At 66.2% G+C, this 111,886-nt stretch carries 114 protein-coding genes, 4 tRNA genes and 2 pseudogenes (1 of these 120 cut by a window edge); 47 read left to right on the plus strand and 73 right to left on the minus strand.

Annotated features, from left to right (window positions below; all coding sequences use genetic code 11):
• Positions 1-80 carry the 3' end of a dienelactone hydrolase family protein gene (locus tag ACIP5Y_RS31205; RefSeq protein WP_400355483.1) on the plus strand. It extends 682 nt beyond the left edge of the window, so only the last 80 of its 762 coding nucleotides appear in the window; its start codon lies off the left edge, out of view; its stop codon occupies positions 78-80.
• 40 nt (positions 81-120) lie between these two features.
• Here ACIP5Y_RS31205 and ACIP5Y_RS31210 read toward each other — a convergent pair whose 3' ends face one another.
• From ACIP5Y_RS31210 to ACIP5Y_RS31260, 11 genes and pseudogenes are all read right to left on the minus strand, one after another.
• Entirely contained in the window at positions 121-990 is an 870-nt protein-coding gene (locus ACIP5Y_RS31210; RefSeq protein ID WP_400355484.1) for a family 16 glycosylhydrolase, read from the minus strand.
• The gene (locus tag ACIP5Y_RS31215) at positions 983-2,059 is read right to left on the minus strand and encodes a GNAT family N-acetyltransferase (protein WP_400355486.1); all 1,077 of its coding nucleotides are present in this window, start codon (positions 2,057-2,059) and stop codon (positions 983-985) included. The genes ACIP5Y_RS31210 and ACIP5Y_RS31215 overlap by 8 nt, the downstream gene beginning before the upstream one ends.
• A 9-nt stretch (positions 2,060-2,068) precedes the next feature.
• Positions 2,069-3,031 (minus strand): NAD-dependent epimerase/dehydratase family protein, encoded by a 963-nt coding sequence (locus ACIP5Y_RS31220; RefSeq protein ID WP_400355488.1) that lies wholly within the window; start codon positions 3,029-3,031, stop codon positions 2,069-2,071.
• Between the two features lie 34 nt (positions 3,032-3,065).
• Complete coding sequence (locus ACIP5Y_RS31225) at positions 3,066-3,875, minus strand: polysaccharide deacetylase family protein (protein ID WP_400355489.1); 810 nt, start codon at positions 3,873-3,875, stop codon at positions 3,066-3,068.
• Positions 3,872-4,255 (minus strand): hypothetical protein, encoded by a 384-nt coding sequence (locus ACIP5Y_RS31230; RefSeq protein WP_400355491.1) that lies wholly within the window; start codon positions 4,253-4,255, stop codon positions 3,872-3,874. Before ACIP5Y_RS31230 ends, ACIP5Y_RS31225 begins: the two co-directional genes overlap by 4 nt.
• Positions 4,252-9,294, minus strand: coding sequence for a glycosyltransferase (locus ACIP5Y_RS31235; RefSeq protein ID WP_400355492.1), 5,043 nt, complete (start codon positions 9,292-9,294; stop codon positions 4,252-4,254). The genes ACIP5Y_RS31230 and ACIP5Y_RS31235 overlap by 4 nt, the downstream gene beginning before the upstream one ends.
• A gap of 74 nt (positions 9,295-9,368) precedes the next feature.
• Positions 9,369-10,637 carry a glycosyltransferase gene (locus tag ACIP5Y_RS31240; RefSeq protein ID WP_400355494.1) on the minus strand — a complete coding sequence of 423 codons (1,269 nt, stop codon included), beginning with the start codon at positions 10,635-10,637 and terminating at the stop codon, positions 9,369-9,371.
• Positions 10,634-11,368: pseudogene (locus ACIP5Y_RS31245) on the minus strand (glycosyltransferase family 2 protein); the annotation flags it as partial. The pseudogene ACIP5Y_RS31245 and the gene ACIP5Y_RS31240, both read right to left, overlap by 4 nt.
• Before the next feature lie 131 nt (positions 11,369-11,499).
• Complete coding sequence (locus tag ACIP5Y_RS31250; protein ID WP_400355496.1) at positions 11,500-12,297, minus strand: class I SAM-dependent methyltransferase; 798 nt, start codon at positions 12,295-12,297, stop codon at positions 11,500-11,502.
• A gap of 30 nt (positions 12,298-12,327) precedes the next feature.
• Positions 12,328-13,443, minus strand: a complete 1,116-nt coding sequence (locus ACIP5Y_RS31255) for an NADH:flavin oxidoreductase (RefSeq protein WP_400355882.1) — start codon at positions 13,441-13,443, stop codon at positions 12,328-12,330.
• A 74-nt stretch (positions 13,444-13,517) separates the two neighbouring features.
• On the minus strand, positions 13,518-14,450 hold the full coding sequence (locus ACIP5Y_RS31260) for a GlxA family transcriptional regulator (RefSeq protein WP_400355498.1): 933 nt from the start codon (positions 14,448-14,450) through the stop codon (positions 13,518-13,520).
• A 71-nt stretch (positions 14,451-14,521) separates the two neighbouring features.
• Between ACIP5Y_RS31260 and ACIP5Y_RS31265 the strand changes: the two genes are divergently transcribed.
• Complete coding sequence (locus ACIP5Y_RS31265; RefSeq protein WP_400355500.1) at positions 14,522-15,208, plus strand: HD domain-containing protein; 687 nt, start codon at positions 14,522-14,524, stop codon at positions 15,206-15,208.
• Between the two features lie 40 nt (positions 15,209-15,248).
• Positions 15,249-15,668: a Rid family hydrolase gene (locus ACIP5Y_RS31270; RefSeq protein WP_400355502.1), complete on the plus strand. Its 420-nt coding sequence runs from the start codon at positions 15,249-15,251 to the stop codon at positions 15,666-15,668.
• A 43-nt stretch (positions 15,669-15,711) separates the two neighbouring features.
• Here ACIP5Y_RS31270 and ACIP5Y_RS31275 read toward each other — a convergent pair whose 3' ends face one another.
• Entirely contained in the window at positions 15,712-16,593 is an 882-nt protein-coding gene (locus tag ACIP5Y_RS31275; RefSeq protein WP_400355504.1) for an SDR family oxidoreductase, read from the minus strand.
• Between the two features lie 87 nt (positions 16,594-16,680).
• Here ACIP5Y_RS31275 and ACIP5Y_RS31280 point away from each other — a divergent pair, with 87 nt between their 5' ends.
• Entirely contained in the window at positions 16,681-17,253 is a 573-nt protein-coding gene (locus tag ACIP5Y_RS31280) for a TetR/AcrR family transcriptional regulator (RefSeq protein WP_400355506.1), read from the plus strand.
• 6 nt (positions 17,254-17,259) lie between these two features.
• Here ACIP5Y_RS31280 and ACIP5Y_RS31285 read toward each other — a convergent pair whose 3' ends face one another.
• The 3 genes from ACIP5Y_RS31285 to ACIP5Y_RS31295 all read right to left on the minus strand — a co-directional run bounded on the left by ACIP5Y_RS31285 (position 17,260) and on the right by ACIP5Y_RS31295 (position 19,840).
• Positions 17,260-17,955 (minus strand): DUF2993 domain-containing protein, encoded by a 696-nt coding sequence (locus tag ACIP5Y_RS31285; RefSeq protein ID WP_400355508.1) that lies wholly within the window; start codon positions 17,953-17,955, stop codon positions 17,260-17,262.
• Positions 17,956-18,046: 91 nt separating this feature from the next.
• Positions 18,047-18,988, minus strand: coding sequence for an SDR family NAD(P)-dependent oxidoreductase (locus ACIP5Y_RS31290; RefSeq protein WP_400355510.1), 942 nt, complete (start codon positions 18,986-18,988; stop codon positions 18,047-18,049).
• Positions 18,989-19,054: 66 nt separating this feature from the next.
• On the minus strand, positions 19,055-19,840 hold the full coding sequence (locus ACIP5Y_RS31295) for a serine hydrolase (protein WP_400355512.1): 786 nt from the start codon (positions 19,838-19,840) through the stop codon (positions 19,055-19,057).
• Positions 19,841-20,034: 194 nt separating this feature from the next.
• On the opposite strand from ACIP5Y_RS31295, the gene ACIP5Y_RS31300 reads away from it, so the two are divergent.
• Positions 20,035-20,379: a VOC family protein gene (locus tag ACIP5Y_RS31300; protein ID WP_400355514.1), complete on the plus strand. Its 345-nt coding sequence runs from the start codon at positions 20,035-20,037 to the stop codon at positions 20,377-20,379.
• A gap of 55 nt (positions 20,380-20,434) precedes the next feature.
• On the opposite strand, the gene ACIP5Y_RS31305 is transcribed toward ACIP5Y_RS31300, so the two are convergent.
• Positions 20,435-21,328 (minus strand): LysR family transcriptional regulator, encoded by an 894-nt coding sequence (locus ACIP5Y_RS31305; protein ID WP_400355516.1) that lies wholly within the window; start codon positions 21,326-21,328, stop codon positions 20,435-20,437.
• A gap of 120 nt (positions 21,329-21,448) precedes the next feature.
• Here ACIP5Y_RS31305 and ACIP5Y_RS31310 point away from each other — a divergent pair, with 120 nt between their 5' ends.
• Entirely contained in the window at positions 21,449-22,300 is an 852-nt protein-coding gene (locus tag ACIP5Y_RS31310) for an NAD(P)-dependent oxidoreductase (RefSeq protein WP_400355518.1), read from the plus strand.
• Positions 22,301-22,320: 20 nt separating this feature from the next.
• On the opposite strand, the gene ACIP5Y_RS31315 is transcribed toward ACIP5Y_RS31310, so the two are convergent.
• From ACIP5Y_RS31315 to ACIP5Y_RS31325, 3 genes are all read right to left on the minus strand, one after another.
• Entirely contained in the window at positions 22,321-22,698 is a 378-nt protein-coding gene (locus ACIP5Y_RS31315) for a DUF427 domain-containing protein (RefSeq protein ID WP_400355520.1), read from the minus strand.
• A 60-nt stretch (positions 22,699-22,758) separates the two neighbouring features.
• A complete protein-coding gene (locus ACIP5Y_RS31320) occupies positions 22,759-23,472 on the minus strand; it encodes a GNAT family N-acetyltransferase (RefSeq protein ID WP_400355522.1) in 714 nt (237 codons plus the stop codon).
• An 86-nt stretch (positions 23,473-23,558) separates the two neighbouring features.
• Positions 23,559-24,221: a GntR family transcriptional regulator gene (locus ACIP5Y_RS31325; RefSeq protein WP_400355524.1), complete on the minus strand. Its 663-nt coding sequence runs from the start codon at positions 24,219-24,221 to the stop codon at positions 23,559-23,561.
• A gap of 148 nt (positions 24,222-24,369) precedes the next feature.
• Between ACIP5Y_RS31325 and ACIP5Y_RS31330 the strand changes: the two genes are divergently transcribed.
• The 7 genes from ACIP5Y_RS31330 to ACIP5Y_RS31360 all read left to right on the plus strand — a co-directional run bounded on the left by ACIP5Y_RS31330 (position 24,370) and on the right by ACIP5Y_RS31360 (position 32,588).
• On the plus strand, positions 24,370-25,281 hold the full coding sequence (locus ACIP5Y_RS31330) for a dihydrodipicolinate synthase family protein (RefSeq protein WP_400355526.1): 912 nt from the start codon (positions 24,370-24,372) through the stop codon (positions 25,279-25,281).
• A 43-nt stretch (positions 25,282-25,324) separates the two neighbouring features.
• The gene (locus tag ACIP5Y_RS31335; RefSeq protein ID WP_400355527.1) at positions 25,325-26,893 is read left to right on the plus strand and encodes an aldehyde dehydrogenase (NADP(+)); all 1,569 of its coding nucleotides are present in this window, start codon (positions 25,325-25,327) and stop codon (positions 26,891-26,893) included.
• A complete protein-coding gene (locus ACIP5Y_RS31340) occupies positions 26,890-28,338 on the plus strand; it encodes an FAD-dependent oxidoreductase (RefSeq protein WP_400355529.1) in 1,449 nt (482 codons plus the stop codon). Before ACIP5Y_RS31335 ends, ACIP5Y_RS31340 begins: the two co-directional genes overlap by 4 nt.
• Complete coding sequence (locus tag ACIP5Y_RS31345; protein WP_400355531.1) at positions 28,335-28,649, plus strand: (2Fe-2S)-binding protein; 315 nt, start codon at positions 28,335-28,337, stop codon at positions 28,647-28,649. Before ACIP5Y_RS31340 ends, ACIP5Y_RS31345 begins: the two co-directional genes overlap by 4 nt.
• Complete coding sequence (locus ACIP5Y_RS31350) at positions 28,646-30,103, plus strand: NAD(P)/FAD-dependent oxidoreductase (protein WP_400355533.1); 1,458 nt, start codon at positions 28,646-28,648, stop codon at positions 30,101-30,103. The genes ACIP5Y_RS31345 and ACIP5Y_RS31350 overlap by 4 nt, the downstream gene beginning before the upstream one ends.
• A complete protein-coding gene (locus ACIP5Y_RS31355; RefSeq protein WP_400355535.1) occupies positions 30,103-31,104 on the plus strand; it encodes a proline racemase family protein in 1,002 nt (333 codons plus the stop codon). The genes ACIP5Y_RS31350 and ACIP5Y_RS31355 overlap by 1 nt, the downstream gene beginning before the upstream one ends.
• Before the next feature lie 65 nt (positions 31,105-31,169).
• A complete protein-coding gene (locus ACIP5Y_RS31360; protein WP_400355536.1) occupies positions 31,170-32,588 on the plus strand; it encodes an amino acid permease in 1,419 nt (472 codons plus the stop codon).
• Between the two features lie 89 nt (positions 32,589-32,677).
• Here ACIP5Y_RS31360 and ACIP5Y_RS31365 read toward each other — a convergent pair whose 3' ends face one another.
• Entirely contained in the window at positions 32,678-33,160 is a 483-nt protein-coding gene (locus tag ACIP5Y_RS31365) for a hypothetical protein (RefSeq protein WP_400355538.1), read from the minus strand.
• Between the two features lie 383 nt (positions 33,161-33,543).
• Here ACIP5Y_RS31365 and ACIP5Y_RS31370 point away from each other — a divergent pair, with 383 nt between their 5' ends.
• Positions 33,544-33,723 carry a hypothetical protein gene (locus ACIP5Y_RS31370; RefSeq protein ID WP_400355540.1) on the plus strand — a complete coding sequence of 60 codons (180 nt, stop codon included), beginning with the start codon at positions 33,544-33,546 and terminating at the stop codon, positions 33,721-33,723.
• 140 nt (positions 33,724-33,863) lie between these two features.
• On the opposite strand, the gene ACIP5Y_RS31375 is transcribed toward ACIP5Y_RS31370, so the two are convergent.
• The 3 genes from ACIP5Y_RS31375 to ACIP5Y_RS31385 are packed head-to-tail and all read right to left on the minus strand — an operon-like array spanning position 33,864 to position 35,381.
• On the minus strand, positions 33,864-34,325 hold the full coding sequence (locus ACIP5Y_RS31375) for an SRPBCC domain-containing protein (protein ID WP_400355542.1): 462 nt from the start codon (positions 34,323-34,325) through the stop codon (positions 33,864-33,866).
• Between the two features lie 9 nt (positions 34,326-34,334).
• Positions 34,335-35,039 carry a dihydrofolate reductase family protein gene (locus ACIP5Y_RS31380; RefSeq protein WP_400355544.1) on the minus strand — a complete coding sequence of 235 codons (705 nt, stop codon included), beginning with the start codon at positions 35,037-35,039 and terminating at the stop codon, positions 34,335-34,337.
• Between the two features lie 3 nt (positions 35,040-35,042).
• Positions 35,043-35,381, minus strand: a complete 339-nt coding sequence (locus ACIP5Y_RS31385) for an ArsR/SmtB family transcription factor (protein ID WP_400355546.1) — start codon at positions 35,379-35,381, stop codon at positions 35,043-35,045.
• A 151-nt stretch (positions 35,382-35,532) separates the two neighbouring features.
• Here ACIP5Y_RS31385 and ACIP5Y_RS31390 point away from each other — a divergent pair, with 151 nt between their 5' ends.
• Positions 35,533-36,546, plus strand: a complete 1,014-nt coding sequence (locus ACIP5Y_RS31390) for an adenosine deaminase (protein WP_400355548.1) — start codon at positions 35,533-35,535, stop codon at positions 36,544-36,546.
• A gap of 164 nt (positions 36,547-36,710) precedes the next feature.
• On the opposite strand, the gene ACIP5Y_RS31395 is transcribed toward ACIP5Y_RS31390, so the two are convergent.
• The gene (locus tag ACIP5Y_RS31395) at positions 36,711-36,869 is read right to left on the minus strand and encodes a hypothetical protein (RefSeq protein ID WP_400355549.1); all 159 of its coding nucleotides are present in this window, start codon (positions 36,867-36,869) and stop codon (positions 36,711-36,713) included.
• Between the two features lie 298 nt (positions 36,870-37,167).
• Positions 37,168-37,782, minus strand: a complete 615-nt coding sequence (locus tag ACIP5Y_RS31400) for a helix-turn-helix domain-containing protein (RefSeq protein ID WP_400355551.1) — start codon at positions 37,780-37,782, stop codon at positions 37,168-37,170.
• 184 nt (positions 37,783-37,966) lie between these two features.
• On the opposite strand from ACIP5Y_RS31400, the gene ACIP5Y_RS31405 reads away from it, so the two are divergent.
• Positions 37,967-39,352 (plus strand): MFS transporter, encoded by a 1,386-nt coding sequence (locus ACIP5Y_RS31405; RefSeq protein WP_400355553.1) that lies wholly within the window; start codon positions 37,967-37,969, stop codon positions 39,350-39,352.
• A gap of 28 nt (positions 39,353-39,380) precedes the next feature.
• Here ACIP5Y_RS31405 and ACIP5Y_RS31410 read toward each other — a convergent pair whose 3' ends face one another.
• The 3 genes from ACIP5Y_RS31410 to ACIP5Y_RS31420 all read right to left on the minus strand — a co-directional run bounded on the left by ACIP5Y_RS31410 (position 39,381) and on the right by ACIP5Y_RS31420 (position 40,931).
• The gene (locus tag ACIP5Y_RS31410; protein WP_400355555.1) at positions 39,381-39,602 is read right to left on the minus strand and encodes a hypothetical protein; all 222 of its coding nucleotides are present in this window, start codon (positions 39,600-39,602) and stop codon (positions 39,381-39,383) included.
• Between the two features lie 26 nt (positions 39,603-39,628).
• Entirely contained in the window at positions 39,629-40,030 is a 402-nt protein-coding gene (locus ACIP5Y_RS31415) for a hypothetical protein (protein WP_400355557.1), read from the minus strand.
• Between the two features lie 79 nt (positions 40,031-40,109).
• On the minus strand, positions 40,110-40,931 hold the full coding sequence (locus ACIP5Y_RS31420) for an alpha/beta fold hydrolase (protein ID WP_400355559.1): 822 nt from the start codon (positions 40,929-40,931) through the stop codon (positions 40,110-40,112).
• 527 nt (positions 40,932-41,458) lie between these two features.
• On the opposite strand from ACIP5Y_RS31420, the gene ACIP5Y_RS31425 reads away from it, so the two are divergent.
• Together ACIP5Y_RS31425 and ACIP5Y_RS31430 are read left to right on the plus strand one after the other, a co-directional pair.
• Positions 41,459-42,076 (plus strand): helix-turn-helix domain-containing protein, encoded by a 618-nt coding sequence (locus tag ACIP5Y_RS31425; RefSeq protein WP_400355561.1) that lies wholly within the window; start codon positions 41,459-41,461, stop codon positions 42,074-42,076.
• Between the two features lie 105 nt (positions 42,077-42,181).
• Positions 42,182-43,633, plus strand: a complete 1,452-nt coding sequence (locus tag ACIP5Y_RS31430) for a protein kinase family protein (protein WP_400355563.1) — start codon at positions 42,182-42,184, stop codon at positions 43,631-43,633.
• Between the two features lie 136 nt (positions 43,634-43,769).
• Here the strand turns inward: ACIP5Y_RS31430 and ACIP5Y_RS31435 are convergent, their stop codons facing one another.
• From ACIP5Y_RS31435 to ACIP5Y_RS31460, 6 genes are all read right to left on the minus strand, one after another.
• Positions 43,770-44,159 carry a DUF1801 domain-containing protein gene (locus ACIP5Y_RS31435; RefSeq protein WP_400355565.1) on the minus strand — a complete coding sequence of 130 codons (390 nt, stop codon included), beginning with the start codon at positions 44,157-44,159 and terminating at the stop codon, positions 43,770-43,772.
• Positions 44,160-44,258: 99 nt separating this feature from the next.
• Positions 44,259-44,459 (minus strand): hypothetical protein, encoded by a 201-nt coding sequence (locus ACIP5Y_RS31440; RefSeq protein WP_400355566.1) that lies wholly within the window; start codon positions 44,457-44,459, stop codon positions 44,259-44,261.
• The gene (locus tag ACIP5Y_RS31445) at positions 44,456-45,883 is read right to left on the minus strand and encodes an amidase (RefSeq protein WP_400355568.1); all 1,428 of its coding nucleotides are present in this window, start codon (positions 45,881-45,883) and stop codon (positions 44,456-44,458) included. Before ACIP5Y_RS31445 ends, ACIP5Y_RS31440 begins: the two co-directional genes overlap by 4 nt.
• On the minus strand, positions 45,884-46,756 hold the full coding sequence (locus tag ACIP5Y_RS31450) for a GntR family transcriptional regulator (protein ID WP_400355570.1): 873 nt from the start codon (positions 46,754-46,756) through the stop codon (positions 45,884-45,886).
• Between the two features lie 215 nt (positions 46,757-46,971).
• On the minus strand, positions 46,972-47,490 hold the full coding sequence (locus ACIP5Y_RS31455) for a hypothetical protein (RefSeq protein WP_400355572.1): 519 nt from the start codon (positions 47,488-47,490) through the stop codon (positions 46,972-46,974).
• Between the two features lie 222 nt (positions 47,491-47,712).
• Positions 47,713-48,930 (minus strand): erythromycin esterase family protein, encoded by a 1,218-nt coding sequence (locus tag ACIP5Y_RS31460; protein WP_400355574.1) that lies wholly within the window; start codon positions 48,928-48,930, stop codon positions 47,713-47,715.
• Between the two features lie 112 nt (positions 48,931-49,042).
• Here ACIP5Y_RS31460 and ACIP5Y_RS31465 point away from each other — a divergent pair, with 112 nt between their 5' ends.
• Together ACIP5Y_RS31465 and ACIP5Y_RS31470 are read left to right on the plus strand one after the other, a co-directional pair.
• The gene (locus tag ACIP5Y_RS31465) at positions 49,043-49,738 is read left to right on the plus strand and encodes a TioE family transcriptional regulator (RefSeq protein WP_400355884.1); all 696 of its coding nucleotides are present in this window, start codon (positions 49,043-49,045) and stop codon (positions 49,736-49,738) included.
• Positions 49,739-49,984: 246 nt separating this feature from the next.
• The gene (locus tag ACIP5Y_RS31470; RefSeq protein ID WP_400355576.1) at positions 49,985-51,574 is read left to right on the plus strand and encodes a CocE/NonD family hydrolase; all 1,590 of its coding nucleotides are present in this window, start codon (positions 49,985-49,987) and stop codon (positions 51,572-51,574) included.
• Positions 51,575-51,601: 27 nt separating this feature from the next.
• Here ACIP5Y_RS31470 and ACIP5Y_RS31475 read toward each other — a convergent pair whose 3' ends face one another.
• Positions 51,602-52,789 (minus strand): FAD-dependent monooxygenase, encoded by a 1,188-nt coding sequence (locus ACIP5Y_RS31475; protein WP_400355577.1) that lies wholly within the window; start codon positions 52,787-52,789, stop codon positions 51,602-51,604.
• 150 nt (positions 52,790-52,939) lie between these two features.
• Positions 52,940-53,296 (minus strand): ArsR/SmtB family transcription factor, encoded by a 357-nt coding sequence (locus ACIP5Y_RS31480; RefSeq protein WP_400355579.1) that lies wholly within the window; start codon positions 53,294-53,296, stop codon positions 52,940-52,942.
• Between the two features lie 143 nt (positions 53,297-53,439).
• On the opposite strand from ACIP5Y_RS31480, the gene ACIP5Y_RS31485 reads away from it, so the two are divergent.
• Both ACIP5Y_RS31485 and ACIP5Y_RS31490 read left to right on the plus strand, forming a co-directional pair.
• Positions 53,440-54,837 carry an MFS transporter gene (locus ACIP5Y_RS31485; protein ID WP_400355581.1) on the plus strand — a complete coding sequence of 466 codons (1,398 nt, stop codon included), beginning with the start codon at positions 53,440-53,442 and terminating at the stop codon, positions 54,835-54,837.
• Positions 54,838-54,927: 90 nt separating this feature from the next.
• On the plus strand, positions 54,928-55,698 hold the full coding sequence (locus tag ACIP5Y_RS31490) for an SDR family NAD(P)-dependent oxidoreductase (RefSeq protein ID WP_400355583.1): 771 nt from the start codon (positions 54,928-54,930) through the stop codon (positions 55,696-55,698).
• 50 nt (positions 55,699-55,748) lie between these two features.
• Here ACIP5Y_RS31490 and ACIP5Y_RS31495 read toward each other — a convergent pair whose 3' ends face one another.
• Both ACIP5Y_RS31495 and ACIP5Y_RS31500 read right to left on the minus strand, forming a co-directional pair.
• Positions 55,749-56,051: a hypothetical protein gene (locus tag ACIP5Y_RS31495; protein ID WP_400355584.1), complete on the minus strand. Its 303-nt coding sequence runs from the start codon at positions 56,049-56,051 to the stop codon at positions 55,749-55,751.
• A gap of 41 nt (positions 56,052-56,092) precedes the next feature.
• A complete protein-coding gene (locus ACIP5Y_RS31500; RefSeq protein ID WP_400355585.1) occupies positions 56,093-56,488 on the minus strand; it encodes an Rpn family recombination-promoting nuclease/putative transposase in 396 nt (131 codons plus the stop codon).
• A gap of 37 nt (positions 56,489-56,525) precedes the next feature.
• On the opposite strand from ACIP5Y_RS31500, the gene ACIP5Y_RS31505 reads away from it, so the two are divergent.
• The gene (locus tag ACIP5Y_RS31505) at positions 56,526-57,479 is read left to right on the plus strand and encodes an acyl-ACP desaturase (RefSeq protein ID WP_400355587.1); all 954 of its coding nucleotides are present in this window, start codon (positions 56,526-56,528) and stop codon (positions 57,477-57,479) included.
• A gap of 16 nt (positions 57,480-57,495) precedes the next feature.
• Here the strand turns inward: ACIP5Y_RS31505 and ACIP5Y_RS31510 are convergent, their stop codons facing one another.
• From ACIP5Y_RS31510 to ACIP5Y_RS31525, 4 genes are all read right to left on the minus strand, one after another.
• A complete protein-coding gene (locus ACIP5Y_RS31510; RefSeq protein WP_400355589.1) occupies positions 57,496-57,987 on the minus strand; it encodes a hypothetical protein in 492 nt (163 codons plus the stop codon).
• 164 nt (positions 57,988-58,151) lie between these two features.
• Positions 58,152-58,490, minus strand: coding sequence for an Lsr2 family protein (locus ACIP5Y_RS31515; RefSeq protein ID WP_400355591.1), 339 nt, complete (start codon positions 58,488-58,490; stop codon positions 58,152-58,154).
• Between the two features lie 237 nt (positions 58,491-58,727).
• A complete protein-coding gene (locus ACIP5Y_RS31520) occupies positions 58,728-59,117 on the minus strand; it encodes a hypothetical protein (protein ID WP_400355593.1) in 390 nt (129 codons plus the stop codon).
• Positions 59,118-59,205: 88 nt separating this feature from the next.
• Positions 59,206-59,727 (minus strand): hypothetical protein, encoded by a 522-nt coding sequence (locus ACIP5Y_RS31525; protein WP_400355595.1) that lies wholly within the window; start codon positions 59,725-59,727, stop codon positions 59,206-59,208.
• 140 nt (positions 59,728-59,867) lie between these two features.
• Here ACIP5Y_RS31525 and ACIP5Y_RS31530 point away from each other — a divergent pair, with 140 nt between their 5' ends.
• A complete protein-coding gene (locus tag ACIP5Y_RS31530) occupies positions 59,868-60,635 on the plus strand; it encodes an IclR family transcriptional regulator (protein ID WP_400355597.1) in 768 nt (255 codons plus the stop codon).
• Positions 60,607-62,106 carry an FGGY family carbohydrate kinase gene (locus tag ACIP5Y_RS31535; protein ID WP_400355598.1) on the plus strand — a complete coding sequence of 500 codons (1,500 nt, stop codon included), beginning with the start codon at positions 60,607-60,609 and terminating at the stop codon, positions 62,104-62,106. Before ACIP5Y_RS31530 ends, ACIP5Y_RS31535 begins: the two co-directional genes overlap by 29 nt.
• On the opposite strand, the gene ACIP5Y_RS31540 is transcribed toward ACIP5Y_RS31535, so the two are convergent.
• The 10 genes and pseudogenes from ACIP5Y_RS31540 to ACIP5Y_RS31585 form a co-directional block, all read right to left on the minus strand.
• Positions 62,073-63,068 (minus strand): ABC transporter substrate-binding protein, encoded by a 996-nt coding sequence (locus ACIP5Y_RS31540; RefSeq protein ID WP_400355600.1) that lies wholly within the window; start codon positions 63,066-63,068, stop codon positions 62,073-62,075. The two genes, ACIP5Y_RS31535 and ACIP5Y_RS31540, sit on opposite strands and share 34 nt — an antisense overlap.
• A 2-nt stretch (positions 63,069-63,070) precedes the next feature.
• Positions 63,071-63,931, minus strand: coding sequence for an ABC transporter permease (locus ACIP5Y_RS31545; protein ID WP_400355602.1), 861 nt, complete (start codon positions 63,929-63,931; stop codon positions 63,071-63,073).
• Entirely contained in the window at positions 63,928-64,752 is an 825-nt protein-coding gene (locus tag ACIP5Y_RS31550; RefSeq protein ID WP_400355603.1) for an ABC transporter ATP-binding protein, read from the minus strand. The genes ACIP5Y_RS31545 and ACIP5Y_RS31550 overlap by 4 nt, the downstream gene beginning before the upstream one ends.
• On the minus strand, positions 64,752-65,762 hold the full coding sequence (locus tag ACIP5Y_RS31555; protein WP_400355605.1) for an ABC transporter substrate-binding protein: 1,011 nt from the start codon (positions 65,760-65,762) through the stop codon (positions 64,752-64,754). The genes ACIP5Y_RS31550 and ACIP5Y_RS31555 overlap by 1 nt, the downstream gene beginning before the upstream one ends.
• Positions 65,763-65,792: 30 nt before the next feature.
• A complete protein-coding gene (locus ACIP5Y_RS31560; protein ID WP_400355607.1) occupies positions 65,793-66,602 on the minus strand; it encodes an ABC transporter permease in 810 nt (269 codons plus the stop codon).
• On the minus strand, positions 66,583-67,350 hold the full coding sequence (locus ACIP5Y_RS31565; RefSeq protein ID WP_400355609.1) for an ABC transporter ATP-binding protein: 768 nt from the start codon (positions 67,348-67,350) through the stop codon (positions 66,583-66,585). The genes ACIP5Y_RS31560 and ACIP5Y_RS31565 overlap by 20 nt, the downstream gene beginning before the upstream one ends.
• Before the next feature lie 16 nt (positions 67,351-67,366).
• Positions 67,367-67,813 (minus strand): cupin domain-containing protein, encoded by a 447-nt coding sequence (locus ACIP5Y_RS31570; protein ID WP_400355611.1) that lies wholly within the window; start codon positions 67,811-67,813, stop codon positions 67,367-67,369.
• A gap of 137 nt (positions 67,814-67,950) precedes the next feature.
• Positions 67,951-68,109, minus strand: a pseudogene (locus tag ACIP5Y_RS31575) (ketol-acid reductoisomerase); the annotation flags it as partial.
• Between the two features lie 358 nt (positions 68,110-68,467).
• Positions 68,468-69,118 (minus strand): response regulator, encoded by a 651-nt coding sequence (locus ACIP5Y_RS31580; protein WP_400355613.1) that lies wholly within the window; start codon positions 69,116-69,118, stop codon positions 68,468-68,470.
• Positions 69,115-70,026 (minus strand): sensor histidine kinase, encoded by a 912-nt coding sequence (locus ACIP5Y_RS31585; protein ID WP_400355615.1) that lies wholly within the window; start codon positions 70,024-70,026, stop codon positions 69,115-69,117. Before ACIP5Y_RS31585 ends, ACIP5Y_RS31580 begins: the two co-directional genes overlap by 4 nt.
• Positions 70,027-70,543: 517 nt before the next feature.
• On the opposite strand from ACIP5Y_RS31585, the gene ACIP5Y_RS31590 reads away from it, so the two are divergent.
• The 3 genes from ACIP5Y_RS31590 to ACIP5Y_RS31600 all read left to right on the plus strand — a co-directional run bounded on the left by ACIP5Y_RS31590 (position 70,544) and on the right by ACIP5Y_RS31600 (position 73,095).
• Positions 70,544-71,704, plus strand: coding sequence for a lipase family protein (locus ACIP5Y_RS31590; RefSeq protein ID WP_400355886.1), 1,161 nt, complete (start codon positions 70,544-70,546; stop codon positions 71,702-71,704).
• Positions 71,705-71,860: 156 nt separating this feature from the next.
• Positions 71,861-72,127 carry a hypothetical protein gene (locus ACIP5Y_RS31595; protein ID WP_400355617.1) on the plus strand — a complete coding sequence of 89 codons (267 nt, stop codon included), beginning with the start codon at positions 71,861-71,863 and terminating at the stop codon, positions 72,125-72,127.
• Between the two features lie 23 nt (positions 72,128-72,150).
• The gene (locus tag ACIP5Y_RS31600) at positions 72,151-73,095 is read left to right on the plus strand and encodes a zinc-binding alcohol dehydrogenase family protein (RefSeq protein ID WP_400355619.1); all 945 of its coding nucleotides are present in this window, start codon (positions 72,151-72,153) and stop codon (positions 73,093-73,095) included.
• 35 nt (positions 73,096-73,130) lie between these two features.
• Here ACIP5Y_RS31600 and ACIP5Y_RS31605 read toward each other — a convergent pair whose 3' ends face one another.
• The 5 genes from ACIP5Y_RS31605 to ACIP5Y_RS31625 all read right to left on the minus strand — a co-directional run bounded on the left by ACIP5Y_RS31605 (position 73,131) and on the right by ACIP5Y_RS31625 (position 77,996).
• On the minus strand, positions 73,131-73,967 hold the full coding sequence (locus ACIP5Y_RS31605; RefSeq protein WP_400355621.1) for a DUF5753 domain-containing protein: 837 nt from the start codon (positions 73,965-73,967) through the stop codon (positions 73,131-73,133).
• Positions 73,968-74,294: 327 nt separating this feature from the next.
• Positions 74,295-74,936, minus strand: coding sequence for a class F sortase (locus ACIP5Y_RS31610; protein ID WP_400355623.1), 642 nt, complete (start codon positions 74,934-74,936; stop codon positions 74,295-74,297).
• Complete coding sequence (locus ACIP5Y_RS31615; RefSeq protein WP_400355625.1) at positions 74,933-75,733, minus strand: hypothetical protein; 801 nt, start codon at positions 75,731-75,733, stop codon at positions 74,933-74,935. The genes ACIP5Y_RS31610 and ACIP5Y_RS31615 overlap by 4 nt, the downstream gene beginning before the upstream one ends.
• Before the next feature lie 256 nt (positions 75,734-75,989).
• On the minus strand, positions 75,990-77,441 hold the full coding sequence (locus ACIP5Y_RS31620) for a serine hydrolase domain-containing protein (protein ID WP_400355627.1): 1,452 nt from the start codon (positions 77,439-77,441) through the stop codon (positions 75,990-75,992).
• Positions 77,442-77,513: 72 nt separating this feature from the next.
• Positions 77,514-77,996 carry a CYTH domain-containing protein gene (locus tag ACIP5Y_RS31625; protein WP_400355629.1) on the minus strand — a complete coding sequence of 161 codons (483 nt, stop codon included), beginning with the start codon at positions 77,994-77,996 and terminating at the stop codon, positions 77,514-77,516.
• Positions 77,997-78,355: 359 nt separating this feature from the next.
• Here ACIP5Y_RS31625 and asnB point away from each other — a divergent pair, with 359 nt between their 5' ends.
• The 8 genes from asnB (at position 78,356) to ACIP5Y_RS31665 (ending at position 87,308) form a co-directional block, all read left to right on the plus strand.
• Positions 78,356-80,554: an asparagine synthase (glutamine-hydrolyzing) gene (gene asnB, locus ACIP5Y_RS31630; protein ID WP_400355631.1), complete on the plus strand. Its 2,199-nt coding sequence runs from the start codon at positions 78,356-78,358 to the stop codon at positions 80,552-80,554.
• A gap of 73 nt (positions 80,555-80,627) precedes the next feature.
• The gene (locus ACIP5Y_RS31635) at positions 80,628-81,296 is read left to right on the plus strand and encodes a class I SAM-dependent methyltransferase (protein WP_400355633.1); all 669 of its coding nucleotides are present in this window, start codon (positions 80,628-80,630) and stop codon (positions 81,294-81,296) included.
• On the plus strand, positions 81,296-82,150 hold the full coding sequence (locus ACIP5Y_RS31640) for an isocitrate lyase/phosphoenolpyruvate mutase family protein (protein WP_400355635.1): 855 nt from the start codon (positions 81,296-81,298) through the stop codon (positions 82,148-82,150). The genes ACIP5Y_RS31635 and ACIP5Y_RS31640 overlap by 1 nt, the downstream gene beginning before the upstream one ends.
• Positions 82,147-83,265 carry a phosphonopyruvate decarboxylase gene (gene aepY / locus ACIP5Y_RS31645; RefSeq protein WP_400355637.1) on the plus strand — a complete coding sequence of 373 codons (1,119 nt, stop codon included), beginning with the start codon at positions 82,147-82,149 and terminating at the stop codon, positions 83,263-83,265. Before ACIP5Y_RS31640 ends, aepY begins: the two co-directional genes overlap by 4 nt.
• On the plus strand, positions 83,262-84,002 hold the full coding sequence (locus tag ACIP5Y_RS31650) for a metallophosphoesterase (RefSeq protein WP_400355639.1): 741 nt from the start codon (positions 83,262-83,264) through the stop codon (positions 84,000-84,002). Before aepY ends, ACIP5Y_RS31650 begins: the two co-directional genes overlap by 4 nt.
• A 34-nt stretch (positions 84,003-84,036) precedes the next feature.
• Positions 84,037-85,308, plus strand: coding sequence for a biotin carboxylase N-terminal domain-containing protein (locus ACIP5Y_RS31655; RefSeq protein ID WP_400355641.1), 1,272 nt, complete (start codon positions 84,037-84,039; stop codon positions 85,306-85,308).
• Between the two features lies 1 nt (position 85,309).
• On the plus strand, positions 85,310-86,176 hold the full coding sequence (locus ACIP5Y_RS31660; protein WP_400355643.1) for a TauD/TfdA family dioxygenase: 867 nt from the start codon (positions 85,310-85,312) through the stop codon (positions 86,174-86,176).
• Between the two features lie 37 nt (positions 86,177-86,213).
• Positions 86,214-87,308, plus strand: coding sequence for a methyltransferase (locus ACIP5Y_RS31665; RefSeq protein WP_400355645.1), 1,095 nt, complete (start codon positions 86,214-86,216; stop codon positions 87,306-87,308).
• Between the two features lie 27 nt (positions 87,309-87,335).
• Here the strand turns inward: ACIP5Y_RS31665 and ACIP5Y_RS31670 are convergent, their stop codons facing one another.
• The 13 genes from ACIP5Y_RS31670 to ACIP5Y_RS31730 all read right to left on the minus strand — a co-directional run bounded on the left by ACIP5Y_RS31670 (position 87,336) and on the right by ACIP5Y_RS31730 (position 103,288).
• Positions 87,336-87,974, minus strand: a complete 639-nt coding sequence (locus ACIP5Y_RS31670; RefSeq protein WP_400355647.1) for a hypothetical protein — start codon at positions 87,972-87,974, stop codon at positions 87,336-87,338.
• 50 nt (positions 87,975-88,024) lie between these two features.
• Entirely contained in the window at positions 88,025-89,983 is a 1,959-nt protein-coding gene (locus ACIP5Y_RS31675) for an FAD/NAD(P)-binding protein (protein ID WP_400355648.1), read from the minus strand.
• Positions 89,984-90,002: 19 nt separating this feature from the next.
• Positions 90,003-91,544, minus strand: coding sequence for a glutamine synthetase family protein (locus ACIP5Y_RS31680; RefSeq protein ID WP_400355650.1), 1,542 nt, complete (start codon positions 91,542-91,544; stop codon positions 90,003-90,005).
• A 12-nt stretch (positions 91,545-91,556) separates the two neighbouring features.
• Entirely contained in the window at positions 91,557-92,987 is a 1,431-nt protein-coding gene (locus tag ACIP5Y_RS31685; protein WP_400355651.1) for an amidase, read from the minus strand.
• The gene (locus ACIP5Y_RS31690) at positions 92,977-94,674 is read right to left on the minus strand and encodes a hypothetical protein (protein WP_400355653.1); all 1,698 of its coding nucleotides are present in this window, start codon (positions 94,672-94,674) and stop codon (positions 92,977-92,979) included. The genes ACIP5Y_RS31685 and ACIP5Y_RS31690 overlap by 11 nt, the downstream gene beginning before the upstream one ends.
• A gap of 77 nt (positions 94,675-94,751) precedes the next feature.
• Positions 94,752-95,156: a GNAT family N-acetyltransferase gene (locus ACIP5Y_RS31695; RefSeq protein ID WP_400355655.1), complete on the minus strand. Its 405-nt coding sequence runs from the start codon at positions 95,154-95,156 to the stop codon at positions 94,752-94,754.
• Positions 95,143-96,450, minus strand: coding sequence for an adenylosuccinate lyase (gene purB, locus ACIP5Y_RS31700; protein ID WP_400355657.1), 1,308 nt, complete (start codon positions 96,448-96,450; stop codon positions 95,143-95,145). The genes ACIP5Y_RS31695 and purB overlap by 14 nt, the downstream gene beginning before the upstream one ends.
• A gap of 17 nt (positions 96,451-96,467) precedes the next feature.
• Positions 96,468-98,537 (minus strand): BTAD domain-containing putative transcriptional regulator, encoded by a 2,070-nt coding sequence (locus ACIP5Y_RS31705; RefSeq protein WP_400355659.1) that lies wholly within the window; start codon positions 98,535-98,537, stop codon positions 96,468-96,470.
• Between the two features lie 53 nt (positions 98,538-98,590).
• Positions 98,591-98,884 (minus strand): PqqD family protein, encoded by a 294-nt coding sequence (locus ACIP5Y_RS31710; RefSeq protein ID WP_400355661.1) that lies wholly within the window; start codon positions 98,882-98,884, stop codon positions 98,591-98,593.
• A gap of 23 nt (positions 98,885-98,907) precedes the next feature.
• The gene (locus tag ACIP5Y_RS31715; protein ID WP_400355662.1) at positions 98,908-99,657 is read right to left on the minus strand and encodes a hypothetical protein; all 750 of its coding nucleotides are present in this window, start codon (positions 99,655-99,657) and stop codon (positions 98,908-98,910) included.
• A 557-nt stretch (positions 99,658-100,214) separates the two neighbouring features.
• Positions 100,215-101,480 (minus strand): MFS transporter, encoded by a 1,266-nt coding sequence (locus ACIP5Y_RS31720; protein WP_400355664.1) that lies wholly within the window; start codon positions 101,478-101,480, stop codon positions 100,215-100,217.
• Between the two features lie 444 nt (positions 101,481-101,924).
• Positions 101,925-102,284, minus strand: coding sequence for a VOC family protein (locus ACIP5Y_RS31725; protein WP_400355666.1), 360 nt, complete (start codon positions 102,282-102,284; stop codon positions 101,925-101,927).
• Positions 102,281-103,288, minus strand: coding sequence for a zinc-binding alcohol dehydrogenase family protein (locus tag ACIP5Y_RS31730; protein ID WP_400355668.1), 1,008 nt, complete (start codon positions 103,286-103,288; stop codon positions 102,281-102,283). The genes ACIP5Y_RS31725 and ACIP5Y_RS31730 overlap by 4 nt, the downstream gene beginning before the upstream one ends.
• 293 nt (positions 103,289-103,581) lie before the next feature.
• Between ACIP5Y_RS31730 and ACIP5Y_RS31735 the strand changes: the two genes are divergently transcribed.
• Positions 103,582-104,052 (plus strand): MarR family winged helix-turn-helix transcriptional regulator, encoded by a 471-nt coding sequence (locus ACIP5Y_RS31735; RefSeq protein WP_400355670.1) that lies wholly within the window; start codon positions 103,582-103,584, stop codon positions 104,050-104,052.
• Positions 104,053-104,747: 695 nt separating this feature from the next.
• A complete protein-coding gene (locus ACIP5Y_RS31740) occupies positions 104,748-104,963 on the plus strand; it encodes a hypothetical protein (protein WP_400355672.1) in 216 nt (71 codons plus the stop codon).
• A 105-nt stretch (positions 104,964-105,068) separates the two neighbouring features.
• Here ACIP5Y_RS31740 and ACIP5Y_RS31745 read toward each other — a convergent pair.
• Positions 105,069-105,143: transfer RNA gene (locus ACIP5Y_RS31745), tRNA-Val, on the minus strand.
• 385 nt (positions 105,144-105,528) lie between these two features.
• Between ACIP5Y_RS31745 and ACIP5Y_RS31750 the strand changes: the two genes are divergently transcribed.
• From ACIP5Y_RS31750 to ACIP5Y_RS31780, 7 genes are all read left to right on the plus strand, one after another.
• Positions 105,529-105,601 (plus strand) — tRNA-Gly (locus ACIP5Y_RS31750).
• A 23-nt stretch (positions 105,602-105,624) separates the two neighbouring features.
• Positions 105,625-105,695 (plus strand) — tRNA-Cys (locus ACIP5Y_RS31755).
• A gap of 22 nt (positions 105,696-105,717) precedes the next feature.
• Positions 105,718-105,792, plus strand: a tRNA-Val gene (locus tag ACIP5Y_RS31760).
• Positions 105,793-105,959: 167 nt separating this feature from the next.
• Positions 105,960-106,748: an MBL fold metallo-hydrolase gene (locus tag ACIP5Y_RS31765; protein WP_400355674.1), complete on the plus strand. Its 789-nt coding sequence runs from the start codon at positions 105,960-105,962 to the stop codon at positions 106,746-106,748.
• A 25-nt stretch (positions 106,749-106,773) separates the two neighbouring features.
• Positions 106,774-107,418, plus strand: coding sequence for a TetR/AcrR family transcriptional regulator (locus ACIP5Y_RS31770; RefSeq protein ID WP_400355676.1), 645 nt, complete (start codon positions 106,774-106,776; stop codon positions 107,416-107,418).
• A gap of 21 nt (positions 107,419-107,439) precedes the next feature.
• Positions 107,440-107,973, plus strand: a complete 534-nt coding sequence (locus ACIP5Y_RS31775; RefSeq protein WP_400355678.1) for a VOC family protein — start codon at positions 107,440-107,442, stop codon at positions 107,971-107,973.
• Positions 107,974-107,999: 26 nt separating this feature from the next.
• Positions 108,000-108,503: a carboxymuconolactone decarboxylase family protein gene (locus ACIP5Y_RS31780; protein ID WP_400355679.1), complete on the plus strand. Its 504-nt coding sequence runs from the start codon at positions 108,000-108,002 to the stop codon at positions 108,501-108,503.
• Here the strand turns inward: ACIP5Y_RS31780 and ACIP5Y_RS31785 are convergent.
• On the minus strand, positions 108,500-109,435 hold the full coding sequence (locus ACIP5Y_RS31785; RefSeq protein ID WP_400355681.1) for a LysR family transcriptional regulator: 936 nt from the start codon (positions 109,433-109,435) through the stop codon (positions 108,500-108,502). The two genes, ACIP5Y_RS31780 and ACIP5Y_RS31785, sit on opposite strands and share 4 nt — an antisense overlap.
• 209 nt (positions 109,436-109,644) lie before the next feature.
• Between ACIP5Y_RS31785 and ACIP5Y_RS31790 the strand changes: the two genes are divergently transcribed.
• Both ACIP5Y_RS31790 and ACIP5Y_RS31795 read left to right on the plus strand, forming a co-directional pair.
• Positions 109,645-110,193, plus strand: a complete 549-nt coding sequence (locus ACIP5Y_RS31790) for a DUF6817 domain-containing protein (RefSeq protein WP_400355683.1) — start codon at positions 109,645-109,647, stop codon at positions 110,191-110,193.
• A 154-nt stretch (positions 110,194-110,347) separates the two neighbouring features.
• Positions 110,348-110,851 (plus strand): hypothetical protein, encoded by a 504-nt coding sequence (locus tag ACIP5Y_RS31795; protein WP_400355685.1) that lies wholly within the window; start codon positions 110,348-110,350, stop codon positions 110,849-110,851.
• Positions 110,852-110,870: 19 nt separating this feature from the next.
• Here ACIP5Y_RS31795 and ACIP5Y_RS31800 read toward each other — a convergent pair whose 3' ends face one another.
• A complete protein-coding gene (locus ACIP5Y_RS31800; RefSeq protein WP_400355687.1) occupies positions 110,871-111,614 on the minus strand; it encodes a hypothetical protein in 744 nt (247 codons plus the stop codon).
• Positions 111,615-111,886 lie beyond the last annotated feature (272 nt).

Genomic DNA, 111,886 nt, shown 5'->3' on the forward strand with positions numbered 1-111,886 from the left:
CCTCCGCCTACGACCCCGAGGCGACGGAACGGCACTACCGCGAACTGTTGTCGCTGTTCGACCGCAATTTGCGCGGGTAACAGCGGAACCGGCCCCGGAGGCCGGCTCGCGCGTCACGGTTCAGGATGCCTCGTCGAACACCCGGACGTAGTCGATGAGCATCCGTGCCGGGAATTGCGTGCCGGCGTCGGGTGGCCCGGGCCAGTTGCCGCCCACCGCGAGGCTGAACAACAGGTAGAAGGGATGGTCGAAGTCCCAGCGGCTCGCCGCCTGCTGCTTGGTCAGGGTCTGTGTCGTCTGTCCGTCCACCTCCCAGTCGATTTCGGTGGGCGTCCAGGTCACGGCGTAGGTGTGCCAGTCGCTGATGGACCGGTCGCTCGGCAGGGTGAATCCGGAGCCGAAATCCAATCCCGGTGCGTGCGCGTGCTGTTCGACGGCGGTGGTCTGATTACCCAGGGTCTCGACGACATCGATCTCACCGGACTCCGGGTAGCCGACGTCATTGATATTGTCGCCGAGCAGCCAGAACGCGGCCAGCAGGCCGGATCCTTCGGGCATTTTCAGCCGGACTTCGAAGTGGCCGTAGCGTTGCGAGAACAGGGCGGCATCACCTCGGTAGGTGATTTCCTTGCCGCTGGTGTATTGGCACGGCCCGTACCAGCAGGATCGGATACCGCCGGATTGTGCGCGGGCTTCCAGCACGAGATGTCCCTGGCCGTCGAGAAAGGCGTTCCCACTCGGGGTGTAGTACTGCAATTCCTGATTGCCCCAGCCGGTTCCGCCGTGATCGGGATGCCAGTAGCGCGAATCGGGGGCTTTTCCGGCGGGCCCGTCGAATTCGTCGTCGAAGGTGACCTTCCAGCCCGAGGGAACCGGGAACCCGGAGGAAGACGGAGTCGACGTGGACGAGGGCGGTGATGAGGGTGCGCCGCAGCCGATCAAGACGGTCGCCAGCACCCCGGCGATGAGTGCGGTTGCCGGCCTACGCATCCCGGAATCCGATCGCCCTCTTGACGCCGGTGCGTATCGCGCTTTCCATCCGATACAGCGGCGCACGTTCGATCCAATAGCGGGCGTAATCCGTTGGCTGCGCACCGAATCGGCTCTTGAACTGTGCCAATCCGGCCGATCCGCCGGTCTCACCCAGGTGATAGGCCCGGCATCCGGACGCGCACGCCTCCTCGATCGCCGCCGTGTGCAAGGCGCAGTTCGCCTGGGTCCCGGTCGTAACCGCCGGATCCATTGCGCCACGCGTGTAGTGGGCGTTGGCCCCGCCGCGCAGCACGATGATCGCCGCGGCGGGACGTTCGCCGACCCACGCCACCGAGATTCGGCAACGGTCGCCCAGCCGGTCGGCGATGATGCCGAACTTGCCGATCGGATCGCGCTGCCGCCCGCGCAGCCGGGTGAGCCAGGCGGGCTCGTGCTGTTGCCCGGCCCAGCGATCGAACGACCGCAGCAGCAGATCGTAGAAGACGGGGACCAGCCGCCCGGTGGAATCGGTTTCGACGCGCACGCCGGACTTGCGCGCCCTGCGGACGTCGGTGCGGGTGGCCGCCTTGAAACGATCGCGCCAGACCTGTTCGAAGCCGCCGGACAGATCGAGGACATGTGCCCGGGACGGTATCGCGGTCACCCCGTGGCGGCCGGCCGTCGCGGCATCCCAGACGTCTGCATGCAACGGGTTGGCTCGAAGGTGCACCCGCAGTGCGGAGGTGGCGGACAGATCGTCGAGAACGGCCGACACCAGCTCGGCGTCGACCCCGCCGGGTGCGATGAGTCCGCCGAATCCCCAACTGTCCGGCATGGAGTGCAGGATCACCGGACCGCCACCGGGGAAACGCCTGCGCACCAACGGGAGGACGGCCAGCCGGCCGCCGGGCAGTTCGTAGAGGCGACTGGCATCGCGGTAGCGACCCGCGGCGGTCACACAGTCGAGCCATTCCGCCGCCTGGGTCGGCACGGCATCGCGGTCGGATTCATGCAGTTCGCGCCACAGTCCGCGCGGAACAGGGCTGCGGACGGTGAGGTGGGCGCTCGATACGGCGGTGCGCTTCACGACAGTTCCTCACACGGCCGGGCTCGCCGCGAGTGCGCCGCGGAGCCATTCGATGGTGCGGCCGACGCCCTCGCGCACGGCCACCCTGGGTTGCCACTGCAATGTCGACACGGTGGTGGCGCAGTCCAGTGCGATGGCATCGATCTCCCCCGCCCGCGCCGGCCGATACGACGGTCTCGCCCGCACTCCGATCGCCTGGGCGATCAACTCGTGCAATTGCAGGGTCGAGGTCTGCAGACCCGTACCGACATTGAAGGTGCCCGCGACCTCGGCGGGTGCGGCCGCGGCACGGACGAACGCGTCGACGACATCGCTGACATAGATGTAGTCGCGGGTCGCGCTGCCGTCGCCGAAGATCGCGGTGGGGCGGCCGGTGAGCAGCGCGCTGCCGAAGATCGCCACCACCCCGGCCTCGCCGTGCGGATCCTGGTGCGGGCCATAGACGTTCGCGAGGGCCAGGCTGACCCCGCTCATGCCGTACAGGCCGGTGTAGGCGTGCAGGTAATACTCCCCCGCGACCTTGGCGGCCGCGTACGGCGAGACCGGGCTGGCGGCGGTTTCCTGCTGCACCGGAAGGGATTCCGGCCGCCCGTACCGCGAGCCCCCGGAGGCCGCGTACACGACCCGGCGCACCTGTGCGCGCCGGCTGGCCTCCAGCAGGTTGACGGTGCCGAGCACATTGACCCGGGCGTCGTACCACGGGTCGGCGACCGACTTGCGCACATCCACCTGGGCAGCCAGGTGAAACACGACTTCCGGGTGCGCGACGGCCACCAGGCCGACCAGTTCGGGTGCGGTGATATCGCATTCGATAAACGCGAAGTGCGCGCCCGCCCCTTCGGCGGCGGCCAGATTGGCCGTACTGCCGGTGCGCAGATTGTCGATACCGACCACGTCATGCCCATCGGCGAGTAGTCGCTCGACCAGATTCGAGCCGATGAATCCGGCGGCGCCGGTGACCAAGGCACGCATGAAGTCTCCTGTCGGTGGATGGTGAGAACTCCGGTCAGTCGATGCCGGCGATGACACCGCGCGCGGATCTCGTTCCGCGCCATCGCCGATAGGTGCGCCACGCCTTCGTGCGCAGTAACTCCGCCTGCGGGGCGACCGGCGCGCCACGGCCGTCGAGCCAAGCGCGCAGGGTGGTCATGGAGGTGGTGGGCCGGACGGTCAGCCGGGCCAGGGCGAACGGGTGGTCGGCCGCGGAGCTGAGCGCATTGCCGACCGCACACGCCGATCGGTACCCGGCCGCCTCGACGGTGTCGCGTAGTGCCGCGGTGTGGAATCCGTGCGGGTAGGCGAAATCGGTGATTTCCTGGCCGAGCGCGTCTTCGAGTAGAACCTTGCAGCGGACGAGTTCGTCGCGGACCGCTGCCGGGCCGATCGTGTCGAGTTGGGGATGCGTATGGGTGTGGGCGCCGATTTCGACGCCCAGCGCGGCGAGGCCGACGAGTTGTGACCAGTCGAGCATCGGGGCGGGCGGGAGCGCCAGGCCGGAAGGGCGGCTGCTCCGGCCGCGGAGGGCGCCCGTGGTGACATACAGCGTGCTCGGCATGCCGGCGTCGGCGAGTGTCGTTGCCGCAGCAGCGAAATCGGCGAAGCCGTCGTCGAAGGTCAGCACGATCGGCCGGGCGGGAAGCTCGGCGTGGCCCGCGAGGGCAGCACGCAGGCCGGACACGGTCAGCACCGTCCGGCCGCTGTCGGCGATGAGCCTCAAATGCTCGCTGAAGACACGCGGTGTGACCGTGTACGGCGCAATCCAGCCGGGTGGATCGTCGGTGATGGAGTGGTACAACAGGATCGGGACGATGGTCATTGGTCTCCCCCGTCCCCGGGTACACCGTGCGACAACCACGCCGCGGCTATCGTCGCGACTGTCGTCACCGCGGCGAGCCCGGCCAGTCGCTGCACCGTCGAGTCGTCGTGTAATTCGTTGAATGCCACTGTGACCAGCACACCGAAGGAAATGCTCAACGCCACCGTGAGCACCCACCGCTGCAATCGGTCCTCGGTCAACAGCCCCGATACCGCGAGCCCGGGGCAGAACAGCACGAAGGCGAACACCGCCAGCACTCGCACCGGCATGCCGGGCGGCAGATAGGTGTAGGCGGCGAGTGCAAGCCATCCGGAGGCGGCGAGCAACAGGTGCCGGATTCGTATGCGCGGAAAGGTTTTCCGCCGGTTCATCAGGCTCATCTCGTCGCCTCCTGTGGAGCGGGAGGGTTCGCCGTGATCACCAGGGCATCGGAATTGCGGTAGATGACACGGAATCTGGGCGAGCCGGTCAGGTCTGCGGTGACCCGTTCCAGTGCGCCCTTGGGAAGCTCACCGGTCATCTCGACATCGGCTGTCTCACTGCGGGTCAGGATGACGAAGGCGTGCGGGTGCCGCTTCGGGTCGAGGTAGTCGGAGAACATGGCGACGGGGTGATCGAGCACCGCCTGCCGGTCCTTGGGTTCGAGCAGTGCGAACCACATGTAGTCGTAGACCTCGTAATGCTGGAATGCCCAAGGGAAGTTACTGGTCGCCCCGATGATGAGTGATCCGGGCGGCGCGACGTCGTACAGGAATTCGGCGGCGGCGACCTCCTCGGGACTGAAGTAGTTCGCCTGTTCCTTGCCGTAATACCCGAAAACGAAACCGGTCAGGAGCAGCAGCACGACAGCCAGGACGCCGGCCGTCGTACGCAGCGAACGCCCGGACGAAGGGCGCGGGTAAAGGGCCGCTGCCGCGAAGAACGCCACGAAGGGCAATCCGAACAAGTAGACCCGGAAGATCATCTCGCCGCCGTAGTCATTACCGGCGAGTACGGGCAGCGGCGCCACCGCCAGCAGCACCAGCGCGAAATCGCGGCGGTACCGGAACCGGCGGGCGAACCCGATCCCCGCCAGCACCCACACACCCGCACTGTGCAATCGGTCGATCCGGGCCACCACGGCCTGGCTGTGGCTGGCCAGGCCCAGATTGATGAACCCGGAATGCGTGTTGTGCCAGATCGATCCGATCGTGGAGCGGATATTGCCGAGATTGCCGCGAATCCACGGCCCGGCCAGTACGAGATCCCAGCTCACCGTGAGCGCGAGGGTGATCGCGGCGAGCAGCGCGACCCGATACCGGCACAGCAGCACCAGCAGGACCAGGCCGGACACCACCATCAGCGGGGTGAGCTGGTGGATCACGATAATGGCCGCCGACATGGGCAGCAGCGCCAGCACGGTCAGCAGCACGCGCTGCCGCGGGCGCACGGCGACATTGCGGCGGAACCAGTGCAGGCACAACGCGATCAGGCTCAGATACAGGAAGTAGGCGACCGCCTGGGGTGCGAAGTAATCCTGGCCGACCCACGCACTGAGCACATAGATGGCCACGGCCGACCAGATCAGGCGGCGGTCGGTGGTGGCGGTGCGGAAGATCAGCACCAGCGGGCCGATGAGCAGCGCATTGAAAACCGGTGGCGCCCAGATCGCATAGCCGAGCGCGGAATGCAGGCCGCTCGCCTGCACCAGCAGCGCATTGAGATTGAAGAACCCGGGCCAGTACTGGTAGGCGGACAATTCCTGGAGCGCGGCGTTGGTGCCCTGGTGGTGCAGGAAGTAATCGACGAGGCCGACGTGTTTCCACGCCCACGAATATCGGAGTGTGCCGTAGACGATGCACGGCGTGGCATGCAGGATGGCAATCAGGGCGCCGATGTGCGCCGCGAGCAGGGCACTCGGCGTGCGCGAATTACGCACCAGGGCAGCGAAACCGGTCAGCAGGACTACCAGCGCCGACCAGAAGGTGACCGGCAGCAGTGGGAGCAGCCCGTAGTCACCGATTCGCGCGAGATCGATGTGGCGGAGCGACAACGCCCACAGCAGCATCGCCACCGGCAGGCCAGCGAAAGCACTGTGCCGCAGCAGATATCGGCTGATCGGCCATCGGGTCTCCGCCTCCGGCGGGCGGATCGTGCCGGAGGCATAGCCCAGCGCGGTGAGCGCCACACCCGCGAGCAGTGCGCCCGCACCGGCAAGTCCGGCGCGGTGGCCGCGTGCCACTCGCGCAAGCTGGTGCCCTACCCCGCGCGGAATCGTCGACGTGAGATAGGCCCGCTCGCTGGACAATCCGTCCTGCGCGCCGGCGAGACGGCGCACCACCGCCTTGGATTGTCCTTCCGCAAGGCATCGCGCCCGGAAGTACGACCATGTAGTGCGTTCCTCCGGCACCGTGTGATGGACGACGGCCGCGGGCTCGTAGATGTGCATTCCGCCCGGATGGGCCCGGCTCACCCGGATGCACAGCTCGGTTTCCTCGCAGCCCAGCGGGCGACCGGCGATGCGGCCCAATTCCCCTGCGAAGCCGCCCGACTCCACCAGCGCACCGCGGCGCAGCGACATATTGGCGCCGATGTGATTGCGTACCGCCGCGCGTCCGGTCGGCAGGCCGCGGTAACTACAGCCGATGACCCAGTCGAATTCGGGCGGGAACCAGCCCGGTCGCGCGCCACGCCATTTCGGCTCGACCCGGCCGCCGACGCCGAGGACGGCCGGATCGGAGTACGGGACGATCAGCGCGGCGATCCAATCCGGGGCCGCTGCGGCATCGTCATCGAGGAAGGCGACGATATCGGCGGTGGCCTCGGCGATTCCGGTATTGCGGGCGCCGGAGAGGCCCTTCGCGTTCCGGTTCGGGACGACGGTGACATCGTGCAGCTCGCGGGTTGCCCTGCGCAGCAAGGCCGGGCAGTGATCGATGACCACCACGATCCGCCGTACCGGGCGGGTCTGGTCGTGTATCGAGGCGACGGCGTCGACCAGGTCCTGCCATCGGTCTTCGGTGTAGGCGCAGATGACCACGTCGACGGTCGGCGATTCAGCGTCGGGAATCGGTGCGGCGGGCGGTGCGTCACGCACTTGTTTCTGCGCCGCGGGTGCGAGCGTGGCGAAAGCCCGCAGCACCGGGGTGACATTGAGGGACCACCAGACGGGCCGCTCGAGGTAGGCCGCCGACTTGGTCCACAGGCCCACGATGTGATGCAGCCAGGTCAGCAGGATCGCGGCCTGTTCATCGATCTCACCGATTCGGGTTGTGCCCCAGGCGATCTCCATCGGCTCGCGCTCGGCAGGCGGGAGACCACCGGCGCTGAGACATTGCCGCACAACGGCACCGAGCTCCCGATCCTCGACGAGGCAGCGCGTGGTGAGCACCATGAGATACCCGTCCAGCACGGTGAGCTGCTCGGGACGTGCGCCGCCCCAGTCGACGATGCCGGTCACTCCCCCGTCCGCTCCGCGCAGCCGCACATTGCCCGCGTGGAAATCGCCGTGCGCCCAGCCCATATGGACGCGGCGACCGGCCAGGGCGGTGTGCAGCACACTGCCCAGTCGCCGCACCGTCTCGGTGGATCTGGGCGACATGGTGGTACACGCCCGGGCCAGCTGCCGCAGCGGCCGATCGACCCACTTGCTGAGCAGGGCATCGTCGACAACCGTGACCGTGCCGGTGCGCCGATGGAATTCGTCGATCGTCGCCAGCGCCTCCATGGTCAAGGGCGTGGATCGGTCGGGATGCGTCGTCAGCACCCTTGTCATATCGACTCCGGGCAGGAACGATTCGACCGATATCAGGGTGTCGCCGTGCGCGCGCAGGTCCACGATGCGCGGCAGCAGGATGCGCCAGTCCCCCAGTTCGGGGGTGTCCGCCAGGCGGGCCAGGGTGCGGGATTGCGCGCTGAGGTCGTGCACCGCCTGCGGGGTGTGCGCGATCTTGAGGACCGCGGTGGGGTGATCGTGATCGTCGCCGAGCAAGGCCACTTGCAGGTCGGTGACGGTCGAAAGGACTTGCAGGACATGTATATCGCCCGGCAGTTCGCTCTCGACCGCGCGCCGGGTCCGCGCGCCGGCGCGCGCGTGCCCGGGTGAGCGCAGGCGCTGCGAGGCGGGCCGTAAATAGGGCCGCAGCGGCGTATGGGTTGCCAGCCGAATCGTCGCTCCCACGGCCCGCAGCCACCACCGCGTGGTCGTTCCGGTGGTGAGCCACAGGTCACGCCGGGCGAGTAGTGCTGCGGCCAGCGCGATTTGGGTGGCCAGCCAGGCCATGGCGGCGCCCCGGAGACCGAACCGCGGTATCAGCATCGCACCGAGCCCGAGCGTCGACAGGCACATGGTGATCTGAATCGTCAGCAGCAGGCGGAGCTTTCGCCGGACCCGCGTCGCGCTGATCGCGGTCGAGACGAGCAGATGCGGCAGGGCCGCGAGTGCGAGCAGCCGCAATGCTGTTGTACCGGACCGATATCCATCGCCGAACAGGCCGAGCACGTACGGGGCGAGCACGGTCACCGCCGCCACCGCCGGGAGCAATATCGTGACGGTCCGGGCTACGACTCGTCTCGCCTCGGCGGCCAATCGGGATGGATCGGCCGCGGTCTCCACGACCAGCGACGTCCCCATATTCACATTGATGAGGTGGACGGCATTCGCGATGGCCCAGGCGATGGCGTAGTAAGCGGTCTGCGCGGGGCCCAGCAGCGCGACGACCAGCACCGGCATCGCGGTCACCGAGGCGATCGAAAAGACCGAGCCGACATAGTCGGCGGCCACGAACCGGGCGATATCGCGCAGCGGCGGCAACCGATCGACGGCCGCACTCTCGCGCTGCCGCCGCGGGATCGCGCGAGTGAACAGGAAGAGGCCGACCACCACCACCGCGGCACCGAGGGCCAGTACCCAGGACGCGAAGATCCCGCGCACGGGCAGTGCGGTGGCGAGTGCGATCAGCAGCACCAGCTTCGCTATCGAGAACAGGACGTTCTCGACCGGCACCAGCGGGGTGCGGCGCAATGCGGTCAGGACGCCGTCCTGGAGCACGAACAGCGCGTAGGCGGCTACCGCCGCGATGAACATCGCTTGCGCCGTAACGTCTTCCAGGAAGGTCACGCCCGGCGCGATCAGCCAGATGGCCGCGACGCACACCACGCCCGCGACGATCCCCATACCGGTGCTGACCAGATAGGCGACCGCGACCAGCCGTCGCGTGCGCGCACCGGCGGCCGGGACGAATCGCACCATGGCGCCGGACAGATTGAGCTGTGCGATCGCGGCGACCAGCATGGTCAGCGAGATGGCCGCCGAATTACTGCCGACCGCGGCCGGCGAGTAGCGCCAGGCCGCCACGGTCCAGTACCCGAGCCCCACGATCGCCGACAGCCCCGAACTGACGGTCAGCAGCATGCCGTTGCGTACCAATGGGTTCCGCATCTCGGCGAGCTGCGCCCGGAACCCCCGGGCCCGAATTCCCGGCGTCTCGGGTGCGTCGGTCGCGAGACCGCCGCTCAACCCCCGGCCCCGGCTACCGCATGCCGGGTCCGCCAGCGGCTGACCGCGTACGCCGGCGGACCGGACAGCACACCCCGGCGCTCCAATCCGGCCAACTCGGCAGGGAGGCCGTCGGACCGCTGCTGCCGCGCCGACGTCCCGGAGAACGCGTAGGCCGCACCGCGCGGCAGCCGGCGCACGAACGGCCCCACCATTTTCGGATCGTGGACGAGCGCGCTGGTCAGATAGGCGCCGAGGCCGACACCGTAGCCGTACACCTGATTGCGCAGGGCCGTCATCTCACGGTGATGGTGATGGCGGACCAGGGCGCTCGGCTGATATACCAGCCGGTGGCCGCGCACGATGATGCGGAAGAACGCGGCGAGATCATCGCCGCCGCGGGCGCGGGTGCCGGCGCCGATCGCGGGATCGAAACCGCCCAGACCGCGCAGTACCGCGGTATCGAAGGCCATATTGGCGCCCGAGCCGAATCTTCCGGCGGTGAAGGGGAACAGCGGGTCATCGGGGCGATTGCGGTCCATATCGAAGACGCGCCGCGCGAAGCCCTTGTCGAAGCCGCCGTGTTGTTCCAGCAGGAGTTGGGCGGGCGTCTCGAGCTGGGCGGGCAGGATCAGACCGGTGACACAGCCGACGTTCGAGTCGGCGTCGAAGCCCTCGGCGAGTGCGGTGAGCCAGTGGCGGTCGGCGATGACATCATCGTCGGTGAAGGCCACGATGCTGCCGTCGGCCTCGGCCAGGCCGCGATTGTGCGCTGCGGCCAGACCTCGCCGGTGCTCCCGGAGGTAGCGGACTCTGGCGCCGAAGTGCTCGGAAATCATTGTGGCGGTGGCCTCGTCGGGCGGATCGTTGTCGACCACCATGATCTCGGCCCGCGGATAGTCCATCCGCAATAGGGCATCGAGGCACCGGTGCAAGCTGTGCGGGCGGCCGCGGGTCGCCACGATCACCGTGATCGACGGCGGCTGCGCCGCGGTTCGTTGCCGGCGCCAGGCACAGTGCGTGATCGCGTCCGTCCGCAGATGCTCGGCAACCTCGTCCGCCATCGCGGTCCGGACCGTGGATTCGTGTGCGGCCCAGGCCCGGCCCAGGCGCGCGTCCAGGAGGACGACACCGATCGGATCGGTGTGGTATCGCACCAGCGCCAGGATCCGGTGCGGCGCGGGGAGATTGTCGTCGATCTCCAGTTCCGTTGCGGGCGCGCTGAGTTCGATCTCGGTGCACGCAACCGGCAGGTCCTCGACGCTGATTTGCCGTGCAGTGCTCACAGCGACTCCGCCGGCGTCACCGGCAGTGCGGGCCCGGCGTGGGCGGCCCGGGTCCGGAGTCCGGTGGCGCCGAGCCGATGGCCCGCGAGCACGGCCCCGAGCACCCGGAAGCCGTCCCGCACGGCATGTAGGTTGGATCGCCCGTCGCGCCTGGGCATCTCGAAACTGGGCACCTCGGCAATGCGCAACCCGACCTGCATGGCCCGCACCGTCATCTCGGCTTCGATCTCGAAACCCGTCGCCGTCAGGTCGAGATGCTCCAGATAGCGCCGATCGAATGCGCAGAAGCCATAACAAAGATCAGTAAGCCGTGCGTGATACAGCGTATTGAACACCGCCAGCAGGAACCGATTTCCCGCCCGCCGCAGCCGCGTAATATCCAGCGACCCGCCGCCCCCGACGAACCGCGACCCCTTGACGAAGTCATAACCATGATCGAGAAAGTGCAGAAAATGCGAGATCTCCTGCGGCGCCATACTCCCGTCGGCATCCATCATCACGATGACGTCCCCGGTAGCCGCGAAGAACCCGGCCCGCAGGGCGCTACCTTTGCCCGTACCTTGCTGCGGCACAATCAAAATGTCCGGTCGGTATTTTCTGGCAGTGACCAGCGTGGCATCGGTAGAGTTGCCATCGACGAGTATCACCTCGGTGATATCGTCGGGCAGTTGCTCGAGCACCCCCGCGATATTTCGTGCTTCATTCTTCGCCGGGATGACAAGGCTCACGGTTCTTTTCATCACGGAGTCCGGATCAATCCATGCTTACAGGGATAGACAAGCAACCAGCCTACTGCAATTAACCCGAATGCCAACCCTTAGTAGCCAATTCGCTACCCGGAGTCCACTCCGCTACCGTCCCGTTATGGCAGCCGGGCCGAGGCTTGCAGGCGTACGTAATCGATGACCGGTTCGGGCAGGCGCGTGGCTACCGCATGCACCACCCCCGCCCGCTCCGATTCCGGCAGCGGATCCAGCACCGCGCCCAGTACGACTGTCGATAGGAACGATTCGAGTTGGGCGCCGGGTTCCAGGTGGGCCGGGTCGGGTACCAGTGCTACCTCGATGTCGACGAAGCCGGCTGCTTCCAGCCGACGTGCGGTGTCCTCGGCGGTCGCGAAGTGGCAGGGGCCGTTCAGGGCGGGTAGGTCGATATCGGCCAGGGCCGCTTCGATTCCGGCGAGATTGCCCGCGCCGCCCCATTCGGCGCACAGGATGCCGCCGGGGCGAAGGACGCCGGCCAGTGAGCGGAATACCGCGTCGTGGTCGGGGAGCCAGTGCAGTGTCGCCACCGAGAACACGGCATCGATATCGGCGTCGATGTGCAACGGCGCGTTGAGGTTCGCCTCCAGGACGGTGAGGCGGTCGGCGGCAGTGTCGGCCAGCCGGTCACGCAGGCGCGCCAGCATCGCGGTCGAGCCGTCGACGGCGATGACGTGTCCGTCGGGCAGGCGGTCCAGCAGCAGGGCGGTGTCGCGGCCGGTGCCGGCGCCGATATCGAGGACGGTTTCATTGCCGCGCAGCGGCAAGGTCGTCAGCAGGCGCCGGCCCCAGCGCTCATGGGGCAGCGGCAGGGCGTCGTAGGTGGTGGCGTCCCACTCGCGGGGCTGCAGCGAACTCGAATCGGCGGTCACGTTACCCAGGCTAACAGTGCGTCCCATTTCATGGACAGTCGATCCCATAATGTGGAATTACCTGAAAGGTGTGATCTCCGAGAGGTTTCCGTCGCGCACCTTGTTCACCCATTCCGGATCGGCCAGCAATGCCCGGCCGATCGCGACGATGTCGAACTCGCCGCGGTCGAATTGCTGTTGCAGGACACGAAAACGCTGGGCCTGAGTCTCGTCGATCCGATCGCCGCGAAAGACCTTGTCCACCCCGACCGAACCCACGGTGATCACCGGCAGCCCGGTGATCTTCTTGGTCCAGCCGGCCAGGCTCAGGTCATCCGCGTAAGCGGTGAACTCGGGCAGCCAGTGCCGACGCAGCGAAGTGTGGAAGATGTCGACACCGGCGTCGACGAGCGGTGTCAGCAGCTCCTCGAGTTCACCCGGCGTCTCGGCGATGGTGGCGGTGTAATCGGCGCCCTTCCACTGCGAATAGCGGTAGATGATCGGGAAATCGGGACCGACGGCCGCCCGGATGGCGGCGACCACACGGGCCGGAAAAGCGGCACGCCCGCGGCGCGTGGCACCGTACGCATCGTCACGGTGATTGGTTGCGGCCCAGAAGAACTGGTCGAGCAGATACCCGTGTGCTCCGTGCAGTTCGATACCGTCGAAACCCAACCGCTGGGCCAGGAGAGCCGACTCCACATACGACTCGACCAATGTGTCGAGATCAGCGGCCGTCAACGCCCGGCCCACCCGCTGCCCGGTGTAATTCACGCCGGACGGGCTCACGGACTGTACCGCCGGTTCGAATTCGGGGCTGTCTCCTCGTTCCAACCCGGTATGCCACAGCTGCGGCACGATGGCGGCCCCTTCGGCGTGCACCGCCTCGACCACCGCCCGCCAGCCGGCAGCGCTGTCGTCACCGTAGAACCGCGGCACATTCGCCTGCGGACCGGCGGCCGGACCTCGAACATACGTCCCCTCGGAGATGATCAGGCCCACGCCACCGGCGGCATGCGCACGGTAATAGTCGATATTCTCCGTATTCGGCACGCCGCCCGGCGATTTCATTCTCGTCATCGGAGCCATCGCGAATCTGTTCCGCAGCCGCAGCGAGCCCGCCCGGAAATCGGTGAAGAGTTCCTCGAGATGGATCGACGGGTCACCGGCCAATTCTTGTGACATGAGGCACATTTCCTTCCGGTCCGACAACTCGACTCCGAATTCCGGGGAAACAACGGCAATGCCCCACACATTCCGGGCCGGCTTCACCTCCCGAAGGTGCGCCGGTAGGCGGTGGGGGTGGTGTCCAGTACCCGCCGGAAGTGCAGTCGCAGGTTGGCGGCCGTGCCGAGTCCGCAGTCCTGAGCGACGCGGTCCATCGTGTGATCGGTGGTCTCCAGAAGTTCCCGAGCCCGGCCGAGGCGGGCGTGGAGCAACCATTGCAATGGGGTCGTGCCGGTCTCCTCGGTGAACCGGCGCATGAGCGTGCGCTGCGAAAGACCTGCGTGCCTTGCCAATTGGCGCAGTGTGACCGGCTCGCCGAGGCGTTGCAGAGCCCACTCACGAGTGCCGGACAGCGACGCCTCGCCGGATACCGCGACGGGCGCGGGCACGTATTGCGCTTGTCCGCCTTCGCGATGCGGGGCGGCGACCAGGCCGCGGGCGATCCGGTTGGCCACCACCGCGCCGAGGTCGCGGCGCACGATGTGCAGGCACAGGTCGATGCCGCAGCACACTCCGGCCGAGGTCAGCACGTCTCCCTCGTCGACGTAGAGCACGTCGCGATCCACTGTCACAGCGGGGAATTCGCGTTCGAGATCATCGATGTACTGCCAGTGGGTGGTGGCGTGCAGACCGTCCAGCACGCCGGCCGCGGCCAGTGCGAAGGCGCCCGTACAGATCGACACCATCCGCGCGCCTCGCTCGTGCGCCGCGGCGAGAGCGGCGAGTACGGCTTCCGGCGGCCGGCTGGGCGGCTCGGACCCCGGCACGATCACAGTGTCGGCGGCGCGCACCTGATCCAGGTCGCCCTGGGTGAGCACGGTGTAGGCCCCGGCGGTGTGCACCTGCGCGGCGACGGTGCACACCGTCGTCTCGTACGGGGTCTCCGGCCGGGCGGAGAAGATCTGCGCGGGGATCGCCAGATCGAGGGGCAGGACCCCGTCCAAGGCCAGGATCGCGATCCGATGAGACGCCATGGCAATATCCTAACGAGGTGAGGCAATATTGCCTATCGCCAGGTGAGAGCCATACCGGGCAGGCTCGGAACATGACCGAAGCAATTCATGAGGCGCCCACCGAGGGGTCGGCCGACCTGATCACGCTGCCCGGGACACCGCTCGCCGACGCCGTGGTGGATCTGATCCGCTCGGTGGAGACGGCGGCGGTGTTCAACCACAGCGTCCGCAGTTACCTGTTCGCCAGGCTGGTGGCCCGCCGCCTCGGCCTGTCCGCGGGCGGCGACTACGACGACGACCTGCTGTTCTCCGCGTGCGCGATGCACGACCTCGGTGTCGCGGCGGACGGCCCGCACAGTCAGCGATTCGAGGTCGAGGGCGCCGATCGCGCCGCCGAATTCCTCACCGCGCGCGGGATATCCGCCGCGGACGCCGATCAGGTGTGGCAGGCGATCGCCCTGCACACCTCGTCGGGTATCGCACAGCGCCGCGGGGCGCTGTGCGTGCTCGTCCACGAAGGCGTCACCTTCGATTTCGGCGGCTCGATGGGAGCCGATCACCTCGGGGCGCTCACCGACGCGCAAGCCGAGGCCGTGCACGCCGTGTACCCGCGGCTGGACATGGCCCGTTCGCTCACCGACGCGATCGTCGCGCAGGCCGTGAAAAACCCGAAGAACGCGCCCCGCTACTCGTTCCCCGGTGAGGTCTTGCGCGAACGCGAGACCTTCGGCAGGACCCGCATGGAGCACTCCTACGGCTCGTCCCGTTGGGGCAACTGAACTTCACGACTCGGTCGAAACATAAAGGGAGACATCGAAAATGACCAGCCATACCGTCGAAATCCCCCAGGACTCCGAAGTATTCGGGAAAACCGTCAGCGCTTTCGCGAACTTCGGCTACTCCGCCGCGGTTCGCTCGCACGGGCTCCTCTTCATCGCCGGTACGATCGGCCGCCGCGCCGACGGCACCATTCCCGATGACATCGAGGAGCAAACCGAGATCGCGATCCGGCGCATCGAGGAAATCCTGCGACTGGAAGGTCTCGACCTCTCCGCGCTCGTCGATGTGACCAGCTACCACGTCGACATCCACCGGCACCTGCCCGGGTTCTCCACGGCCAAGGCGAAGCTGATCGCCCCGCCCTACCCGACCTGGTCACTGATCGGCGTCAGCGCATTGGCCAGCCCCGGGCTGCTCGTCGAAATCCGCGCCACCGCCGCCTATCCCGACGCATTCTGACGACTCGAATGCCGTTGGCCTGGTGACCTATTCGAGCCGGTTCTCAGGGCTGGATGTTCTCCAGGTCGGCGAGCAGGCTCGGGTGGGTGGGCTGCCAGCCGAGGGTCCGGCGGGTGTGGTCGCTGGAGGAAGGCTGGTCGGTGGCGAAGATCTGGCCGAGGGGACCGAAAGTCTCTTGCGGGACGGACTTTACGGGCAGGTCGAGTCGGCGGCCGATGACCGCGGCGATATCGCGGACGGCGTCGCCCTCGTCGGCTACCGCGTGCCACGCCGTTCCGGCGGGAGCCTTTTCGAGGGCCAGGCGGAAGAGTACGGCGGCGTCGAGTGCGTGTACGGCGGGCCAGCGCTGGGCGCCGTCGCCGGGGTAGCCGACCACGCCGGTGCGGCGGGCGATGTTGGTGAGCAGGCCGGCGAATCCGCCTGCGCCCTCGTTGTGGACCGTGCGCGGCAGGCGGACCGCCGCGCTTCGCACGCCGCGGGCGGCCAGGTCCAGCACCGACGCGACCGAGCGGCTGCGGCCACCGACCGGTCCGTCGGTCGACGCAGGATCCGCTTCGGTGGATGCGCGGCCCGGCACGTACGGCGTGCCGGAGACCGTGATGAACGGGCGGTCGCTGTCGATGAGTTCCGCACCGAGGGCTGCCATGGCGGCGCCTTCCTCGGCGACCGCCGCGGCGAGGGCGTCGGGGCTGCTGAAGTCGTTGGCGAAGGCCAGGTGGATGACGCCGTCGGCCCGGGCGGCGCCGGCGCGGAGGGCAGGTAGATCGGCCAGGTCGCCGCGCAGGGGCTCGGCGCCCGCGGTTTCGAGGGCTGCGGCGGAGGAGTCGGAGCGCGCGAGCGCGAGGACGGTGTGGCCGTTGGTGAGTAGTTCGGCGACGACGGCCGAGCCGATCAAACCTGCTCCGCCGGTAATGAAGACGTGCATATCGCTACCCTTCGATAGTGATGGGACTCTTGTCTCATCACTGTAGCGCAGCGACGGCACTTTTGTCCCATCACCTAGTATGAACACATGGCCAGATGGGAACCCGGAGCACGTGAGCGGCTCGTCATTGCCGCGGTCGACCTGTTCACCGAGCAGGGCTACGACGCCACCACGGTGGCACAGATCGCCGAACGCGCCGGAGTCACCAAGAGCACCTTCTTCCGGCACTTCCCGGACAAGCGCGAACTGCTGGCCGCGGGACAGGAGACCCTGTGCCGGCTGCTGACCGAGGGGATCGCCGAGGCGCCCACCGGCGCCACCCCGCTCGAAGCGGTCGCGGCCGGCCTCGAACGCGCTTCCAGCGCAATGGGTCCGATGAACCGCGAACTCGCCCCACGGCTGAAGGCCGCCATCGACGCCAACAGCGAACTGCAGCAACGTGATGCGCTCAAGAGCGTGGGCCTGGCTGCCGCCATGACCGACGCGCTGCGCACCCGCGGCGTGCCGGACCTGACCGCGCATCTCGCCAGCGAATTGGGCGTCCTCGCGTTCAAACAGGGCTACGCCCAATGGCTGCAGGCCCCTGATGATGCCGCACTGGCGCCCTGCACGCTGGCGGCCCTCGAAGACCTGCGCGCGGCGAGCCGATCCCTCACCTGAACAGGCTCACGGCAGGTTGGAGAAGCGCACGGTATGCGCCACCGCGGTCACCTGCAGGCCGTTCGCGCCCGGCTGGATGGACGTCAATTGCGCGCCCAGCGGCAGCTTCTCCAACGGCACGGTGAAGGTGAGCGCCTGCTTCAGCAAGGACAGCGAGAGCGTCGGCCCGCCCGCCGCGGCCTGCACCGAAACCGGAGTGACCTCGATACCGTCGCTGGTCGGCGCGACGGTGACGACAACCGTCGCGGGCACCGGAATCCCCTCCACCGAGAACGTTCCGGTGACGTGCAATCCGTCCGGGCCATTGGAAATCGACTTCACTCCGGTCGGCGCGAAGCCCTGCACGGTGTCGTAGGGCACCACCGCGGTCGCCGAGGCTGTCGCCGCGACGAGGTTCGACGTGCGGTTCTGGAGCACATCGCTCAGCGGCGCGGAGACATCGGTCAGCGTCACATCGAGGTTGTGGACCGAGAGCTTCTCCTGACTCCAGTCGCCGACGCGGATGTCGATCTTCTGGTATTTCCCGTCGACGGCCTGCGTCAGGAACGGGATGCCGGTGATGTCGACACTCGGCTGATTCGGCAGGTTGTAGGCGGCGGCGATCTTGCGGCCGATCTCGTTCTGCGCCATCACGACTGCCACCCGGTCACCGACGACCAGCGCAATCGCCAGGACGATGATCAATATCAGTAATGCGCGCATGCGCTCACCCGCTCGGCCATCCCACCATCATGCTGTGGATTCCGGCCAACCGGTGGCCTCGACCCACTTGCTCAGGGAAATACCAGGTTGATCAAAGCCGGGCGAGCGCCCGCGGACGCAGGAGCGGATCGGCGCCGGTGAGTGCCGCACTGGCGGTCCACAGTTCGGCGGCGGTGTCGGAGTCGGTCATGTGTGCGCGGGGCGTTTCCCGGTGCGGTTTGCCGCGGATGCCGCCGAAAACCCTGGGTCCCCAGAGTTGACCGCCGGTGATCTCGGGATCCAGCACGGCTCGGACAATACTGTGGGCGCCCGCCTCTTTGCCCTGCAACACAACACCCGCGGGCAGCCCGCGCAGGTGCTGGGCCGTGGTGCGAACGAACAGTGGCGGCCGCGACGGGGTCAACGAGTCCAGCGCGCCGCCCGGGTGAGCGACAATGCTGGCGACGTCGGCGCCGTGTGCGCGCAGCCGCCGATCCAGTTCGAATCCGAACAGCATCTGGGCCAGCTTCGATCGGCCGTAGGTGCGTTTGGGCCGATAGTCGTGCTCGGACTGCAGATCCGCGAGATCCAGCCGTTCCGATCGCGCCGCGAAACTACCCACCGTGACCACCCGGCTGCCGGCGGTGGCCGTCAATATCGGTGCCAGCTGTGCGATCAGCGCGAAGTGCCCGAGATGGTTTGTCGCAAATATCAATTCATGCCCCTGAGCGCTCAGGCGGCGGTCGGGGCCGGAGAGTGCGATCCCGGCATTGAGCACGACCGCGTCCAGCCTGTCGACGCCGAGAGTCTCCACCGTCGCGGGCAGTGATGAGAGATCCGCCAGATCCAGCCGCACGGAATGTAGCCGAGCGTCCGGAACCCGTGTCCGGATCGCTTGCATCGCAAGGCCGGCCTTTTCGGCGTCACGGCAGCCCAGCACCACGGTCGCACCGGTGCCCGCGAGCTGTTCGGCGACGAAATACCCGATCCCCGCGCTCGCGCCGGTCACCAGAAACGTCTTCCCTTCGGCACGTGGGCCGCTTTTCCAGGTCATGTCATCGACCCTCGCACCGGCCTCTTGCACCGCCCTCACATCGCGCTGGCGTGCAGCGGTCCGGGGTCAGCCGAAGTACCCCTGGAACAGCAGGTTCGCGACCTGGGTGTCGGTCGCCCGGCCGATCTGGTCGCCGCCCGCCACCGTTTCGGTATTTCCGGTGATGGCTACGGTGTACCGCTCGTCCGGGCCAACGAAGCCGACGGAATTGTCCAGCCAGGAGCCGTCGGAGTTGTCGTTGGACCAGCCGTCCTTGGTGCCCGGTTGCGCGGCTGCCCCGGCGCCCCACACGCCCCACTGCTGATCGCTGCCCACCGAACGCATCTCACTCACCAGATAGTCGCGATCATCCGAATTCAGCTGCGACAGTGCGGAATTGATCAGCCGATCGAGATCCGCGGCCGTGGTGCGCTCCCACCCCCAGTACGGCGCTTGCGGAGTCCGGAACGTCGTCGAAGTCATCCCGAAGCGATCGAGGTCCCCACCGAAACTCGCACCGCCGTAACGCTTCCACAGTGTGTCGGCAGCGTTGTCATCGCTGACGTTCAGCATCCGGTGCATCAGATCGCGGTCATCATCGGTGAGCGTGATAGCCCCGGATTCATTGCGTAACAACAGATCCGCGACCATCTCCAGCTTGGCGGTGGAACAGGCCCACACCGGCGTATTCGCATTCGTGTTCTCCCAGACGGCCCCCGTCGTACGGTCGTAGACAACGATCCCGGTAACCCCGGGCCGAGTCTTGGCGTAAGAGTCCGCCGCCACCGCACGCGTCACCAGCCCCGGATCGATGGTCTGCGCCTGCGCCTCCGGCAGCGACACCATGAAGGTCGCCGCCACAGCCGCGGCCACCGCAATCAATCGTCGAAAAACGGACATATCTACCTGTCAAAGTGGTTTTCCAAGCTTCCAGCCTCTGCAGAGTATTGGTCAGCCGAACACCTTGCAGAAGTTCGAGGTGGTCAGGAATCGAGAAGCGGCGGCCAGGGCAGCACCCCTAGCGTTGGTGTCAACGAAGTTCGGAACACAGACAAGGGAGCACTCCAATGACGAAGAAGATCGACGCCATCCTCTACCCGGTCAGCGACATCGCCACCGCGAAGGCACAATTCACAGCGCTGCTCGGCGTCGAGCCGCTCATGGACCAGCCCTACTACGTGCACTTCGAAACCTCCGACGGCGTCGCGGTGGGCCTGGTCCCCAACGGCCAGCAGCGCGGCCTCACCGACGGCACCCCGTTCTGGACCGTCGATGACATCCAAGCCGAGGTCAAGGCCCTGGTCGAGGCCGGTGGCACGGTGGCCGAGAACGTCCACGATGTCGGCGGCGGCAAGCAGGTCGCCATCGTCAAGGACGTGCAAGGCAACACCATCGGCCTCGCCCAGTCCTGAGACCGGCGCCGAATCCGGTTTCCGAGTAGCCGATGTCGGTGCTTGCCGACATCGGCTATCCTGCAACGTTTTCGAAGGTCCGACGCAGGGCGTCGGCCATCGCCCGGGCGGCCGCTGACATGCGGTCCGGGGGCGGTGTGGCGAGCAGAACCTGCCACAGCAAAGGGGATTCGAGTGAGACGGCGCGCAGGTCGCTGAATCGGGCTGCCTCGGAGGCGGGTATGAGGGTGGTGCCGAGACCGTGCCGGACCAATCCGGCGGTGGTGGCCAAATCGCCTACCTCGTAGGGTGATACGGGTTCGAGGTCGGCGTCGGCGAAGGCTCGGTCGGCGAGGGTGCGGATGCCCCAGCCGGTCGTGAAGCGGATGAAGGTCTCCGCGGCGAGATCCGTGATTGCGATCTGCTCGCGGTCCGCGAGCCGATGGTCGGGGCGGCAGAGGAATACCAGCGGCTCATCCAGGAGCACCTGCATGGTGACGCCGCGTGGTCGCTTATCGGGCAGGGTGACCAGCGCCAGTTCCAATGAGCCGTCGGCGACGGCTGCCAGGTGACCCGCGGATCCGGCGGTACTCTGCCGCAGCCGTACCGACACCAGTGGATGTGCCCGGTGGAAGCGGCCCAATACCGCGGGCACGTCGATGGCCCCGGAGGACTGCAGAATTCCGATTTCGACCGTGCCGCTGAGCCGGCCGTGGAATCCGGTCACCGATTCCCGGGCCCGTCGCGCCGCGTCCAGGGTGGCGCGGGCTTCGGCGAGGAAGGTGATTCCCGCTGCGGTGAGGGTGATTCGGAGTTTGGATCGATCGAAGAGGGTGACGCCGAGCTCGCGTTCCAGCTTGCTGACGGCGGTGGAGACGGCCGACTGCACCACATGTACGCGCGCCGCGCCGCGGGAAAAGCTGAGTTCGTCGGCGACGGCCACGAAGTATTCGAGTTGCCGTATCTCCATCCCTCGAACCTATCGCGTTCGGAGATGAAGATAATCTCGAATGGTCGTTGGACGCGATGAGGTTGTGGGCCTGATGCTGGAGACAGCGGAATTCACCGGCAGATCGGATAGGAGCAGCAGATGCGTATAGCGATCATCGGAATGGGCAGGATGGGACGCGCATTCGCGGGGCGGGCGCTCGACGAAGGGCACGCGGTCAGCGTGTGGAACCGGACTCCCGGCCGGGCGGAGGAGCTGCGCGAGCAGGGCGCCACGATCATGGACTCCCCCGATGACGTGAGCGATGACTGCGAGGCCGTCTTCCTCTTCCTCGCCGACGACAAGAGCACCCTCGAACTCGCGGTGCCGGATGGCCAGCCGCGCAAGGCCTGGTCCCTGGCCCGTGTGGTCAATACGGGAACCGTTGCGCCCGAGGTCATCACGGCGCTCTCGCAGGCGTACGGCGACAGCTTCGTCAATGCCCAGATCGTCGGCGCGCCACAGGCCGTCCGCTCGGGTGCGGCCGGATTCATTCTCGGCGGCCCGGCATCCGGCCGGGCGGCCCTCGCGCCGGTGTGGCGGGTCTTCGCAGGTGCGTTCGATGCCGGTGATCGCCCGGAAACCGCGGCCGTCATCAAGCTGCTGAACAACCAGATGCTGCTGACGCAACTGGCCGCCGTCGCCGAAACCGTCCGGGCCGGGCGCGCCGCGGGCATCGACGACGCCACCTTGACCGGCATGCTTCGGGAGTCGCCGATGCTGGCCCCGGGCCTGCGCAATCGCATCGACGTCATGTTCGACCCCGAGCATGCCGGCTGGTTTACCAGCATCCAGTCCGCGAAGGACCTGACCCTCGCCCTGGGACTCGTCCCGGACGGCGAATCATTGCCGGTCACCGAGGCCGCGCGGGACGCCTACCGGCAGTTGATCAGTGACGGATGGCTGACGCAGGATCCCGCCGCCCTCGTCGAATACGGCCGGCGCGCACACTGATTCGCAGTCGGCGGTCAGGACTACCGGCTATCGACCACGACGTCCACTCGATCGGTATAGAAGGCCGCGTGGCCGGCGATATCCGCGACGGAGTCGTACGGCTCCGGGTAGAACCACACCGCGTCGGTCAGCTCACCGTCCGGCAGGCTGATCGTGTAGTACGAGGCGTCTCCCTTGTAAGGGCAGTACGTCTGCGTCGTGCTGGCGGTGAGCACCTTGCTGTCGATATCGGCGAGCGGAACGTACTGGACTGCCGGGTAGTTCGCTTCCTGCAAGGTCAGGGCGCCGGTGGTGTCGGCGAGAACGGTCTCGCCGACACGCACCACGACGCGGCGGCCCGTCTTCTCGACGGTGATCGGGTGGTCGGGTCCGGGGATCTTCGGTTGCCGTGCGGCCATGATTTCTCCTCCTCTGATGAGACCAGTCTGTACCTCGCGGGCGGCGGGCGCCGCCGGCGGTCAGGAAAGCGGCGCTTGGACGAGGGTCAGCATGGAGCGTTTGCGCAGGGTGAAGCCGAGGGTTTCGTACAGGCTGATCGCCGTGACGTTATCGGCGCGGGCGTGCAGGAACGGGGTTTCGCCGCGGGCGCGGATTCCGGCGCCGACCGCGCGAATCAGGCGCGATGCCAAGCCTTTTCCGCGGAATTCCGGGTCGGTGCAGACGGCGCTGATCTCGGTCCAGCCGGGCGGGTGCATGCGTTCACCGGCCATGGCGACCAGTCTGCCGTCGATACGGATTCCCAGGTAGGTGCCCATTTCAATGGTCCGCGGCGCGTACGGGCCGGGTTCGGTCCGGGCGATGAGCTCCAGGATTTCCGGAACATCCGCCGCGGTCAGCACATCCAGGTCCGGATCGGGAGCGACGCGCAGGGCGCTGCCGTCCATCTGCACCGAACCGAATGCGCCGCGCACGACCCAGCCGGACGGGGGCACATGGCCGAAGCCGCGCAGCGCGGTGCCGCCGCCGGGGCCGAGCAGGGTGGCGAGGTCGGTCCAGTCCTGATCGTCCAATTCCGGTGGGTGGCCGACGAATTCGGCCACCTCGGGGTCATAGCGGCCGACCCGCCCCACCCAGCCGGCGAATCGGCGATGCGCTCCGCGTAGCGACGTCCGGATCGGATCGTCGAGCGGATGCAGGGATGTTTCGAGATCGACGATCGATTCAGCGGTCACCACACACTCCTCCACAACACAGACAACCAGTGAACGTTAGCGCTGCGCACGACCATCGGGAATGGTTGTGCGCAGTGCGATTCCGCTCAGTCGGCGGGCCTGGCCCAGCGGCCGCGGGCCTGGCTGATGTGGGTGTGCATGAAGGCTTCCACGGCGTGCCGATCACCGGATTCGATGAGGTCGACGATGGTGAAGTGTTCCCGGGCCACGTCGACGAGTTCCCCCTTCTCGGCGAGCGAGGCCAGGCCGAAGAGGCGGGTGTGGTCGCGGAGGTCGGAGACCAGGGTGGTGACGCGGGGATTACCGGCGTAGCCGAGCAGGGTGAGGTGGAAAACCTGGTCCGCCGCGGTGTATTCGACCAGGTCACCGCGTTCGGCGCCGGCGACGATCTTGGCCGCGAGGTCGCGGAGCAGCGGGAAGTCGGCGGCCGGGATCAGCGGGGTGACATCGCGGACGATCGGGGGTTCGAGCAGCAGGCGGATCTGGGTGATGTCGTCGAGATCCTTCTCCGCGACCTCGGTGACGCGAAATCCCTTGTTGGGCACGATCGAAATGAGGTTCTCCCGGGCCAGATCCTGCATCGCCTCGCGGACGGGTGTGGCGGAGACGCCGAATCGAGCGCCGAGGGTGGGCGCGGAATACACCACGCCGGGCTCCATTTCACCGGCGATGATGGCCGCGCGCAGCGCCCGGGAGACCCGGTCGCGCAGGCTGACCTTCTCCATCTGGGTGAACTGGTCGATGCTCACGTGATCGCTCCCCACGGCTGATTCGATCGGTCCCGGAAATTCTATGCCATGTCACGTTGCATAACCGAGCACAACCCCTTGCGTGACCCCGGCCACACCGACTAGCTTCAGTGCAATGTCACACAGCACTGAAGGATCGGAGGCCGCAATGCCCGAAACGACCACGTCATCGGTGGACAAGCCCTGGCACGGGGTACTGGTCGCGACGACCCTGCCGTTCAACGAAGACCTCTCGGTCGACTACGACGCCTACGCCGAACACGTGGCGTGGCTGGCGGGCAATGGCTGCCACGGCGTGAGCCCCAACGGCTCACTCGGCGAATATCAGACCCTCGGCGACGACGAGCGCGCCAAGGTGGTGACCACCGCAATCGCCGCGGCCCCTGCGGGATTCACGGTCATGCCGGGTGTCGCGGCCTACGGGGCCCTGCAGGCGCGCCGGTGGGCCGAACAGGCCGCCGAAGCAGGGGCGCAGGCGGTCATGCTGCTGCCGCCCAATACCTATCGCGGCGGCCGGGATTCGATCCTCGACCACTACCGGACCGTGGCCGCGGTGGGCCTGCCGATCGTGGCCTACAACAATCCGATCGACACCCGCATCGACCTGACCCCCGACATCCTGGCCGAACTGCACGCCGAAGGACTGATCGTCGGCGTCAAGGAGTTCACCGGCGACGTGCGGCGCTTCTACGAGATCAAGGAACTCGCACCGGAACTCGATGTGCTCGTCGGGTCCGACGATGTGGTGCTGGAACTCGGCATCGCGGGCGCGGTCGGCTGGGTGGCCGGATACCCGAACGCCATCCCGCAGGTGACGGTGGAGCTGTACAACGCCGCGGTGAACCGGGACCTGGACAAGGCGCTGCCGCTCTACCGCGAGCTGCACAAACTGCTGCGCTGGGACTCCAAGACCGAATTCGTGCACGCCATCAAGCTGTCGATGGATCTCGCCGGACGGCCGGGCGGCGGCTGCCGGCCGCCGCGGGTGCCGCTCGCACCGGAGCTGGTTGCGAAGATCACCGCTGATACCCGCGAAGTGCTGGCCAAGGGCTACCGGTAACGGGAGATACACGGGCCACGGCGAATACGGAAGTGAGCGCACGATGACGAGCAAGGGCACGACCGCGGGCGACGCCGCGGAGGCGATGACCGGCGGGGTTGCCGCCGGCGCGGAGTCGTCTGGGGTCGGGATGGCCGATCAAGCAGCGGTGGTCGCCGATCGAGCAGCGGTGGTCGCCGATACGGGTGCGGAGGAGGTCGATGCCATCGTCGAATCTGTCGCTCGGGTCGCCGGCGACTGGGCCGCAATGACGTTGAGTGATCGGGCCCGGGTGCTGGAAGGAATCGCCGACCGGCTCGACGCGCAGGCCGCGGAGCTTATCGAAATCGCAGTGCGCGAAACGCGTCTGGGCGTGCCGCGGCTGACCGGTGAAGTGCGGCGCACCAGTTTCCAATTGCGACTGTTCGCCCAACTGGTGCTCGACGGCAGTTTTCTCGATGTGCGCATCGATACCGCCGATCCGGACTGGCCGATGGGTGCGCCGCGACCGGATCTGCGCCGCATGAATATTCCGATCGGCCCGGTGCTGAACTTCGCGGCGAGCAACTTCCCGTTCGCCTTCTCCGTTGCCGGTGGAGATACCGCGTCGGCGCTGGCCGCCGGTTGTCCCGTCATCGTGAAGGGCAATCCGGGGCATCCCGAGTTGTCCCGCGCCGTAAGCGGGCTGATCGACGAGGCGCTGGCCGAATGTGGCGCTCCCCCTGGCGTCTTCGGCCTGATCCTCGGTCGCCAGGCCGGAGTGCAGGCGCTCACCCACCCCGCGGTGAGCGCGGTGGCATTCACCGGCTCGACGGCCGGCGGACGCGCGCTCTATGACCTCGCGTGCGCACGACCGGTGCCGATTCCGTTCTACGGCGAGCTGGGATCGATCAATCCGGTGTTCGTGACTCCCGGCGCAGCCGAGTCGCGGGCGGCGGAGATCGCCTCGGGACTGCTGACCGCGGTGAGTTCCAGTGCAGGACAACTGTGTACGAAGCCCGGCCTGGTAGCGGTGCCTGAGGGGGCTCCGGTGCTGTCCGAGCTGAGCAGTGCCGTTCTGCCGCCGACGGGTGAGTTCCTCAACGAGCAGATCGCCGCCGGATACGCGAACGCCGTCGAGCAGGTGCGCGCGCATCCGGACGTACGGGTCCTGGCCGGTGGACGCCCAGGAGAGGCGTTGCTGCTGGCAACCACGGCACACGCGGCATTGTCGGACCCCGATCGCCTGATGCACGAGATGTTCGGCCCGGCAACGCTGCTGGTGACCTACCGGGACACAGCAGAACTGCTGACACTCGCCCACTCGATGCACGGTGAGCTGACCGTATCCATCTTCGGCGAGCAGGCCGACGAAACGACTCGCACCCTGTTCACCGCCGCGACCAGGGTGGCCGGTCGAGTCCTCTGGAACTCGTGGCCCACCGGACTCTCGGTGACGTACGCGCAGCAGCACGGCGGCCCCTACCCGGCCACCACCGCGCCGGGCACGACTTCGGTTGGCACTGCCGCGATTACACGATTCCTGCGCCCGGTGACCTACCAGTCGGCCCCCGAGGAACTGCTACCCGAACCGCTGCGCACCGCAAATCCCCTCGCGGTGCCACGCTCGGTGAACGGGGAACGCGCGCAATGACTCCGGACTCACCGGGCGCGACCCCCGAACCATCCAGCGCGACTTCCGAACAACCGGACGCGCCCCCCAGACCGTCCGGCGCGACTCCCGAACAACCGGACGCGACCCCCGGACCGTCCGGCGCGGGTGTCGGACAACCTGACGCTAGTCTCGGTCCATCGGGCGCGAGTCTCGGCCTGTCCGGCGCGAATGCCTCCCCGACCGCCGCGGCGTCCGCCCCGTTCGCCACAGGTCTCGGCTGGCGCGAGGGCGTCTCGTCGACCGGTAGCGATGTGCTGATCATCGGTGGCGGCATGATCGGTTGTGCGCTCGCGGATCGGCTTGCGCTCGAGGGCATGTCGGTGCGGGTCTGCGAGGCCGGGGCGCTCGCTTCCGGGACCACCGCGCATGGTGAGGGCAATATTCTCGTTTCGGATAAGGGTCCGGGGCCGGAGTTGGAGCTCGCGTCGTTCTCTCGCGGGCTGTGGCCGGATGTACTGCAGCGCATTGTCGGGCGGCTGCCCGAGGATGCCGCGGGCGTCGAGTGGGAACCCAAGGGCGGCATCGTTGTTGCCACCACGGAGGCTGGGGCGGCCGCGCTGGAGGAGTTCGCCGGCAGACAGCGGGCGGCTGGAGTTCGTTGCGAATCGCTGGATGCGGACCGGCTGGCCGCGGCTGAACCCGCATTGACGCGGGAGGTTACCGCGAGCGTCTTCTACCCCGACGATGCTCAGGTCCAGCCAGTCGGTGCGGCGGCGGCTCTGATCGGGTCCGCCGTCGCGGCCGGGGCGATTGTCGAAACACGGTGTGCGGTAACGGGACCCATCGCCCGGGACGGGCGGCTGGTCGGTGTGCGGACCAGCCGGGGTGCGCGCTATGCCGATGTGGTGATCAATGCGGCGGGGCCGTGGTCGGGCCGGGTGTCCGAACTGCTGGGCGCGCCGATCGCGGTCAAGCCCAGGCGCGGGGACGTGCTGATCACCGCTCCGCTGCCGCCGACCGTATTCCACAAGGTCTACGACGCGGATTATGTAGGTGCGGTGGGTAGTTCGGATGCCGCGCTGCAGTCTTCGGCGGTGGTCGAGTCCACCCGGGGCGGTCCGCTGCTGCTGGGCTCGTCGCGCCGTCAGTGTGGTTTCGACGATCGGCTGCGGCCGGACAGCCTGGCCGCCATCGCCCGTAAGGCCTTGCGGCTGTATCCGGTGCTGGCGGACGTCGCGATCATGCGCGCCTACGGCGGATTCCGGCCGTACGTCGACGATCATCTGCCGGTGATCGGTCCCGATCCGCGGCTGCCGGGCCTCTGGCATGCGACCGGCCACGAGGGGGCGGGGATCGGTCTCTCGGTGGGCACGGCGGAACTGATCGCCGCCGCACTCGCGGGCCGCCCCAAGGAGGTCGATATCACGGCCTTCGCCGTCAACCGTCCAGCCGTCATCACCGTTCGGGAGCAGGTGTCCCTATGAGTCCCAGCATGATTCCGCCCGAATCCGATCGTGTCGGCCGCGCGGACCGGCCGTTGACGATCGTCATCGACGGTGTCGAGCTGCGGGGTGTATCAGGCCAGACCCTGGCTTCCGTCCTGCTGGCTGCGGGCCGCTCGCAGTGGCGGACCGCGCCGGACGGTGCGCCGCGCGGCGTGTTCTGCGGGATCGGCATCTGTTTCGACTGTGTCGCCACCGTCAATGGCGTGCCCGATATCCGGCTGTGCCGGCGGCCGGCGCGTGACGGCGACAGCATCGCCACCCAGACCCGCGTCTTCGAGGGGGAACTGTGACCAGGCACGTGGTCGTGATCGGCGGCGGCCCGGCCGGTACCGCCGCCGCGGAATCGGCACTGCGGCACGGGGCTTCCGTGACGCTGATCGATTCCAACGAGGCGCTCGGCGGCCAGTACAACCGGCGCATTCCCGCCCTTTTCGGAGTGCGCAGGCCCTTGTCCATCGGGCACGGCTACCGGGCGGCGGCGGATCGTGCGGCATGGCTGGCGGCGCATCCGCGCTGCGAGTACCTGCCCTGGGCGGCCGTCTACCAGATCGAGCGGCATCTCGAAGGTGGTTGTCCCGCAGTGCGATTGCTGATCGGCATCGAAGGCGAGCAGCGCACGCAGCGCGTCGTGCAAGGTGACGCCCTGGTGATCGCAACGGGCGCCTATGACCGGGTGTGCCCGTTCCCCGGCTGGGATCTGCCCGGCGTCTACACCGCCGGTGCCGCGCAAACCCTCGCCAAGACGCAACGACTGCTGGTGGGCCGATCCGTATTGCTCTCCGGCACCGGGCCTTTCCTGCTTCCGGTCGCCCAATCGCTGGCCACGGGCGGTGCGGACGTACTCGCCATCCTGGAGGCCAATCCCGCCCGGCAGATCCTCCGCCAGTGGGCCACGCGGCCATGGGAATTACGGCACAGCCTCGGCAAGGCCGGCGAGCTGGTCGAATATCTCGGTTCCGGTGTCCGACATCGCATTCCATTGCGCACCTCGACCGCGGTCGTCGCGGTGGCTGGAGACGGCCGGGCGGAGGAGGCCACCATTGCCCGCCTCGATGAGAACTGGACGCCGATCCCCGGCAGCCACACGACGATCCCGGTCGACGCGGTCGCGGTATCGCACGGATTCACCCCGCAGCATGAACTCGCCGTCGCCGCGGGCGCGCAGCTGACCGGTGACGGCTTCGTCCGGGTCGACGAGCACCAGCGAACAACCGCCGAAGCCGTGTGGGCAGCAGGCGAAATCACCGGCATAGGTGGCGCGCAGGTGTCGGCGATCGAAGGCCGAGTCGCCGGAATGAGCGCCGCCGGAGCCGATCCCAGCGAGGATCGCGCGCTAGGTTCCCGACGCCACACAGCGGAGCAGTTCGTGACCCGCCTCGCCGCCGCGCACCCTATCCGCCCCGGCGTCCTGACCTGGTCGAAACCCGACACCGTGATCTGCCGCTGCGAAAGCACCACCCGCGGCGACCTGACCGCCGCCTGGACCCATGCCGCGGGCGGCGGATACCGGTCCGCCAAGCTGGCCACCCGCGCCGGACTCGGCCCCTGCCAGGGCCGAATCTGCGCGGCCGCCATCGCAGCACTGCGAGAACACGTACGCCCGGCCGACCACAGCGAGTGGCCGGACGGGGGTCCCGAGCACACGACCCCCGGTCTGGCCGCGGCCACTCCCGCGTGGCGGCCGCTGGCCGCTCCCATCCGCCTCCGTGAACTAGCCGATCTCGATACCGAAGGACAGCCCTGATGCGTAGCAGCATGATCATCTCCGCTATCGATACCCATACCGAGGGCATGCCGACCCGGGTGATCACCGGTGGGGTCGGCACGATCCCGGGCGCGACCATGGCGGAGCGGCGCACGTATTTTCTCGAGCATCTCGATGGATTGCGGAAGCTGCTCGTCAATGAGCCGCGCGGGCATGCCGCCATGAGCGGGGCCATCCTGCAGCCGGCGACCACTGCCGACGGGCATTATGGTGTGTTGTTCATCGAAGTCAGTGGGCTGCTGCCGATGTGCGGTCATGGCACCATCGGGGTGGCGACCGCGCTGGTCGAGGCCGGGATGGTGCCCGTCACCGAACCGGTTACGGAGATCCGGCTGGACACTCCAGCGGGACGAGTGGTCGCCACGGTGAATGTCACTGCGGGGCACGCTGATTCGGTCACTCTACGGAATGTGCCCGCCTACTGCGACAGCCTCGACAATGCGGTCGAAGTGCCGGACCTGGGTACGGTGCGCTATGACATGGCGTATGGCGGGAACTTCTACGCCATAGTCGATCTCGGCAAGCTAGGCCTGCCGTTCGACCGCGCGCACAAGGACCGCATTCTCGACGCGGGGTTGCGGATCATGCGGTCCATCAACGAGTCCCGCCGCCCCGTGCACCCCGACGACGAGCAGATCTCCGGTTGCAAGCATGTCCTGTTCCTGGACCCGGCCTCGGAGCCCGCGCACACCCGCCATGCCATGGCCATTCACCCCGGCTGGTTCGACCGGTCCCCCTGCGGCACAGGCACTTCCGCGCTGCTGGCCCGCCAGCACGCGCGCGGCCTGCTGTCCGGTGATCAGCCGCTGCGCAACGATTCGTTCATCGGCACCACCTTCCATGCGCGGGCCGTGGACACCACGACCGTCGGCGGGCGTCCCGCGATCGTGCCCGCCATTACCGGGCGCGCCTGGCTGACCGCCACCGCGAACTATCTACTCGACCCGTCGGACCCGTTCCCCGAGGGTTTCGTCTTCTGACGCAATCGATTTCACGCCCCTACGAGCACACAGTTTCACCGATCACCACCCGAAAGGCCACGACAATGGCTGTCGTAACCAAGCGCACGCGCGCTCCCATGACCATGAGCGGCGTGCTGCGGCGCATGCCCGTGAACGTCCCCGATACCGGCGATTTCAAGAAGAGTATGGGCCTATGGCAGTTGGTGGCGCTGAGCCTGGGTGGGCTGGTCGGCGCGGGAGTCTTCTCGCTCGCCGGAGTCGTGGCCAATGAAGTCGCCGGGCCGGCGGTGCTGGTCTCGTTCGCCATCGCCATCATCGCCTCCGCTGCGGCGGGCCTGTGTTATGCCGAGTTCGCGGGCATGGTGCCCAAGGCGGGTTCGGCCTACACGTATTCCTATGTGGCGCTGGGCGAGATCATCGGTTTCATGATCGGATGGGATCTGCTGCTGGAGTACACCGCCATCGTCTCGGTCGTCGCCATCGCGGTGTCGGGGTATTTGAACTACATCACCCACTACATCGGATTCGATTTGCCCACTTGGGCTCTCGGCGCTCCGGGTTCGGGTCATGGTCACCGCGTGGATCTGTTCGCGCTGTTGCTGTGCTTGCTGCTCGCTTTCCTGCTCTCGCGGGGCACACGTGAATCCGCCCGTGTGCAAACGGGTCTCGTCGCGGTGAAGCTGGTGATCGTGGCGGTGGTGATCGTTGCCGGTGTCTTCCATATCAAGTCGGGCAATTACACGCCGTTCTTCCCGTTCGGTGTCGGTGGCGCGGTCTCCGGTGCGGCGCTCGCCTTCTTCGCGGTCTACGGCTACGACGCGATGAGTGCGGCCGCCGAGGAGTCCAAGGACGGTAAGCGGCTCATGCCCAAGGCGATCCTGATCAGTCTGGGTATCGCTTCGGTGATCTACCTGCTGGTGTGCCTCGTCATCGTGGGCATGGTCAACTACACCGATATCGCGGTGTCCTCACCGTTCTCGAGTGCTTTCGACTCGGTGGGCATGGGGGTTCTCGGCCTGGTGATCGCGGTCGGCGCGGTCGTCGGCGTCACCACGTCGGCGTTCGCGAATATGCTCGCCGTTACCCGGGTGGGCTTCGCCATGAGCCGAGACGGCCTGCTGCCCTCCTATTTCGGTAAGAGCAGTGCCCGCCGGGTGCCCACGCGCGTGATCTGGCCGGTCGGTGTCGTCTCCGCGCTCATCGCGGGCTTCCTCCCGATCCGGCAGGCGGCCGAACTCACCAATATCGGAATCCTGATGGCGTTCATCGTCGTCGCGCTGGGCGTGATGCGGCTGCGCAAGACGCGCCCGGACGCCGATCGCGCGTTCCGCACCCCCTGGGTGCCGGTGGTCCCGCTCATCGGCATCGGCTTCTCGATCTGGCTGATCAGCGAACTCACCCTGATCACCTGGGTGCGTTTCGTGGTCTGGCTGGTGCTCGGCCTGGGCGTGTATTGGGGCTTCGGCTACCGGAATTCGAAGCTCAACGAGGTCGCCGCCTGAGTCGGCATCTCACCGGAGTGCGGCCTCGCCGATGGATTCGGCGGGGCTCATTCCGTCCAGCGCGGCCGGTAGCTCCGACAGCTGAAGCATCAGGCGGCGTCGCAGGCGTCGCCCAGTTTATTGAAGGTGTCACTGTTCGCGAATCCGCCGAAGGCGAGCATCGCGGCCTTGAATTCCTCCGGCGTACTGGCGTTCACGACACCATCACCGAGCTTCGCCAGCGCTTCGATGCCGTTCTTCACCTGCGGATTATCGGTGAGGCCGGCATCGGTGCGGATTCGCGCGGTAAGGGTTTCGAAGTAGCTCTGGATCATGGCGCCGTTCCCACTCGTCGCCTGCGCGGTGAATTCGTCCTTCTTGGTGCCGAATTCGCTCAGCGCGGCGCTGAGATCGTCGCATGCTTTCTTCGTTCCCGCCGCAGTGCCCGCAGGCTTGGCGGAACCGGTCGTGGTCGACGCGGCGGCGCTGGTGGTCGTCGAGGCCGCCGCCTTGTCCGAGCCGCCTCCCGAGGAGCATCCAGCCAAACCCAGCACCGATACGGCGGCCACGGACACCACGATCATTCGCTTCACAACAATCCTTCCGTCGAGTTCCACTGCCGGAACGTCTTTCACGAGAAGGATCGGCGACCGATCATGACCGATTCATGACGGGCGGAATCACTCTTCCGGGTCGCGCAGCAAAACAGATCCTCGACTACGTCGGCGGGATCCTGGTCGTTCCGTAATCGGTTCTGGTACACCAATATTGGCGAGAAGTTCGCGCCTGACTCGAATCCGCCGACATCCCGCTACAGCATTTCGTTCTCCATTTCGAACTACGCGCCATTCGGCAGTCGAGGACGTTCCGCCGGACTCGGATCGGCACGGCTGGTTGATCTTCCGCTGCCTCACGCCGGCCGGTTCGGTCAGCGTGGCATGGGCAGGTGCGGGCATTCGAAAGGCAGGATGGACCCATGAGCGCACACGCAGGCCTGCTGCTGGCGATCACGATCCCCGCCGGCGGCCTGGTCGTGTTCGCGCTGGTCTTCTTCCTGCTCGGCCGTAGGATGCGGCGGCTGCGTCGCGAAGGTCGTATCACGTACCCCGCGAAGACCACACCCGGCAGCAACGACTTCTCCAGCCCCGCCATGTGACCCCGAGCGGCCCTGGAATCCTGAACTTTGGCCCGAACGAAGTACTCGCACCGACGTCTTGACATAGAGGGGAGCCATGAGCGGATGCTCGTTGCTGCTAGCGCGAGTTTCGCGGATTCGGACTGAAGCTCACCGAGTCGTCATCGAAGGTAGTTGCCTAAAGCAGCGAGCAGCCCCGCGGTGCCTTGCTCGCGGTTCGGCCCGTCGGCCCAGAACTGGTCGAAGAAGACGCCGTGCTCGGTGTGGGTGAACCGAGTGCCCTCCGCGATCGGCTCGAACTCCAGAGAGGCCACCGATGTTGACATGTGAGCCCCGTCGATCCACATGTCGTACGTCGTGACGATGCGGATGTGCTCGACGATATCGGTGTAGGTGGCCTCGTACCGCGACACCGGACCGTCGTGGAACTTCCCCTCGGCGACATCGCGGCCGCCGACGCGGAAGTCGAAGGCCCACTCGCCGGGCTCCGCAGCATCGCCGGCGCCCCACCAGGCCAACTTCTGTTGCTCCTCGGCGAACGCGCCCCAGACGCGCTCAACGGGAACCGGATAGCTGCGAGTCAGGGTGAACTCGGCACGCGCGAGTCGGCGTTCGGTCATCATGTGCGCGTCCTAACGGGTGAACGTGACGTGGATCGTGCCGCTCTCGCCCACTTCCGTCGTCACCTTGTGGGTGAGGTCGAGACCGCCCAGATCGTCCCACAGCCCAGTTCCCCGGCCCAGGACGATCGGCGCGACCATGAGGTGCAAGTCGTCGACCAGGCCGGCGCGCAGGAAGGCGCGCGCGGTACCGACGCCACCGCCGACGCGCACATCCCGACCACCCGCGGCCTCGGTCGCCTCGGCGAGTACGTCCTCGATCGCGCCACTGCGGAAGTGGAACGTCGTCCCACCCTCCATCGGGATCGACGGCCGCGGGACCACCCGGTACGGGTATCCACCCGGCGCGGCCGGTTGTGACCAATCCTGGCGTCGCAGTGTGTTGGTGAGGACATAGACCGGCGTGCCGAACGGCGGCTTGTCACCCCACCAGCCCTTCCAATCCGGGTCGCCGGGGAACGCGTGCAGCCCGAACATGCCCGCGCCCATGATCTCGGCTCCGACTCCCTCGAAGAACGCGGCGGTGTAGCGGTCGTCGACGCCGGTCGTGCCGGCGCCGCTGGCGTCGCCGAACACACGCTCGCGGAACGTGCGGGTCGCAACGTGTCCCGCCGAGAGGCGCCCCCAGTCCTCGCCCATCGGATTTTCGGGGGAATTGTCGGTCGCCGAGGTGAAGCCGTCCAGCGAGACGAACAAGTCGATGCGAACGCGGGTCATATTTCAGGTCTCCTTCGAATCGGTGCGGGTCAGGTGGATTCCGAGCCGGTCGGCTTGGTGTTCCGCGGGGGTTCGTAACTCTCCGAGCCACAGGTGCAGGACATCGAGCGCACCCGGTCGCAGGCTCACAGTGCGAACCCGCCCGAGCTTGTGTGACGTCACCAGCCCGGCGTTCTCGAGGACACGCAGATGCTGCATCAGTGACGGCAACGCCATCGAGAACGGTGTCGCCAGCTCGGATACGACGGCCGGCGACTTCGCCAACCGCTCGACGATGGCTCGACGCGTCGGATCCGCGAGAGCGCGGAGCAACGCGTCGAGTTCACCATGATACTTAGGCACAAACCTAAGTATCATGGCGGTGTCGGGATTCGTCAACCGGTTCGACTTCGGCGTGGCGTGGTCGTGGTGTCCGTCCGTAGGGTTGAGGGAGCGTGGTAGCGCGGTCGTGGTCCCGAGATGGCTGTTGGGTTGAGAATGAGGGGTAGCAGGCGTGGATCCGAGTGCCTTCATTGCCGGGCTGCCCAAAGCGGAACTGCACGTACATCTGGAGGGCTCGATCGAGCCCGATCTGATGTTCGCGCTGGCGAAACGCAATGACATCGAGTTGCCTTGGGCATCACCGGAACATCTGCGGGCCGCCTACGATTTCCGCGATCTCCAGTCCTTCCTGGACCTGTACTACCAGGGGTGTCGGGTGTTGGTCGGTGAGCAGGACTTCTATGACGTGACCTTTGCGTACCTGCGACGGGCGCGGGCCGGCACCGTGGTGCACGCCGAGATGTTCCTGGGGCCACAGAGCTTCCTCGAACGAGGTGTCGATGTAGCCGCAGTCATGAACGGAACCCTGGCCGCGATCGACGATGCCCAAGGCGAGTTGGACATGTCCGCCGGCCTGGTGCTCAGTGCCCAGCGGCATCGGTCCGAGACGGACGCATTCGCCCTCTTGGAATCGGTCCGGCCCTGGGCGGACCGCATTCTGGGGTTCGGGCTGGGCGGCGCCGAGGTGGGCAATCCACCAGCGAAGTTCGCGCGGTTCTTCGCCGAATGCGGCCGGCTGGGGTTGCATCGCACGGCCCACGCGGGCGAGGAAGGCCCGGCGTCGTATGTGCGCGAAGCCCTGGACATCCTGGAAGTGGACCGCATCGATCATGGTGTGGCGTGTATGGACGATCCGTCGCTGGTCGCCGACCTCGTCGCCGGGGCTGTTCCGTTGACGGTGTGCCCGCTCTCGAATCTGCGGCTGAAAGTGGTGCCGGCACCGGCCGCACACCCGGTGGCGGCCATGCTGGCCGCCGGACTGCGGGTCACGATCAATTCCGACGACCCTGCCTACTTCGGTGGTTACGTCAACGAGAATTTCCAAGTCTGCCACACCGAGATGGAGCTGTCCCGCGACGACCTGGTCACCGTGGCCCGCAACAGTTTTCTCGGTTCGTTCCTCCCCGCTGAGCCAGCTCAGCGATGGGCGCGCGCCGTGGACGCCTACTCCACCGCATCCGCGTAAACCCATTTGTCGCGTGGGATCGACACGGCCCGTTGATCTTCCACTGTGCCGCGCCGGCCGGTTCGGTCAGCGCTCCATGCGGCATGTCAGTGCACTTATCGGCAATGTCCGGGCGCTTTGAGGATGGTCGTTGACCTATGCCGAGGGTCCGTTCGTGTGTCGGACTATTTCCATTCCCGCACGAGGATCGGCTCCGGAATGTCGACCGAGGTGCCGAAAGCCAACGGATAGTCCTCCATCGGACCGTCGTCGAACTCCTCCGAGTCGCCGGGCTCCAAACGTGACTGTGGCTGTGCGGATTCTTTGGGGTTGGTCTCAGCCATGATGTCCGCTCCTCGCTGAATGAGGCGTTTACCTGCGCCGATCTTACCGTGCCGATGAGTGAGCGGGATGTCTTCGGCAACGTTGCACAACGTCTCCATCACCGGGGTGCTTCGCCCTGACATCGCCAGTAGCGCGCGTTTGGAAGCACTGGCGGCCAACCGGTTTGGGCGGTCGACCAACGCGCGGGTCGCGGCAAAAGCGGATGCTTGCCTCGACTGAAGCCCGGTATGCGGCAGGGTGTAGATCGCCCCGCGTCTCCGAAGTCCAATCCGCGTTGGTAGATCCGTCATACGGCAGTCAGAGCGGCTGCCCCTGCGTGGCGTGCGGCTGCTTGTCGGGTCCGGGGGCCGGAAGGTTCGCGGTGGGGGTGTGGGTGGCGACGATCAGCACTTCGGCGGTCTCCTCCCCGGTATTGCTGACGATATGGGGCAGATCGGCAGGGAAGTGGACCGTGTCGCCGGCTGTCAGGGAAACGAGTTTCTCGGTGTCGATGGTGAGGTCCACGGTGCCGGTGAGAACGCACAGGAATTCCTCTCCTGCGTGGCGAGCCTCGGGTATCGACGAACCGCGTTGCAGGGTGAGCAGCAATGCGTCGAGGCCGGGGTAGCGGCCACTCAAGGTGGATGCTTCGCCGCCGGCGATGTGGCGGGTTATCCGGTCCGCGTTGCGGGTGAGGTGATAGCGGCTGGTCTCTTCGCCGTCGACGAGTTCGCTCAGTGTGACGCCGAAGGCACGGGCCAGTTCGATGAGGGTGCCGATGGACGGTTGCCGTGCGGCCGACTCGATCCTGGACAGCTGGGTGGTGGACAGATCGACGCGAGCGGCGAGGGCGGCCAGGGTCCATCCTCGCTCGCTGCGCAGCTTGCCGATCCGCCGTCCGATCCAGCCGGTGTCGATTTCGCTCTCTGGCATGCGGCCAAGTTACCGCAGAAATCGACGCTGTGCGGCCACAGAGGCAAGACATATTGCCAGTGAGGTCGCGGCAGCGTCGGACCGATATCCGATAGGGGCCTGGATCAGAGCGCCCGCTCGCCGGGTCTCCGCGATACAAACTCGCCGGTATGGTTATCCGGTTCTACGGTGAGGAGTTTGCACGATGAGTACTCGCGGGCCAGGGTCTCGGACCCGGTCGGGGCCGGCCGGGTTGCGACGTGTCGTGGCTGCGTCCATGGCCGGAACCGTTGTCGAGTGGTACGAGTTCTTCCTCTACGGCACCGCGGCGACCCTGGTCTTCAGCAAGGTGTTCTTCGCCGAGGGAACCGGTGAGATGAATGCCATCCTGGTTGCCTTCGCCACCTACGCGGTGGGTTTCGTGGCCCGCCCGCTAGGCGGAATCGTGTTCGGGCACTTCGGAGATCGCTACGGTCGTAAGGGTTTGCTGCAGCTGAGCCTGATCCTGGTGGGTACTTCCACCTTCCTCATGGGCTGTCTGCCGACCTTCGCGCAGGCGGGTTATCGGGCGCTGGCGCTGCTGGTGATCTTGCGGTTCATCCAGGGTTTCGCGGTCGGCGGGGAATGGGGTGGGGCGGTCCTGCTGGTCGCCGAGCACAGTCCGAGCCGCAGCCGGGGATTCTGGGCGTCGTGGCCGCAGGCGGCCATGCCGGCGGGCAATGCACTGGCCACGGTGGCGTTGCTGGTGCTGACCTCGATCCTGCCGGAATCGGCCTTTCTGAGCTGGGGCTGGCGGGTGGCCTTCTGGCTGTCGGCAGTGCTCGTGCTGCTCGGCTACTACGTGCGCGCCAAGGTCACCGATGCGCCGATCTTCGCTGCCGGGCAAGCCATTCCGATGCCGCAGCGGCGCGCGACTTCGAGCGTGATCGAGGTGCTGACCCGCTATCCTCGCGAGGTGTTCACCGCGATGGGGCTGCGTTTCGGTGAGAGCGTCCTCTATTACATGGTGGTCACTTTCTCCATCACGTATCTGAAGGTCCATGTCGGTGCGGACACCAGGATGATCCTGTGGTGGCTGCTGGTCGCGCACACCGTGCATTTCGCGGTGATTCCCCTGGTCGGCAGGCTCAGTGATCGTTACGGCCGGCGGCCGCTGTATCTGATCGGCGCGCTCACCGGCGGTATGTGGGGCTTCTTCGCGTTCCCCATGATGGACAGCAAGCAGAGCTGGGTAATCCTGGCGGCCGTCGTCGCCGGGCTGGTGTGCCATGCCTTCATGTATGCCGGACAGCCCGCGCTCATGGCGGAGATGTTCCCGACTCGGATGCGGTATTCCGCTGTGTCCCTGTGCTATCAGGTGACACCGGTGATAGCCGGCTCACTTGCCCCGATCATCGCGGTGCGGCTGTTGGATGTGTACGGATCGTCCGTGCCGATCGCGGCATACCTGGCGGCGTCCGCCGCTGTCACCGTAGTGGCGTTGCTGTTCTTCCGGGAGACGCACGGGGCCGACCTGACCGAGGTCGATCGGGCCGACGCGGACAGCGTTGCGGCAGTGCCGGTCCCGCGCATCGTCGTCGTATCGGCGTGACAGCACAAGCGTGGATTTCGGCCGAGTCTCAGAGGCGATTGAGCACAACGGCGAGGGTGCCGACCATCCCCAGGATCGAGGTCACGCCGACGTGCATCCCGATCGACACACGGATGTCCTTACCGCGCGGAACCGGCATGCCGGTGTAGTAGAGCACGCCGCGCAGGCAGAAGCGGCCGTTACGCCTGGCGCATCGGCCATCGCCGGCCGGCCTGCCGTTGTCAGGGGCCGCATTATGGGTCCCTGACAACGGCAGTGGTTGTGCGGCCGAACGCATTACGCGGCGTCGAGGGCTGCGGTGATCTTGCGAGTCATGTCGGCCATGGCAGCGGTGGGTCGGCCCTGCTGGGCGGTTTCGATGGCCACGAGGACGGTCCTGCGGAAGTTGTCGGTCTCGGCCGGCGCCTGATCGGCGAGCAGGTCGATGGAGGCCGTCAAGGCGGGAAGCACATGCTCGGAGATTTCGGCGACGGACTTACCGTCGAGGTTCACGGCCTGTCGCTTCTCGGACAGTACGCGCCCGACCAGCCCTGTTGCCGACGCCAGGGCGACGGTGCCGGTGGTGGCGATCTTGTGGGGTGAGCTGCCGGCAGCGCCGGCAGCGGCCAGTAGCGAGACCGCGCCGTAGGCGGCGGTGCGCAGGGTCATCTTGTCCTGGTCGGTGAGAGTGATGGACATAGCGGTGTACTCCTTGAATTCGTTTGTGGTGGAAGTCAATTGCCCGAGTTGATGGAATGACCGAGAGTGAGCGCGTCGGTCAGCGGTTGGATATGGCCTGTCGGTCGAGAGTTGCTGTCTCGCGCACGGTTTCGGCGACGGCCCGGAAGTCCTTGGCCAGGATCTTGCTGTGGTTGCTGGAGACCTTCGCGCTGACCTTCAGATTCGAGTTACGGGCGAGTACCGGTTCGAGTGAGGCTCGCACGGCTTCCATCTCCCCTTCGCTGCCGCCGAGGTTGCCGCCCGTGGCCAGGACGTAACGCACCGGGCAGCTCACGCGCTCGAGGACCGGCGCGAGAGCGGCGCAGAGCTCGTTGAGCTCGATGTTGATCTCGGCATGCTGATCAGCGCTCATCCGCGCGGCCAGACCCAGCGGTCGCAGCAGCGGCATGAGCGGCCGAGTCTGACGGAACAGCTTGCGGATCCGCTCCTTGCCTGCCTCGTCGGTCAACCCGTACGGTTGCGCGCCGTCGACCGACACCACCCCCGCGACGCGGTCGGGATGGCGCTCGGCCCAATGCACCGCGACCAGCGCACCGTAGGACCAGCCCACCAGGATCGGCCGCTGCTCGACTCCCCGCGCCGCGAGGACGGCGTCGACATCGCGCAGGCACGCTTCGAAGGAATAATCCGCCGAGGTCTTCGACTTGCCGCGGGCCCGCTCGTCGAAGGTGATGTGCCGCAAGCCGGGACCGAGGTCGGCGATCACGCGCTTCCAGTCCTTCTGGGTTGCGTAGGAGCCGTTGAGGTAGACGACAGGGATGCCGGGACCACCGGTATCGGTGACGGCGAGGACCGTATCCTCCACCGGCACCATGCCGATCCAGGTCGAATCGGCCGCGGAAGTGCTGTTGTCGGTCATATCGAGTTGCTCCTTGGTCTGCTTCGTGTGAAGTGCTGGTGAGTAGTTGGTCTGCGGTGGGCGGCGGTGGTGAGGACCCCGGCAGGCGGGGCTCGATGAGCTCGATGACCACTGCGATGGGTCGATGAGGGCAGCCGACATCCGCCGCCGGACATGCGGTGCGGGATTGCGGATGCCAAGGTTCGATGTCGGTGCACGCGTCACCACGGTCGAGGCAGGCATGGCCTCATGGGCAACGGTGTCGCGGCACCCGAAGGGGCACTGGAGAGTTCGCCGGACAGGGCCGGGCGGGCCGCAATCGAGCTGATCGTGGCGGCGGTAATACTTGCGCTGTCGACTCGATTCGTTACGAATCCATCAGGAGCACAAGCTGTTTCGCAGGTTACGCGTTTATGGTCGAGCCTTCCTGGATGGCCGCCGAACCGATCCGGTGGCGGTGTGCGACAAGCATCGGATACCGACCAGCACTTGTCAACCTCAGAGGTAAATTGCTTTGCCTATGAGGCAACAAGGGGTAGATTGGGCTCATGCCAGAGCGTGAGATCGATGCCGGATGGATCGGGCGGCGCATCGCCCAGCTACGTGGTGAGCGAGGATGGACCCTTGCCGCTCTCGCCGGTCGTGTCGACCTGTCCACCACTCAGCTGTCCAGAATCGAGTCGTCCGCACGGCAACCGTCCCTGGGCACACTCATCGAACTGGCCCGCACATTCGGGGTCACGCTGAGCGAACTCGTCGAAGACGAGACCACCACCGTGTATCACCTCACCCGCCGCGCGGACCTCGTCCCCAGACAGATCGCCGGCGGTGAATTGTCAACTCTGAGCGGGCACTTCCCCGGTATCGAAGCACTGCACCTCGCGCTGCAATGCGGCTCGGCGACACCGGAGGCCCAGCATTCCGGCGAGGAATTCCTCTGTGTGCTCGCCGGCACCGTGGGCGTCACCCTCAACACCGACACCCTCGACCTCGATCGTGGCGACGCACTCCAGTTCCCGGCGCGCCTGCCCCACGTCATCAGCAATACCGGTGAGGAAACCGCCGAAGTGCTGATCATCTCCACGCACATCTTGAACAGTCAAACGCCCGGCAGCGGCGAAACACGCGGCCAGAAGCGGCGCGGCACAGAGGAACTGTCGATCTGACCCTGCGTGCACACGGGTCCCAGTTCGACCGCGGCAACCAGTCCGCGAAAATCGCCGCCAACCACCGCAACAGTCCCCAAGACCGAGGATCCAGACCGCTGGCGGTTGGTCATCCATCGCGCAATCGGCATATCGGCGGAAATTCGCAGCTCACGGCGGGTTCGTATTGTTGTAGATGCTGCCCCCGAAGAGGCGGACTCCTATGCTGGCCAGCGCATCCGAGCCGCCTCCTGCCCCAGTGCAGGTATCCCCCGCACTACCTGGGATCTCGCGGCGAATGGCGAAGACGAACTTCTCGAACCCTTCACGTGCCGCTGTCCTTTCTCGCTGCCACCCCGCCACATCGAGGTGTTGCTCGCAGACGCGGTAGATAGGCTGACTGTTGATTGCAGCAGAATCGCCAGTGCAACTGGAGGGTTGATCGTGGTGATGCACGATGGGGAGGCGATCTCTCGCGACGCGGCGGCGACCTGTGACATGTCGCGCCCGGAGCGCCTGCGCGTCCACGGTGCCGTTTCTACGGCGCTGGCGCTGCACAGCGATCACGCGTTGCGCGAGCTCGTGGATGCGGCCGCGCCGATAGGCGTTGGTATCGGCGGGAAGTCGGCGCTGCTGGAGATCGCCGGAACGCCGGTTTTCGTGAAGCGAATACCTCTCACCGACCTGGAACGGCGGCCGGAGCATGTCCGGTCCACGGCGAACCTGTTCGACTTGCCGCTGTTCTGCCATTACGGCGTCGGCCTCATCGGTGGGGCGGGCTTCGGGGCCTGGCGGGAGCTCGCCGTGCACACCATGACGACGGATTGGGTGCTCGCTGCCGAACGTGAGGGCTTTCCGCTGATGTACCACTGGCGGGTGCTGCCGGACACGACGCCGCTGCCGACCGAGCTCGCCGACATCGATCGTGCCGTCGCCTATTGGGACGGCCGACCGCAGGTACGCCACCGGATCGAGGCCCTCAGGGACTCTTCGGCGAGCATCGCGCTGTTCCTGGAATACATCCCGCAGACCCTGCACGAGTGGCTGAACGCCCAGATCGAGGCGGGCGATGAGGCCACCGACCGGGCCTGCGCCATGGTGGAGCGGGAACTGGCCGCAGGCACCGCGTTCATGAACTCCCGTGGGCTGCTGCATATCGACGCGCACTTCTGGAACATCCTGACCGACGGGCGGCGCCTCTACTTCGCCGACTACGGCCTCGCGCTCTCCTCCGGGTTCGACCTCTCGCCGCGGGAAGCCGCGTTCTTCGACCAGAACCAGAGCTATGACCGTGGCTTCACTGCCACCTACCTGGTGAACTGGCTGCTCACCGCCCTGTACGGGGTGGAAGGCCGGGAGACACGCACCGCGATGGTGCGGGCCATCGCCGAGGGCAGGCCGCCGGAGGGCATCCCCGAGGGAGCCGCCGCGGTCCTCACTCGGCATGCGCCGGTCGCTGCGGCGATGTCCGCATTCACGCGTGCGTTCCAGCAGACGAGTCGGAGCACGCCGTATCCGGACGAGGAGATCCGCCGCCTGCTGGACGGCCAGGCTGCTGTGTTCGTTCAGCCGGTGTGACGGACCCGGGACAGCAGGTGGGCCCGCTCGCCCGGATCCTTTGCAGCCCCGGCGCTTTCGGACCGGTGGTAGCCCGGTCGACGACTTGGACGGGCCGCCGTCTCCGTGTTGGTGCCCCGGGAAACCCGCGGCGAAGCTAACCTTTCAGCTTGCGCCATCCCCCAGCCCGGTTATTGGTAATGATCTGTCGAAACATCGCGGACAACGCTGCGGCGTTCACCGTCTCACCGGCGTACACGGCCATTGTGCGGCCCGTGCTGTTGGTATGTCCGCCGGTGATGATCGCCTCCGGATCCGGCACGATACCGCCGTCGTAGAGAAACACATTCACGTGATCCTTGGTCGCGAGCAGCGCACAGATATTGCCTTGCAAGACGAAATACGGTTGGACAGTGCGCTTGATCGTCTCGACGACCTCGGGATCGGCCGCGTGCACCAGTTCCCGGACCTGTTGGCAAATCTGCTGTTGCCACTGCGGCAGCGCATCGATGTAGGCATCCACCCGCGGGTCGGCTACAAACGTCATAGCTGACGACAGTAGCGCGCCGCCCACGCAAACTGACCGCGAGTTCGCCGGCCTCGGATGGCCACGGCTGTGGCGGGGGCCGCACCGGCAGCACGACAGTCAGGCGGCGTTGCGGGTCTCGTCCGTTAGGTCGGAGGGGGCGCTGATATCCAGGGCGTGGGGAGGGAGGGTGAAGCCGCCGGAAGGGGTGGTGTAGCGGGCATCCGGGATGGCGTGCAGGGATTCGGTCAAGGTGGTGAGGTAGGTGGACAGGGCGTCGATGGCGGCGGATTCGTCGGGGTTGGTGGACCAGGGTGTCATCGAATCGCTTTCTCGAGGGTGGTGGGGATGGCGAGGTGATGGTCGGTGCGGCGTTGGTAGGCGTCGCCTGCGCGGAGGACGAGGGATTCGTCGAAAGGCCTGCCGGTGATGGACATCGACAGTGGAGTGTGGGAGTCGGATAGGCCGATCGGGACCGCCAAGGTCGGGTTGCCCAGCGGGTTCCAGTAAGGGGTGTGGAGGGAGGCCAGGACACTCATCGGCTCGAGTTGGTCGATGGTGTCCAGGCGGGGTGCGCCCAGGTGACCGGTCGGTGTGATGATGAGGTCCACGCGGGCGAACAAGTCTCGTACGCGATCTTGCGCGATACTCCGGACACGTTGTGCCTGTACATAATCCGGGCCGCTGACCGCGCTACCGGCCGCCAGGATGATCCGGGTTGCGCGACCGTAGTCGGTCCATCGGGTGCGGAGGTCGCCGCGGTGGTACGCGTGCGCCTCGGCCAGCATGACGACGATGTCGACCGCTGTCACCTCCGGATACATCGGGAGCTCCACCTCGACGATCGTGGCGCCCGCGTCCCGCAGGGCCTCGACGGCGGCGGCGAAGCGGGCGGGTTGTGCGGGATCGATTCCGCCCGTGGCATATCGGTCGAGGGTGTCCACGCCGATGGTGATGCCGCGCAGGTTCCCCGACAGTGCGGCCGGATAGTCCGCGACCGGCACCCGCGCACTGTACGGGTCGGAGGGTGCGTGACCGGCAAGCACCGACAGCAGCAGCGCGCAGTCGGCGGCGCTGCGTGCCATGGGGCCGACATGATCGAGGGTGTAACCCAGTGGCACCACACCCGATTTCGGGACGCGGCCGAAAGTCGGTTTGAGACCGGTGATTCCATTGAAGGCCGCCGGAATGCGGATGCTGCCGGCCGTATCCGTGCCGATCGCGCCGAGGAACATGCCCGCCGCGACGCCACTGCCCGAACCCGAACTGGATCCGCCCGCCCAGCATTCCGGGTCCCAGGGCGTGCGCGGGATCGGAAAGGGCTTGTCCGGGTCGGGAACTCCGATGGCGAACTCCATGGTGGTCGTCTTGCCCACCACGATGCCGCCCGCCACCTCGAGCCGGTGCGCGGCGACGCTGTGGCCGACGGACGCGGCCCAGGCGGGATCGAGTACGAGACTCTGTGCGGTGGTGGGTGCGTGCGGGTGGGCGAGAATATCCTTGAGGCCCAAGGGGATTCCGTCCAGCGGCGCCAGAGGCGCGCCGGTGGCGAGCTTGGCGTCGGCACGCTCGGCTTGTTCCCGCGCCCGGTCGTCGAAGCGGCTGAGGAAGACGCCGATATCGCCGTCGTGCGTGTCGGCGTTCGCGAGCGCCTGGTCGACGAGGTCCACCGCGCGGATATCGCCGTGGCGTAGCGCGGCCGCGGCCTCGGTCAGGGTGCGGATCTCGGGTGTGACAGTGCTCATTCAGTGCTCCTCGAGCGGTTCACGGGTCGTGCGAGTGAGGTCGATGCGCGCGACCCGATCGATATCGATGCGGGCCACGCGGTCGATGCGGAATTGGAGGTCGCTGCAACAGGTTCCGAGCGCGTAGTCGATGACGGCGCCGGTGTGGTCGCGAATCGACTGCTCCACCAGCAGTACCGGCTCACCGGGCAGCAGATGCAGCAGCGCCGCGGTGTGATCGTCGGCGCGCGCGGCCTGCATGCCCAGGTCGAAGTTCTCGATGGCGACATCGCCGTGGCGCAGCAGCGAATAGAAGTCGTCGACGAACGCCACCCGATCGATGCGCGCCGCCTCGGGCGACCGCAGGTAGTTGGTGAATACCGCGATCGGCCGATCATCCAGGAGCAGCAGGTATTCGATGCACAGGCAGTCGTCGCCCGCCCGCACACCGGTCAGGCGGTCACTGATGGTTTCCGGTGCCGGAATCCAGGCCCAATGCAACAGCCGGGGTGCGATCCGGCCGACCGCCAGATGCTCTTCGAGGGTGCGTCCTTCGGGTGGAAGCGCGCTGGACACAATGTAATCCGACCGGATCGGCATGGTTCCCATGCCGCGCCGCCGCTCCACCAGCCCGCCGCGCCGCAGCAGATCCAAGGCGGCGCGCACCACATCGCGCGGCGCCTGGTACGCGGCCATGAGCTGCCGTTCATCCGGGAGCCGGCCATCGCCGAACGCGCCGCGGCGAATCCCGGCACGCAAGAGGTCCTGCAGTCGCCGCGCCAGCAATTGCGACGCCGACGGCAGCACCTCCCGAAGTTGATCCCGGAATCTCGACTGCTCGTCGGCGCTCACGGTCCCGGATCTCCGGCCCGCCGACTCCGTGCTGTCCTGCATTGCCACAGCGTGCGCCGACCGCATGTTACGCGACAAGCAGTTGAGGTTAACGACCAGTTACACTCCGCGAATCCGGTCTGACCTGGCTGTTTCCGGCAGGATTTCGCGGCTGTGCGGCCCGGCCGGACCGGGAACGCCACGGAATCACCGTGTTACGCGGATCCGTAACCTTGGCGTCGTCCTTATCCCATATGTTCCCGGGTGCGGCGCGCCGGTCAGGACGGATCGGCGATGAGGTGGAGATACGCGGTATCGAGGGGAATGTCGACGGAGAACCAGGCGGCAGGGCGGTCGTCATCACGCGGGGACCAAGCGGTCGCTATACACAAGCGGGCCACTTCCGAAGGAGCCAGCGCGGGTAGATGCCACTCGACCCGGGCCGGATCCGCGTATCGCACACCGTATTCGGAGCCGGTCTCATCCTCACCGGTCGGCAGCAGGTGCTCCCAGCTGTAGGGCATCAACCGACCGTCGGCGGCCTGCATACCGAGCAACTCGGAATCCGGGCCACCGATCGACACCATGAAGTGCTCGTTCTCGACACTCACCGCCGCAAGACATTCCCCCGGATCCGGCCCGCAATACGCATCCGCCGGAAAGTCACTCAATTCAGCCGAAACAACCAGCCCGGACACACCGGCCCCCGCCTGCACCTGCCAGATCCCCGCCCAGATCGGAACCGCCGCACCCCCATCCCACGCCGGTATATCCACACTCCCGATCAACAGATCCACCGTCGCCCCCCGATGCTCCCACCGATGCAAATGCGATCCATTGGGCAACCGCCACAAGGCATTAGGCTCCCCCGGTAGCACGTCCGACCCCAGCATCACGGAAAACCCGACAGTGCCCAGAGGCGTGTCGATCACAGCTGGGCGACTGTCGGCCCGGTCCAGATGGTCGGTGGGAAGCATGCGCCCATCATCCAGGTACCCCACGACAGCAAATCGTCGGGTCTACCAGTACCGGTGCTGTTTTCCGTCGGTGTCGGCGAGGAAGATGACCGCGTCGGCGCCGGCGAGGTCCGCCGGGTCCAGTGGGATGTGGCCGCGGACAATCGGTTTGCCCGCTTCGATCGACGAGGGGAGGGCGACGCGTAGGGGCGGGGCCGGGAAGAGGGCGCGGTGGGTGGTTGCTTCGGCCAGGAGGCCTTGGAGGGTGTCGGGATCGCTGTCGGGGTTGGCGTCGGAGGCCACGAAGAGGTAGCGGTCGGCGAGGGGGATGGAGACGAGGGCGCCGGCGCTCCCCCAGGTCGCCTCGCCGACGCCGGCCTGCATGTGGGACGGCATGCGCTGCAGGTGCGTGTTGTGCGCGAAAACCAAGGCGGGGCCGCGATCTTGCTCTCGGGCGAGGATCGCCAGCAGGTTCTCGGCCATCATCTCGGCTCGCACGCTCAGCAGGGTCGAGATGCGATCGGGCCGGGGATCGGCCATCGCCACGTGGTAGCGCAGCAGGCCCTGGGCGGTGCGGGCGTGGGCGAGTGCCTGGTCGTAGGCGGGCGGGTCGGCGGGGTGCAGGGCGGGGGCCGCGCGGCGCAGGGCGCCGGCGACGTCGTCGGCGATGATGCGCAGGGCGCGGACACGATCGGAGTTGCCGATGGAGGCCGCCGGGTCGTACATGGCGGCCGGGTTCAGCCACTCCGCCTCATCGCCGAGCAGCGCGTCCAGGTCGCGCGCCGATTCGGGGCGCAGTGCGGCAGGCAGATAGTCGATCACCTCGAACAGTGCGCGGCGCGGACTGGGCGCAAACGCATACTCGACGGGCGCTTCGAAGCCGTAGAAGTGAATACGATCCTGCGGCGCACGCCCGGCATTGTGTGCCCGAAGCCATTGCACGAGTTCACGATTGCCCGGCACATTGCCGAAACTGTGGCTGAATCCGGTCGCCAGGACGGTATCGATATCCGCGGTCGCGCCACGCACATAGTCGTCGACCATGGCTGCGGCGAAGAAATCGATCTCCAGCACGATCGACCGGTACCCGCGTTCGGCCAGGTGTGCGAGAAGTTCGTTGCGCAGCAATGGGAATGCCACGATCCCGTGCGTCGGCTCACCGAGGGCGAACAGCGCCGGCGGTTCGTTCCGTGCGGCGAGCAGTTCATCGAACACACGGCCCAGGCTTGCCGAGTCGTCGAATCGGCGGGCGATTCCGCGCAGTGATCCGGCAGTAGACATGAAGACCCCTTCCAGAAAGAACTACCCTCGACCATATCGTTGAAGAATCGAGTGAAACTTCTGCACGATTCACCTGCGATAGGTTGCGAGAAGTCTCAATCGGAGGTGCAAGCTGCGACCCATCGACCTCGCCCGTGAACACGGGTTGTCCGCACAGGCGATCCGCAACTACGACGACGCGGGCATCCTCCCGTCGGCCGAGCGCACCGAGACCGGCTATCGGCGCTACACACCCCTGCACGCACAAGCCCTGCGCGCCTTCCTCGCACTGCGCGGCGGCCACGGACACCAACCGGCCATGGAAATCATGCGCGCGACGAACAGCGGCGACCTCGATTTCGCCTACCGGCTCATCGACGCCGCACACGTCGCACTGCTCGCCGAGCGCGACACCCGCACGAAAGTCGCCGCCGCCCTCGGCACCCTGTCCAGCACGACAGCACCGCCGGTGCACGGCCGGCCGTTGACCGTCGGCGAACTCGCGCGCCGGCTCGGCGTGCACCCGGCCACCTTGCGCACCTGGGAAACCCAGGGCATCCTGCACCCCGGACGCGACCGCGCCACGGGGTACCGCGAATACGGGCCGGACTCCGTTCGAGATGCCGAGATCGCACGGCAACTGCGCCGGGGCGGCTACCTCCTGCCGCAGGTCGCCGAGTTCCTCGATGCGCTGCGCGAGGCGGGCGGGGCGGCGGCCCTGACCACCTTCCTCGACTCCTGGCAGGACCGGCTGACCATGCGCAGCCGCAACCTGCTCGCGGGTGCGGCTCAGCTCGATGCCTACCTCACCATGCTCGATCTTGATTGATCGTTATTGAGCGATACGGGGATAGACAGAGCACAAACACGCAACTACTCTGCCATGCAACCGGTTTCCGGCTCAGCACCGCGATTCGGCCGCCTACGCTCGCAGTCTCAGAGGACCGCTCATGCACGAACTCCCCGCGCCCGATCTGCTCGGCACCATCCTCGGCTATCTGTTCATGACCCCGCAGTCCCTGTTCGACAATCTGAGCCTGCTGCTCGGTCCGCGATAACCGGAGGGCAGCAAATCATGAGCACTCGATTATTCGGCAGGCTCACCGCCGTGACGCTGCTGGCGGCAGGCGCCGCGCTCACCCAATTCCCCGCCGCCGCAGTACCGATCCCAGGCGGGCAGGCCACCACGATATTCGTGCCGGGAGCCGACGGAATTCAGCTCAATGCCGTGATCACCGCGCCACCGGACCTCGCCGCCCACAAGAATCCGCTGGTACTGCAGCCCTCCGGCTGGGGCATGCCTTCCGTGGGGAGCATCGGCTCGGCCTACAAGCTCTCCAGCACAAAGGGTTTCGTGTCCATCGAGTACACGGCCCGCGGCATGTACCTCTCCGGCGGTCAGGTGGACATGCTCGGCGAAAAGGACGCGGAGGACGCCTCGGCCGTAATCGACTGGGCCATAGCGAACTTGAACGTCGACCCGGACCGGATCGCCATCGCGGGCGGCTCCTACGGCGCGGGGCTCAGCCTGATTGCGGCAGCGCATGATCCGCGCATCAAGGCCATCGTCGCCGACTCTCCACCCGGCGATATCGGCGAGGCCCTCTCCCCGAACGGGACACCCAAAACCGGTGGCCCGGTGGCGCTGGCACTGGCCGGCGTCGCCACCAACCGATTCAGTCCCGACGTGGTGCGACGCGGTCTGGATGCCATCGTGAATCACGATGCGGGAGCGTTCGATTCGCTGCCGAACCGCTATCTGCTCGCGCAGGCCATACCACAGCTCAATGCGCACGGCACCGCGGTACTGCTGGCTCACGACTGGCAGGACAGCCTGCTTCCGGTAGGGCCGAGCTATGCGCTGTTCGATCAGCTGACCACGCCGAAGATGCTGTTCCTGGTGCCGGGCGATCATTCCACCGGTGGCGGCCCGGGGCAGGTGGCGGGACTGCCGAACCCGATCTGGGATGCCGGAATTCGATGGCTCGACCACTATGTCAACGGCGTCGACAATGGCATCGACCAGGAACCGGTGGTCAATATACAGCCCGCCGACGAGCCCGGCGGATCGTTCGTACACCGCGACTCCGTCGCCGAGGCCGCGATCACCGGCCGGGACTTCACGCTCTCCGCACCCGGCGGCGGTGTGCTGGGCGCCGATCCGGCCGAATCCTGGAGTCAGCCAATGACTTCCGAACCTACGACCGCCGTGGCGGCCATCCCGTACGTCACGGGCAGTCTGGCGCAATTAGGCCTGGCCCCCGCGCTGCCACTCGCGAGCGTCGATCGGAACTGCGCCGCCGTCTGGCGCAGCGAGCCGTTCTCGAACGGCGCTGTCCTGTCAGGGATTCCGAGTGTGCGGCTCACCGTGTCACCATCGAGCCCCGACCTGACCATGATCGGGATCCTCTACGACGAGGCGCCCGACGGCAGCGGCAAGGTGATCAGCTACTGGCCGATCACCCGGCACGCCCTCATCCCGGGCCGGGCGGCCCGATTCGACTGGGATCTCGCACCGATCTACTGGAATCTCGCTGCGGGACACCGTTTGACACTGACGGTCACCACTCAGGATCCGGTTCCCTTCGAGAGCTCCACACCCCTGGGCAGTGTGAACGTCTTCGATTCGCCATCGACGGTGGAGCTGCCGCTGCGCGCGTCGTAGGCTCCGGTGCGGGGCGATCTCCCCGCATCATCGCTGGCCGACGCGTTCTTTTCCGATGCGCCGGGACGCGGTAACCAGGGCCGCGGAGTAGGCGAGCATCTTGGCCTCGTATCGGCGCACGGCCTCATGAGGAGAGGGCCTGGCGGCGGACAGCATCCGGGTCAGCTCGCCCGCGTCGCGCAGTGCGGTGTTCGCGCCCATGGCCAGCACCGGACTCATGGCGTGGATCGCGTCGCCTACCAGAGTCACGCCCTGCGTATTCCACTGCTCGACCGGCTGTGCGGTCGAGATCCGCAGTGGGAACAGCGTTTCGGTGTCCCAACTGCCGAGAATTCGGTGAATGTCGGGGTGCCAGTCCGGTCCGATGATGTCCCCGGCGAGCCGGCGGAGTCCCGATCGATCGAGCCGGCGGAGCTCTTCGAACGACGGCATGCACGGATGATCGGCGGACGCACCGACCAGGCACGCCAGGTAGTCGCCGACCGGCGACAGTGAGATCGACGGCGCCAACTCGCGCGCCGCCACCTCCGGCCGGCGCGCGAGATTCACCGGGCCGAGGCCGATATGTGTATTGCCGGGGCCGGTCACCACGGTGAAGATGCTGTCGAACAACCACTTCGGCAGCCCTGCGGCGCTTCCGTCCGGCAGCGGTATCTTGCCGTAGATCAGCCGCAACCCGGCGTCCTCGACCTGCGCCTGCGGTAACAGTTGACGGCGCACCGCCGAGCCGACCCCGTCGGCACCGACCAGTAGGTCCGCGGTCACGGCCGTTCCGTCCTCGAAGCGAGCGGTCACCCGGCCGTCGGGGGTGTGCTCGTAGGTCGAGAATCGTTTGCTGAAATGCACTCCACCGGGCAGGCCTGCCAGCAGGATCTGTCGTAATGTCGCCCGGTTCACGGCGAATGAGGTTGTTCCCCGCCCTGGTCGTTCCGCGGCGGCCCGGTCGGCGCGCATCACCAGCTGATGATCGAGCACGGTCACCCGCCCGGGCGGTGCACCGGCCGTCGCCAGGCACAACTCGAAAAGCTCTGGCGGCAGGCATCTTTCGAGTCCGGATAAGCCGGGTGCGTCGAGCTGGATGCGGTATCCCTGCGACCGCGCATCCCATGCGGGATCACGCTCGTAGACGACCGCCTCGATACCGTTGCGCCGCAGACCGTGTGCGAGCGTCAATCCGCTCAGCCCGGCACCGATGATGACTACCCGAAAATTCACAGCACGCTGCCTTCGCTCGATCACGAAGGAAGCACCGGATCCCGAGGGGATTCACGCAGCGTGTGCGCTGTTCCGAAACACCATTCTGGAACAATTTTTCGTGCATCCTGTTCAGTTACCCGGCCATCGTAGCGTCCGCGCGGCCGCTCGTCAGGCCCGGCCCACCTCACGGTCGGCCGCCGCGATGATCGCATCGAGCAGCCCGGGGAACGCCCGCTCCAGATCGTCGCGGCGCAGGGTGTTCATCTTCAGCGTGCCCTCGTAGTGCTGCCAGATGATGCCGGCCTGCCGCAGCACCTTGAAGTGATGGGTGCGCGTGGAGGCGGTGACCTCGATATCGAAGGCCCCGCACACCACATCCGCTTCGGCGGCGGCGAGCTGCTGGACGATGGCGCGGCGCACCGGATCGGTCAATGCGTCGAGCACGCCCTGCAGCGTGATGTCCGCGGCGGCGAGGTGATCGGTGATGCGCTCATCAGCGATGCGTGCGCTGGTCCGTGCGGCCACGTGGCCCGCCTTCCTGTCCTGGCTCGATGCGGTCCATCATACGACAGCGATCGAACTATGATGGAGATGAAATTTGACGGCGATCGTAATAGAGGATTCAATCGATTCGGAGGGCTTCCCCAAAATCCTTGCAGGAGAGAACAATGCCAAGCTCCGAGTCCGAGACCCTGCCGGTCGACAGCCGCCCGGCAACCCCGCGCAGCGTTCCGGCGGGACTGACACTGACCGCGCTCGCCGCCGGCTTCGTCATGGCCGCGCTCGACGTCACCGTCGTCAATGTCGCGGGGCCCGCGATCCAGGAACACCTGCGCGCCTCGCTGGGCGAACTCACCTGGATCGTGGACGGATACGTCCTGACCTTCAGTTCACTGCTGATGCTCGCCGGCGGGCTGGCGAACCGCGTCGGCGCGAAGACCATCTACCTGTGGGGTATGGCGATCTTCTTCCTCGCCTCCCTGGCCTGTGCACTCGCGCCGACCGCCGCCACACTCATCGCCGCGCGCATCGTGCAGGGCGGCGGTGCGGCGTTGTTCATGCCGAGTTCTCTTTCCCTGCTGGTGTTCTCGTTTCCGGAGAAGCGGGAACGGACTCGGATGCTGGGACTCTGGTCGGCGATCGTCGCCACCGCCGCCGGGCTGGGACCCACCGTGGGCGGGCTGCTGGTGAGTGCGTTCGGCTGGCAGAGCATCTTCCTGATCAATCTCCCCATCGGGATCATCGGCATGCTGTTGACCCGGCGCTACATCACCCCGATCGCCGGCCGCGACATCAAACTGGCTGTACCGGGCCATGTTCTGTGGATCGTGGCGCTGGCGGCACTGAGCTTCGCACTCATCGAGGGGCCGCGACTCGGCTGGGGATCCGGGCCGATGCTGGCCTCCTACGCCGTATTGGCGGTCGCGGCCGGGCTGCTGGTCGTTCATGAACGCCGGGCAGCCGACCTGGTCATGCCCTGGGAGCTGTTCCGCCGGCCGAACTTCACCGGCGCCAATCTGGTCGGCTTCCTCTTCAACCTGGCCCTCTACGGCAGCATGTTCATGCTCGCCCTCTACCTGCAGCACGCCCGCGGCGACAGCCCCTTCCGAGCCGGACTCGAACTTCTCCCCATGACGATCTGGTTCCCCCTCGGCAACCTCGTCTACTCACGCATCTCCGCACACGTCTCCAACGGCGCACTCCTGACGCTCTTCCTGTCCATCGCCGGAATCGCCTCGCTCACCATGACCACCGTCTCCGCCACCACTCCTTACTGGGTGCTGGCCCTGACCGTGGCCATCGCCAACATCGGCGCGGGCATCATCTCCCCCGGCATGACCGCAGCGCTCGTCGACGCCGCCGGCCCCGAACACGCAAACGTCGCCGGTTCCGCCCTCAATGCCAACCGTCAAATCGGGACCCTCGTCGGCATCGCGGCAATGAGCGTCGTACTCACCACCATCACCGACTGGAATCACGGCCCTGCCATCTGCTTCCTCGTAATCGGAATCGCTTACCTCGCAGGCGCATTCGCCGCCTGGCTATTGATCACACGGTCCGAATGAATCGCCTCCGATTCATGAGCCTCCTCACGCATCGCCGCCGACGAACCCCACCACAACAAACCAAGCACTTGCTTGTTTACAATGGCGTGCATGGACGACTTCAGTCAACGCCCCGGGGCCGCACTCGTGCTCGGGGCGAGCGGCGGACTGGGTCAGGCCACCGCCCGGATGCTCCTGGAACGCGGCAGCAATGTCGGACTCACCTACTTCCGGTCCGCCGCAGCGTTGGAGCCCATCGTCGAGCTCGCCGAGCTACAAGGCAGATCGGCCACAGGGTGGCAGCTCGACCTGACCGACGCGACCCGAACCGCCGAGGTCATCAACGAGGTCGTCAACGAGTTCGGCGGCATTCACACCTTGATCTACGCTGCGGGACCGCACATTCCGATGCGCCACCTGAGCCGCACAACCCCGGAAGACTTCCGCTCCCAACTGACGTCCGACGCCGCCGCCTTCTTCAACGCCGTCCACGCCTCCCTCCCCCACCTCCGCGCCACCGCAGGCAATATCGTCGCGATCACCACCGCCGCAACCACCCGCTTTCCAGTGCGAGACGGCCTCTCGAGTGGCCCGAAAGCCGCAGTAGAAGCACTGATTCGAGGCATCGCAGCCGAAGAAGGCCGCTACGGCATCCGAGCCAACTGCGTAGGCCCCGGCATGACCACCGACGGAATGGCCGAACGCCTGATAGCGTCCGGCGAACTCAACGAAAACGCCCTGGCCATAACCCGCTCCAACATCCCCCTGGGTCGCTTCGGCGACGCCGAAGACATAGCCGAAGCCGTCTGCTTCCTCGCCTCCGACCGCGCCGACTTCATCAGCGGCCAAAAACTCGACATCGACGGAGCCTACGGAGTCTGACCCACCCAGCACTACAAACGCCCGATCAGCACAGACCCAAGTATTCGACCTTATTCTTGGAAGACCCCATTAAGACTGTCCGCACTGAGAACCCGGGCCGCCCAAACCCGCAACTGCGTCGCATCGGCGCCACGAACAACGTCCGTGATCGAAGAAGGCAACGCACCGAACTTCACTACCAGCAGTTCAAGGAGCGCCTCGGCCCGCCCCCGCACTTCGCCGCGCGCCTCACCTTCGGCGCGGAGTCGTTCTGCGGTTGACATGATGACCTCCTTCGCGTTGGGCCCGAGCTGATCGAAGATAGCTCCCAGCTCGGCAACCTTGGTTTCCCCGACACTGAGAATGTACGTCACCACGCACTCCAGAGCCTCGACACCGCCCGGTGCCGAAACGATCACCAGTCGTCCAGTCGGGTGCGAGACAGCAGATCGCTGTATCGCGACCGTAGCTGCTGCGATACGAAGCTGCAGGGTTGCAAGGTAAGTGTGTCCCAATCCAGCCGTGTAGCAATCCCTTTCGGCAGCACCGCCTGGAACTCACCAGCGGCGTCGGCCGGCCGGGACATTACCTGCCGGAAGTAGGCGTCGTGCGGATTCGACGGCGAGTCAGCCACAATTCGGCAAGCTACTACCAGATTGATTGCGACACGCAGATATTCGCCGCCTCGGTCCGGATCGGGGTGCCAGCCGACAGCGTCGGTGAGGCGCATCGAGGTCGGGGCGGGGACATTTGTCCCTATCGGATGGGCTTGGTTATTGGTGATGTGGGGGCATGATCCGGCCGAACGCATCCGGCGTGGCCCCGAATTACTGCCTCAGGAGCACGGTTTGTCACGTCAGCTAACGCAGCGAGAGATCTTGGCCGAGCTGGAACCCGTCGCCGAGGAGTGCGTGCATCGGCATCTGTCGATGGCCAGGGATTGGCATCCGCATGATTACATCCCGTGGGATGAAGGGCGGAACTTCGCCATGCTGGACGGAATCGATTGGGCGCCTGAACAATCCAGGCTCAGTGAGGTCGCCAAGGCGGCGATGATCACCAACCTGCTCACCGAGGACAACCTGCCCTCCTATCACCGCGAGATCTCCGAGAACTTCTCCCGCGACGGCGCGTGGGGCACCTGGGTGGGGCGCTGGACCGCCGAAGAGAACAAGCACAGCGTGGTGATCCGGGACTACCTCGTCGTCACCCGCGGAGTCGACCCGGGCGCACTCGAGAACGACCGAATGACGCATATGACAAACGGTTTCGGCGCACCCGCGGAATTGGCGGACGGCGATGCCGGCTTCCTGTACTCGGTCGCCTACGTCAGCTTCCAGGAACTGGCCACCCGAGTCAGCCACCGCAACACCGCCAGAGTCTGCAACGACCCCATCGCGGACCGCATGCTGCAACGCATCGCCGCCGACGAGAACCTGCACATGATCTTCTACCGCACCATGTGCGGCGCCGCCCTCGACCTGGTCCCCGACCAGGCAATGGAAGCAATCGACACCATCGTGGAGAACTTCCGCATGCCCGGCGCCGGCATGCCCAACTTCCGCCGCAACGGCGTCCTGATGGCCAAACACGGCGTATACGACCTCCGCCAGCACCTCGAAGAGGTACTCATGCCAGTGGTCCGACAATGGAACATCTTCAGCCGCAACGACTTCACCGCCCGCGGCGAACAAGCAAGAGACCGCCTCGCCCTCTTCCTCGACGACATGGAAAACGCGAAGATCCCGAAATTCGAGGAACAACGAGACCGAGCCCTCGCCCGCGAACAAGCCCGCGCCTGAACCCCGACGCCCCGAATTACGGCTCGATACAGTCGTAAGGTTCTTCGGATGCCAGGTCGGCTATGGAGGCTACGCGTTCGGGGGTGAACTCGGTGGGGCCGAATACTCGGGTGCCCAATTCGGCTATGCCGGCGGCGGCTACGTGTAGGAGGAGCATGGCGCCTATCGAGCCGGGGGCGGGTGTGGTGTGCGGGGGCTTGTCTCGGGTTGCTGCGAAGTCGTCGAGGGCGGCCATTGCCGCGAGTTCCTCGTGGGGTGACAGGACTGTTGCCAGGCGTGCTCGGATTCCGGCGCCGATGAACTCCGGGGATACCGGGTCACCGGTGCAATCGAAACGGCCGGAGAGGTTCTCACCGTAACGGTTGGCTTCGGTCAGGACATCGGGGATGCGGCCGGAGTCCTCGATACGATCTGCCACCTCTGCCACTCGCGCCGGGTCGCCGAGTAGGTAGGCGGCGACGAGTTCGTGCATCAGCGGGCGGAGATACGACGTATCGGTATCTGTCACTGCGGCATTTCAGCACATAAAGCGCCGGGTGGCCGGGATCGACGCGGTTGCCGCCGTCGTGCCGCACCGGAGCGGCCGGGTTTTTCGGCTTCGGAGGGGAAACCCGCTGGGCGGTTCATCGAAACGAGCCAGCGGGCTGCGAATGCCTTTGGGCCGTCGGTGATCTACTTGGCCGCGTTGTGGTAAGCCGAGACGACCTCGGCTTGGATGCGGCCGCGGGTCGACACCGTATAGCCGTGCTTGCGCGCCCATTCGCGGATTGCGCTGCTCTGCTCACGGTCTACCGCCGGTCGAGCGCTCTGGGTGCTCGTGCCGCGCGGCGCCCGGCCGGTCTTGCGGGCGTGCGGGACCCACTTCTCGAAGACGCCGCGCAATTCGCTCGCGTTGAGGACCGACAGGTCCATCTCATATCCCGCACCGTCGAGCGCGAAGGCGACCGTTTCCGTCGCCTCGGATTTGCCGTCGAAGTCGTCGACGAGCGTGACGACTATTTTCCGTGCCATTGTCAGGCTCCCTTTGCCGGAGGTTTGTGTACAACAGGATCCGAGCAAGAACAGCCGTCATCCGCACACCTACCGCGGACTTCGGCTGCGGTCGAAGGCTACCCGCAGCCGAGTGGGACGACAAAGCGAAGCAAGCACCGGCCCCGGAACAGACGCCGGTCCACCCATTCGATGTGGCCCTAGCGGGAGGGTGCCGGGCCGGGCGGAATCGCTGATTTGCAAGGGGAATTCGACACGTCACAGGACGTGGATGGTCCCCCAGCAGCCCTTGCCCGCGCTGCCCGACACCCAGGGCGTCATGAGCTGAAACGGGATCTCTCCCGCCGGCTGCGCGGGGACCTCGACCCAGGCGTTCGGGCCGAAGTAGGCGCTCGGCAGGATCACCCGGATATTCAGTGCGGGAATGCGGAACTCGGACTGATCCGTGAATTGGAAGCCCGTGTCGATATCGACGATGAACGGAGTACCCGCCGGCACGCTGACATCGGTCGTCGTGCAGTAACCGTTGTGGAAACCGAGCTGCGCGGTCGGTAGCGGATCCGCGAGCGCCGGAGGGGCACCGATCACGGTCGCTGCGAGAACTATCGCCGGTACGGCGCCGAGCATGCCGCGGTGAATGCCCCTCATGGTCGATCCCCTTCGTTCCTGACCGATAGGACCCTGTCACAGACCATACCGCCGAGGTCAACCACCGCGCGGCACTCCGGGACCACCGCTAGTTCAGGACACCGTCGACACAGGTGTTGGTGTCGGCGGGCTGGGCGGGCGTGCTGGGGTCGAAGGTCCACTGCGAGCTGACGCCATCGGCGCGCCAGAGAACGTTGCCGTTGAAATCGACGGCCTGGAAGACATATGTGGTGCCGGGCTGGACCGTGTCGGCTATGCACGTGTCGAAATAGGCGGTGCCGGGTTGCACTGCGCCGACACTGAATCCGGTAGCGGCAGCCTGAGTGGCGCCAGGACTGGGAACAGTACTGGGATGACCGGGTGCGGGCGCTTGGCTCCATCGGGCGGCGGTGCAGGTAAACGCCGAACCGCCGGCATAGACGGTGTCGCCCTCGGGATGAGACGCGCCCGCCCACTGGCACGATCCGCCCGGCGCGGCGACCGCCTCGGCCGGATCGGCCACCAATCCACCCGCCATGATCGCCGCACCGGCAACAGCCACAGCGGAACCGGTGATGGCCAGCCGCCCGAACTTCGTACAGTGCTGCGCCGGCGGATTGGTGTAGGTCATTTTCTCTGTCCGTTCTCGGATATCGGGTTGGCTGAACAGACCGGCCGATGGATTCGACCGGCCGAATTCGATCTCTGATCTTTCGGCGTCCAATTACATTGCTGCCGCACGGATTCGGTCCGGAAAGAAGAACCCGTCGCATGAGATACCGCAGGGGGTTACGTGATGGCGCCGACGGGGCCGCGATCAGTGATGTCGCTGCGACGCTGGGGTTATCGCGCAGTACGGTGCACGGCCTGCTGCAGACGATGCGCGAGGTGGGCTTCGTGTATCAGCCCGCCCGCAACGGCCGATACGCCGTGAGTCCGTATCCGCCGGGGTCCCGGATCGCGCCCATCGATCCGAATCTGCTGCGCTCGGCGGCGATGAGCTGGGCCGATGGGCTGGCCGATCGTAGCGGGCAATCGGTGCACATTGCGATGCTGGGCCGCGATCGGGCGGTGATCGTCCACCACGTGCTCCGGCCGGACGGCATCAGCCAGACGATGGAATCGGGCAGTGAACTGCCATTGCATGCGACCGCACTCGGCAAGATCCTGGTCGCCTATCGACCAGGAATTCGGCAGGAAGCGACCGGTTGCACCCGAGAGGCATTCACGGCGCGCACGCTGACCGCGCCCGCGGTCCTGGCACGCGAGCTCGCGCTGGTGCGCAGCCGGGGCTGGGCGGCCGAGATCGGCGAGTTTCGGCTGGATCGGGCCTCGATCGCCGCACCCATCAGATTGCCGAATCGCAGTGTCGTCGCCGCGATTTCGGTCACCGGCCCGGTCGAGGAGATCGCGAGCCCGGCGGGGCAGTCGAGCCTGGTCCCGCGAGTGCGCCTCGCGGCCGCCGATATCGAGCACACGTTGAAAGGAACGTATGGCGCCACGGTATGTCATGTCGTTGGTACTGGGCACCTCCCGTAGCCGGTGCAAGCTTTTCGATCGCCGGGGCCAGATCGTCGCCGCGGTCGAACGCGGGCATCGGCAGGTGCTTCCCGCGCCGGGCTGGGTCGAGCACGATCCCGCCGAATTGTGGGCGAATATCGCGGCGATGATTCCGCAGGCAATCGCGGGCGCAGGCATCGATGCGCGACAGGTGGTATCGATGGGCATCGCCAATCAGCGGGAAGCGATTGTCGTCTGGGATCGGCACACCGGTGAGACGGTCGGCAATGCGATCGGCTGGGCGGACACGCGTGCGAGCAGTCTGCTCGCGGAGCGAGCCGGGCCTGAGCTTCGCGAGCTGGTCCGGCGTCGATGCGGGCTCCCGGTGTCACCGTATTTTTCGGCCTCACGCATCGCCTGGGTGCTCGCACAGCATCCGCGGCTGCGGGATGCCGCCGAACAAGGACTCGTGCTGGCCGGCACACTGGACAGCTGGCTGTTGTGGCGATTGACAGGCGGGCCACACGGTGGAGTTCACGCCACCGACGTCACGAATGCCAGTCGCACAATGCTGATGGACCTGGAGACCCTCGACTGGGATGCCGAGCTGCTCCGCGAATTCGACATCCCCGCCGCCATGTTGCCGCGAATCCTGGCCAGCACCGGGGATTTCGGCGCAGAGCACAACACCGGAATCCCGATCACCGCATTATTGGGCGATCAACAGGCGGCGCTGTTCGGTCAGGCCTGTTTCGGCGTGGGCGAGGCCAAATGCACTTACGGGACCGGCGCGGCATTGATGATGAACACCGGTCACGTCGCTGTTCGATCCGACCACGGCCTGTTGACGACAGTCGCCTATCAGCTCGAAGGACAACCGGTCCATTACGCCCTGGAAGGCAGTATCGGCCCGGCGGGTGGCCTGGTCGACTGGATACGCCGGATGGGAATGATCGATTCGGCGCCGGCGATCGAGACAGTGGCAGGGTCCGTGCCCGACAGCGCCGGCTGCCATGTGATCCCCGCGTTCTCAGGCCTTTTCGCGCCGCACTGGCAATCGAACGCACGCGGCGCAATCGTCGGGCTGACCGGATATGTCACCAAGGCCCATCTGGCACGGGCGGTCCTGGACGCGATTGCGTGGCAGACCAAAGCGGTAGTAGACGCGGTCGATGCCGACTTCCAGCCGAAGATAGAGACGCTGCGGATCGATGGCGCGATGGCAGCCAATAACCTGCTCATGCAACTGGTTGCCGACGCGCTCGAGCGGCCGGTGGTCCGGCCGTCGGTATCGGCGTCGATCAGCCGCGGCGCGGCCTATGCCGCGGGCCTGTCGGCGACCTACTGGTCGGATCCGAAGGCCTTGCACCGCAATATCAAACCGGCCGGGCGATGGGAACCCACGCCCGCGACGAATGCCCGAGCCGACACGTATCGGACTTGGCAGGCGATGGTCGCGATGCTGTCGAAGGATCCTCATCGGTTGGCGGAGAACGTGGTCGAGATATAGGTGCCCGGCTCCATGAGATCGGCGTAGTCGAGGAGTCCGGCGTCGCGGTAGGCCTGCTGTTGTGCGGTCAATTGGTCGGCGTCCGGGCTCAGATCGGGTCGCCACCGATACGAGGGCACGGACCGGAGTACCGCGAGGTCCTGCCCGGTCGCTCCGGCCAGGATGCCGAGGTTCTCCGGGGAGGTGGCTGCCGCACCCTGCAGGTCCCTGCTCGCCCGCTGCAGGGCCGCGAAGAACTTCTGTGCGGCAGCGGATTCGGCGAACTTTCCGCCGAAAATGATCCCGGTCGCCGAGGTGCCCGCGGGCGGGACGGCGAGCGGGACGGCGATCGCGGCCTGCTCGATCCGGGTAGTGAAGGGCGCGGGCGTGAGAGCGGCATCCACGCCGCCATTCGCCAGAGCGGCCTGCTGGTCGGGTATGGCGAGATTGACGATCTGGACATCACGCAGGGAGAGTCCGGATTGTCGTAGTACCGTCGCCAACTGGTAGCCCCCGGCGGCGCCCGCCCCGCCTGCCACGGCGACCTTGCGGCCGCGCAGATCGGCCGAGGTTTTCACCTCGCCCGCGTCCACCAGTTTCTTCGATACTTCCAGCGCGGAAGGCGAGGACTTCGGGTCGCCGGTGGCAATTCCCATGGACCCGACCACTTTCAGCGGCAAACCGCTGTGGATCGCGTTGAACATCCCGGCGGAGAACCCGGCGGCGACCGCATCGATCTTGCCGGCGGCGGCCAGCGCGATGGCATCCTGGCCTGATCTGATGGTTTGCAGATCAACGGTCAGTCCCTGGTCGGCGAAGTATCCGTTGGCCTGGGCGACATACAGCGGCGCGAACAAGGTGGACGGGACGTGCGCAACGGTGACCTTGTCGGCCGAAGCAGTTTCCGACGCCTTGCCACCGCACCCGGCGGCGACCAGAAGGAACGCGGGAATGAGAAGGGAGAGAATACGTTTCACGATCATCGCTACTTCCTCTGATCTTGATCGATAACTGGGTTCGCTCGGGGATTCACAAACTTTCGGGACAACCCCTGGGCGCGACGCCACGGCATGGCAAGAAACTCCACAGCGGCGATGACACCGGTGATGCAGGCGCCGAGCAGAGCAGCGGTCAACAGGCCGGCGTACATACGCTCGGGCTGGAACAGCTGCCAGGAGTTCCAGATCAGATAGCCGACACCGCTGTTGGAGGCGACGAACTCGACCGCGATGACCACCGCGATCCCGAGACCGGCCGCGACCCGCAGCCCGGTGAAGATCGCGGGCAGACATGCGGGCAGCAGCACGAAACGCACCGACCGCCATCCGGTAGCCCGGTAGGCCCGGGCCGCTTCCAGCGTCCGAGGGTCGATCTGGCGAATACCGGCAAGGGTGTTGATCTGCAGCACGAAGAACACCGTGATCGCGACCGCCAGTATCTTCGGTGTCTCTGTCAGCCCGAATATCAGCAGCAGCAAGGGGAGAACTGCCACCTTCGGCAGCGCGTAGAGCGCGGAGAACAGCGGTCCGAGAGCTGCCGCGACCGAACGCCGGCATCCCATGGCCGAGCCCACCACGACACCACCGAGCGCGCCCAGAAAATAGCCGATCGACAATCTCCCCATCGTGGCCTTCAGGTGCTCGAGCAGCTCACCGCTGCGCACCAGTTGCGCCCATCGAGCAAGGACCGCGGACGGAGGAGGATACAGCTGGGCATCGATGACATCCGTCCACGCCGCAGCCTGCCAGGCAACCAGCAGCATGATCGGGGTGAAGACCGCGAGTAGCAGGTCACGCCATCGCCGACGCCGCTCTTGCCTCAGGGACGCCTCGATATTCGTGCTCATCGGACCATCGCCGAAGTCTCGGCCTCGTCCCGCAGCGCTTCCCAGATTTGATGCCGCAACGCGCCGAATTCGGGAGTCTGCTCCAGCTCCAGTCGCCGGGGACGCGGGAATGGAACCGTGAGTTCGGCTTTGACCCGGCCGGGTCGAGCAGACATCAGAATGATGCGATCGCCGAGTAACAGCGCCTCATCGATGCTGTGGGTGACCAGCACGACGGTCTTCCGTTCGGCCTCCCACAATCCGACGAGTTGCTCCTGCATCAGCAGTCGGGTTTGCGCATCCAACGCGCCCAGCGGTTCGTCCATCAGCAGCGCTGGTGAATCGACGGCAAAGGCCCGCGCCAAAGCGACCCGTTGACGCATACCGCCGGACAACTGATGCGGATAGGCTCTTTCGAATCCCGAGAGACCGGTGCGCTCGATCCACTCCCGCGCGCGCCGGGTGTAGTCCGCACGTCCCACACCGGCCATGCGGCAACCGAAGGTGATGTTGTCGAGTACGTTCAGCCACGGAAACACGCCTTGCTCCTGGAATACGAAGGCCGACGCCGGAGCTCTGCCGTGCGATGCCGGCATCACCACCCGGCCCGAGCTCGCTGTGTCCAGCCCACCCAATATCCGCAGCAGAGTGGACTTTCCGCACCCGGACGGACCCACGATGCAGACGAACGACGAGGACGCCACACGCAGGGAAACATCACGCAATGCCCACACCGGCTGCTGACCGGCGAGGAAAACCTTCGAGATTCCCTCCGCCTCGAAATCCACGCTGTCGTCGCGGATCTCGACCGCCGCTTGTTCGGTTTCCTTCCGGTGGCGCATCAGTCGTGGCCGGGTAGGTAGTCGTTCGAATACGTGCGGGACAGGTCGATATTCGCCCCGGATACGGCTTGGTCGAATTGGGCCAGCACCTTGCGAACGGCCTCGGCTCCATCGGCGGGCATCACCCCGTCATCCGAGAAACCCGACTTGATCTTGGCAATGGTTTCGATGTAGACCGCCCGGCTGTCCTGCGCGAACTCGGCGGGCATCCGTGCGGCGATCTCCTCGGCGGAATGCTGCTGGATCCAGTGCAGCGTCCGCACGATCGCCGTGGCAAGGCCGGCGGCGCTCGCCTTGTTGGTATCGAGCCAATCCCGTGTCGAATACAGAACCGACGCAGGGTATTTCGAAACACCAAAAGTCTGCTCGACACCCTCGCCGCTTCGCGAATCGAGCAGGATCGCGACCTTGCCGGCGCCTGCGCGCTGCTGCAGCATCGAGAACGCGGGATCGACCATCACGGCCGCGTCGACGCGGCCGTGCTCCATGGCCGCAACGGCGGTCGCCGCCGTACCGATCGCCTGCACGCTGACCGAATCGGCCGCCAGGCCATGCTTACTCAATACATACTTGAGAAAGAAATCAGTCGACGAACCCGGCGCGCTGACACCGACCTTCGCACCGGCGAGATCGGCTATCGAAGTAATTCGCTTGCTCGCCGCAGGTGATACCGCGAGTACGATCTCAGGGCGGTTCAACATCGTCACGAACGAGGTCAACGCCCGGTTCTTGGCCTGCATCTGAATGGTGTGGTCATAGTATCCGGCGACGACATCCAGGCTGCCACCCTCCAACGCCTGCAACGCTTTCGACCCGCCCTGCAGACCTTCGATTTCGACCGACAGACCCTGATCCTTGAAATAGCCGAGCTGCTGGGCCAATGTCAGCGGCAAGTACACCGGCAGTGTCCGCCCGCCGACTCCGATGGTGATGTGCCGGCCCGCATCCGGTTTCCGTGCACAACTGCTCAGCACCAGTACGAGCACCGCCACTACCACCGCCGCCGCCACCACGGCCGCGTATCTCTGCCTTCCCATGGCCTATCTTCCTTTCGTAATTGCTGTGCCGTGGAATGACTTCCAGCGGAGTAGGTAGCGCTCGACGCGATTGATGGCGATATCCACCACGACCACGACCACGCACAACACCGTCATGCCCGCGAAGACGCCCGTGGTGTCGAATGTCCCTTCGGCCTGCGAGATCAAGTAGCCCACACCGCGGGAAGCGCCCAGGTACTCGCCGATCACAGCACCGATCAACGCGAAGCCGACACTGAGATGCAGGCTGGCCAGGATCCAGGTGAGTGCGCTGGGCAACAGCACATGCCGGAGCAGTTGACGCTCACTCGCGCCGAGCATGCGCGCATTGTCGACGAGCACCCGGTCGACCTCTCGCACACCCTGGTAGGTGTTGAAGAAGACGATGAAGAAGACCAGCGAAACACCGAGTGCGACCTTCGACCAGATGCCGAGCCCGAACCAGAGCAAGAAGATCGGCGCGAGCACCACCCGCGGCAACGCGTTGCCCATACGCACGTACGGCTCGAGCACCGCTGCCGCGAATTGCGTTCGGGCCAAGAAGAATCCGACGATCATTCCGGCGGCGCCGCCGATGCACAGCGCCAGCGCGGCCTCGGTCATCGTGACGCTCAGATGTCGCCAGATCGCACCGGAACCGAACCAGTCGGCGAGACGAACAGCGATATCGCTGGGCCGCGAGAAGAAGAAATCATCGATCAGCCCATAGCGGGCCGCCAGTTCCCAGCCGAGTATCAGTGCGACACCGAGCCCCAGTTGGGCGATCCGGATTACGGCCGTGCGCGCACGAATGTCATTGCGTCTGGCGCACATCGGCGAAGGTCCTCTCGACCTGATCTCGTAGTTCCGACCAGATCGCTTGATACAGCTCGGCATACTCCGGGCAGGCCCGAATGGCGAACGAGTCGCGCGGCCGTGGCAGGTCCACTCGATAGCGGCGGACCACCCGGCTACCCGGCCCCGCCGACATCAGCACCACTTCGTCGGACAGCGCGATGGCTTCGTCGAGATCGTGCGTCACGAACAGCACCGTCTTACCGGTGCCGGTCCACAGTGTGAGCAGCTCGTTCTGCATCGCCTGCCGGGTCAGTGCGTCGAGCGCGGCGAAGGGCTCATCCATCAGCAGGATCTGCGGGTCGACGATCCACGTCTGCGCGATGGCGACACGTTTGCGCATCCCGCCGGAAAGTTGATGCGGGAAAGCGTCTTCGAAGCCGGCCAGGCCTACCCGCGCGATCCAGTCGCGCGCCAGCGCTTCCCGGTCCGTTCTGCGCATGCGACGCAAGTGCAGTCCGAACGCCACATTGTCCAGCACCGTCTTCCACGGCAGCAGAGGTTCTCGCTGGAACAAGTACCCGGCCCGATGATTACGCCCCCGCAATGGCTGCCCGTCGATGAGCACCACACCGGCCGAGGGCGTCGACAAACCCGCCACGATATCCAGCACGGTCGATTTGCCACACCCGGTGGGACCGACGAGGGAAACGAACTTTCCTGCTCCGATCGTGAGATCGAGACCGGACACGGCGACATGATCGCCATCGGCCTTCGGATAAGACACGGTCAACGAATCCAGATCAATCAAAGGGGCAGCCCGGATTCGGTGCATCCTCGAACATCGGGCTGCCACTGGGCAGTACGTAGAGCACGTCGAGGACCACGGGTTCTCGACCGGCATTCCGGCCCATGTGGATGTATCCGTGCCCGCTCGGTTCCACGATCGTTGCTCCTGGCCCATAGGTCCCGTCCACCGCGCAGGACGAGTCGTAGTGGGTCAGTGTGCCGCTGCGGACCACCCCGTAGAGATTCCCGTCGTGGAAGTGCCAGCCCGTGCCGCCGCCGGGCGCAATCGTCAGTTCACGGAGGGCGTAGTCGGTATTGCCGCTGGTGAACGCACTGAGCGTGGTTCCCGTGATGCCGCGCGCCGGCGTCGCTTGCGCGCCGCCCGGAGCGATTGCGGCGTAACCGGCAAATACGACGGTGCCGGCAAGAATTCCATGTAAAAGATTTCGCAAATTACCCATTTCCCATTTCTTCCGGCCTGATACGAGCGGCCCGGCGACATGACACAATCATGCTTTCGACGCTAACTAGGCAATCCGCCGGCAATCAATGCTCGATATCCGACAATGTCGGAAACACCGAACACTCCGCATCGCTGTCAGGCGGTTTCGGTGATGGGGCGGTCGACCCAGCTCATCAGGCCGCGGAGCTTGGCGCCGGTGACCTCGATGGGATGCTCGGCGTTGGCCTTACGCAGACCCTCGAGCTCCTTGTTGCCGCCCTCGACGTTGGCGACGAGGCGCAACGATATTGGCCCAACTCGATTGAAATACATCTTCACAATCATGATTGGTCAGGCGGAAAGAGCGCATGATCGCCCAGACCAATGGTGAATACTGCTCTATCAAGGCACGCCAGGCCATCGGGCAGTCATTGCGGCAGGCTGCCACGAGTCGCCGTGCGCGCTCGGACTCATCGATACTCTGCTGCGCCCAGCTGGGGAATCGAAATCGGAATCTTTCGAAACATCAGCAGCTATCGTCATCAGACCTCCACCATCTCGAACGTTGTACCGAGATCGAGGCTATTTCGCCGAAAGCAGCACCGACAGCCGACCAATGGGTCAAGCCGATGGGTCTAAAGTTCCATATGGAAGCTTCAAGTGGCCTGGTATCCTACGGGCCCATACGCGGTTTGATGACTTTAGCCGCTACCGCCCGGTTCACCGCATCCAGCCGCGAGACCGCGCCTAATTTCTCGAAGATCCTACCCAGGTGCCGCTTGACGGTACTCTCCGAAATACCGAGTTGTGAAGCGATCTGGCGATTACTCAGCGCATCCGCAACATGGTCGATCACCTCGATCTCACGACCGGTGAGACCAGGATTGCATTCCTGCGAGAAGATGTGTAATTCCCCTGCAGAAACAACCATGACAGGATCGCGAGGACCGACACCGGCACCGCGGATTGCAGCAACCAGAGATTCCCCGCTCGCACTCTTGTGCAGATAGCCCGCAATCCCCGAATTGGATAGTTCCCGGATGAGATCGATGTCCTGATGCATACTGAGAATCAGAATTCTGGAGTCCGGACTGACTTCAGCTAATCGCCGTAGTGTAGTCCGCACATCGTCACCGGGAATCTCGATATCGAGAATAATCACATCCGGCAATAGTCGAGCCGCAGTCGCGATGCAGGCCCATCCATCGCCGACATCGGCTACTACATCGATATCTTCCTCCGCGCGCAGCATATTACAGAGCGCAACTCTCAACAATGTGTGATCGTCGACGACGACGACCGAAATGGGGTTCGACAACTTCATCCGAATACCGGCCGGATCGGCACTCTGATATGGATGCGGGTCCCCCGGTTCGGCGCCGAGTCGACAGTGACCGATCCGGATAAAATCTCTGCTCGCTCCACCATCGACTGCAAGCCGTTGCTGCGCCGGGTCTTCGACAGCTCGAATCCGATTCCGTCGTCGGCCACCAAGGCGACTATCTCGCGGGGTGTGATGTCGACGGTGACGATCGCTCGTCGCGCGCAGGCGTGCGAGTACACGTTCCGCAGGCACTCCCGGAGAATCAGGAAGATCTCGTCGAGAACTCCGCGGCCCACCCATTGTTCCGGGCCGTTGACATCGATCTCGATCTCCGGCGGCGGCGATCCCATGACGGCTACGAATGCACCGAGTGCACTGCGCAGACTCTGGCCGTCCTCGCGCAGTCGAAGATCCGTTATCAAATCGGATATCTGGACGATCGCCTCCGACAGGGTCCCGATCACCGATCGTATTTCGAGACAATCGGCATCGCCGGTTCTGACATATGTTTCCAGTTGCCGCATGGAGACACTGAGAGAACTTCCCAGTCGATCATGCAGATCACGCGCCAATCGACTGCGCACGGAATCGTACAGCTCCCCGATCTGGTTCAGCAGGAACGAATCGTATGCATTCACTCCGGCTTCCAGGCGCAGGAACATGCTACGCCCGAGTGCGACCAGGACGGCATTCCATTCGGCCGAGTGGATCGGCGATGATTCATCGATCTCATACAATTCTTCGACAATGATCTCGTAGAGCAGCGTGGCCGCCTGCACGGAGGAGCCCAGTCGACTTCCCGAATTCGACCGGACCTCGTCCCGTTCCTTGAAGAGTACGCCGTCGTCGCGCACCGAAACCGGCAGTCCGACGTCCAGCGAGTTCACACAGTCCAGGACGACGGACACAGCGCACTCGGCCCACAGCGAGCCATCGGAGAACAATGGGTTGCCGCCATCTTCCAGCGCTCGCCCGTATCGGAGAACGATCCCATCTTGTCGTCTCATCAACTCATGAGCGAGATCCGAGTTGAGAGCCCCTACCACACTGAATCCTCATATTCATAAGACCGACATGCCCGAGATGCGCAAACGGCATTCACGCACTGATGCGTTATATCACGCCCGGACACAATCCGGCAACACGGCAGCAAAGTCGGAGTTCATGAAGGTTAGAGGAAGGTAAAGGTTGCTATGACACCCATATACGGGAGACCGTGGACCGATCGCTAATCGGGTCGGCTATGCTCCAGATTTCCATTAGTGTGATTGCACAGGAGCCTGCGAGTTCGCCCTCGCAGCGTGGCAGAAAGTTCGGCTGCCCACTCGGGTGTATCCAGATCGGTCCAGAGCGGATCTGTTCTTGCGGGGCGGGACAACCGAAATCAATGGAAAGTCGTTGTTCGAACTCTCCGCCAAGACTGTCATCCTGGCCTCGAGCATCCTCTCCGCCGGACTGTTCGGTACGCCGGCTTCGGCCCAACCGCTGTATCCGACACCGGATCCCGATCCCTTCTACCACGCGCCCGCGGAGCTGGCCGGGATAAGTCCGGGTGATGTCATCCGGACCCGCAAGATCGACTCCGGCCCCTATGTCGGCACGGAAGCCTGGCAGATCGCTTTTCGCAGTACGAATTCGGCAAGGAACCCGATCATCGGCGTGACCACCGTCCTGCTTCCGGTAGGCGTGCGCAATCCGCCGCTGGTGTCGTATCAGGCACTCATCAATTCCCTGGGCACTCAGTGCAATCCGTCACGGTCACTGTTCAACGGCGAGCTGCAGGACGCGCCGGGCGCGATGCTTCCCATCGGGCGCGGCTGGGCTATCTCGATTCCCGACTACCTGGGACCCACCGTCGCATACGGTGCGGCCGAGCTCAGCGGCATGATCACTCTCGACAGTGTCCGCGCCGTCCGCAAGGCAGCGGAACTCGGGCTCTCGAATTCACCTGTGGCCCTGGCCGGCTACTCCGGCGGCGGCATGGCCTCGGCCTGGGCCGGCGCACTGCAACCCGGCTATGCGCCCGACGTGCCGCTCACCGCGGTGGTAGCCGGCGGCATCCCGGCCGACCTGGAAGAAATGGCCCTGGGGCTGGGATTCGCTCCCCACCCGGGATTCGGTCTCGCCTTCGCGGCGGCAATGGGCCTGGAACGCGAATACCCTGAGCGCCTGCCTGTTTCGGACCAGCTGAACAGTGACGGGTTGCGGTTCCGCGAACTCACCCGAAACGCGTGCCGCCGATCGCTGTTAGTAGACGGCGCATTCCGCAGTGCGGAACAGATGGCAGCGTCCAAGAGCTTGCTCGACAGCCCCGCAGCGCACGCCGTTCTCCGCGAGAACAGCCTGCGCTACCTCCCCGAAACACCGACCGCGCCCACCTATTTCTGGCACGGCCGCTCCGACAACCTCGCGCTGTTCGAACCCGTCGCCGAGGTCGCCGACCGCTACTGCAAAGCCGGCGTACCACTGACGTTCCGGCCCTTCGATATCGCCGAGCACATGACCACCGCTGTCGCCGGGTTCGGTGACGCCTGGAACTACGTGGAATCCAGGTTCCGCGGAGACCCGGTTCCTACCAGCTGCTGATGACGACTCGCCGTGCCGCTTTCACGCGGCGCTGCCAGCGCGTTGTCGTAATCGACAAACAGGCGGCTCACCTTCTGATCTCGCGCACAAGATCGGGAGGCGGCGTTCTGAGACAGTCACATCAGGCGAATCATTCGAGAGAAAGCGATATTCATCGTGACCAGGAAATCAATTGTGGTGTCCGCCCTGATCATTGCCGCCACCGGCTTGGGCACAGCTGTGGCGCATGCGGAGTTCTACGACACCGGCCTTTCGTACAGGACCTACGACGATTGCGCGGCTGCCGGATACGACAACCTCAACCGGGGCTATGCCGAAGACTTCCGCTGCTCGTTCACCAAGGGTGCCTTCGACCTCTACCTCGACGCACACAAGGAAGCCGAACACAGCCGGGGCCCCGCATCGACCGGCAGCGCCGGTTAGCGATGCGGCCGGAAGCAGGCATCGTGCTGGCATCCCGTCTGACTACCTGGGGCACGACCGTCACCCTGGAGGAAACCGCACCCGCGAGCGAGGCGCCCGACGGGATGGCCATTGTCGCGATGGAGGCGGCCGCCGTCACCCATCTCGACCTGACCCTGATGTCGGGCACCTTCTCCTACCGGCCCTCGCTGCCGTTCACACCCGGCACGGCGGGCGTCGGCAAGGTTCTCGCCGGGAACGCCGCAATGATCGGGCGCCGCGTGCTGATCCGCGGTTCCGGCGTCGGATTGGAACGGCCCGGTACCTGGACTCAGCACGCCACCGTGCCGACGGCCGCCTTGCGGGTGATCCCCGAGAGCGTGGACGCCGCCCTGGCGGCGACCTGTTACTCGCCGATGACGACCGCGTGGGCCGCCGCCACGCCCGTGGGCGACGTCCGGCCCGGCGAACGAGTCCTGGTCACCGGGGCGGCGGGTGGCGTCGGTTCGATGACCGTACAACTCGCCGCTCGCGCGGGCGGTCACATCATCGCCCTGGTACGCAACGAGATCGAGGCCGCCGCCGTTCCTGCCGCGGCGGCCGAGATCCTCATGGACAGCACCGACGCGGTGGCACGGATGCGGGAGCAGGGTGGCCTCGACGTGGTCTTGGATACCGTCGGCGGTGACACCGTCCCTACTGTGCTGCCCGCCATCAACCCCGGTGGCCGAGTCGTCATGATCGGGTATGTGGGCGGCAGGACTCTGGCACTGGATCTGCCCACGCTCCTCGCCGCCGATGTCAGCTTGCTGCCGATGAACATGGTGCGCCGCAAGGTTCCTGACGCCGTGTTCCATGCGCTGCTGACCGAACTCGGCGACGGCACCCTCGAGCTGAACACCACGACCTACCCCTTCACCGACCTCAACACCGCCCTCACCGCCCGCACCGATGGCTCGATCAGGGGAACTCTCGCCGTCACCATGTAAGCGCGATCCGCAGTCTGGTAAATGCGGGCGCTCCGTTACAGTTCAGTGGCCGCGGCGATCAGGCGTGCCCGGGAGCGATCCTGCGGGTCGGCCTGTAGGGCCAGGCGGTCCATGGCCCGGCGGTAGGGGTCGAGTTCGTCGGGGCGATCCAGGTAGGCCGCGCCGGTCAACTGGGGCAGGCACACGATATCGGGGAGTGCGTGTCCGGCGAATCGGAGCATGGTGAACGAAGTGCCCACGGCCGCATAGCCACTGGCCAAGAACGGCAGGACCTGGATTATCACGTTCGGCCGACTCGAGATTTCCACCAGATGCTCGAGTTGGGTACGTAGCACGTGCGGCCCGCCGACCGGCCGATGCAGAACCGCCTCGTCCAGCACCGCCCACACCGTAGGTCCGCCACATGGGCCGAGGATCTCCCGGCGCCTGCGGCGCAACTCCGCCCTCCGCATTTGCTCGGCACGGTTCCAGTACCCGAGGGTGACGATCGCACGGGCATAGTCATCGGTTTGCAGCAGCTCCGGAACCAGCAGGCACTCGAAGGCCCGGATCATCGTCGCCGTGGCCTCGAGCCGAAGACCGGTTTCGGATAATGGCGACAGCGCTTCGCGGCGCAGACGATGGGGCGATGATTGCGCACTCGACCTGACCGAATCGACTTCCGCGCGAGCACCTTTCCACAGTCGATGCCACGCCCCGAGATTGGACAAACCTCGCGATACCTCGAGCCTCGATCCGGCCAGCTCGATCAGCGTCAGAAGCACCGGCACCAGCGACTCGAAACTCGCCGGCACGTTCCGCCCCGCCCGCCAGTCGCTGATCCGCTGTACCGAAACCCTGCGACCGGTGCCCTTGGCGCTGGCCGCCCGCATCCGAGCCGTCGCTCCCCCGGCAACACGATCCAGTGTCGGATTACCGGCAGCTTCCCATAATTCGGCAAGATCGGCAGCGAACAGACCCCGCAGTCCAGCGCCGCAACCGCCACGAGCTCCACCATGTGAAACTCGTTGTTCAGAGTTCCTCCCCACCATGAAATGGTAGGCGAGATGCACTTACAGATGCAAGAACAGTCACATGAAAGCTGTTGCAGTACATCAATATTCGCCGAGATATTTGGTTAGCAGACCTAATCGCACTCGACCTCCGCCACTGCCACAGCGGGCACCACCACATATCTCGCCCGGCGACCGCGAGAGTGTCTAGGTCACCGAATCGAGCGAGGAGAAGACGACGACGTTGGACAAGTAGCTCTTGGTGTTCTGATCGAAATCGCCACCACAGGTGACTATTTGCAGGGTCGAGCCGCCACGGGCACCGAAGACCAGCTGGTCGGGAAACTGGGTCTTGTCGTACATCCGGACGTCGGTGACCTTGAAGTGTGCGGTCTTTCCGTCGGCGCGGGTCACGTCGATCATGTCACCCGGCTTGACCTTCTTCAGGTAGAAGAAGACACCGACACCCTTGTAGGAGTCGACGTGGCCCAGAATGACCGCGGAACCCTGCTCGCCCGGCGCGGGACCCTTCTGGTACCAGCCGGCTTGCTGATAGTCGGCCGGTACCTGCACCGAACCATCGGCATTGAGCCCCACCGCGATCAGCGAACCGGAAGCCTTGATCGAGGCGATATCGAACGACGTCGGAGTCGACCGGGTGATCGGCGCCGCGGTTTTCACACCGCCCGCAGGCGCGGGCGCGGCACTGGTTTTCGGCGTCGCGGCGGCGGTGTGTGAAGATCCACAGCCGGCGAGCAGCGCCATGCTGATCGCCATCACGGCGACGAGCGAAACACGCAGTGGCCGACGGTATTTCAGCGTACCCAACGTGCTATCCACGGTGCTCACGGTGCGCTCACCTGGTGGGCCATGCCGCCGGCGCCGGTGTCGGGCGCGCCCTTCGGAATCACGTAGCCGCCCGCCGGAACCTGATCGGTCACCGCCGGGCCACCGGCGATACCCGTGGTCGCGTCGGCCGGAATGGCCATGCCGTTCACCGTGTCCGCACCGGCCGCGGCGGCTCCCGCGGCAGTGGTCAGATCGACGCCGCCCAATCCGCCGGCTTGCACACCGGCACCGAGATCCCCAGTGCCACCGGCCTGTACGCCGAGGCCACCGCCGACATCCCCGTTGCCACCGGCCTGCACGCCGCCGCCGAGACCTCCGTTGCCGCCGGGCTGGACACCTCCCCCGAGGTTTCCATTTCCACCGGCTTGCACACCGCCACCGAGATTTCCGTCACCGCCCGCCTGCACGCCGAGGCCACCGGTACCACCGGCCTGCACGCCCCCGCCGAGGTTTCCGTCACCACCGGCCTGGACACCGCCCCCGGTATTACCTCCCACGGTCACGCTCGGCGGAGCGGGCAGAGTCGGCGGAGCGGGCACGCTCGGCACAGCGGGCACGCTCGGCAGCGTAGGCACACTCGGCGAAATCGACACGCCGGCATTACCTCCGAGCCCGAGCCCCCCGCCCGGCTGGCCCGGCACTCCGACGCCCCCGGTCAGTCCGCCGCCGACATTGATGGACCCGTTGCCGCCTACGCCCACGTCCAGGCCGCCACCGACTTTGATCCCCGGGGCGGGTGCCGTCGTGGTGGTGGGATCCGCGGCGGCCACCGGCGCGCAGAGAGCAGCTGCGGCCACGAAGACCACTACAGCGGAGAAAGTTCTTGCCGACATGTGCGATTTCACTTCCGAGCGTTCAAACCGATCGCCCTCTTGTCGAATCTCTCAGGCCGCGCGTTACAAAACGCGCCACTATCGGGGAACTATTCAAACGTCCAGTATCAAGGATATTTCTACGTGCAGGCGGGTGAGGTGAGTCCGGCCGTTCGGATTGCCGCGCAGGCCCACCGCCGGGTGAGTTGCCAGGCGCGGTCGTGCACCGTGAACGGGACGATCAGCGCGGCGACGGTTCCTGTGCCATGCGAGGTTTGGTCGTTGTCGCCACCATGACTCCGGGACGTAATTCGGTGGTCGCGACCACACGGATGGTCGTGGCGAACGTATCGTGATAGGCCTGCGCGACTCGGGTGATCAGGTCCGGATCGGCGTCGGATCCCTCGACCCGGAGCGATTTCGCGGCCGCGGGTCGGGTCGGGTCGAGAGCTCGGCTCAGTTGGACGTCGAGATCGGCTGCCGTGGGGACCGGCATCGTGGGAGCGGTGTCGGAGTCGGGGAGAGTGCCCGGATACAAGGCATGCACAATGTCCGCCCACAAGGTGGCGGCGGTGATGCCCGGCGGGGAGGCGCCGAGGTTCGTGGTCACGACGACCGTGGCGTCGCGGTCGGGAAGGTAACCGATTGTCGTGGTGTAGCCGAGGTCGGTGAGACGGCCGGAGACGGTGCTGTCGAATCCGATCCATTGACCGGTCCGCATCAGCCCGAGGCCGTACTGCTCGTGCGGTTCGAGTTGGCGTTCCCGCGGTTGGGACAGATCCGTGAATTGCGTTCGCGCCTGCGCGGTCTGCGGATTCAGCAGGTTGCCGTGTGCCAGCAGTGGCGCGTATCGAGCCAGGTCGGTGATCGTGGACTGCATGGTTCCGGCGGCCTCGAAAAGCGGTGCGGTCAGTTGCGCGGTGAGATCGACCGGGGTGTCCCTGGGGTAGGCGTAGCCGTGCAGGGCCGGCGCGGGAAGTGCGGTACCGCGGTCGGGCAGTGTCGTCGTATCGCGCAGGCCGTCGCCGGTGACGATGTCGCCGATGGCATTATCGACCGATTTGCCGGTGACCTTCTCCAGTATCGACCCGAGCAGGACAGGTTCGGAATTGGAGTATGCGGTGCCGGTGCGGGGCGCGGCGGCTTTGGCGGGGTGCGCGGCAATGGCGCGAATCGTCTGCTGATCGTTCCACCCGGAATCGCCGGTGTACTGTGCCGCAAGGGTTTCGGGCGCATCGAGGAAGTCGTAGACCCCGCTGCGTGCGCCGAGCAGATCCCGGACCGTCATGGTGTCACCGCGCGGGACATCGGCGATATAGCGAGCCACCGGATCGTCGAGCGACAACCTGCCCGCGTCGGCCAGCCGCAGGACCGCGGTGGCAATGAAAGTCGTTGCGACACTGCCGATCCGGAAATGGTCACCGACGCCCGCCGCACGACCGGTGGCGAGATCGGCACTGCCGTAGGCGTGGATGTACCGGCCGCGCACCGGGTCGACGACCGCAACGGACACCGCCGGCAGCAAGCCCGCGTTCTTGTGTGCGGTGACGATCGCGTCGATGCGGCCGGACAGCTGCGCCGACATCGCCGCCGGCCCGGTCGCGCTACCGTGCCCGCAGGCGGTGAGCAGTGCCGCGACCACAGCCAGCACCAGCCCCGTCCGCGCCGCCGCAACTCTGATACCTGTGCACATGCTGCTTCTCTCACGATTGCCGGGAGTCGACCGGACCCGACACCAACCTGACAGAAGCCGATTTCAACGGGCTTACAACCGTAGTTCCGTGAGATTGGAGAGCTGCGACAGCGACCGATTCTGATAGCGAGGATCGTGGGTGGTCTCCGGTCCGAACCAGGCGGGCACGACGAAATCATGTGCGGCTTCGGTTGTTTCGAACTCGACCTCCACCGTGACCAGACCGGTGAGGCGGCCTTCGAAGACATCGACCTCGGCCAGGCGGTTCCCGGGCAAGGGGACCAGATGGCGTTCTTTGACGACATACCTCGATTCGGTCAGGGGCCACAAGGCGTCGAAGAGAGCCGGGGAGATCGGTTCCTCGTGCTCGATCCGGACCAGGCCGGAGCCGGACTTCACCGTCATGAACTTCCGGTCACCACGCTGCCGGACCCGCACCTCACTGTCCGCCGAGGCGAGTGGCAGATAGCCCTGCCTGATCCGCTCCGTCTCGATGACCCGCTCCTGCGGAAAGCCGTCGCGCACGATGAAGCGACGTTCGATTTCCGTACTCATCCTCATGGCTCCTTCGGTGCTGCGTGGGTCGGACGACGTCAATCGTGAACTGTCGGTGGCGCATTCGGCAGGGGGTCGACCGACCCGAGAGAGGAAACCACGGCCGTGCCACCGGCACGCCACCGTCGCACCACCGGGCCGAGGGAATGTAGTCACAGCAAGAGTCGGCAACTATTCCACCGGGAGGTGAAAGAAATGAAGGTTTACACCAAGCCCACCGCCGTGAAGGTCGATCAGGCGGCTCTCATCGGCGCTGTTCTCTAAACAGTAGCCGTAGGACGTGCCACGCTTCTTGCGTGCAAGAAGCGTGGCACGTTGCATTTCACTGCACCAGGACCCGCGCGAGAATCGGAATCGATATGTGTGGAATTGCCGGATTTGCCCGTACCGACGGAAGTTCCCTCGCGGAGACATCCGACCGAATTCTGCGCGATATGGCCAAGGCATTGCGCCCGCGCGGCCCCGACGACATGCAATTCCATCACGCCGGGCAGGCCAGCATGTCCTTCACCCGGCTCGCGCTGATCGACCCCGAGGGTGGCAGACAACCGTTCATCAGCGACGACGGCCAGGTGATCCTGGCCGCCAACGGCGAGATCTACAACTATCGGGAACTCGCCAAGAGCCTGGGGGCGAAAGCCAAGTTCCGCAGTGAATCCGACTGCGAAGTCCTGCTCCATCTCTATTTGGAGAAGGGCCTGGATTTCCTCGACGACGTGCGCGGCATGTTCGGCATCGCGGTCATCGATCTCCGCGAGCAGCGGCTACTCCTGGCCCGGGACCGGCTCGGAATCAAGCCGCTGTTCATCAATCGCTCGCGCGACACGATCCTGTTCGCCTCGGAGATCAAGGCCCTCTTCGCCCATCCGGACTGTCCACGTGAACTGGATTGGTCGCTGGCACTGGCCGAACAGGGCCTCAGCGCCGCGCTCACCATGGTCGACGGCGAACCCATCACCTGGTTCAAGCATGTGGAGCACATCCCCGCCGGCACGATCCGCACCGTGAGCCTGTGCGACGGCACCACCCGCGAGCACCGCTACTGGCAACTGCCCGCCCCGGTCGACCCGGATCAGGTCCCCGAAAGCTACTTCGTTCAGACCCTCGGCGATCTGCTGTCGTCCTCCGTTCAGGAATGCCTGGTCGCCGACGCCGAGATCGGCGTCTTCCTCAGCGGCGGAATCGATTCGGCCGCCGTCGCGGCCATGTCCGCCCACACCGGACTGCACACCTTCAGCGCCTTGACCGGCAGCACCGTGGTCAACAAGGACGCACCGTACGCCCATCGCACCGCGGCTGCCCTGGGCCTACCCAACCACCAGGTGGCATTCCCCGCCGACCGCATTCCCTCCACGGAGGAATGGAAACGGTTGCTGTGGTTGATGGAAACGCCACAATGCGGACCCGAACAGTTCTACAAAAGTGAGCTGTATCGATTCGCGCGCACGGAACGCCCCGAACTCAAAGCGATCCTGCTGGGCTCCGGCGCAGACGAATTCACCGGCGGCTACAGCGTCGGCCTGGCCGGCGGCGGTGACTGGGACGACTTCCTCGCCAACCTGAACACCCTCGCCCGCCGCAAGGCCCTCGGCACCCGAACCTCCGTCGCCAGCTGGTGGGAAGACGCCGACCTACCGCTGTTGAGCGACAACGCAATAGACGTCTACGCGCCCAGCGCGATGGACGACCCCTACCGGTCCTACTTCGCGTGGAAGTTCCGCGAAATGCAGCAGTACAACCTCTGGGCCGAGGATCGGACCGCGTCCGGGAACGGGGTGGAAGCCCGGGTGCCGTTCCTCGACCACCGCATCGTCGAGCTACTCGCCACCGTGCCACGCGCCTACCGCAAGCGGCTCTTCTGGGACAAGCGGATCATCCGGGAAGCCGTGCAGCACATCCTGCCGGCAGAGGTCCTCGACCGGCCCAAACTCGCCTTCTACGAGGGCGAGGGAGTGCGGCACACGCACCGGACCTTCACCCGCATGCTCGCCCAGCACGGCGACGCACTCATCGAAGAGGCGCTCTCGTCACCGCGCGCGGCCCACTATCTCGATGCCGGGAACATCCGGGGCACGCTGCGCCGGCTGGAAGCGGCCCAGGGCTCAGCGCACGTCCAACTGCTGCTGCGCGTGATCAATCTCGGGCTGCTCGACCTGATGACGGTCTCGGTCCCCGCCACCCGGCCGGCACCCGGACCCGCGCCCTACGAGATCGCCGTCACCGATTTCGAAGCCACCGAGGTCCGCGACCTGTTCCCGCAACACCCCCTCGACTCCACCACCGTGCTCGCGGTCGCCCCGGACGTCCTGATCCTCGACGACGCACAGGGCCGCAACACCTCCTATGTCGCGGTCGACGGCACACTGGTGTTCGTCATCGACCACCTCACCCACCTGGACTGGCTGCGCCTGCTGCGCGAACTCGACGGTCAGCGGAGCCTCGCCGACGTGGCCGCGGCCGTCGGCTGCGACCTGCCACCACTACAGCCACTGCTGGCGGAATCACTGGAGATCGGCCTGCTCACCGATGTCACGAGCGAGGCCGCTCCCACACGCTGAGGCGTCCTGCCTCGCAAGCCCATTCGCACTCGGCATCCGGACCCGGATGTGGACACATCAATGAGGTCACCCTATGACAGCTCATCTTTACTGGGACAAGGTCTGGCGCACCGACAACGGACGCGCCGACTGGTCGCAACCGCATCCCTGGGTCGTCGACGAAGCCGACCGCCTGCGCGCGCGAGGCCTCGAGGACATCCTGGACCTCGGATGCGGAATCGGCAGGCACGCACTCTTCTTCGCCCAGCAGGGATTCGCCAGCACCGGCATCGACCGCAGCCCCACCGCGATCGCGACGGCCGAAACCGCGGCCCGCGAACTCGGCGTCGAATTGGCCCTGCAGGTCGGCGATTTCACCACCCTGCCCTACCCCGCCGACAGCTTCGACTACGTGCTGGCCTTCAACGTCGTCTACCACGCCGACGAAACCGGGCTGGCCACCGTACTGTCCGAAATCCGGCGGGTACTGCGGCCGAGCGGGATCTACCAGTGCACGATGCTGTCCAAACGGAACCGGGAATACGGGCGCGGCAACGAGATCAGCCCGAACACCTTCGTACAGCCCGACGCCACCGACGACAAGATCCATCCGCACCTGTACACGAACATCGCCGACATCGTCCGGCTCCACAACGGGTTCCAGCTGCTCAGCGCCGACGACTCGGAACACTCGACACCGGGATCCTTCCACTGGCACTGCCGCTTCGAGCTGACGGCCACCACCGCAGAGGACGAGAAATAATGTCGAAGGCAGCGCGGTTCCGGGAACTGCTGCAGCGCAAGGAAATCGCCCGGATCGTCGGTTCCCGGGACGCTCTCACCGCCCGTCTCATCGAGAACGCGGAATTCGACGGCCTGTGGGCCTCGAGCTTCGAACTGTCGGCATCCCGCGGCCTACCCGATCTGGGTCTGCTGACCATGGCCGAACTCCTCGACGCCTCGGCACTCATCAACCAGGCCACCAACCTGCCGCTGATGGCCGACTGCGACACCGGATTCGGCGGGAAGATCAACATCATCCGCACCGTCCAGCGATTCGAGGACGCGGGCATCGCCGGAGTCTGCTTCGAGGACAAGGCCTTTCCGAAACGCAACAGCTTCCTGGAAGGCAATCAGGACCTCGAAGCAGCCGAAGAATTCGCGGGCCGCATCGAAGCCGCCACCCGCACCCGGCGCAGCGGTGACTTCACCGTGGTCGCCCGCACCGAAGCGCTCATCGCCGGACAAGGACTCGACGAAGCCCTGCGCCGCGCGCACCTCTACGCCGACGCGCACGCCGACGCCATCCTGATCCACTCCAAGAAAACCTCCCCGGTCGAGATCGTGGACTTCCTGAAGGCGTGGCAGGCACGCACACCCGTCGTCGTCGTACCGACCACCTATCCGCATTGGAATCTCGCGGAAGCCCAAGAAGCGGGCGTCTCGATGGTCATCTACGCGAATCATGCGTTGCGCGCCTCGGTTTCGGCCACCCGTGACGTGCTCAGCGAAATCCGGCTGCACGGTGGGACCGACAGCATCGAGGATTCGATCGCGCCCATGAAGGAACTGTTCAGCCTCACCGCCGTCGCACAGTGGGAGGAGTGGAGCGCGTGATCGACGCCGAATTCGTCTGCGACGCACTGGATCGTCGCGACTTCGGGTTCTTCAGCGGAGTCCCGTGCTCGTTCCTGAAGGGCCCCTTCGCCCTGCTGGAAAAGCGGGACACCTATGTGCCGGCGCCGAACGAGGGCATCGCGCTCTCGATGGCGGCCGGAGCGGAACTGACCGGCACCCGGGCCGTCGTCCTGGCACAGAATTCGGGTCTCGGTAATCTGCTGGACCCGCTCACCTCACTGACGATGGCCTACGAAATCCCGTTGCTGCTGTTCATCAGCTTGCGGGGCTGGCCTTCCGCCGAGGACGACGAACCCCACCACGCGGCGATGGGGGCGGGAACCATCGGTGTGCTGGAAGCCATCGACGTGGCCCACGGCATCCTCGGCCCCGACGAGTCCAGCCTGACCGAACTGCTCGACCTCGCCGAAACCGAACGGCGCCAGAACCGTTCGTTCGTGATCCTCGTCCCTGCGAAGACCATCGGCACCTACCAGACACCACCCGCCGTCGACCGCAACGAGCTCAGCCGCAAGGACGCCGTCGCGGCCTTGGCCGAACACCTCGGCGATGCGCTGGTCTACAGCACCACCGGGATGATCAGCCGGGAATTGTTCGGAGCAAGCGACAACCCACGGAACTTCTACATGCAGGGCTCGATGGGACACGCCATCGGCCTGGGCCTGGGTACCGCACTGAACCGCCCGGATCGGCGAATAGCCGTCGTGGACGGCGACGGCGCCGCCGCCATGCATCTCGGGGGGCTCGCGCTGGCCGGGGAGCGACAGCCGGAGAACCTCACGCACTTCGTGCTCGACAACGGCTCCTACGACTCCACCGGCGGCCAGCGCACCCGCGACTCCGTCATGCAATGGGCCGACCTGGCCCTCGCCGCCGGCTACCGCACCGGCCAGACCTGCCGGACCGTGCCCGAGATCCACGCCCATCTGGAGAAGATCGCCGACCTGCCCGGTCCGCACCTGGTGGCCATCCACATCGGCAAGGGCGGCGCCACCCCACCACGGGTCACCAGCGCCCACACCAACAGCCAGGTCAGAGCCAGATTCCAGCGAGAAGCCACGCCGTCGGCCGCCGACACCGGGAGGCGGGGATGATCGTCATCGCCCACGTCAGTGACCTGCACCTGGACACCGGTCCCCGGGCCACCCGGCGTGCCGAACGGGTCCTGGACTACCTGCGCGACATGGCCGACCGACTCGACGTGGTCCTGGTCACCGGCGATATCGCCGACCATGGCGCGGCCGCCGAATACGACCAGGCGCAAGCCCTGCTGAAGCTGCCGTGCCGGGTACTGGTCCTGCCCGGCAACCACGACATCCGCTCCGCGTTCCGGGTGGGACTGCTCGACGAGAGCGCCGCCGAGGACGAGCTGAACCGCGTCGTACGGACACCGGGCGCGGTATTCATGCTGTGCGACTCCACGATTCCCGGCCGCGACGACGGCATGCTCAGCGACCGCACACTGACCTGGCTCGACGCCGCGCTCGCCGCGGAGACCGACGGCCGGCCGGTCTTCGTGTGCTTCCACCATCCCCCCGCGGAACTGCACACCCCCTTCGTGGACCGGGTCCGGCAGTTCGGTGAACAGCGCCTCGCCGAGCTGTTGCCGCGCCATCCGCAGGTCGTCGCGGTGCTGTGCGGACACGCCCATGTCGCCGCCACCACGACCTTCGCCGGGCTCCCGTTGTGCGTGGGCCCCGGTGTGGCCTCGACCGTCCCACTGCCCTTCGAAGGCCGCGCCGACGTCGACTACGACCTCGCCCCGGGACTGGCCTTTCACATCCTCGACGACCAGCACCGCCTGGTCACGCACTTCCGCGCCCTCGACTGATGCGGCGCCGACCATGACGGACCGGGAGTAGGCCATGAGAAAGCTGTTGATCGCCAACCGTGGTGCGATCGCTGCTCGGACGATCAGTTCCGCACGGGCACTGGGACTTTCACCGATCGCGGTCGCCGCGCTGTCCGACCCGCAAACCTCGCACAGTACCGCGGCCGACGGCTGCGAGTACCTCGACGGCGACGGCCTCGCCGAAACCTACGACAGCGCCGAACAGATCGTGGCCGCCGCGCAGCGATGCGGCGCGGACACGGTGTATCCGGGATACGGCGCGCTGGCCGAGGATCCGGAACTGGCGCGCCGGCTGGCGGCGGCCGGCATCGGTTACATCGGGCCGACGGCCGAGGCGCTGGCGCTGGCGCGGGACAAGGAACGTGCGGTGGCCGCGGCCGAACGCCTCGGCATCCCCGTCCTGCCGCATGCCGCCGGGCGCGCGGCGATCGCCGGGCTGATCGCGCAGATCGGTGCTCCCGTCATCGTCAAACCCGCCGACGGTTGCGGCGGTCAGGGTGTGCAGATCGCGCACACGATGGCAGCGGCCGAGCGGATTCTCGCGTCGCTGCCGGACGAGAACGGTTGGTACGCAGAACGATACGTAGAGGCCGGACAGGTCGTGGGTGTCACGGTGGCCGTGGACGACAGCGGTACCGTGATCGGACTCGGCGAACGGGAAAGCCTGCTGGTCACCGGAAGCATGAAGCTGCTGGAAGCAGCCCCGGTGCTGGGCGTCGCCCCGGAACTGGTGGCCAGGATGCGGCAGGATACCGCCCGGCTGGTGACCGGCATCGGGCTGCGCAATATTGCCACCGTCGAATTCATTGTCGGTCCGCACGGCTATTACTTTCTGGAACTCAACGGGCGCCTGCCGCTGGCCTACCGGATGTGCGAAACACAGACCGGTGCCGACCTCGTCGCGCTGCAACTGGAACTCGCCCAAGGGCGTTCGCTGGCGGCGGACGAGATCATCGTGGACAGTGCGGTGCACTGCCTGGAGGCCCGCATATTCCTCCGGCCCGGGCGCACCGGCTCGCTGCGCACCCTCGAGCTGTTTCCCGAACCGGGTGCGGTCTACAACTGCGCCCTCGACAGCTCGCGGCCGATCACGGTGGACAACATCATCACTCAGGTGCTGGCCTCCGGTGCTGACCGCGTCAGCGTCGCCTCGACGATTCTGCGCGCGATCGACGCCTCCCGGATCACCGGGATCGACCACTGCGGACCCGAGATCGTCGCCTGGCTGGGTGCCTCCGACCTGACCCGCGCCGACCTGATCGACCACCACGTCCTGGGAGTCTGAGATGACTGCGAACGACCCGTTCTCCGACGTCAGGTACCACGTCGACGCCGAATCGGCGAGGGCGATCACCGGCGGTGGCAAGCAGGCCGAGGGCCACCGGCACGAATTCGAACAGACCCTGCGGTCATATATCCAGCGCCACCTCACCCGGCGACCCGGCTACTTCGTACTGTCCGGTTTGGATCGGCTCACCGAGGCGCAGGCCCGCGAGTTCACCCTCGCCACCTCGCGCGCGACGGGAGAATTGCTCCCGCAGGACGGCGCCGGGGCGATCCTGCGGGAGGTCCGCGATCGCGGCGTCCGCATCGGTGACGACGCGACCGCCCGCTACTCCGACAGCCGCCACGGCGGCAACCTGCACACCGACGCGGCACACCGGCCCGGACGGCTGCCGGACTGCTTCACCCTGTTCTGCCTGCGCCCGGCCGCGCGCGGCGGCTCGCTGGTCACGGTGCACGTCGGTGATCTGCTGGAGATCCTGCGCGAACACCCGGACGTGCTGGAAACCCTGCAATTGCCGGTCCACTTCGACACCCGCGACGATTCCCCGGGCACTCCCCCGACGACCCAGCGCCCGATTCTGGACCTCGGCGGCGGCCACGCGCGCATGTACTACCTGCGTGAATACATCGAACTCGGCCATCGCCACGACCACGTACCGCCGCTGACCCCGCAACAGACCGACGCGATGGACTTCCTGGACACGTTGCTCGACCGGCGGGATCTGCAGGTGCACGGGCGCCTCGCACCCGGGGAAATGATCTTCATCGACAACCGCTCGATCGTCCACGGCCGGACGGAGTTCGAGGACGACCAGTCCGGCGCCGGCGGGCGGTTGATGCTCCGGACCTGGATCGCCATGCCCTGACCCGTCACCCACCCGACATCGGAAGAGATCGAGCGCCATGTCCCTCAGCCATACCCCGGCCCGCCCGGCACCGGGCGGCGAACCCACCATGCCTCGCTTCGCCGCCGAGCTGGAACGCCTGGGCCTGGCCGAGTTCCTGGCCTCCTTCCCCGGCGATTCGGTGGACTGCCACCGGTGGGCACACGCGGCCGAGACTCTCGATGGCGTGCTGCGTGACCTGGTCGAGCTGCTGCTGCTCGGCCGGCCGGTTGCGATCGAACTGCTTCCGGTCCCCGTCAGGGACGCGGTGCCGACGCTGATCGACCATGGCGTCGCCGTCCGTCAGGGCAGCGACGTCCAGCTGGTCGATGTGAGTCTGCTTCGGGTGCAGGCCACATGGCTCTTCGCCGAACCGCCTTCGCCGTTCCTGCCGCGCCACTACTTCGGCGCGGACTCGATCAACCTGGCCCGGCGGGCCGTCTACCGTCCCCTGGCCCGGGTGCTCGATCTCTGCGCCGGGCCCGGATTTCAGGGGTTGGTGGCCGCCCAGCGCTGCGAGCGAGTGACCATGGTCGAACTGCTCCCGGAAGCCGCGGCCGCGGCCCGGCTCAACGCGGAGATGAACGGCCTCTCCGACCGCGTCGAGGTACTGGTCGGCGACGTCTACGAGCCGCTTCCGGACCATGTGTCCTACGACCACATCGTGGCGAATATTCCTTTCCTGCCGACCTTTTCGGCGCAGGAGCCGACCGGCGCGCGGGCCGGCGGTGCGGACGGCTTCGCCGTCGGCCGCCGGGTTCTCGATGGCCTGCCGCGATATCTGGAACCCGGCGGGACCGCGCATCTGACCGCGCTGCTGCTGCACGCGGACGGCAGGCTGTTGCTGGAGGAGGAACTGCGCTCCTGGGCCCGTTCGGCCGAGTGCGGCCTCACCGTCACACTGACCGACCGAATGCCGGTGGACGCCGAGTCGGCCCTGGTCCAGACGACGACGTCGCAGTTCCAGGAGACCGAGGGCCACGCCGATCCCGACACCCTGCACGCCGAGGTCACCGCGATGTACGCCCGCGACGGCGCGACCGGCGCCCGCCTGGCCTACCTGCGGATCGACCACGGCGCCTCCGGCATTCGGATCCTGGATCCCACTCCGTAGCCGGAAAGCGGCCGGGTCATCGCCCGATCAGGATCCGGTGGCCGCCAGGCGCGGCGCCAGCAGTGTCCGCATCCGATGGTGAGCCGCGTCGGCCGTGTTCGCCCGGATCACGTCCCAGCCACGCGTGCGGGCCCAGTCGAGCATGACCTCGCGGACCGCGGCCTGGTGCGACAGGAACCGCTCGGGCCGGCATTCCGCATCCAGACCGCATTCATACGGTGTGATGTCGCCTTTCTTGCGGCGCAAGGCTTCCTCCGGGGTGACATCGAAGAAGACGACCAGGTCGGCCGGTGCCATGGCGTCCACGATCGCGTCGACCAATTGTTGCGGGCAGCCGGCCAGCAGTTCGGTGGCGGCGTGTTTGATCCAGTAGCCGTCCAGCACGACCAGGTCCTCCTCGGCCTGCCGGGTGCGTTCCGCGGCGAAGGTATTGAGCCAGCCGAGGAACAACATGCGCGACGGACTGGGCATTTCCGCGATACACACCCGCAGCTCGTCCAAGGTCGTCCCGCGCAGGAATCGGGCCTGCGGGACGGTCGCCTCCTCGAGCACCTGCCACTTGCCGACCACCCGGAAGGACATCTCGAGACTGCGCGCCCACGAGGCCAGCCGCTTGACCTGCGAGCTCTTGCCCGCGCCATCGGGTCCGTCCATTGCCACGATCACTGTTGCCGATCCTCTCGTTCGTTCTGTGCGAATCCCGCACCGGGCCGATATCAGGTGATGTTGTCCAGGCCGGAGCCGACCGTGCGACAGCGCTCCATGCTCGATGTACTTGCCGGATCACCGCCGGCGATCGGCTCGGCCAGCGCCAGCACGGCGCGCGCGATCGAGTCGGCGTCGCCCAGGATCACGGAGTCGACCCCCGGCCGCACGCCCGCGGCGGTCACCCAGTGCACGCCCTCGGTCGGGATGCTGTAGGCGAACCGGCGGGGATGTACCTTTCCGGCCACGTCGATCATCCGATAGGGCCGCGGAGTGACCGCGATCCCACCGGTCCGGCACGGTCGCCGTGGATCGTCGACGACATAGCCCGCGCACTGTCCGGTGTCTCGCAGCCAGGTCAGCAGCGGGTCTTCGGTTCGGGCCAGGTCGGTTTCGGGCAGCCTCGCCTCGATCAAGGCCGAGGCCGATATCCGGGACCCGCCGACGCGCGGGGAGCCGCCGATGAACCGGCCGGTGACCGGGTCGGCATCGAAATCGGCGTCGGGCCCGATGATCGTCAGGATTCCCGCCTCGATCAGGGCGATCGTCTCCTGTATCCGGCTGACCGGTGGGCCGATCGACAAGTAGGCGTTCAACGGCGTGTACCAGTCGCGCAGATCGTCCTGATAGGACGATCCGGACAGTCCGCCGTGGTCGACCAGGAGCCGGACCTCGTTGCGCAGATCGCGCAGCACATCGAGCGCCGCCTTGTAAGGGTTGGCCACATTGCCCAGGTTCGCCTCGGTGACATCCACGTGTAGGTGGGCAAGTAGCCACGCGTTGAACTCGGCGCTGCTGGTGAATCGGCGGTCCCCACAAGGCCGGGCGATCCGCTCCCAGTTCCAGCGATGCCGGGTCTCGACGCCCAGGTTGTCGAGCAGGCGATCGCGGCGGCGAGGTGTCCATGGGCCGGCCGAGCTCACGGCCAGCAGTTCGGCGGCCGCCTCCGGCGCGTGTCGTGAGCGGAGCAGGGCGACGTAGTAGACGGTTTCCACTTCTTGAGCTACCAATGGCCACACGTCACGCCGGAAGGACAACCCCGAGCGCTGTTCACCGCGGCGGCGTAGCCGCGAGATCATCGCCGGAGTGAGTACGACGGGCAGATGCCTGCCATAGGCGCCCTTCTCGTTCTCTCCCCGCGCGTGGTACGGCACGCCACGGCGGGATCCGGCGAACAGCAGTGGTTCCCGGCCTGAGCGGTGGTAGAGCAGTGTGTCGCCGGCGTGCTCGAAGAATCCGCCGCGACCTACCGTCAGCAAGGCCAGATAGTCGAAGAAATTGAGGCCGAGTCCACGCAGCAATGTCGGTTCCCCGGCTCCGATCCCGGTGAGGTCGCTGTCGGCCGGATTTCCCGGCAAGACGTAGGAGAGCCGGTGGCGGTCGGCGAACTCGGCGAGCCTGCGCTCCTGCGGGGTCGGCGTCGCGGGCAGATGTCCTTGGGCGAGGATTACCGCGTCCATGGCTCGCAACACCGTTGCGTCGTCGAGGTGGACGACTTGCCGACCGTGGGGGTCATCGTCGAGGCGTACGGCCCGCTGTCTGTGCAGGCAGATGCTCACTCGGGGCGATGATCGGCCAATTACGGTGTGCAGCACCCATTTCAGATACCGGCCGTACAGCGCGCGTGTGGGGTACGAGTTCGGGCCAAGCCCGCAGCTGTTCGCGAACTCCTCCGGGCTGTGATGCGCAGGGTCCGTGGCCCATTCGTAGAGGCTGGGCCCCGGCACGACAGGGCCGTTCATTCGCACGCTCTCGTCGGTGAAGAGGGTCACCTGTGCGGCCACCGTGTTCATCAGCAGCTCGGAGGGCTGGTCGGGGCGCCAGACCCGGCCGCTTCCCGGTTGCGGATCCACCACGTGGATGCGCAACCGGGCGCCGGGCGGTAGAAACTCCTCGGCGTTGGCGATCAGTCGTTCCAGCACCGACAGGCCGCGCGGTCCGGCGCCGACCAGGCAGGTTTGCAAGTGCATTCCAGGTGCATGAGGTTCGTCAATACACGCTGAAGTACTCACGCTGCTCCCATTCGGTGACCGCGCTCGTATCGGTCCGATCCGCCGCTGCCAGCCAGTCCCGGAACCGTGCGGCCTCGCTGTGCTTGAGCCGGATCAGGCAGTGCAGCAACGGATCACCGAGCAGGTCCCGGCTCAGGGTTCCGCGTTCCAGCCGGTCCACGGACTCCGCCAAGCCGGCGGGCAGCCTGGCCGCGGAGTCGGCATGCGGATCGACCGCCGCGGTGTCGGGTCGCAGCCCGCGTTCGATGCCGTCGAGTCCGGCGGCGAGCTGCGAAGCCAGGTAGAGATACGGGTTGGCGCACGGCTCGCCGATCCGGTTCTCCACGTGGGTGGCTTCGTCACCGGGCCCGCCGAGCACCCGGATCAGGGCTCCGCGGTTCTCCGGGCTCCACACCACGCGGTCCGGCGACAGCGAAAACCGTTCGCCGAACCGGCGATAGCCGTTGACGGTCGGCACGGCCAGCAGCGTCAGGTCCGCGGCGTGCTCGAGCAGCCCGGCGACATAGCCGAGCCCGATCTCCGAGAGTGGTTCGACGCCGTCGGTCACCGCGAAGACATTGCGGTCCTCGGCCACGTCGAACAGCGACTGGTGCAGGTGCCAGCCGCTGGGATCGAAGTTGGGGAGCCCGGGCAGTGCCATGAAGGAGGCGTGGTGGCCGAGACGGGCGCAGAGTTGTTTGATCACGGTGCGCAGCAACAACATCGCGTCGGCGGCCGCCGATCCGTTCATGGGGTCGAAGGTGAATTCCAGCTGGCCCGGTCCCGATTCGTGCTCGACGGTCCGCAGCGGAAGCCCGAGCTCCCGGATGGCCCGGACCAGTGGGGTCACCACCGGCATGACGCCGTCGGTGAAGGTGTCCAGGTTGAACTGGTAGCCGCCGTCGACCGGCGCCACCGCGGGTGGCTCACCTTGAATCCCGAAGCCGCCCACCATGTTCGCGTGCGGCTGCCCGGTCAGCCGGGTCAGGTACCACTCGATTTCCAGGCCGACGACGAAGTCCAGGCCGCGGGCCGCGGCACGATCGGTCATCCGGCGCAGCACGTGTCGACTGGACAGCGGGTGTGGTGTGCCGTCGCGCAGGTACTCGTCCGCGATGACCCAGCCGGTAGCGGCCTCGGTGTAGGGCAGGACCCGGAAGGTGAGCGGGTCGGGGACGAGCAGGAAGTCCCCGGCGCCGGTCAGTTCCGGAACCCCGATGCCACCACCCGGCCGGAAGAAGTCGACACCCACCGCATGCCCGGTGTCGAAGACGAACGGTCCCGGGCTCATATCGAGGCCGTTGCGCAGGGCGGTCCGAAATGCGTTGGTGGTCAGTGTTTTCGAGCGCACCAGCCCGTGCGGGTCACCGAAGCCGACCCGCACGAATTCCAGGGTGGCCAGGATGTCTTCCAGTCGCTCCGCGGCGGCGTGTTGTTCCTCGGTCCACACGGCATGCCGCTGCACGAAACCCACACTGCCGGTGGCGAACCGCGCGTAGCGCCGGGTGTCGGCGGGGGTGTGTGTCCAGACAGTCGTCATCGTCCATCTTCCTTACGACCAGCGTTTCGAGAGCTCGGCGTACAGGTGGTGCCAGGGGTTCAGTTGCTCGAGCTGTCGTGCGACGGCGAGGACCAGTGCGTCGGCGTGCAAGCTGCCGACCAGCTGCAGCCCGACAGGAAGTCCGGTGGTGGTGAGCCCCGCCGGTACCGAGACCGCGGGCTGGCCGGTCAGGTTGAACGGGTAGGTCCCGGGTGTCCACGCCAGCCAGGACAGCCGCCCTTTCCGCACCGGTTCCGCCGGCTCGTGGAGTTCGGCCGCGAAAGGTGGGATGGGGACGGTGGGCATGGCCAGCAGGTCGTACCGGGTCATGACGTCGTGGACCTGGGTGCGCAATCGGCTGCGGCCTGCGTAGGCCTGCACGAGCTGTGTCGCGTCCAGGGTGCCGCCGAATCGGATGACCTGCAGCCGATCGGGGTCGAGCCGGTCCGCGACGCCTGCCAAATCGTCTGCGTGCGTGGCGGATTCCCAGCTCGACAGGATGACCTCCAGCATCGGATAGGGATCCTCGAACGGTGGCGCGATTTCTTCGACCACGTGTCCCCACGCGGTCAGGGACTGTGCCGCACGGCGAGCCAGTGCCTCGATCTCCGGATGTGGGTCCGGCGCTCCGAGCGAGGAAATCCAGCCGATCCGCAGCGTGCGCGGCGAGAGCGCGGTGTCGGATTCCGCGGTGGGGCAGGGTGTCCGGAAGGTCAGCGCATCGCGGGCGTCGAACCCGGACATGACCCGCAGCAGCAGTACGGCGTCGTCGACGGTGCGGGTCAGCGGCCCGATGTGGGACAGTTCGTCGGGGCTTGCCGGCACGTAGGGGATGCGTCCCAGCGTGGGCTTGAACCCGACCACCCCGCAGAAGGCGGCCGGGATCCTGATCGACCCGGCACCGTCGGTCCCCGTACCGGCGACACCGACACCCATCGCGACCGCCACGGCGGCGCCGGCGCTGGATCCGCCGGGAGTGCGTGACGGATCCCAGGGGTTACGCGTGGGGCCGTGGACGCGGTTGACGCCCGAAGCGCTCCAACCTCCTTCGGAGGTATTGGTTTTCCCGATGATGATGGCGCCCGCGTCGCGTAGTCGAGCGACGGCGGGCGCATCCTCGGTCGGCACGGTCGCGGTGTGCAGCAGGGAGCCCCGGGTGGTCCGGATGCCCTCGGTCGGCGTCAGGTCTTTGATCGAGACGGGCATACCGAGCAGTGGTCGGTCCTCCCAAGCAACGGTGCCCAGGGTGTGCAGCCTGCGCTGGGCGGCTTCGGCTTCGGCCGTCGCCCGCTCGCGGGCGACGGTGACGAACGCGCCGAGTTCCGGCTCCAGCCGATCGAGGAGTTCGAGTGTGGTGGACAGGTATTCGGTCGGGGACAGTGTGCCGTCGGTGTAGAGCCGGCGGATCGTGTCGATGCCCGCGTATTGGAGCTCAGGCTCCATGGAATTCCCGATACCAGGTGTTGTCGAAGTCCTCGATCTCCAGGCGCAGGTCCGCGGCGGCCTGGTGCGCCATCGCCTGGATCCGGCCCGCCGCGATCGCGGCCCGCAGGTCAGCCAGGCCGAATTCGCCACCGCTGGTTCGCATCAGCCGGAGGTCGTACAGACCCGGGCGGAACCGTCCGCCCAGCACGATGCCCAGCGGTATGCGCAATGCGTGTCGCACGCCGAAGGTGACATGGCCGGTGTGATGCTGATCGGACCAGCGGGTCATGTCGGGCATCACCGGCGCGAAGAACCAGTCGTCGCGCCCCGATTCTTCCTCGGGCCAGGACATGGAGTGCGGCAGGTAATGCCAAGTGTTGTAACGCATTCGGGCGCTGTAGGCGGACAGGGTGCGGGCCAGCGCCTCGCGGTCGGCGCCGAAGCGTTCGGCGAAGGCGGCGGTGGGAACGACACAGCAGTAGAAGTCGCGAGTGGCCAGGTCGACGCGCTGGGCAACGGGCACTTCGCTGCCGAGGTCGATGACCCGTCTCGGGCCTCGGCCCATCGCGACATCGCAGTTCAGCGCGGTCGCTGCGGTTTCGAAGAACCGGTGCAGGAACCCCTCGTACGGGGTGGTGAATCCGGCTGGGACATGCGGTGGCAGACCACGGATCGTCTGGGTGACGAACTCCTCGACCGCTTCCGGCGGGGAGTCGGCGGGGAACGACCGGCCCGCGACCTCCTCGAGAAACTTCACCAGCAGCGGGGGAAGAGCACCCCATCCGATCGGCTCGGTCATGATCTGCTCGCGCTTGTGTAGATTGATGCCGTTGATAACCCGGTAGAAGGTGGCGCCTTCGCGCAGCAATCCGGTCCGTGCCCGCGCGCAGACCTCGGCGAGCTGGTCCAGGCGGGCGCCGATGCCACCGTCCGGGAGCCCGGGTATCTGTGCCCCGTAGGCCTGGACGCGTTCCTCGAGGAAGGCCACCACGGCGTCGGGATCCAGTTGGAGTCCGTTGAATTCCTCGGCCCGCACCGGCGTTCCCGAGTTGATCAATGCGTGCAGGCATACGACGAAGGTCGCGTCCTCGGGAGACCACTGTGCGGCAGCGGATTCGGCGAGCCCGGTGAGGACCGAACCCGGCGCCCCGACGGGCAGCGAGCGACCGGGCAGGTTGGTGAACCGGCCGAGGTTGCTGTAGACGCGGTCGCCCACGTAGAACAGCACGGGCGCCATGTGGATCAGGGCGTGGCCGATGGTCTGAACCCGGTGCCGGACCTGTTCGGCGCTGTGGCCGGTGAGCCAGCGGCGGATCTCCTCGAACTGACGTCGTTCGATGTTCTCCGTCAGCTCCCACAGCCTGGCCACCGATGCGGGACGGGATGGCCATTTCACGGCGCCCAGCAGGTGATGGCCCTGCTCGGGGGGCTCGATTTCATCGGGGAAGACCCGGAGTCGGCCGGATTCGGAGAGCATCAGCAGGTCGCCGTCGGATGCGGTGGCATCGAATCCCGCGGCGCAGGATTCGGCGAGTTCCACGCAGACCCGCTCGCTGAGGTTCATCGCCTCGCGGCCGACCTGTTCGGGTACTTTGCCGTCCAGTGTGACGGCGATCCGGACCGCGTCGGCGGCCAGACCGCAGCCGCGGGCCTGTTGCGCGGCGGCCGTGACGAGAGCCTCGAATCCCTGTGTCTTCAAACGCATTGTTGACCACCAGAGCCTGTTCGGAGTGATTGCGAGCGGGGATCGGCGCATGGGCGGGCATGCGCGGCGATCGGGAATCAGCCGAGCGCATCGAGCGTCCAGGCCGATCCGTGGCGGGTGAAGCCGATGTGCGGGTAGTAATCGGTGGCGGCCGGCGCCGACAGGAGCACGATCTTGGCCTGCGGCGCCGCTTCCCGGGTGGCCCTGATGAGGTCGCGGCCCACCCCGCGGCGCTGGAATTCCGCATCGACGGCGATATCGCTGAGATAGGTCACGTAGGAGCCGTCGGTGAGCGAGCGGGCGATGCCGATCAGCCGATCATCGATGCGGGCGGTGATGAAAAGGTTTGCGCCCGAGAGCATTCGGGTGAACCGGTCGCGATCCTCGACCGGGCGGCGCGCCGCCAGGGTTGACGCCCGGTACAGCGCGGCCACTTCGTCGACGTCGAGCGAGGCGCCGACGACGGACTCACATTTCCACATGACTACGTAGCTCCTTGTCGAGAAGTTCCAGGCGGGATCTCAAATGCGTGCGGTTGCCGAGGAATCGGTGCGGGCTCGATTGCTCGGGCGAGACGGTGACACCGCGAGCGGCGAGCGCGGCGGTCAAACTCGACTCGTTCTCCCAGGCGGTGGTGGACGCCGCTTGGACCAGGCGATACGCCTCCTCGCGGTGGGCGCCGCCTGCCACCAGGTCGAGGTACACCTCCGAGCTGTAGATCAGCCCGCGGGTCGCGTCGATATTGCGGGCCATTCGGTCCGGGAAGATCCGCAGCCCTTCGAGCAGTTCGGCGGCCGACACCAATTGGTAGTGGGCGACGGTCAGGCTGTCCGGCAGGATGATCCGTTCCGCCGAGGAGTGCGCCAGGTCGCGCTCGTGCCACAGGGCGATGTTCTCGACGGCCGCACCGGCGTTGGCCCGCAGGATTCGGGCCAGTCCGCACAGTCGTTCGCTCGTGGTCGGGTTGCGCTTGTGCGGCATCGCGCTGGAACCCTGGTAGGCGCTGGTTCTGGGTTCTTCCACCTCCGCGATTTCGGTGCGCTGCAGCGCTCGCATCTCTTGGGCGAACTGCTCGACCACCGCGCCGGTCTCGGCCAGTGCGCTGAGCAGTTGGGCGTGGCGATCCCGCGCGACCACCTGGGTCGGTATCGGCTCGATGCCCAGACCCAGTGCGGCGCAGACGAATTCCTCCACATAGGGCGGGATGTGGGAGTAGGTGCCGACGGGGCCGGAGAGGGTGCCCACGGCTACCGCGCCACGGGCCGCGGTGAGCCGGCGCAGGCCGCGGTGCATGGCGTGGGCGTAGACGGCGAGCTTGTGCCCGAAAGTCGTTGGCTCGGCGTGGATGCCGTGGGTGCGGGCGATGCAGGGCGTGTCCCAGTGCTCGAATGCTCGCCGCACCAGGATCTCCAGGAAGGCGCGGGCGGCGTCCAGTACCAGGGCACAGGAGCGGTCGAGGATGTGGCCCAGCGCGGTGTCGACCAGGTCGTAGCTGGTCATGCCGTGATGGACCCAGCGCCCCGAGTCCGGTGGCATCGTTTCGGTGTAGGCGGCGAGGAAAGCGAGGATCTCGTGGTCGCGGGTGTGTTCCAGCTCCCGGACCCGGTCGGATGTGGGCACGGGGGCCCGCCGGATGATGTCCAGGTCGGCCGCGGGCACTATGTTCAGCTCGGCGTGGGCGGTGGTGGCCAGCACCTCGACCCGGACCCACGTGGCGTATTTGAATTCGTCGGTCCAGAGCGCGGCCATCTCCGGACGTGTGTAGCGCTCGATCAACTCTGGTTCTCCTGTGGCTACGGGCCGGCCACGCGCTCGGCGCGGGACGCCGTGGCGGTGAACAACACCGTGGGTTGCAGCGCCGATGTGGTGTTCCGTACCGATCCCGGTTCGGCGAGCCGCGGCGCCGGGCTGCGTCCCGGCCGGGACCGGCCCCAGGGCCGGTGTCCCGCAACCGGTTTCGTGGGATCGGTATGGGCGGCGATGCTCGAAGATCTCGGGTACGGCGCGGAATACCAAGCGGCGAGGGCACGTTCGACGGTCTCGTGCCGCCCGTGCGCCGGATCCTCGTCGAGGCAGCGTTGCCGCGCGTAGAGCCGGACGAGATCGTGGTAGGCGAACCGGATGCCGTTGCCCTTGACGAACTCGGCGTCGAGCAGGTGATGCGCGGCAACCTGTTCCAGCAGTTCCTCGGTCCGGTCCTCGGGCAGGTTCAGCGCCGCGGCCGCCACATGGACCTGGAACGAAGGCATCTCCAGCAGGCTCAGCAGGCGGAAGGCCCGCCGGGCCGGGGCGTCCAGGGCCCGGTAGCTGACCTCGAGACTGCTGCGCACGCTCAGGTCGCCTGCTACCAGTTCGTCCAGCCGCCGGGACTCCGGAGTCAGCCGGTCGACCAGTTGCGCCAGCCGCCAATGTGGCCGGGCCAGCAGCCGGGCGGCCACGATCCGGATGGCGAGCGGGAGTTGGCCGCAGAGCCCGGCCAGTTGCCCGGCCACGCGTTCCTCGGCCGCCACCCGGTCCGGGCCGATAATCCTGGCCAGGATGTCCACCGATTCCCGCGGTGACAGCAGGCCGAAGCGGACGTGATGCGCACTGTCCAGGGTCGGCAGCATCTTCAGGCTGGATACCAGTAGTGCGCTGGTCGGTGCGGCCGGGATCAGCGGACGGACCTGGGCCTCGCTGACCGCGCCGTCCAGGACCATGAGGACGCGCCGGCGCGACAGCAGGCTTCGGTACAGGGCGCCGAGCGCGCCGAGATCCGTGGGGACCGCCGCGTGCCGGATCCCCAAGGCCCGCACCACTTCTCGGAGGACATCGACCGGCTCTCGTGGTGTGCCGGACTCTTGCAGGTCGACGAACAGCTGGCCGTCGGGGAAGTGGCCGCTGACGGCGTGGGCGACCCGGACCGCCAGCGTGGTCTTCCCGATGCCCGCCGGCCCGTGTAAGGCGACGATCCGGGGGGTGCTCTCGTCGTCACTGTTCGCGTCCCGCACGGCGGTCAATGCGCGCGTGACCTCTTGCTCGATGCCGTGGCGCACGAACTCCGCGTGGCTCGGCGGGAGGGTGAAGGGCGATTTGTCCGGCCGTTCGCCTCGGTGTGCCGGGGCGTGGTCGAACAGTGGTTTCGCGATCGTGTCCGGTTCGGCCAGGATCTGCTGGTGGAGTGCGCGCAGTTCTTCGCCGGGCTCGACGCCGAGTTCGCCGGCGAACAGCAGACGGACCTCCTGGTAGGCGCCGAGCGCATCGGCCTGTCTGCCCGCGCGGAACAGCGCCACCATCAGCTGCCACCACGCTGTTTCCCGGAAGGGATGTTCGGAGACCAGCGAGCGCAGCCGGGGCAGTACGTCGGCGTGCCGGCCGACGGCCATTTCGGCTTCCGCCCATTGTTCGGTCGCGTTCAGCCATCGTTCGACCAGTGCGGCGCCGTCGCCTTGTTTGAGATAGTCCGAGGAGATATCGACCAGCGGAGTGCCTCGCGCCTCGCTCATTGCCGCTCGTAACAGGCGGGCTCGGTCGTGCGGTTCGGTGGCCTGTTCGGCCTGGGCCAGCAGGGTGTCGAATCTGTTGAGATCCACCTGATCCGCTGCGACCACGATGGCGTAGCCCGCGGCGCGGCTGACGAGGAGTTCGGCGCCGAGCGCCTTGCGGAGCCTGGCGATATATCCCTGGAGTGTCTTCCGCGCCGTGGCCGGCGGATTGCTGCCCCACAGCTGCTGGATCAGTTCCTCGGCCGTTATCACGCGATTGGCTTGCAGCAGCAGCGTCGCCAATACGACTCGATGTTTGGCCCGGGGGATTTCGATAATGTTCCCGTTGTGCCTGACCGTCAGCGGACCGAAGAGTTCGAACTGAAAATCGTCCTGCATCCCACTCTCGTTCTTCCGCCAGTTGCCCAGGAAATATTGTGGTGGTGAGCCGATCAGGTTCGTTGAGCTCGAGATTTCCCGTCGCTTATCTTGATCACGTCGTGCTCGGCGAGCTCGGTGAAGAGCTCGGCAACGTCCTGACCGGCCGATTCTCGATCGATATCGTATTCTTCGGCGACCAGGAGCCCGATATCGTCGACGGTTCGTGTGCCGTCTATTTGGCGCCATATGAATGCCGCCGACTCGGTCAGTTCGTAGAAGTGCTGATAACCGCCCACGATCGTCTTCCCGCCGTGGATGCGGATCTTCACGTTCAGCGGTAGTGCGGCGACCGTGTCCGGGCCCACTGATTCCGCATTATCGGCTGTCATCAGACGGACACCTCCATGGAGATTCGCTGGCAGACGGCGATGGTCTCCTCGACCCATTTCCGAGGGTTGTCGGGGTCGAAGGTGCGCATGGTTTCCACTGCCCAATAGTCGGTGAAGGGCAGAATTTCCGGATCCAGGATCTGCATGCGCCGTGCCCGCCATTTCGGCCACAGGCTCCCGAATTGCCCCAAACTGGCCTGGAGGGCGTCGACGGCGTGGCTGAACGCATTCTTGGTCGAGATCACCGCGCTGTGCAGATCGCCCCGCTCGACCTGGCCGGCGGCGTCTTCGGTGTAGCTGTCCGCCTGTCGCAGGGAATTCACCACCAGGACCGACCGGTGCGCCGACGCCGCGAGTGCCGAGCGAGTGCGCTCGAGCCAGGCGCCGTCATCGGCCGGTGCGGCATACGGGAGGCGTTCCAGCAGCGCGAATTCGTGGTGACTGAGGGTGCGCCACGCGCCCTTGTCGGCGGTGAACTGCTCGTGCGACACCTTCGCCGTCACCTGCTCCACCTGGCCGGCAGTCCAGTACTCGATATCCCACCGGCGATTGTCGACGAAGGTGATCTCGTACTGCAGTGAACCGGGTTCGAGCGCAACATGATTGGTTTCGCCGATCGAGCTGACCCACGGTTCCCGGGTCACCACGAGAATGTCGAGGTCGCTGGTCGGATTTCCCCATCCGCGGATCAGCGAGCCACTCGCGATGACCGTGTCGTACGCGGCGGGCAGCAACTCTCTCGTGCCCAACTCGTCGATTACATTCGAAAGATCAAACGACATTAAGGCAAGTCTCCCTGATCGCTATTGATCCGAATCTGCAGGGGATATCCCCCGCACCACTTCGCCCCCGACCAGTGGTTTTTCGCTCCCCCCACCTGGATTTTCGGTGGATTTCCACTCCCCTGCACGGTTTTTCGGTGTTTTTTCGACTCCCTACGCTCATGTTAATCAGGAGTTCATCAGTTTGTCATGTGCAAGGAATGTGATGTGGCTCACATCGATTGCGAATCCTGTTGGGGCACGCCATGTTCCGCGTCCACGGCGGACGCATGATGGCTGATGAGAGCCCCGAAATGCTTCTCGTGCAACAGATCTGGACCGGCAAGAAAACCGGTGCGTCTGCCCTGCCCAGAGCGCACCACCGGACACGTCCGGACGACACAGCGTCACCGACAGAAGAGAATGAGATATCAGGCGCACCAATGCCTTTCGGCAGCCTACGTCGACAGTGCACCGGATCACCATGGGATCGAAGAAAATTCGGCCGCCCGCATCGAGTTCGCCTGTCCCGCAGCCCGAAACGGCTACGCCGGACGCGTTGCCGGAAAGTCGCGCAGTCGCCGGATTCGGCTCATCAGCAGGATCGCCACCGACAATGCCAGCAGCCCGGTCATCATCCAGATCGCCTGGCGGACTCCGAACACAGTGCCGAGGCCACCGGCGAGCACGCCACCGAGGGGGACGACTCCGACGGTGACCATCGCCATGCTGGCATTGATCCGGCCCAGCAGGTCGGGCGGACAGTACTGCTGCCGGAAGGTATTGATGATGACATTCGATGCGACGCCACCGATTTCGATCGCAAGAACGCCGACCACATACCAGACCAGACCGATCCCGCCGCTGGTCAATGGGATGAGCAGACCCATCGGCACAGTGGCGACCTGCAAGAGCACCACGGCGCGCGCGGTTCCGAATCTGCCGGAGACCCTGCCGGCCACCAGAGCTCCGACGGCGCCGCCGGCCGAGGACAGCGCGAGTACCACCCCCACTGTCGCCGCGCTAGCGCCGACGTCCCGGACCAGAAAGAGCACCGAGATCGAGGTGAATCCCATCAGCGCGATATTCACAGCGGCGCTGTAACACACCAATACTCGCAGGTACGGATCGTGCACGACGAACCTGAGCCCCTCCCCGATCTCACTGCGAAGCCCACCTCTCGCCGTCGCCGCAGGCCGAGGTTCCGCCGTCCGAATCCCCCACAGACATAGCGCCGATATCCCGAAACTGAGCGCATCGAGCACAAGCCCGGACACCGCACCGAAAACGGTGGCCAGCACCCCACCCAGCCCCGGCCCGACCACTTGCACCGTCGACTCACTGCCATACAGCCGCGCATTCGCCGGCAACAACTCGTCACTGGGTATCAGCGATGGCAGGTAAGCCCGGTACGCGGTAGTGAAGAAAACCTTGGCACACCCACCGACAGCAGCGACCACAAACAAATGAGTGATCGTGAGCAGCCCGAGCCAAGCGGCCAGCGGAACGGTCATCACCGCCACGAGCGAAACGATGTCACACCACAACATCACCGGCCGCCGCGCAAGCCGATCCACCCAAGCCCCCGCCGGCAACCCGATGACCAGCCACGGCAACCACGCGACGGAGGTGAGCAGCCCAACGGTGAACGTATCGGCCCGCAACGTCACCACCATAACCAACGGCAACGCAACAGTGGAGACATTGCTACCGAGCAAACTGATGGTCTGCCCGAACCACAGCAGACGAAAGTCCCTCCGAGTCACAACTTTTCGTGGCGGTGCAAGATTCGTCGTCGGCTGCCCGGTCATGCATACACAGTAGGCATCACCGATGCCCCCCAGAAGACCTTGCTTCCACCTGGAACTTCCAGTACCGTAGTACATCCAATTATCCACTGCAGCAACATGTTCAGTGCAGGCAGTCGCCACAACCAAGCCGCCCCTGCACCTCCAATTTCATGCACAACTGCAGCCACCCTGGCACAGGATGACACTCAAGGCACGAAAAGTGCTGCACAGCAGCAGATCACAAAAACTGCAACGAGCGATGAATCAAGTCGGCCCCACAGTGGAGGCTCTCGCCGACTCATCAGTGATGCCCCCGCCGATACCGACACCCCGGGCCGCCGATAAGGCCGAGCGATTCACAGCTGCTCCAGCAGCTTCGATCTTGGGTCGATGGGCACCGTCACGGGTGGCCGCCGACCCAAGATCGTCGCGTGGGCCTCGCTCAGTGCTTGGCCTCTGCAACCGCTAGGTCTTCCAGATCACCAGATCGAACTCGTTGCCCTCCGGATCGGCGAACGTTGTCCAGCGGACCGCCGGAAGCTCGGTCTCGTTGAGCGGCTTGGCGCCCAGACCGGTCAGCCGCTCGATCTCCTCCTCGTAGTGATCGGTTACCAGGACGAAATGGATGCTATTTTTGGTCGTTTCCGCCTCGGGCGCATTGTGGAGCAGCATTCGAGGACCGCTCTCCGGAACAGTGGCGTCGACCGCCGTGTCACCAGCGACCGCACCCGGGCTGACCGGGCGGCCGAGAGCCTTCCCCCAGAAGTCCGCCAGGGCTCCGGAATCGGCGCAATCGATGGTCAAAGCGGCGAAAGTGGTGGTCATGACAGTTTCCTTCCGATAGGCAACAAAACCTGCTTTATTCCGGCCGACCCGTCCAGTACAGCCTGATATGCCTCTGCACTCTGTTCGAGCGGCCAGGTGTTCACGGCTGGAGGGACGAGGAGGCCGCGGTTGAACAGCGGACGGAGTTGGTCGAAGATCCTCGCGACCTCGACGCCCTCCATGAATACGCTGGCGAGTCCGGTGACGTGCAATTGCCGGTTGTAGATCTCGGCCAGGGAGAATTCGACTCGCGGTTCGGCGGCACTGAAGATCCCGACCATCCGACCGTCGAACCGAAGGCTACGGAGAATGGGCTCGAACAGGTCGCCGCCGATGGTATCCAGCGCAAGGTCGGCACCGCGCCCATCGGTGAATTCGAGCACCTTTTCGCGTATGTCGCTGGATTCGGTGTCGACGAAGTATTCGACGCCATCGGGCTTGCGCCGGTCGGCAACGATCGGCACCGCCCCGCGCCAGCGAGCGATCGCGGTAGCTGCCTGGCCGACCATGCCGGCTCCGCCTGTGATCAGGATCGTTTCACCGGGCATGAGCCCCATGATGTTGACCACCGTCTGCCATGCCGCGAGGTAGGACCGGCCCACAGCGGCGGCCTCGGCCATCGTCAGGCGCTCGGGCTTGCGTGACAGCCACGTCTCGGGAAGTGCCACGAAGCGCGCATGAGTGCCCGGTCGCTGCAGTCCCAGCGCCGGCCCGCTGCCCCACACCTCCGAGCCGAGGTGGTCGCCGTCAGAAACGACGATGCCGGCGAAGTCGACGCCGGGAATCGTCGGCAACGGCGTGCCGAGCACGCCGGCGGCGTTGGCAACGTCGAGCGGGTTCACGGCCGCCGCGTGCACCTCGACGAGCACCTCCCCCGGTCCTGGCACAGGTACCGGTTCGGAACGATAAGCCAGCGATTGCGCCGGCGCTCCGCCGGTCTGGATGACGACTGCATCCATCTGCTGCCGCTCACCACCGAGTGAGGATGGGGTGTCTATGAGCATGTTCAGTTCCTTTCGTTGATTCTTGGTTGATGTCCTGCTGGGTCACGCCATTTCGACCCCGGGGATGCATGCGGAGCCAAGAGACGCAACATCCCAGCCTGTAGGCGACGCTTTTCTACAGTCTCTTGACAGAACAGAATGACAATGCGACGCCCGAGCGCAGGCAGAAAATTCACTGTCCGCCTCTCTGCGGCAGCTACTACAATCCGGATTCATGACTTAAAGCATTAACTCACGATATCCCTCATCACTTAATGGTGCAAGTCCCAAGTCTGCCGGGTTATCCTGTCTCCATGGACGCCCCGCAGGAGACCCGTTGGCTCGACGCCGAGGAACGGCAGGCATGGACAGCTCTGGCCCGCACGCTGGTCAGACTGCCGGCCGCACTCGATGCACAGTTGCGCCGCGACGCCGGGATCAGCCACTTCGAGTACCAGGTACTGTCCCTGCTGTCGGAGGCGCCCGACCGCACCCTGCGAATGAGCGCGCTGGCGACGCTGGCCGAGGGGTCACTGCCACGCTTGTCCCAGGTCGCCGCCCGGCTGGAGCGCCTTGACTACCTGCGCCGCACGCCCGACCCGACCGACGGCCGCTACACCCTGGCCAGCCTGACCGACCAGGGCTGGGCGAAGGTGACCGAGGCTGCGCCCGGCCATGTCCGAGAAGTCCGCCGCCTGGTCTTCACCCCCCTGACCGAGACTCAGTCCCGGCAGCTGAGCGAGATCGGCCAGCGCATCATGCATGCCATAGACCCTGGCGAGTAGATGACATCTCGAACCGGATGCGACACCCCGCCGACACCGCCACCGACCCTCGCCCGATCACTGCGCCCGGCAACGCGGCCTCGACCAGCTGGTCAACCTCGGCCCGGAGCTCGGCAGAATACGGCCCGGTATTCGCACCGAGCCGGGGCATCGCGGGCGGCTTGCCAGCCAGAGTCGGCTCCGTAACCGGGCAGAATAGGGCGTCGCGTAGCTGCCAGAAACCGGCACAACACGTATGGGCTCCGCACCGCCATCGGCCTTGACACGGTTGGCCGCTCGAATCACCGCAATGACTCGCTCAGCCGATTGATTCGCATACCAGTAGTAGCCGGCTCGAAGAGTTCGGCGTGCCAATCGAATCGCACGCGGACGCGCGGTTGCCTGTCAGGTATGGAACGCCGGTAAATACAGCCACCGATGTGCCTGCTGCTTCCGGCCTTACGTGCCGGCCCCCGGCATTCCGGCCCGATACCCGCTCTCCCCCAGCCACTTCCGCCTCACAGTCTGGAGCGCCGGGGGCTACCTCACCGCGTAGCAGTCCAGCGGGCTATCGATCTACCGATACGCGGACCGCCCCGCACCGTCAAATTCTCCAAGCTCGAGTTTTAAGCTTTGCGGCGTGGCCGCGGTCGGGCGGGATTGGATGCGGTCTGATTGCTGCCGGTCTTGATGTGCACGTCGTAGCGTGGCGCGGAATGCTGGTTGCGGTGTCCGGGTGGTCGTCCGCGATCGGCGCAGGAGTCCTCCGCCACGCCTTGGACCTCGTCGCCGATCCGTACACGCTGCACCGCGACACCGGCGCAGATGTGCGTCGCCTGCTCAATGAGACCTGCTACCAACGCTTCTACGTTGACGACCACAGTGACACGCTCGGCCCGCAGATCGCCGGTGAGAAAGCCCTTGTCTGCTGACCTCCACAAAGCTGGGTACGCCCGCGCCAGCCGCTCGCCCAGTGGAAAGCAGAAGAGGGGCTTATTCCAGCCAGCGAGTGGACGCTGGTTGGAATAAGCCCCTCTTGGTGGTCCCAGCTGGGATCGAACCAGCGACCCCTCGCGTGTGAGGCGAGTGCTCTCCCGCTGAGCTATGAGACCGTGCGGGTGTTCGGTGGGGCGGTTTTTCTTGCCGCTCCGAACGAGAGAGAACATTACAAGCATCATCGGTGTGACACCAAATCGCGTGGGTAACGGCGTAAAACGGGCGGTTTACGGGGGCTTGTGGCGGGTGAGGTTTCATCGGGGCGTTGCTCGGTGGACATGAAGGTGTCGCCGGGGCGGGGTGGGATGGCGGGGCGTATGTTTCCCGGCTCCTGATGGCCGGATCAGGGGACACCGGCGCCGCGGTTGCGACGGCCGGGGGAATTACATGCCTGTGGTTCATATTTACGGGCGTCTACCAGGCGATTTGTTACCTGCACAGATCGTGGACTAGTGTTCTCTCTCGTCAGCCGGACAGCCGAGAGGCGCCGGGGGACGAAATGCGGATGTAGCGCAGCTGGTAGCGCATCACCTTGCCAAGGTGAGGGTCGCGGGTTCGAATCCCGTCATCCGCTCGAGGGGCCAACACGGCCTGCTTGGCGGTGTGGCCGAGTGGTGAGGCAACGGCCTGCAAAGCCGTGCACACGGGTTCGATTCCCGTCGCCGCCTCTTTGAGGCAACAAATAGACCCGCGCGATTAGCTCAGCGGGAGAGCGCTTCCCTGACACGGAAGAGGTCACTGGTTCAATCCCAGTATCGCGCACCACGATTGACCAGATCAGGCCCGGCTTACGCCGGGCCTTTCTGCATTTCCGGCCCAGATCTGGCCTGGATCCGGCCCGAGGGGGCATTGACGGCAGGCGTCTGGCTCATTAACTTGTTGGCTGACCAGTAAGTGTGTGCCGGGTCGGCCGGTGTCGGAGGGATCGCCTCGTGAAGGTTCGTCATTTGAACTGCGGCACCATGCATCTGCCGACGGGGCTCGAGCTGGTGTGTCATGTGCTGCTGGTCGAGACCGATGCGGGGTTGGTGCTCGTCGACAGTGGGTATGGGCTCGACGATATTGCGCGGCCGGCGCGGCGGATCGGGGCGATGCGGCGGTTCGTGCGGCCGGTGTTCGATGTGGCGGAGACCGCGGCGCGGCAGGTCGAGGGGCTCGGGTATCGGCGGTCGGATGTGCGGCATATCGTCGTCACTCATTTCGATGCCGATCACATCGGCGGGCTGGCGGACTTTCCGGAGGCCACCGTGCACACGACGGCGGCCGAGTATCGGGGTGCGGTGGCGGAACCTGGTCTGCGGGAGCGGATTCGGTTCCGGTCGGCGCAGTGGGCTCATGGGCCGGTGATCGTTCGGCACCAGCCGGAGGGTGAGCGGTGGCGGGGGTTCGCCGCCGCTAAGGAGTTGACGGAGATCGCGCCGGGGATCGTGTTGATCTCGTTGCCAGGGCATACGCACGGGCATGCGGCGGTGGCCGTCGATGCCGGTCATCGATGGGTAATGCACTGTGGCGATGCGTACTTCCATCCGGGCAGCATCGACGGGTACTCGCCGGTGCCGGCGGTGCTCGCGGGGATGGAGGCCGCTGTCGCATGGGATTTGCGGCAGGTGCGGGCGAATCATGCTCGCCTGAACGAGCTCTACCGGCGCAATGAGCCGGATCTGTTGCTGATCTGCGCGCACGACCCCGACCTGTTCGAGCATGCCGTAGCCACCGAATGAGCGACACCGACGGGAACGGAGACGAATGATGAACCGCAGCAGCACTTCCGAGCGCCGCTCGCAGGAGGAGCGCCGCGGCGAAGCGGAGCGGCGGCTGCTGGAGGCGGCGGCCGAGGCGGTGGCCGAGCTCGGTCCCTCGCAGGTGACCCTGGCCGTCATCGGGGAGCGTGCCGGGTACAGCCGTGGGCTGGTCACGCATCACTTCGGGTCGAAGGGCGCGATGATGGAGCGGCTCGTCGGTACCGTGTCCGAGCAGTTCCGCACGGAGATCCTCGGTAAGACCGCGTCCGGGTCGGCGGTCGAGGCGTTGCGCGGGTTTCTCGATCTGTATTTCACGGTCATCGCGGATCTGCCGCCGATCAATCGGGCCCGGCTGGTGCTGTGGGCGGATGCGGTGGCGACGCCCTCGGAGCGCCGCGCCATCGTGCTGGCCGCCGACCGCGAGTTCCGGGCGGAGTTCACTCAGCGCATCGTGGACGGGCAGGCGACCGGCGAGTTCGCCGCCGAAGTCGATGCGCGGGCCCTGGCCGTGACGGCGATCGGCGCGCTGCGCGGCATCACACTGCAATCGATGCTCGACCCCGAACTCGATCTCGAGGCCGGCCGTCGCGAACTCGAGCTGATGCTCTTCGCACGACTGTGCCCCGCAACGGATTTCCGATCCCATTGAGAAGTACGAAAGGCAGTACCCATGAGCCGGATCTTCGGCAGAATCACCCAGCTCGGTTATGTCGTCCGCGATATCCGGACCGAGATGCAGCGCTGGCTCGATCAGGGCGTCGGGCCGTGGTTCTACGTCCACGATGTGCAGACCGACAACTTCATCTATCGGGGCGCCCCGTCACCGATGAAAATGAGTGTGGCGCTGGCGAATTCGGGGGATCTGCAGATCGAGCTGATCCAGCCGCGCAATGATGCGCCGTCGCTGTACAAGGAGTTCCTCGACTCCGGCCGGGAAGGCCTGCAGCACATCGCGTACTGGACCGACGATTTTCAAGGCCTCTACGACAAGGCGCTGGAGCTGGGATACACCGTCGGGCACGAGGGCTCGATCGGTGGCGAGAAAGGCCGCTTCGCCTACCTCGACACCGAGCAGACCTTCGGGCACATCATCGAGATCTCCGATACCAGCGGCCCCAAGGGGCAGTTCTTCGATTACATCCGGCAGGTTGCCGCCGAGTGGGATGGCAGCGAACCCATCCGCGGCGAGATCGACAAGCTCTGAAGCTCTCTCTCACAAAGGATTTCACCGTGGATTTCCCGGATACCCGGACCCTGCCGAGCGCACTCCAGGAGGCGCTGTCCACCCACAGCGCCAACGTCTACCGGATGGTGGCGCACTCCCCCGGACTGGCGCCGAGCTTCCTGTCGATGGCCGACGCCATGCTGCAGGCCAACTCGCTGCCCATGGCACTGCGAGAACTGGCGATCCTGCGTGTCGGCCACATCTATGCCGCACCCTACGAGATTCATCATCATGAAAGATTCGCTCGCGCAGTAGGTCTCGGCGAGACTGCCATCGCGGCGGCGGCCACAGGCACCAGCGCCGGACTCGGCACCGAGGAGGCGGCGATTCTCACCCTGACCGACCGGCTGCTGATCGCCCACACCCTCGACGACGCCGACCGCAAGAGAGCACTGGAATTCCTCACCGTCACCCAGCTGGCCGACCTCGTATTGACCGTCGGCTTCTATCAGCTGGTCTGCAACTTCCTCAACGCTTTCGAGGTCACCACCGCCGGCGAGCCTTTCTAACCGCCGCAGGGCCTTTCACTCGGCAGCGGCGGTTCCTCGTCGAGGCAGGTCCGGCATTGCCGCTCGACGAGGTCCGCGAAGGCGCGAGCCAGCGGGGTGAGCGCGTCCCAGCGCCGGACCGCCCAGCCGACCGGCAGCGGCGGTATGAACGGCAGGGCCAGGTAGCGGAGTCTGCTGCCGGCTGCCGCCGATTTGTACGGGAGCGCGGGCACCACGGCGTGGCCGGTACCGAGTTCGGCGAGCAGCACTGCGGTATTCCAGTCCGTCACACCGGTTTCCGACGTCAGGTGGATTCCGAGCCGGGTAAGCGCGGTATCGAGATGACGGCGGGACGCGGAGTGCTCGGGCAGGCGGATATGCCTGATGACAGTGAGATCCTCGGGGCCGATGGCAGCCCGGCGCACTATGGGGTCGTCGTCGCGGACTGCCAGTACCCACGGCAGCTCCACGACAGGTCGTAGCTCGACGCCCGGCACCGTGCCGTTGATGGTCACCCAGGCGAGATCGACGCTACCTTCCAGCACGGCGTCGAAGCTCTGGCGACTGGATACGGTCGTCCGGAAATCGAGCGACGCCCGGGGAAACCGCCCGCGGAATTCGATGATCGCCTCGGACATGAAATGCCGGATGGTGGTCGCTCCGGTGTGCAGGCGTACGGAACCGGCCTCGCCGCGGGCGAATTCGCCGAGCCGGCGCAGGGCGAGGTCGAGTCCGGCGATGCCGTCGCTGGCCGCGGCGTACAGCAGTAGTCCTTCCGGTGTGGGTGTCACCCCGTCGGGCCGGCGTTCGAGCAGGCGGACGCCGGTGGCCTGTTCGAGTCGTTTCACGTGCTGGCTGACGGCGGGCTGGGTACAGGACAGGTCGCGGGCGACGGCGCTGAGGTTTCCCGCCTGGCAGACCGCCAGGAATACTCGCAGGTCGTCGAAGGTCATGCGCACGACTGTCACCGTAGTTCGCGCCGCATCCAAGCCGAGTCTTGGGGATTGCCAAGTTATTCCGAGAATTGACCGCGCACCGGCCGGCGTCGATGATCGATATGGGCCCAATGGGCGGCAACCCGGCCCGGCTTTTCGCCTGGTCCGGACCTCGCGCGGAAGCCGGGACGGGTGCCGACCCGCACTCCGAGAGGAAGGCGCCGACCATGCTTGTCGAACGGAAGAACATCGAAGAGTTCCTGCGCAGCCGCGGCGCCGATCGGATCGCGCATCCCGGCGGCACCTTGCTCGCTCATCTGAACAGAGTCGCCGATCTGCTCGCCGCATGGAATGCCGACGAGGACATTCGATATGCCGGACTCTGCCATGCCATGTACGGCACCGACGGCTTCAACCGGCCATTGCTCGAACTCTCCGGGCGCGACATCGTGGTCGCGCTCATCGGTGAGCGCGCCGAATCCCTGGTCTATTTCTACTGCAGCTGTGACCGATCCGCGGTCTATCCACGACTCGGTGCGACGCCCGTCGTGTTCACCGACCGATTCACCGGCCGCGACCATGAACCCGACGGCAGCGCTGTGCACGCCTTCATGGAAATCACCGCCGCGAACGAACTCGATGTCATGGCCCACAATGCCGAACTCGCCGCCGAACACGGACCGGCGCTGTATCGACTGTTCGAACGCACCAGACGGCATCTCTCGCCGCAGGCGTGGCGAGCGTGCAGCAACCAGCTCGCACCGAAGGATTCCTGACTGCGTTGCGGCGGAAGCCGATTCGTTTCGTGTAGCGCTCACAGTTTCACCACAGCGTTGGCAGTCGTTTGCCAGATCGGTCTGACGGAACTCACAGCCGATCGGGGTTTGCTTGCGCGGAAACGTTTTTCGAGTTCTACATTGGGAGGTCGCCATGTCGATTGCGACTCGCGGCGGAATACTGTTGTTATCCGTCGCCACGCTGGTCGGAGTTTCGGCGGGGGTGGCCAGTGCGGCGGCGCCCGGACCGGCTCCGGCCCCTGTCACCACTACCCCGCCGCTGCAACCGGTGGATGCGAATGACGACTACAACAATGCGGTCGCGGCACAGAATGCGCAGGCACAGAGCGCATCCATTGGCGCCGGCCTGGCCGGTGCGGCGATCGGCGCGGTACCCGGATGCCTGGTCGGCGGCCTGATGGGGTTGCCCATACCGCCGGCCGAGGTGCTTTCGATTCCTTTCGGCTGCCTGATGGGCGCGGTGGCCGGTGGCGGAATCGGTGCCGCTCTCGCCACCAGTAGCGTCGTCAATGCCACCGAGCCGGATGTGATGCAGAAATGCTCATTGGCCATGCCCGCCTGGGCTTGCCAGATTCGCGAGAATCAGCGCCTCGACCCGAATGATGACGATACCCTGCCGCCGCTCCCGCCCGGGTAAGCACTGCGGACGAGTGCCATCAATGCGAATTCATGTTGCGTAGCAGGCCCACGGCTACTTGTGGTTGTGCCGTGCCGCAGCGTGGGCAGGCATTTCCTGCCTGCGGAACATTGAGCCAGTAACCGTCCACGAACGATCGGGTGGCGTCGATTGCGGCGCCGACCTGATCGGCCGTGACGGATTGGCCGCTGGGATTGGTGCTGATTCCGGCCAGCACCACCACTTTCGGGTTCGCAGTGCGGGCCGCGGCCGCTGCCTGCTTCACGAAATCGGCGTATCGGGAAGTGTCCGCTTCACTGCCCTGGGCTTGAATGTCGATGACATCGGCCGCTTTCGCTGCCGCGGCGGAGATGCCGAGGCGCAGGTAGGCGTCGTAACTGTTTTCGCCGGGAGCCAGGATGCGGGTCAAATCGGTGGCCGGAGTGGCGATGAGCAGCAGGTGATGCGCATGGGCGACGGCGGCCGCGCGGGTTTCGGCGGCCGCCGGATCCTGCTGCTCGGCGGTGGGTGTGAGCGGCCATGCCTCGTTGTCGTAGAGCACGGCCTGAGTCGCGGGGTCCAGGCCGCGCTCTACGGCGGACCGCAGCGCATCGACACTCGTGAAGGTCTGTGTGCGAACAGCATTGGAATAATCATCGGAGCCTTGTGTGCCCGCCACCAGATAGGTGGATGGCGTATCGAAATCCGCCGAGAGCTCGGCCTGCGACATGCCGGCATCCGCGAGCAGTTTCAAGGCGCCGGCCGAGACCAGCCATTTCGGCATTGGCAGCACTGTGTTCGTTGTCTTCGTAGTCTTCGGCCCCGCCACGACCGAGGAGGTCGCCGATACCGGCTTCGGTCCCGGGGTATGCCCGTGCGACGACTCGCATGCGCCCGCGCTGAGTATCACCGCCGCCGCGATCGCCGCGCCCGCACGTAGAGCACCGCTCGCACGCAAACCCATTGCCGGCCAACACCTCCCCGTAGTCCACCTGCCCAGCCCTCGCATTCAACCGTCGCCGCTGCCGGATTGCGACGATCCCGGCGATTTCGTCA

Origin of the sequence: Nocardia sp. NPDC088792, assembly GCF_044750615.1 — a bacterium.
Classification (GTDB): domain Bacteria; phylum Actinomycetota; class Actinomycetes; order Mycobacteriales; family Mycobacteriaceae; genus Nocardia.

Bases quoted from the DNA above. Each gene is read 5' to 3' on its own strand.
- ACIP5Y_RS31210 (WP_400355484.1), bottom strand. From the start codon at position 990: ATGCGTAGGCCGGCAACCGCACTCATCGCCGGGGTGCTGGCGACCGTC.
- ACIP5Y_RS31220 (WP_400355488.1), bottom strand. From the start codon at position 3,031: ATGCGTGCCTTGGTCACCGGCGCCGCCGGATTCATCGGCTCGAATCTG.
- ACIP5Y_RS31225 (WP_400355489.1), bottom strand. From the start codon at position 3,875: ATGACCATCGTCCCGATCCTGTTGTACCACTCCATCACCGACGATCCA.
- ACIP5Y_RS31230 (WP_400355491.1), bottom strand. From the start codon at position 4,255: ATGAGCCTGATGAACCGGCGGAAAACCTTTCCGCGCATACGAATCCGG.
- ACIP5Y_RS31235 (WP_400355492.1), bottom strand. From the start codon at position 9,294: ATGCGGAACCCATTGGTACGCAACGGCATGCTGCTGACCGTCAGTTCG.
- ACIP5Y_RS31250 (WP_400355496.1), bottom strand. From the start codon at position 12,297: ATGGGACGCACTGTTAGCCTGGGTAACGTGACCGCCGATTCGAGTTCG.
- ACIP5Y_RS31255 (WP_400355882.1), bottom strand. From the start codon at position 13,443: ATGTGCCTCATGTCACAAGAATTGGCCGGTGACCCGTCGATCCATCTC.
- ACIP5Y_RS31260 (WP_400355498.1), bottom strand. From the start codon at position 14,450: ATGGCGTCTCATCGGATCGCGATCCTGGCCTTGGACGGGGTCCTGCCC.
- ACIP5Y_RS31265 (WP_400355500.1), top strand. From the start codon at position 14,522: ATGACCGAAGCAATTCATGAGGCGCCCACCGAGGGGTCGGCCGACCTG.
- ACIP5Y_RS31270 (WP_400355502.1), top strand. From the start codon at position 15,249: ATGACCAGCCATACCGTCGAAATCCCCCAGGACTCCGAAGTATTCGGG.
- ACIP5Y_RS31275 (WP_400355504.1), bottom strand. From the start codon at position 16,593: ATGCACGTCTTCATTACCGGCGGAGCAGGTTTGATCGGCTCGGCCGTC.
- ACIP5Y_RS31280 (WP_400355506.1), top strand. From the start codon at position 16,681: ATGGCCAGATGGGAACCCGGAGCACGTGAGCGGCTCGTCATTGCCGCG.
- ACIP5Y_RS31285 (WP_400355508.1), bottom strand. From the start codon at position 17,955: ATGCGCGCATTACTGATATTGATCATCGTCCTGGCGATTGCGCTGGTC.
- ACIP5Y_RS31290 (WP_400355510.1), bottom strand. From the start codon at position 18,988: ATGACCTGGAAAAGCGGCCCACGTGCCGAAGGGAAGACGTTTCTGGTG.
- ACIP5Y_RS31300 (WP_400355514.1), top strand. From the start codon at position 20,035: ATGACGAAGAAGATCGACGCCATCCTCTACCCGGTCAGCGACATCGCC.
- ACIP5Y_RS31305 (WP_400355516.1), bottom strand. From the start codon at position 21,328: ATGGAGATACGGCAACTCGAATACTTCGTGGCCGTCGCCGACGAACTC.
- ACIP5Y_RS31310 (WP_400355518.1), top strand. From the start codon at position 21,449: ATGCGTATAGCGATCATCGGAATGGGCAGGATGGGACGCGCATTCGCG.
- ACIP5Y_RS31315 (WP_400355520.1), bottom strand. From the start codon at position 22,698: ATGGCCGCACGGCAACCGAAGATCCCCGGACCCGACCACCCGATCACC.
- ACIP5Y_RS31330 (WP_400355526.1), top strand. From the start codon at position 24,370: ATGCCCGAAACGACCACGTCATCGGTGGACAAGCCCTGGCACGGGGTA.
- ACIP5Y_RS31335 (WP_400355527.1), top strand. From the start codon at position 25,325: ATGACGAGCAAGGGCACGACCGCGGGCGACGCCGCGGAGGCGATGACC.
- ACIP5Y_RS31340 (WP_400355529.1), top strand. From the start codon at position 26,890: ATGACTCCGGACTCACCGGGCGCGACCCCCGAACCATCCAGCGCGACT.
- ACIP5Y_RS31345 (WP_400355531.1), top strand. From the start codon at position 28,335: ATGAGTCCCAGCATGATTCCGCCCGAATCCGATCGTGTCGGCCGCGCG.
- ACIP5Y_RS31355 (WP_400355535.1), top strand. From the start codon at position 30,103: ATGCGTAGCAGCATGATCATCTCCGCTATCGATACCCATACCGAGGGC.
- ACIP5Y_RS31360 (WP_400355536.1), top strand. From the start codon at position 31,170: ATGGCTGTCGTAACCAAGCGCACGCGCGCTCCCATGACCATGAGCGGC.
- ACIP5Y_RS31370 (WP_400355540.1), top strand. From the start codon at position 33,544: ATGAGCGCACACGCAGGCCTGCTGCTGGCGATCACGATCCCCGCCGGC.
- ACIP5Y_RS31375 (WP_400355542.1), bottom strand. From the start codon at position 34,325: ATGATGACCGAACGCCGACTCGCGCGTGCCGAGTTCACCCTGACTCGC.
- ACIP5Y_RS31380 (WP_400355544.1), bottom strand. From the start codon at position 35,039: ATGACCCGCGTTCGCATCGACTTGTTCGTCTCGCTGGACGGCTTCACC.
- ACIP5Y_RS31395 (WP_400355549.1), bottom strand. From the start codon at position 36,869: ATGGCTGAGACCAACCCCAAAGAATCCGCACAGCCACAGTCACGTTTG.
- ACIP5Y_RS31400 (WP_400355551.1), bottom strand. From the start codon at position 37,782: ATGCCAGAGAGCGAAATCGACACCGGCTGGATCGGACGGCGGATCGGC.
- ACIP5Y_RS31405 (WP_400355553.1), top strand. From the start codon at position 37,967: ATGAGTACTCGCGGGCCAGGGTCTCGGACCCGGTCGGGGCCGGCCGGG.
- ACIP5Y_RS31415 (WP_400355557.1), bottom strand. From the start codon at position 40,030: ATGTCCATCACTCTCACCGACCAGGACAAGATGACCCTGCGCACCGCC.
- ACIP5Y_RS31420 (WP_400355559.1), bottom strand. From the start codon at position 40,931: ATGACCGACAACAGCACTTCCGCGGCCGATTCGACCTGGATCGGCATG.
- ACIP5Y_RS31425 (WP_400355561.1), top strand. From the start codon at position 41,459: ATGCCAGAGCGTGAGATCGATGCCGGATGGATCGGGCGGCGCATCGCC.
- ACIP5Y_RS31435 (WP_400355565.1), bottom strand. From the start codon at position 44,159: ATGACGTTTGTAGCCGACCCGCGGGTGGATGCCTACATCGATGCGCTG.
- ACIP5Y_RS31440 (WP_400355566.1), bottom strand. From the start codon at position 44,459: ATGACACCCTGGTCCACCAACCCCGACGAATCCGCCGCCATCGACGCC.
- ACIP5Y_RS31445 (WP_400355568.1), bottom strand. From the start codon at position 45,883: ATGAGCACTGTCACACCCGAGATCCGCACCCTGACCGAGGCCGCGGCC.
- ACIP5Y_RS31450 (WP_400355570.1), bottom strand. From the start codon at position 46,756: ATGCAGGACAGCACGGAGTCGGCGGGCCGGAGATCCGGGACCGTGAGC.
- ACIP5Y_RS31460 (WP_400355574.1), bottom strand. From the start codon at position 48,930: ATGTCTACTGCCGGATCACTGCGCGGAATCGCCCGCCGATTCGACGAC.
- ACIP5Y_RS31470 (WP_400355576.1), top strand. From the start codon at position 49,985: ATGAGCACTCGATTATTCGGCAGGCTCACCGCCGTGACGCTGCTGGCG.
- ACIP5Y_RS31485 (WP_400355581.1), top strand. From the start codon at position 53,440: ATGCCAAGCTCCGAGTCCGAGACCCTGCCGGTCGACAGCCGCCCGGCA.
- ACIP5Y_RS31490 (WP_400355583.1), top strand. From the start codon at position 54,928: ATGGACGACTTCAGTCAACGCCCCGGGGCCGCACTCGTGCTCGGGGCG.
- ACIP5Y_RS31500 (WP_400355585.1), bottom strand. From the start codon at position 56,488: ATGCGTTCGGCCGGATCATGCCCCCACATCACCAATAACCAAGCCCAT.
- ACIP5Y_RS31515 (WP_400355591.1), bottom strand. From the start codon at position 58,490: ATGGCACGGAAAATAGTCGTCACGCTCGTCGACGACTTCGACGGCAAA.
- ACIP5Y_RS31520 (WP_400355593.1), bottom strand. From the start codon at position 59,117: ATGAGGGGCATTCACCGCGGCATGCTCGGCGCCGTACCGGCGATAGTT.
- ACIP5Y_RS31525 (WP_400355595.1), bottom strand. From the start codon at position 59,727: ATGACCTACACCAATCCGCCGGCGCAGCACTGTACGAAGTTCGGGCGG.
- ACIP5Y_RS31530 (WP_400355597.1), top strand. From the start codon at position 59,868: ATGAGATACCGCAGGGGGTTACGTGATGGCGCCGACGGGGCCGCGATC.
- ACIP5Y_RS31535 (WP_400355598.1), top strand. From the start codon at position 60,607: ATGTCGTTGGTACTGGGCACCTCCCGTAGCCGGTGCAAGCTTTTCGAT.
- ACIP5Y_RS31540 (WP_400355600.1), bottom strand. From the start codon at position 63,068: ATGATCGTGAAACGTATTCTCTCCCTTCTCATTCCCGCGTTCCTTCTG.
- ACIP5Y_RS31545 (WP_400355602.1), bottom strand. From the start codon at position 63,931: ATGAGCACGAATATCGAGGCGTCCCTGAGGCAAGAGCGGCGTCGGCGA.
- ACIP5Y_RS31550 (WP_400355603.1), bottom strand. From the start codon at position 64,752: ATGCGCCACCGGAAGGAAACCGAACAAGCGGCGGTCGAGATCCGCGAC.
- ACIP5Y_RS31560 (WP_400355607.1), bottom strand. From the start codon at position 66,602: ATGTGCGCCAGACGCAATGACATTCGTGCGCGCACGGCCGTAATCCGG.
- ACIP5Y_RS31570 (WP_400355611.1), bottom strand. From the start codon at position 67,813: ATGGGTAATTTGCGAAATCTTTTACATGGAATTCTTGCCGGCACCGTC.
- ACIP5Y_RS31580 (WP_400355613.1), bottom strand. From the start codon at position 69,118: ATGAAGTTGTCGAACCCCATTTCGGTCGTCGTCGTCGACGATCACACA.
- ACIP5Y_RS31605 (WP_400355621.1), bottom strand. From the start codon at position 73,967: ATGCGGGCGGCCAGCGCCAAGGGCACCGGTCGCAGGGTTTCGGTACAG.
- ACIP5Y_RS31620 (WP_400355627.1), bottom strand. From the start codon at position 77,441: ATGTGCACAGGTATCAGAGTTGCGGCGGCGCGGACGGGGCTGGTGCTG.
- ACIP5Y_RS31625 (WP_400355629.1), bottom strand. From the start codon at position 77,996: ATGAGTACGGAAATCGAACGTCGCTTCATCGTGCGCGACGGCTTTCCG.
- asnB (WP_400355631.1), top strand. From the start codon at position 78,356: ATGTGTGGAATTGCCGGATTTGCCCGTACCGACGGAAGTTCCCTCGCG.
- ACIP5Y_RS31635 (WP_400355633.1), top strand. From the start codon at position 80,628: ATGACAGCTCATCTTTACTGGGACAAGGTCTGGCGCACCGACAACGGA.
- ACIP5Y_RS31640 (WP_400355635.1), top strand. From the start codon at position 81,296: ATGTCGAAGGCAGCGCGGTTCCGGGAACTGCTGCAGCGCAAGGAAATC.
- ACIP5Y_RS31650 (WP_400355639.1), top strand. From the start codon at position 83,262: ATGATCGTCATCGCCCACGTCAGTGACCTGCACCTGGACACCGGTCCC.
- ACIP5Y_RS31655 (WP_400355641.1), top strand. From the start codon at position 84,037: ATGAGAAAGCTGTTGATCGCCAACCGTGGTGCGATCGCTGCTCGGACG.
- ACIP5Y_RS31660 (WP_400355643.1), top strand. From the start codon at position 85,310: ATGACTGCGAACGACCCGTTCTCCGACGTCAGGTACCACGTCGACGCC.
- ACIP5Y_RS31665 (WP_400355645.1), top strand. From the start codon at position 86,214: ATGTCCCTCAGCCATACCCCGGCCCGCCCGGCACCGGGCGGCGAACCC.
- ACIP5Y_RS31675 (WP_400355648.1), bottom strand. From the start codon at position 89,983: ATGCACTTGCAAACCTGCCTGGTCGGCGCCGGACCGCGCGGCCTGTCG.
- ACIP5Y_RS31680 (WP_400355650.1), bottom strand. From the start codon at position 91,544: ATGACGACTGTCTGGACACACACCCCCGCCGACACCCGGCGCTACGCG.
- ACIP5Y_RS31685 (WP_400355651.1), bottom strand. From the start codon at position 92,987: ATGGAGCCTGAGCTCCAATACGCGGGCATCGACACGATCCGCCGGCTC.
- ACIP5Y_RS31690 (WP_400355653.1), bottom strand. From the start codon at position 94,674: ATGCGTTTGAAGACACAGGGATTCGAGGCTCTCGTCACGGCCGCCGCG.
- ACIP5Y_RS31695 (WP_400355655.1), bottom strand. From the start codon at position 95,156: ATGTGGAAATGTGAGTCCGTCGTCGGCGCCTCGCTCGACGTCGACGAA.
- ACIP5Y_RS31705 (WP_400355659.1), bottom strand. From the start codon at position 98,537: ATGCAGGACGATTTTCAGTTCGAACTCTTCGGTCCGCTGACGGTCAGG.
- ACIP5Y_RS31720 (WP_400355664.1), bottom strand. From the start codon at position 101,480: ATGACCGGGCAGCCGACGACGAATCTTGCACCGCCACGAAAAGTTGTG.
- ACIP5Y_RS31725 (WP_400355666.1), bottom strand. From the start codon at position 102,284: ATGACCACCACTTTCGCCGCTTTGACCATCGATTGCGCCGATTCCGGA.
- ACIP5Y_RS31730 (WP_400355668.1), bottom strand. From the start codon at position 103,288: ATGCTCATAGACACCCCATCCTCACTCGGTGGTGAGCGGCAGCAGATG.
- ACIP5Y_RS31735 (WP_400355670.1), top strand. From the start codon at position 103,582: ATGGACGCCCCGCAGGAGACCCGTTGGCTCGACGCCGAGGAACGGCAG.
- ACIP5Y_RS31740 (WP_400355672.1), top strand. From the start codon at position 104,748: ATGCTGGTTGCGGTGTCCGGGTGGTCGTCCGCGATCGGCGCAGGAGTC.
- ACIP5Y_RS31770 (WP_400355676.1), top strand. From the start codon at position 106,774: ATGATGAACCGCAGCAGCACTTCCGAGCGCCGCTCGCAGGAGGAGCGC.
- ACIP5Y_RS31775 (WP_400355678.1), top strand. From the start codon at position 107,440: ATGAGCCGGATCTTCGGCAGAATCACCCAGCTCGGTTATGTCGTCCGC.
- ACIP5Y_RS31785 (WP_400355681.1), bottom strand. From the start codon at position 109,435: ATGACCTTCGACGACCTGCGAGTATTCCTGGCGGTCTGCCAGGCGGGA.
- ACIP5Y_RS31790 (WP_400355683.1), top strand. From the start codon at position 109,645: ATGCTTGTCGAACGGAAGAACATCGAAGAGTTCCTGCGCAGCCGCGGC.
- ACIP5Y_RS31795 (WP_400355685.1), top strand. From the start codon at position 110,348: ATGTCGATTGCGACTCGCGGCGGAATACTGTTGTTATCCGTCGCCACG.
- ACIP5Y_RS31800 (WP_400355687.1), bottom strand. From the start codon at position 111,614: ATGCCGAAATGGCTGGTCTCGGCCGGCGCCTTGAAACTGCTCGCGGAT.